We start from the raw sequence: 113754 nt of genomic DNA, 5'->3' as shown, positions 1-113754 counted from the left end.
AAGATCGCAGCCTGCTTCGCATCTTGTGCTTTCTGTTCATCCTGGCTGGAATCGTAGGACTGAAGTTTCTATCCTCAGACTCCCATTGAGACACAACCCGAGCTTTTGCAGCGGCATGCCGGAACGGCAGAGTCCATGCATTCATCTATTTACAGCAACCCCTGCTCCGCACAAACCTTCACCACCTGCTCGCGAAACCAGCCATTGGCTTCGTCTTCCTCGACTTCCCTGCTCCAGGCCATGTCCAGGGTGAAGCCTGGCAAGTCAGGGGGCAGTTCAAATACGGCAACCCAGGGTTCGGTGGCCAGCAAGGTCTGGATACGGCGCGGCAGGACCAGTATGAAATCGGTCCCTTCAAGCATTTGCAGGGCGGCGCGGTAGCTGGTGGCGCGGGTGATGATATGGCGTTCGCGGCCCTGGCGATGTAACCAGCCATCCACCATGTTGGTGTCGGACGTCCAGGGGGTCGGGTACACATGATGACGCTGAGTGAAGGTTTCGATATCGATGCTGGCACACAGCGGCGCGGATTGCGCGTCCATCACGCAGACCAGATCGTCTTCGAGCAAGATCTGGGTCGTCAGGCTCTCGGGTACGCGATGAAAGCCTGGCCCAAAACACAGGGCCAGATCGAACTGGCCTTCGCTCAAGGACTGGGCAGGCAATTCCTTGTTGAGCTTCTGGACATTGACAGTGACGGTATATCCGGCAGCGATGAACCCGCGCATCAGGTGCGGCAAGACCAGCAACTCGAAATACTCTGGCGCGCAGACCGTGAAGGTTGTCTGCCGGCTGGTGGGGTTGAACAATTGCAGCCCGTCATGGCACAGATTGATCTTTTGCAGGATCTGCTGCACATGACTTTGCATGGCAATGGCCTTGCGAGTCGGACGCATCCCGTTACGGGTGCTGATGAACAGATCGTCCTCGAAGTTGGCGCGCAACTTCTTCAAACAGTAACTGACCGTCGACTGGCTGACATGCAGTGCTTCCGACACCAGCGTCAGATTGCGCAGCTCGTAGACCGAGGCGAAGACCATCAGGTCCTGCATGTCGAGCTTTCTGAGAGCATTACTGTTGAGCATCGAGTCATCTCATGGCACTGACGGCGGATCGGGTCAGCGCAAGAAAGATAACATCAAAATACGATCACGCCGCCTCCCCTTCCATAAGCTTCGCTCTCTTCGGGGCCAACCTCGTTACACGGTGTAACAGGCCTCGAAACATCAGGCATTCTGCCGACGGCAGTTGCCGCAACCTTGAGATTCGCGCCTGGTAACGGCAGCCTTGACGGTCTCTGCCGGCTCGTCGATTTCATCCACTTCCAGCCACCAGGTTTCGCCACGGCAAGGATACTGAATGTAGAACGGCTGCCCCATTCGCGGCGTGGTAATGGAAACATTCTGCTCCCACGCCAGTGTCAGAATGCGGTCGAACGGTTCGTGCCAGGCATGCATCGCCAGATCGAACGTGCCGTTATGAATCGGCAACAGCCAGCGGCCACCCAGGTCGATATGCGCTTGCAGCGTCTGCTCTGGCTGCATATGCACATCCGGCCACTGGACGTTGTAGGCACCGGTTTCCATCAGCGTCAGGTCGAAAGGTCCGTATTGCTCGCCGATGGTCTTGAAGCCATCGAAGTAGCCGGTGTCGCCACTGAAGAAGATCCGCTGCTCATCCGTGAGGATCACCCAGGACGCCCAGAGGGTTTTATTGCTGTCGAGCAGGGTCCGTCCGGAAAAGTGCTGCGATGGCGTAGCGACGAAACGGATGCCCGACACTTCGGTGGACTGCCACCAATCCAGTTGCCGGACCTTGTGCGCAGGCACACCCCATTCGATCAAGGTATCGCCCACGCCCAGAGGCGTCAGGAAATGCTCGGTCTTGTCCATCAGTGCCTTGATGGCCATGTGATCAAGATGATCGTAGTGGTTATGCGACAGAATCACCGCCTTGAGTGGCGGCAGTTCTTCAAGGCTGATCGGCGGCTGATGAAAACGTTTCGGGCCAGCCCACTGCACCGGCGAAGCGCGCTCGGCAAAGACCGGATCGGTCAGCCAGAACTCATTGTGCAATTTGAGCAGCACTGTGGAGTGCCCAAGACGGAACACCGTCTTGTCCGGTGCCGCCAGCAGTTGCTGGCGCGACAGGGGTTGAACAGGAATCTCGCCGGCAGGCCGGGTTTCTCTGGGCTTATTGAACATGGCATTCCAGAACACCCCGAGCGTGCGGACAAACCCCAGCGACTTGACTGGCGCGTGGTTACGGTAGCGCCCCTCGTGACGAGACAAGACAGGCAATGAAGAAGCATCGGTTTTAGGGGTTGTCATGGCCATGATTTGCAGACTCCTGAGAACAGGTCGAGATTCCTGACATGCGGCTTCAAGCTATACGCACCTTACGGGGCGTAGCATGAAAAATGTGTAACAGTGTTTTACACTACACGGTGTAGTTTTAAGCTTGCATCATTCACCACGACAAGTAAACTGCCGAGTGTACTTTTCTCTAAACGCACGTTTGAAGCGAACTTATGACAGCACCCATGCGACTTACCGACCAGAAACGCGAATCCATTGTCATGGCAGCCATTGCCGAATTTCGTGATCGTGGTTTTGAAGTCACCAGTATGGATCGCATCGCTGCGCGGGCCGAAGTTTCAAAACGTACGGTCTATAACCACTTCCCCAGCAAGGAAGAGCTTTTTGCGGAAATCATCCAGCGCCTGTGGACGTGCGCGGCCCCATCGCCCGATGCGCCTTATCGACGCGATACCAGCCTGCGCGAACAGTTGCGCGACTTGTTGCGACACAAGATGGACTCCCTGACGGACAGTAACTTCCTGGACCTGGCACGGGTGGTCATCGGCGCCACCATTCACTCTCCCGATCGTGCTCAAGCATGGATGACACGTATCAACGAGCGTGAAGAGACGTTCACCACATGGATTCGCGCCGCCCAGAATGATGGTCGCCTCAAACCCACCGACCCCGGCTTCGCCGCCTCCCAGATGCATGCCCTGCTCAAGTCCTTCGCCTTCTGGCCGCAATTGACCCTCAATGCCGACATTCTCACCCCCGAAAAACAGGATGAAGTGATCGAATCGGCACTGGACATGTTTCTGGGCTGGTACGAGATCAAGCCCGGTCAGTGATGCGCCCGACGATTTCGTGCCGCTGCTCAAGGGATGCGGCCAGACGCTGATGAGTCATGGCCAGAATCCTGGCGGGCGCAGTCGTTGGATTACCCGCATTGAAAGGCGGTGCCGGGGCGTATTCCAGCTGCAACTGAATCGCCTGGGCCTGTTCTTCATCGAAGAGTTCAGCCACCAGCGTCAGGGCAAAATCGATCCCTGCCGTCACCCCGCCACCGGTCACCAGATTGCCATCGCGTACCACACGCCCCTGAGTGGCAATGGCCCCAAAGGCCGCCAACAAAGGATGCGAGGCCCAATGGGTGGTTGCCCGTCGTCCTTGTAAAAGCCCCGCGGCCCCCAACACCAATGCGCCAGTACACACGGAGGTGACATAACGTGTCGTGCGAGCCTGGTGCCGGATAAATTCCAGAGTCTGTTCGTCCTCCAGCAAGGCGTTGATGCCAAGACCACCGGGAATGCAAATGACGTCCAGCGGCGGGCAGTCATTGAAATCCACCGTCGGCAACAGCGCCAGTCCGGTACTGGAGGTGAGCGGCTCCAGGCTCTTCCAGACCATATGCACCTTGACCCCCGGCAAAGAAGCAAAGACTTCGTAAGGCCCGGTCAGGTCCAGTTGCTGAACATCGGGAAACACCAGCAGGCCGATATGCAACGTCATCTCGGTAACTCCATGCAGAAAGTGGGTGGACGCATGAACTGTATCTGGATAGCCTTTGGCAGATACGCCACAAAACCCACCAATTACGCCAACCACATCAAATGAAGGCTTCTACATGGCTGACATCTCGAAAATCGTCCATATCGTTGCCTTCGCCGATGTTCAGGTCCTGGATGTCTGCGGCCCTTTGCAGGTGTTTGCCTCGGCCAATCGACGCCTGGAAGGTCTGGGCAAACCGCTGCCTTACGCCATGAAGGTCGTGGCGGCAGAACCGGGCAGTGTCATGTCGTCAGCTGGGCTGGGCTTGCAGACATGGCCACTGCCTGCCGCCGAACCTTGCGACACCTTGATCATCGCCGGTGGTCGAGGCATTGGCGCTGCCATGGAAAATGCAGAACTGGTGAACTGGATACAGCAGCAGGCCATGACAGCACGGCGTGTGACCTCCGTCTGCTCTGGTGCGTTTATCCTGGCGCAGACCGGGCTGCTGGATAATCGGCGCGTAGTGACCCATTGGGACAGTTGCGAGAGACTGGCCAAACGCTTCCCGAGCTTGCAAGTCGATCCCGACCCGATTTTCATCAATGACGGACGCTTCTGGACTTCGGCGGGGGTCACGGCGGGCATAGATCTGGCATTGGCCCTGATAGAACAGGACCTCGGGCATGCCATGGCGCTGGCGGTAGCCCGTGATCTGGTAGTGTTTCTCAAGCGCCCCGGCGGGCAGGCGCAGTTCAGCAACGCGCTGTCGATGCAGCAAGCCAGTCATCCCACAGAAAACCGCTTCGCCGAGCTGCATGGCTGGCTGATGGAGAATCTGGATGCAGACTTGTCGGTCGCCAGCCTCGCCGCTCGTGTGGGCATGAGCGAACGCAGTTTCGTGCGCCACTACAGCGCCCAGACCGGCACTACACCGGCCAAGGCTGTCGAGCAGCTTCGCGTGGAAGCTGCGCGTCGGCTGTTGAGTGAAAGCACTCTGGCAATCAAACGCATCGCCTCACAATGCGGCTTTGGCAGTGAAGAAACACTGCGCCGCAGTTTCCTGAGGGCAATGTCGGTCACGCCGCTGGCTTATCGGGAACGGTTCAGGCACCAGGCTTAGCCCAGCACCACACCCCGACACTCCCCGAACCCGATAGACACCTGCCCTTCGCGATGGCAGCGGGCGCGCAGGATCACTTCGTCGCCCGGCTCCAGAAAGCGCCGCTCTTCGCCATTGGGCAGTTTGACGACCTGCTTGCCGCCTTCGGTCATCTCCAGCAGGCTGCCGAACTGCCCGGCCTGCGGACCGGAAAGCGTTCCTGTACCGAACAGATCCCCCGGTTGCAACTTGCAGCCGTTGACGCTGTGGTGCGTGATCATCTGCGCCACGGTCCAGTACATGTTCAGGCTGTTGCTCAAGGCCAGACGACAGGGCTCCAGACCCTGAGCCTTCATCTGCTCGGTCAGCAGCAGGACCTCCAGTTCGATATCCAGCGCACCGTTTTCCTGATCCGTCGGATCGAACAGGTACGGCAACGGCTGCGGGTCGCCTTCGGGACGTGGCGGTTGAGGGCTGCGAAACGGAGCCAGGGCTTCGGCGGTCACTACCCAGGCAGAAATCGTCGTGGCAAAACTCTTGGACAGGAACGGGCCCAGCGGCTGATATTCCCAGGCCTGGATATCCCGCGCCGACCAGTCGTTGAGCAGGCAGAAACCGGCGATATGCTCGCTCGCCCGATCAATCGCAATCGGCGTGCCCTGCTCATTGCCCGGCCCGATCCACACGCCCATTTCCAGCTCGTAATCCAGCCGTTTGCAGGGGCCGAATGCCGGTACTTCCTGGCCCGGCGCCAATGTCTGGCCGTTGGGGCGCTGGATCGGTGTATCGGAAATGCACAGCGTTGAGGCCCGACCGTGATAGGCGATGGGCACGTACTTGTAGTTGGGCAGCAAGGGGTTGTCCGGGCGGAACAACTTGCCGACGTTCATCGCGTGATGAATGCCCACATAAAAGTCGGTGTAATCCCCTACCCGCGCAGGCACATGCAGGCGGCATTCAGCGATGGGATGCAGCAGATTGGCGGCCTGCAGGCTGGCGCGTTGCGGGCTGTCCTCTGCGAACAGTTGCAGCAAGGCAGCGCGCAAGGTGCGTCGCGCCGGAGCACCCAATGCGAAGAAATCATTCAACTGATCGCGGCTGGCGACGTCTGCAACCTTTTGCGCTTCTCCCTCGAAAAAACCGGCCTGCACTGCCGCTTGCAGATCGAACACCAGATCGCCGATGGCCACACCGCCACGCGGGCCTGTATCGCCATTGCTGAACACGCCCAACGGCAGGTTTTGCAAGGGGAAATCGGGATGACCATTGGCCGAGGCAATCCAGCTATGGCGGGTTGAAGAAACATTCATCAAGGCAATTCCTTATTGAAAATCCTGGCCATGTCACTCCAGCAAGCGTCGTAATCGCGTTGCAGTTGCTCACAGTCCAACGCATGACGGCTTGGGCGCAGGACCTTGCCAGTCTCGAACATGAAGGCCAGGGTGTTATCGATCTTGTGGGGTTTGAGTTCGGCGGCAATGGCTTTTTCTGCGGTGGCATTGTCAGGGCCGTGGGCGCTCATGCAGTTGTGCAGCGATGCCCCGCCCGGCATGAAACCTTCGGCCTTGGCATCGTAGACACCCTCGATCAGGCCCATGAATTCGTTCATCAGGTTGCGGTGGAACCACGGAGGCCGGAACGTGTTTTCCGCCACCATCCAGCGCGGCGGGAAGATCACGAAGTCGATATTGGCCTGCCCGTGAACCGCGCCCGGAGCCGTGAGCACCGTGAAGATCGAAGGGTCTGGATGATCGAAACTGACCGTGCCGATGGTATTGAAACGACGCAGGTCATATTTGTACGGCACGTTGTTGCCATGCCAGCCCACCACGTCGAAGGGTGAATGATCCAGTTGCGTGGACCACAGCTCGCCGAGAAACTTCTGCACCAGTTCAACCGGTGCGTCGCTGCTCTCGAAACGGGCAGTGGGCGCCAGAAAATCTCGCGGGTTGGCCAGCCCGTTGCTGCCGATAGGCCCCAGGTCCGGCAGACGCAATGCACTGCCGTGGTTCTCGCAGATATAGCCACGGGCAGTGGCATCCAGCAGTTGCACTGTGAATTTCATGCCGCGAGGCAGCACTGCGATTTCCTGCGGCTCGATATCCAGCAGCCCCAGCTCAGTGACGATGCGCAACCTTCCCTGCTGCGGCACCACCAGCCACTCGCCATCGGCATTGAAGAACGCTCGCTGCATCGAGGCATTGGCGCGGTACACGTAAATGCTCACGCCCTCTGCCTGATCGGCCGCACTGGTGCTGGCCAGCGCTATCAGGCCATCGATGAAGTCCGTGGGCTCAGCCGGAATATCGAAGGCATTCCAGCGCAGGCGATTGGGTGTGATCGGGCCTTGTTCAAGCCCCGTGATCTGCCGGAGCAAACGCTCATATCGAGGATGGGCAGCCGAGGGTTTGATTCTGTATAGCCAGGTACGCCGGGCCTCGGCGCGCGGGACCGTGAAAGCCGTGCCGGACAGCAGTTCGGCATAAAGCCCCAATGTATGTTTCTGCGGAGAGTTCTGACCGACCGGCAACGCACCGGGCAGCGCTTCACTGCTGAAGTGATTGCCGAAGCCGGATTGATACACCAGTGGTTCGTGATCGGGATGAACAGGCATCTGGACCTCTTGTTTTTATTGGGTCGCATAGCGGCGAATCAAAAATCGTAAATCGATTACGAATAACGTAATTTGAGTTTGAGGTGTGGTCAAGCTATAAAAGCTGCCTTTCCAGATTGGCGCCCCACCCATGACCGATGAAATTGAAAGCCCTGCAAACGGACGCCAGCAAAAGGTTCAGGCGGCCGAAGTCGGCCTGGGAGTGCTCAAGGCTCTGGCCGAACTGACGCCTTCGACGTCGTTGTCGAAACTGGCCGAGCATCTGGGCATGCCGGCCAGCAAGGTTCATCGATATCTACAGGCACTTATTGCCAGTGGTTTTGCCGAACAGGACGGGGCCACCAACCACTACGGGCTGGGTCGCGAAGCGCTACAAGTCGGCCTGGCCTCGCTGGGCAAGCTGGATGTGCTGAAAGTCGCCGCACCTCATCTGGCGACCTTGCGCGACGAACTGAATCAAACCTGCTTCCTGGCAGTCTGGGGCAACAAAGGGCCAACCGTGGTCTATGTCGAGCAATCCACAGGCGCGGTCACGCTGGTGACGCAGATCGGTTCGGTATTGCCACTGCTGAGTTCTTCTACCGGCCTGGTCTTCGCCAGCTTTCTGGCGGACAGGGAAACAGCCGCCCTACGGGAACAGGAAATCCCTCACCTGAACGCAGCGCAACTCAAGGACGTCGAGCAGCATGTCGAACAGATTCGCGCCAACGGCGTGCATCAGATCCAGGGGTTGCTGATGCCCGGCGTCAACGCGGTGTCTTCTCCGGTCTTTGCCATGGGCAACAAACTGGCGGGCGTGGTGACAGTGGTGGGATCCGGCGCGCTCCTGACCGGCAAGGCACAAGATCTTGCGGCCGAGCGACTGCTCGAAGTGGCACAGACGATCAGTGAGCGGATGGGGGCTGAAAGATGAAAGTCATAAGTTGCAAGCCATAAGCTGCAAGCTGCAAGCTGCAAGCTGCAAGCTGCAAGCTGCAAGATTAGAAGCCCATCTGCTCTTTCTTGCAGCTTATAGCTTGCAGCTTGCAGCTTACAGCCCTCCCCCCTCCTACTCCTCCGCCATCAACACTCCACGCCGGATCTGATCCCGTTCGATCGACTCGAACAGCGCCTTGAAATTGCCTTCGCCAAACCCGTCATCGCCCTTGCGCTGGATGAACTCGAAGAACACCGGCCCCATCAGGGTTTCGGAGAATATCTGCAGCAGCAGACGACGCTGACCACCGTCGGACGAGCCATCTAAAAGGATGCCTCGGGATTTCAATTCGGCTTCCGGCTCACCATGGTCAGGCAGGCGGCCTTCGAGCATTTCGTAGTAGGTCTCCGGCGGCGCGGTCATGAAGCGCATGCCGATGGCTTTCAGGGCATCCCAGGTCTTGATCAGGTCATCGGTGAAGAACGCCACATGCTGGATGCCTTCGCCATTGAACTGCATCAGGAACTCTTCAATCTGGCCTGCGCCTTTGGAGGACTCTTCGTTCAAGGGAATACGGATCATGCCATCGGGTGCGGTCATGGCCTTTGACGTCAGGCCGGTGTATTCACCCTTGATGTCGAAGTAGCGAATCTCACGGAAGTTGAACAGCTTTTCATAGAAATTCGCCCAATACGCCATGCGTCCGCGATAGACGTTGTGGGTCAGGTGATCGATGAACTTCAGGCCTGCGCCCTCGGGATGCCGGTCCACTCCTTCGATGAAGTTGAAGTCGATGTCATAGATCGAGGTGCCTTCGCCAAAACGGTCGATCAGGTACAGCGGCGCGCCGCCGATCCCCTTGATCGCCGGCAAGCGCAATTCCATAGGCCCGGTGGCGATTTCAACGGGTTGCGCCCCCAGCTCAAGGGCTCGGCTATAGGCCTTTTGTGCATCCTTGACCCGAAACGCCATGCCACACACCGACGGCCCGTGCTCGGCCGCGAAATAGGAGGCCAGGCTATGAGGTTCGTTATTGAGAATCAGGTTGATCGCGCCCTGGCGATACAGCACCACATCCTTGGAGCGATGGGTCGCGACCTTGGTAAAGCCCATCATCTCGAAGACAGGCTCAAGGACATTGGGGGTCGGCGAGGCGAATTCGATGAATTCAAAGCCCATCAGGCCCATCGGGTTTTCGTATAGATCAGCCATGGTCTGGCTCCTTGCAGGAAAAGTGAGAATGCGGGACAGCCCAAATCACTTTTCTGCGGGCGGCGCACAGGGAACACCCCGAACACTGCGGGCAAGGAAATCACCAAAAATCAGTTGCAAACCCAATGTTTTCATAAGTTTCAGCCTAGTCCGGCTTGTCCGGTTGTGCATCCGGGTGCGCCTTCAGGAAGGCGGGAGATTGCAGCGCCTGTCGTTCGACCTGGACGATACGCGGATAAGCGCCCAGGTCGACCTTGAAGCGCCGCGCCGCATAGACCTGCGGTAAAAGATACACATCTGCCACGCTGGGCACATCTCCAAAACAGAACGCCGCATCGTCAATCAACTGCTCGACGGCATTCAGACCTTCGCCTATCCAATGGCCAATCCAGCCTGTGACCTCTGCCTCGTCATGCCCCATGCCACGCAAACGGTTGAGCACAGAGACATTGTGCAGCGGGTGAATATCACACCCGATCACGGCGGCCACCGCCCGCTGCCGGGCACGTAGCAGCAGGTCCGATGCAAGCAGAGGTGGCTGCGGGTAACGCTCTTCGAGGTATTCGATAATGGCAGGCGACTGGGTGATGACCTCACCGCTCTCAAGCTGCAAGGCTGGTACGCGACACTGTGGATTGATGGCCTTGTATTGCGGCTTGAGGTGTTCACCGCCATCACCGGCCAGATTGACCGCAATCGCAGTGTAATCCAGCCCCTTGAGAGCAAGAGCGATGCGCACGCGATAACTGGCCGTCGAGCGGTAGTAGGTAAACAGGCCAGGGCAAGCCATATCTCGTGGGAGCGAATTCATTCGCGAAAGCTCGTTATTATTTTCGTAAATACATTACGTTATGCGTAACTTGCGGTATCACCCGCCGCCTGTCAAGCCACCCCTCAAACCCACCCCTGCAGACGCAAGGTCGAGCGCACCAGTCGCTGCTCCTCGTTTTCGATTTCCCGCAGGTTTTCGCAGATGCTCTGAATGTGTGCGAGCGCGGCCTTGCGGGCCTGTTCCGGGAGACGGCCGGTCACGGCGTTGTACAGGCGAGCATGCTGGCGGTCGATCTGACGCTTTTGCGGCTCACGATGATAGAGATTGTTGACCGAGGCATAGACCGTGTTGAGCAGCAGGTCGGTGAGCGAGCGCAAGGTCTGCACCAACACCGGATTATGCGAAGCCTCACAGATCGCCAGATGGAAGGCGTGGTCCAGGCGAGCGTGTTCACTGGCTTCAAGCTCCCGGCTCTGGGCCGCAACCAGGGCGTCATAGCTTCGTGTGATCAGAACAAAATCCGCATCGGTGCCGCGCAAGGCCGCAAGCCGCGCCGATTCGCCTTCCAGCAGGCTGCGCACTTCGAACAGGTCATACAGGGTGCGCGGTTGCGAGCCGAACAGGTGCATCAGCGGTGAGACTTGCTGCTGGCTGTTCATTTGCGCGACAAACGAGCCCTTGCCCTGCTCGGTCTCGATAATCCCCCGAGCCCGCAGCAACTTCAGCCCTTCACGCAGGGCGGTGCGGGAAACGCCAAGCTTTTCGGTCAGGCGACGCTCGGAGGGCAAGAGTTGCCCCACCTTCAGGACGCCATCGACGATCAGCCGCTCGATACGCTCACAGACCACATCCGCCACTTGCGGAACCCGCTGCTTTGCAGAGCCGTCCATCCTCACTCCAACTGGTATGACCAGATCAAAGGTATAAACCGATAGCGAACCACATCCACAGCAAGACAATGATTTTCAAGGAATTTTAAAATCAATAACGCCGTAAATCCCTGAAAAACTGGTTCGACCACCTGCGCAAAGCATGGACAGTAAAGCCGGGAACGCCAATGATGCAAGCCAACCGCTGCCTGAAACCGGTAAACGCAAGCCCTACAAAAACAACATTGGGTTGCACCATGAATATTCTCTACGACGAACGCATCGACGGCGCTCTGCCTGCCGTCGACAAGCAGCAACTGCTGCATGACCTGCAACAGCAGTTGCCGGATCTGGATATCCTGCATCGCCCCGAAGAGCTGCGGCCCTATGAGTGCGATGGCCTGTCTGCCTATCGGACCACTCCGATGCTGGTGGCATTGCCCCGGCATATCGAAGAAGTCCAGACCTTGCTCAGGCTGTGCCATGAACGGCATGTGCCGGTGGTAGCGCGTGGTGCAGGCACCGGTCTTTCCGGTGGTGCCTTGCCGCTGGAGAAAGGTGTATTGCTGGTGATGGCGCGCTTCAATCAGATTCTGGAGATAGACCCCGCCGCCCGTCTGGCACGGGTTCAGCCGGGCGTACGCAACCTGGCGATTTCCCAGGCTGCGGCGCCTCACGGTCTGTATTACGCGCCTGACCCTTCTTCCCAGATCGCCTGCTCCATCGGCGGTAACGTCGCGGAAAACGCAGGCGGTGTGCATTGCCTCAAGTACGGTCTGACCGTCCACAACCTGCTCAAGGTCGAAATACTCAGCGTCGAAGGTGAGCCCATGACGCTGGGTAGCGATGCGCTGGATTCTCCGGGCTTCGATCTGCTGGCACTGTTTACCGGCTCCGAAGGCATGCTGGGCGTCATCACCGAAGTGACCGTCAAACTGTTGCCCAGACCGCAGGTCGCCAAAGTGCTGCTGGCGGCCTTTGATTCCGTGGAAAAAGCCGGGCGGGCCGTGGCCGATATCATCGCCGCCGGCATCATCCCCGGCGGGCTGGAAATGATGGACAACCTGGCGATTCGCGCCGCCGAGGACTTCATTCACGCCGGTTATCCGGTCGATGCCGAAGCCATTCTGCTGTGCGAACTCGACGGCGTCGAAGCCGACGTACACGATGACTGTGAACGGGTCCGGGAAGTGCTGACCAGAGCTGGCGCCACCGAACTGCGTCAGGCCAGGGACGAAGCCGAGCGCGTTCGTTTCTGGGCCGGACGCAAGAATGCCTTCCCGGCGGTCGGGCGCCTGTCGCCGGATTATTACTGCATGGACGGCACCATTCCGCGCCGGGAACTGCCCGGCGTCCTGCAAGGCATTACCCGACTGTCCGAAGAGTACGGCCTGCGGGTCGCCAATGTGTTCCATGCCGGAGACGGCAACATGCACCCGCTGATCCTGTTCGATGCCAACCAGCCGGGCGAACTGGAACGCGCCGAAAATCTGGGCGGCAAGATCCTTGAGCTGTGCGTCGCGGTGGGCGGCAGCATCACCGGCGAACACGGTGTCGGACGGGAAAAGATCAATCAGATGTGTGCCCAGTTCAACAGCGATGAGCTGACCTTTTTCCACGCGATAAAAGCAGCCTTCGATGCCAGTGGCATGCTCAACCCCGGCAAGAACATTCCAACCCTGCACCGCTGTGCGGAATTCGGCGCCATGCATATCCATGCGGGCCAGTTGCCCTTCCCTGAACTGGAGCGTTTCTGATGGCGACCACCCATGACAACGATGCCAGCCAGGCCTTGCTCGATCAGGTCAATCAGGCCCTGCAAGATGCAACACCGCTACGGATTCAGGGCGGCAACAGCAAGTCTTTCCTGGGCCGTAACGTGACAGGCAAAGTGCTCGACACCCGCGAGCATCGCGGCATCGTCAGCTACGACCCGACGGAACTGGTGATTACCGCTCGCGCCGGCACGCCACTGAGCGAGTTGATGCAAGCTCTCGATGACGCCGGGCAAATGCTGCCCTGCGAACCGCCAAGGTTTGGCGAAGCCACACTTGGCGGCATGGTCGCCGCCGGATTGTCCGGGCCACGCAGACCCTGGTCCGGCTCGGTACGGGATTTCGTGCTCGGCACACGGGTGATTACCGGGCTGGGCAAACATTTGCGCTTTGGCGGCGAAGTGATGAAAAACGTCGCCGGTTACGACGTCTCGCGCCTGATGGCAGGCAGCCTGGGCTGTCTTGGGCTGCTGACCGAAGTGTCACTCAAGGTCCTGCCAAAACCCCGCCAGTGCAGCAGCATTGCACTGGAAATGAACAATGCTCAGGCTCTGCAACGCCTGGCCGAATGGGGTCAGCAGCCAATCCCGATCAGCGCCGCCAGCCATGATGGCCGCGTCCTGCATCTGCGCCTTGAAGGTGGCGAAGGCTCGGTAAGCGCTGCACGGGACAGCCTCGGAGGCCAGACAATCAACCCCGATTACTGGCAAGACCTGAACGAGCAGCGTCTGGACTTTTTCCTCGACAGCCGCCCCTTGTGGCGTTTGTCTGTCCCCAACAACGCTGGCGTACTGGATCTGCCCGGCGACCAGTTGCTCGACTGGGGCGGCGCGCAACGCTGGCTGAAATCCGACGCGGACAGCGCAACGATCCGCAGTCTGGTAACGGCCATCGGCGGTCATGCGACGTGCTATCACGCGGGTCACGAGGACAGCCCGTTCCAGCCGCTGACCACACCGTTGCTGCGCTATCACCAGCAACTCAAGGCCCGGCTCGACCCGCAGGGCATCTTCAACCCTGGCCGAATGTACGCGGAGTTCTGATCATGCAGACCACCTTGAGCGAACACGCCAGACAACTGCCCCGCGCCGAAGAGGCCGAGAGCATCCTGCGCAGTTGTGTGCATTGCGGTTTCTGCAATGCCACCTGCCCGACCTATCAGTTGCTCGGCGATGAGCTGGACGGTCCTCGCGGGCGCATTTATCTGATCAAGCAAGTCCTGGAAGGCAATGAGGTCACCGAGAAAACCCAGCTGCATCTGGACCGCTGCCTGAGCTGTCGCAATTGCGAAACCACCTGCCCATCGGGCGTGGATTATCACAACCTGCTGGACATCGGGCGTGCCGTGGTCGATGCCGCCGTGCCTCGCCCGCTGGGCCAGCGTCTGTTGCGCGACAGCCTGCGCCATGTCGTTCCCCATGCCGGGCTGTTCAAATCCCTGACGCAACTGGGCAATACCTTTCGCCCCTTGCTGCCCGACAGCCTGAAAACCAAACTTCCGGCCTCGATATACTCGGCAGGCGCCCGTCCGGCACAACGCCACGAACGCCAGGTGCTTTTGCTGGAAGGCTGTGTTCAGCCGGGCCTGTCGCCCAATACCAATGCGGCGACCGCAAGGGTGCTGGATAGGCTGGGTATCAGCGTGCAGCCCATCAGTGAGGCCGGTTGCTGCGGTGCCGTGGACTACCATTTGAATGCTCAGGACGCCGGGCTGGATCGGGCGCGGCGCAATATCGATGCCTGGTGGCCCGCCATTGAGAGCGGTGCCGAAGCCATCGTCCAGACGGCCAGCGGTTGCGGTGCCTTCGTAAAGGATTATGGTCATCTGTTACGCCATGACCCTGAATATGCCAGCAAAGCCGCGCGGGTCAGCGCCTTGAGCAAGGATCTGGTGGAGGTGCTGCGCGATGAACCGTTGCAGGCGCTTGGCATCAAAAGCGACCTGCGCCTGGCGTTCCATTGCCCTTGTACCTTGCAGCACGCGCAAAAGCTCGGCGGAGAAGTCGAGCGGGTGCTGACACGCCTGGGCTTTAACCTCACCACAGTCCCCGACGGGCATCTATGCTGTGGCTCGGCAGGCACCTACTCCATCACCCAGCCTGAGTTGTCGCGTCAATTACGCGATAACAGAATGAACGCTCTGGAAAGTGGAAAGCCAAACGTTATCGCTACCGCCAATATCGGCTGCCAGACTCATCTCTCGGGCGCCAACCGGACACCGGTGCGGCACTGGATCGAATTGATCGATCAGGCCCTCACCCCTTCTGAATCTCACTGAAAACCAATCTGGAGAATCCCATGAAAATAAAAGCTGTTCTGACCCAGACCGAAGTAAGCCAAATGCTGATTGCCGCCCGCGACGAGGCGCTGGCCAATAACTGGGCCGTGTCCATTGCCGTGGTCGATGACGGCGGTCACCTGCTGGCCTTTGAACGTCTGGACGGCGCAGCCGCGATCAGCAGTTACATCAGCGTGGAAAAAGCCCGTACTTCCGCACTGGGTCGTCGCGAGTCCAAGGGTTATGAAGAGATGGTCAACGGCGGTCGTACGGCATTTCTCAGCGCGCCTTTGCTGACCTCGCTGGAAGGTGGCGTGCCGGTGATTATCGATGGGCAGGTCATCGGTGCGGTGGGCGTGTCGGGTGTGAAAGCCGACCAGGATGCCCAGGTAGCGAAGGCCGGGATTGCGGCGCTGAATGCTGATTGATGTGCGCACATCATGAATTAAGTGGAGTTTTCGTAGGAGCGAATTCATTCGCGAGAGGCCCGTATATCCGAAGAAGATCTATCGTCTTCAATGACGTCTCGCGGATAAATCCTCTCCTACCTGCCCCTGTTTTATACAAACCCATCAGGGATGAGGCCTGACCATGACTGATTTCATCAAATGCCAACGTCTGAAAGTGGCAGTCAATCTGCAACGCTTCATCGATGAAGAAGTACTGCCGGGCACAGGGCTGGATCGCGAAGAATTCTGGGAAGGGTTCGACGCTCTGGTACATGAGCTGGCTCCCCTGAACCGCGACTTGCTGGCAGAACGTGACCGCCTGCAAGGCGAGCTGGATAAATGGCACAAGGCGCATCCCGGCCCGATCAGCGATATGCCGGCCTACCGTAGTTTTCTGCAATCCATCGGTTATCTGCATCCGGTGCCTGAGCAGGTCTGCGCCACCACCTCCAATGTGGATCTGGAAATCAGCGACCAGGCCGGCCCGCAATTGGTGGTCCCTGCCAGCAATGCTCGATACGCACTGAATGCGGCCAATGCACGCTGGGGTTCACTGTATGACGCCCTGTACGGCACCGATGCGATTCCCACCAGCGAAGGCGCGGAAATCAGTGCCGGTTACAACCCGCTGCGCGGAGCCAAGGTCATCGTCTTTGCCCGTGAACTGCTGGACGAAGTCGCCCCCCTCGCCCGAGGCACGCACATCGATGCGCGGCATTACGCGATCATCGACGGCAAGCTACAGATCAGGCTGGCAGATGACAGTGAAACCGGTCTGAAACAGCCGGAAAAATACCTCGGCTATCAGGGCGATCCCCAGCATCCGACCGCCGTGCTGCTGAAGAACAATGGCTTGCATGTGGAAATCCAGATCGACCACAAACACGCCATCGGCAGCAACGATATCGCCGGGATCAAGGATCTGCTGATCGAATCGGCGCTTTCAACCATCATCGACTGCGAAGACTCGGTCACCGCCGTGGATGCCGACGACAAGGTGTCGGTCTATCGCAACTGGCTGGGCCTGATGAAGGGCGACCTGAGCGAAGAGCTGGTCAAGGGCGGCAAGACCATCACCCGTCGTCTCAATGCAGACCGTGCCTACAAGGCCGCCAATGGTGGTGAACTGAAACTGCCGGGGCGCTCTCTGTTGCTGATCCGCAACGTAGGCCATCTGATGACCAGCCCCGCCATTCTGGACCGCCAGGAACATGAAATTCCCGAAGGCATCCTCGATGGCGTGATAACCAGCCTGATCGGCCTGCATGACCTGAAACGTCGTGGCAATTCCCGTGCAGGCAGTATCTATATCGTCAAACCCAAGATGCATGGCCCTCAGGAAGTGGCATTCGCCGGTCAACTGTTCAGCCATATCGAGGACCTGCTCAAACTGCCGCGAAACACCCTGAAAATGGGCATCATGGATGAAGAACGCCGCACCAGCGTCAACCTCAAGGCCTGCATCGATGCGGCCTCGACGCGGGTTGCCTTTATCAACACCGGCTTTCTGGACCGTACCGGCGATGAAATCCACAGCGCCATGCAGGCCGGCCCGGTATTGCGCAAAGGCGACATGAAAAACACGCCCTGGATCAAGGCTTACGAGCGTAACAACGTGCTGGTCGGCCTGACCTGCGGCCTGCGCGGACGGGCGCAGATCGGCAAAGGCATGTGGGCGATGCCCGATCGCATGGCCGACATGCTGGAGCAGAAAATCATCCACCCGCAATCCGGAGCCAGCACGGCCTGGGTGCCCTCACCGACCGCCGCGACCTTGCATGCGCTGCACTATCACAAGGTCGATGTGACCAAAGTCCAGGAAGAGCTGCAACAGATCAAGCTGGCCGATATCAGCGAACAGTTGCTGGATGACCTGCTGAGCATCCCGGTTGCCAACAAGACGGACTGGTCTGTGGAGCAGATTCGTGCAGAAGTCGAGAACAATGCCCAGGGCTTGCTCGGTTATGTGGTGCGCTGGGTCGAGCAGGGCGTCGGTTGCTCCAAGGTGCCGGACATTCACAACGTAGGCCTGATGGAGGACCGGGCAACGCTGCGCATCTCGAGCCAGCACATGGCCAACTGGCTGTACCATGACGTGATCGATCAGGAGTTCGTGCTGGGCATTCTGGAGCGCATGGCCAGGGTGGTCGACAAACAGAACGCCGGGGACTCGAGCTATCGGCCCATGGCGGCGGACTTCAAGAAATCCGTCGCCTTCCAGGCGGCCTGCGCGCTGGTGCTCAAGGGCACCGAACAACCCAGCGGTTATACCGAACCGTTGCTGCATAAGTTTCGGTTGGGGTTCAAAAAGTAGGAGCGAATTCATTCGCGAAGGTCATTCATTCGCAAAGTCATTTTTTTCGCGAATAAATTCGCTCCTACGGGGGTGTCAGGAGCTTTCGCGTACCACCAGCTCAAAACCCAGGTCCACATGAGGTGGCTGGGCCAGCCCTTCAAGCAGGCCCAGCAGTACTTGTGCAGCGCGTTGCCCGACTTCCTGGCGCGGTGTGCGGATCGAAGTCAGGCGCGGGAACATGTGGGCCGAGCCGGGCAAATCGTTGAATCCCACCAGGGAAACCTGCTCCGGTATCGCAATCCCACGGCGCAAGGCCTCAAGGGACGCGCCCTGTGCAAGGTCGTCGTTGCAGAAGAAGATACCATCCACATCAGGATGCCGCTCCAGCAATTGCGCGAACAATTCGCTGCCAAGACCGATGGAAGACGGTTGCGGCGTCGAGACTTGCAGCTCAGGGTCGTACAACCCCGCCTCCTCCAGCACCTGACGAAAACCCACGCCACGTCTCAATACCCGCGGGTCGAGCTGGGCCGCCATATAGACCAGACGCTTGCGACCGCGCCCCAGCAGATGGCGCGCCGCCTGCGCTCCGGCATCTTCCTGGGAAAACCCCACGCAATAAGCCTCGCGCTCGATATCCAGCTCCATCATATGGACACAGGGAATACCGCTGGCCTCCAGCATCTGACGCGACGCGGGCGTGTGGTCGAAACCGGTCAGCAGGATGCCTCTGGGCCGATTGACCAAGTGGTTGCGCAGCAGCTTTTCTTCCTCGTCGGGCGAGTAGTGATAGTTACCGATCATCACTTCCAGACCGCGAGTGCGCAGCACGCCCTGAATGGCTTCCAGGGTATCGATGAATAACTGGTTGGAGAGCGAAGGCACCAGCACCACTACGGTCTGGCTACAGGATGACGCCAGGGCGCGGGCCGCAGGGTTGGCGACATAGCCCAGGCTTTGCGCCGCTGCGCGAACCTTGTCCACCAGCTCTGGAGCAACGGTGGCAACACCACGTAATGCACGGGAAGCCGTGATAGGCGAAACGGCGGCAAGCTGCGCAACTTCATTAAGGGTCGGACGGCCTGTGGAGCGGGAACCAATGCGGGTCATCTATTGCCAACTAACATAGGGGTTGCCAAATGTATTCAATGCCCCCTAAGGTAGCGCTGTCTCATGGATCGTGACAATGCTTTCTCGCGGGCGCTCACTGCGCAGAACAGCCTGCAATGATATGGCTACACCTAAAACAACGACAAGAACTGGAACAGCCCAGACTGAACTTTGCTTCCACCGGACAAAGACAGCGCTGTCTCCAGATGAGGTATCTAATGTGACAACTGCGAATACTGCTATTTCCGCCCTTGTAGTGATGGGTGTTTCCGGCTGCGGCAAGAGTGTGGCCGGCGCAGAAATTGCCCTCAACAGTGGCGGTCGCCTGATCGAAGGCGATGCCTTTCACCCCCCCGCCAATATCGAAAAGATGAGCGCTGGCACTCCCCTCACTGACGAAGACCGTGCCGGCTGGCTGACTCGTCTTGGCGAGGAAATGGCTGCTGCCGTGAAAAATGGCGAACGTCCGGTCCTGACCTGCTCCGCCCTCAAGCTTCGCTACCGCGAACGTCTGCGCGAAGCCGTGCCAGGCCTGGGATTTGTCTTTCTGGAGTTGAGCAAGGAAGTCGCGACCGACCGCTGCGCACATCGACCGGGGCATTTCATGCCGGCCAGTCTGGTGGACAGCCAGTTCGCAACCCTTGAACCGCCTCATGGCGAACCCAGGACTCTGGTCGTCGATGCGACTCAGTCTGTGGACACCATTGGCAAGCAAGCCTCGGCCTGGTGGAAAGACTCGCTAGGCGGCTAAAGGCGTGAGTGCGAAAGACAGCGCTGTCTTGAAAACAGGACAGCGCCAAATGGTAGGGCGTGATCATTCTCGACGCACACAGACTCACCAGGAACGATCACGCTTTTGAATTGCTCCTATAAAACAAAGACAACCGGAGAGAACTCCCATGTTCGGTATGACCCATGAGACGTACCTGCTGATAGATGCGTTGGTAACCGTCGTCGGCCTTGTGCTGCTGATTACCAAATTCAAAGTTCACCCCTTCGTTGCACTGACCATTGCAGCGGGCTTCCTGGGCCTGACCTCCGGCATGCCGGTGGAAAAGGTCATGAAATCGTTCCAGGACGGTTTCGGTGGCGTACTGGGCTTCGTCGGCATCATCCTTGGTCTGGGCACCATGCTCGGCAAGCTGATGGCTGACTCGGGCGGTGCCGATCAGATCGCGCAAACTCTGATCCGCACATTCGGCAAGCAGAAAGTGCATTGGGCGATGATGCTGTCCGCGTTTCTGGTCGGGATCCCGCTGTTCTTCGAGATCGGCTTCGTGCTGCTGATCCCGCTGGTATTCATTGTGGCGCGTCGTACCGGTGTGTCGATCGTCAAGATCGGTATCCCGCTGCTGGCCGGTCTGTCGGCCGTTCACGGGCTGGTACCGCCGCACCCGGGTCCGCTGCTGGCCATCGGTATTTTCGGTGCTGACATCGGCAAGACCATTTTCTACGGCCTGATCATCGCACTGCCGACTGCCGTCATTGCAGGCCCTATCTATGGAAAATGGATTTCCAAGTACATTCCCGGCACGCCTTCCCAGGAACTGATGGATCAGATCGCCAAGGAGTCGAGCACACAAAACCTGCCCGGCTTCGGCATCACGCTGGTGACCATCCTGCTGCCGGTCTTCCTGATGCTGCTCAAGACGTTTGCCGACGTGGTATTCCCGCCGGAAAACATGTTCCGTATCTGGATGGACCTGATCGGTCACCCGATCAGTGCCCTGCTGGCAGCCCTGTTGCTGGCGTTCTACACCTTCGGTTCGGCACGTGGCTTTGACCGTACCAAGATCATGAAGCTGCTGGACCAGAGTCTTGCGCCTGTCGCGGCCATCGTGCTGATCGTCGGCGCTGGCGGCGGCTTCAAGCAAATGCTGGTGGCCAGTGGCGTGGGTGATGTCATCGGTAACATGGCGGTGCAGGCACAGGTCAACCCGCTCCTTCTGGCGTGGCTGGTGGCTGCGGTGATTCGTATCGCGACAGGCTCGGCGACTGTGGCAACCATTACCGGCGCAGGCATTGTTGCGCCAGTGGTCGGACTGATTCCCGGCGTCAACCGTGAGCTGCTGGTATTGGCCACGGGTGCAGGCTCACTGATCCTGTCCCATGTGAACGACGCTGGTTTCTGGCTGGTGAAGCAGTACTTCAACATGACCGTATCAGAAACATTCAAGACCTGGACGGTCATGGAAACCATCCTTTCGGTGGTCGGCCTGATCTTTGTCCTGCTGTTGTCGATGGTCGTTTAACAGACGCACGATGCAATGAAGTTTCGCGGGCAGTTCATGCCCGCGAGACTGTTCCCCCTCCCCCGGCACGCCATCGCTTAGATGCATTCATTTATACGAGCACGCCACTTGAGCATCCGCCCCAAAGACACGGCCAACGCCCGGCCCTGCGGCTCTGCGACAGATTGCATGGTGCTGTAAATCACTCTCAGATCCGATTTCCTACGCTCCACTACGCACTTTCATTTTGAAATATCAGAAAGCTCAGGCAATGTTTCAAACTAATGCCTACGCTTACATATGTCAGGGAGTTGACCCTCTCAACGCCCTCCTGAAAGTCGGCGGCAATGGCGAGGTATGCTGCGACTTACGTTACTTTTTACTTTCCGCCAGTAATTACGGGCATTTTCGTGCCAAAACGGGCAGAATTGGCGTACTCGTCGTATCGTTGATGCAAATCTCGATGACAAGAAAATGACCCGAGGGAATTAATTTCAACGCTGCAACGTCATACGATGGATGCATTTGGATGTACTCGGCAACAATCACCACGCAAAGGCAAACGCCAGCCTCTTGATAGAGGCGTTTCAAGAGGCCATCAAGGAAAAGATTATGTTGATACTCACTCGCAAAGTAGGCGAAAGCATAAACATCGGTGACGAAATCACCGTGACGATTCTTGGCGTTCAAGGACTGCAAGTCCGGCTAGGTATCAACGCACCGAAGAATGTCTCAGTGCATCGCGAAGAGATCTACAAGCGTATCCAGGCAGAACTGGCTCCAAACCAGGACCCACAATAACACCCGCTACACCCCTCTATTCAGCTGATCTGCCACCCCATTGGCAGATCAGCCATACGGCGCCGTGAAAGGCGCCGTTTTTTATTCCCGCCCCCCAATCTTCCCTCCCTCGCGGCAGTGACCACTTGTCATTCACCCGGAACATCGCTCGAACCCCACAAGTCCACCCCAAGCAAGCACTCAGATCAATGCCAGCCCGTTGTGCGTAGTGAGCCGGGCATTCTCTTTTACCTGATGACCCGAATACGGTGAATGACGATGGCTACGACGAATGAACCCACAGTCAGTGGCAACGCACACGCTGGCAGGCCGACAGGCCAGGAACCTCTGCCAGGATTGCAGGACGATGCCCAACATCCCCTTGAGGACACGAAAGAACAACTCAACGCGCCATTCGAGCAGTACCGCGACACGGCTGCAGATCAGATCGACAACCTGGCACAGACGGCTCAGTCAGTTGCAAAAGAGATATCGGATAACGACACGCTGGGGCTTTCCCGATACGTCTCTGATATCGCACAGGGCATGAACGATCTGGCAGAAAAGCTGCGAGGCAAGAACACCGATGAGTTGTTGCAGGATGCGGGCAGACTGGCGCGTGACAACCCCCTGCTGTTTCTCTGCGGCAGTGTTGCGCTGGGGCTTGGGCTGTCACGGGTACTCAAGGCATCGATGCCCGCAACAGACGCCCCCTCTTCGACGACAGACGCCCCCGGGTTTGCCGATGACCCTGTCGATGAACTCTACCGGGATGGCTTGAACAGGGATGGCCTGTCCAGAGGAGATGTGTAATGAAGACAACACCCGACATTCCAGAGAGATCGCCTGAAAACGAAACCTCGGTACTGGGCTTGATCAAGCAACTGGCGCATGAGGTTCCAGCCCTGATCAACAAGGAAATAGCGCTGGCCAAGGCCGAGCTGCGGGAATCGATCCAGACCTCCAGACAAGCAATCATGACGATCGGCATTGGCGCGATCATGGTTCTGGGCGGCTTCATCATATTGTTGCAGGCAGCGGTCTATGTGCTGACCCACTTCATGGCCTCATGGCTGGCGGCATTGATTGTCGCAGTGGTCGCCATGATCGTGGGGTATCTCATGATCATGGCTGGCAACAAGAAGCTCGACCCCGCCAGTCTTGCACCTGAACGCACCGCCAGCACCTTGCAGAAAGACAAGGAAGCTATCCAGAGGAAAGTCTCATGAGCATAGACAGCAGCTTCGGCACCCCGGAAGACTTCGAGGCGCCACCGCAAAAGAGCCCGGAAACCCTGGAACAGGAAATCGATGCACAACGCTCCAGCATCGGCAACATTGTCGATGCGCTCGAAAAAAAGATATCACCCGGCCAATGGGTCGATCAGGCCCTGGCCTACGCCCGGGAAAACGGCGGCGAGTTTGTTGGCAATCTGGGCAATAACGTCAAGGCCAATCCGGTGCCTGCCGTACTGGCATCGGTGAGCATAATCTGGCTGATGCTGGGCAGCCGCACGCCCTCCTCCGGCCCTTCGGCTATCGACAGCGTCGGCAGGAAAGTCAGCGATATGGCGGAAAGTGTCGGCGACAGCCTGAGCAGTGCCAAGGCCAGGGTGCAGGAAACCGCTGCCCGCATGAAAGACAAGGGCAGCCAGTTGACGGACAGTATCGGAGATAAACTCTCGTCGCAATCGGGTCACGACACAGGCCTGGCGTTTCAGGAAAAACGCCTCAGCGCCAACACCTTGTTAAGCGAGCAGCCCTTGGCTGTCGCCGCCATCGGTGTTGCCCTGGGAGCGCTCATCGGCGCAGCCTTGCCGGCCAGCGAGCGTGAGAAACGGTTGATCGGCCAGGCACGCGACAAGCTGATCAATACGCCTGCACAGCACAATGACCATGAGCAGTTTTCGTCGACAGGCACTGGCTTGCCTCCTGACAGATCACCGTTGCCAGAAAAGCATGACAGCCTTGCGGGCCGTTCCGAACCACTGCCGGGAACTTCGTCGGGAACGTCGCCCGGCCTGGGTTGAGTCAGGCGAACGGCCCCGCTCAGGCAGGGCCGTTCACCCTTGTCATGGCCTGATCGCATTCATCTCAGAAGGCAATGCACGATCCGGTCCTTTACCTGAAGGCGTCGCTCCTTGAGCTTCTTGAGTTCATCATCACCAATCCCTCCGGCCAGTCCCTTTTCGGCATGGATCACCTGAGTATCCGTATCGTCATAATCCGCGAGCAATTGCTGCAACTTCGCATCGCTCTTGCTGCGCTGGACGACTTCTTCCCGGGTCAGTTGCAAATCTGCGAATAGATCATGTTTGACTGGCATGGATAATCATCTCCTGTAGAACTGCTGAACCATGAGCCCGGCAGGTGAGGCCTGGCTTACTGATACAGTCAGGCCTCAGCCTTGAAAGTTCAGAACAAGCGACGTCTGGGGCGCCCATACAGGAGCACGCTCTTCCAGGGGCTGCATCTGGCTGTGACGTGAAGGTTCGAGCGGTAGGACCTTGTCCTGCAACCTTGCCAGAACGGCATCGATCACTGCCCGGCTGGCATCATGATGAAACTGCCAGACGCCATATATCCGCCCATCGAATGAGGGTTCGCTGCCCAGTTGAGGGTCGGCCTTGAGCCCGGCTCCGATTCCAAACAGATGCAGGCCATGCAAACGGCGACCGAACTGATCCTGCGGGCAACCCGAAGCATCGGAGTCCAGGCCTCCCTTGGTTTCACAAAGACGCACCGGGCGACCATCCGGGTAAGTCAGAGACGGCAAGCGAGGCTGATAACCCGTGCATTGCACCACGACACTGGACTCGGCCAAGGCCTGCCCTGCCTTTTCATAATCTGCGGGCTGGCCACCGCTGGTCTGCAGTAACTGCACACGCACGCCTGTCTTGCCGATCCGACCGCTCTTGAGCGCTTCGCAACCGATATCCAGCGCCCTGTAGCGCAAGCCACCGGAACGGTTGATACGCCCCGATATCGGACAGATGTCGGATTGAGGGTCAAACTCATAACCGGCCGCCACAGCCTGCTCGACACTTTCATAGAACAGGCGGATTCGCGTGCGGTGGACCAGCGTCACTTCCTGCAAACCTGCAAACTCCAGGGCATCGGCCAGATTTTCCAGAACCGAAAATGCACTGTGAGAGCCTCCGACCACGGTTATTCGTCTTCCACTGGCCAGAGCAGGCGCAAAGACTTCACGCAGTTGTACGGCATTCATGCGCAGCAGCATGTCGGAGCTCTGGATATTCATCGAAACAGGCACTGCCAGGCCTTGATCTGCCAGACCACGGATCAGATGCTGAGGGTCCTGGCGCCCTCCCAGATTGAGTACCAGCGTCCGGCAATGGATCAGACGCATGCAGCCTTCGGTTTCAACCTTCAGGCAGAACGTGTCATCGTCGCAGATCACCTCGGTAATGGTCGTACAGCGCCAGATCTTCACGCCATGGTGATGGACGATATAGTTCAGCAACAGCCTGGACGCCTCGGCCATCAACTGCCCGACATCAGACAATTGCGGAGCGCTCTGGGCCTGACCTCTGATACGCCAGTAAGCAGGTGAAGACTCCAGCGGCTCGAACACCTCACTCAACGCCGGATCGCGCAAGCAATCAATAAACACATCTCCAACCGAGTTGGCCGTGATGCGGTACTGCCCCAACACCCCGGTTCCGGGATTGTCACTGGCATCAACCACTATCAAGCCGTTGCGTGCAATATCGGCCAACGTACCGCTTTTCAGCGCGTTGAATAAAAACCCCATACCCGCGAGCCCGGCGCCTCCTACAACACATCCACATGTTGTTTCCAAATGTTCTTCAAACATGATGAGGCTCCATCGTCATATAAATACGTTGGTGCGATCCAGAAGTTCTGGAAGTTATGCGCAAGGCAAGGCGCCCAAGAACAAGGCTCTTGAGCAGAGAAACTTATCGTCATCTTTATTTTATGAGAGGTGCACCAGGCCTTGATGCACATGGGCTTTTGCAAAAGCCTCTTGATACGGCATAAATATTTTCATATTCAACAAAACTAAACATAAAGCTACCGCCAGCCCGTTAATTAAACAGACGCGGACTGCACCTTCAAGAAACCTGATATATCCAGCCAGCGCCGGACAGAAGAGAAAGGACTGAATGAATACTTGCAAAGAACACGCAAAGTGTCAAATAACCTTCAAACAACCTGAACAAAATCCGCTCACCGCCGCAACCACATGTTCCTTATGAAAATAATACCTCTACTGCTCTAAAACTAGCTTATCCTGCCCACTTTCAAAGCATTCGATGACCTTTTATTTTTACATCGCCCAGGGAAAAACCCGCAAAAGGCCAGCGCCAGCAAATTGACAAACCTGTTCGCAAGCACCCCAGAAATCGTGACTGACTCAAAACCGATACACACGCAAACGCCCCGGCCATGAATGACCGGGGCGATATGGAGTCAGGCGTTATGGGTACAGGTTATGCGAATAGAATCTGACGTGCGTCAGGCCGTGTGATAGTGAGGTTGAAGCTGGCCGTGATGAGCCCGCTCATCGCGCAGCTCCGCTACCAGATCGGAAATATCCCGGCTGGTCTTGAGCCTGTCCAGGGAGATTCCGGTGACTGAAAGCTCTACACGACCCGTGGATGGATCGGTTATCTGCACGGACATGGTTGTTCTTTCAGGCGTAAGGCCCGGCACGACAGTACAGGTACAACTCAATGGTAAAAAAGCAACTTCTATTATATTTCGCAATTCCAGTGTAGACAGTCCAGAAGCGATCATTAGCCATCTCCTTTTTATCAAACGCTGCAGGGATCAGCAGTTTGCCAATGCTTTTTTAGTTTCCCGCCCAAGCAAGACATTCCATTGCCCGCCAACTAATTACCATCAATAACTGCATATAAACCCGTTTATACGCTCATCCTTCACATCAGGCAAACCTCTTGCCCGGCTATTAATATAGCACCCCTTCAGAATTATTTATGATAACGACCAGAAAAAACGTTTCATCAGGGACTATCAGCCCTTTTGTCCGATACTTTGGCCAAAAAGCATTGCACGTGCTCACTCAGAAGGCAGACAAACGGTCCATGAAGCGACGAAAAACAGCGGCACTTTCAGGCCCTGCGCTCCGTTAAAAGAGCCTGAAAATACCGCACACAACGACACATTATTATTCCGGTGAACGAGGCAGACGCAGATGTATCAAGGCCACACGGGCACCGTGTTTGTCCCGCCGCTCTTCAATGGCAAACGGCCGAAACCCCATGCGGGGATAAAACAACAGGCCTGGAACATTGTGATTGAAGCAAGAAGCGGTCAATTCGGTGGCTTCATGCTTGTCGAACGCGATATTCATCATGCAACTGATCATGTAACGCCCCACGCCCTTGGAGCGGGCCTTGGGTGCAATGATCACATTGCCCAGCGAGCAGCGACCACGGAAATCAGAACGGGAAAAATTGGCAAATCCGACCACTTCGCCATTCATTTCAATCACGGTCGAGTCGAAACGAGTCTCCATGGCCTCCTTGAGTTGAGGCGGTGTCAGTGGATAGACCGCTCTGGGGAACATGTAAAACAGCTCGTCGGCATTCTGAGGCAGCTCGCACACGATGGGGATGTCTTTCTCTTCCATTGGACGGTGATGGAACATTGAGCAGTAACCTCTTGAAGGGTTTGAATAACAAGCGATAGGACTATATGCGACCCGACAGATTCCGCACTGCCGCACGACAGAATCACGACATGAAATATTGCCTGACGCTATCCCTGCGGATTCAGGGCCTGCCGCCGACGCAATATTCTGTAACCGATTTTCTACACACCGCCTTGCAACGCGGATACAGAAGCGGCATTTATTTCATTTTGTTTACCGGAACACCACCCTCATGCCGATATTCTCTCTTGCTCGCCTCAAGGCACGCCGATTTACCTGGGCATGCATGGCGGCCATCATTATTGGCTTGCCTGTGGGCTGTGCGGTGCTGGAACACAAGGAGCGAGAGCTGGTCTTTCGCATCGAACCCGGCAATGCCAGCTGGTACAGCGGCCTGCCCGCCGACGTGCAGGAGCTGGAACTCAACACGCCGGCATTCGGCACCTCGCAGAATATCCATGCCTGGTGGTGGCCTGCAACGCGCAAGGATGCTCCAGCGGTTCTGTACCTGCACGGCTCACGCTGGAACCTGACCGGCCAGTTGTTTCGTATCGAACAACTGCGGGCACTGGGCTTCTCGATTCTTGCCATCGACTACCGGGGCTTTGGTCAGAGCATGGGGCAACTGCCGTCTGAAACCACCGTTTATGAGGACGCCCGGATTGCCTGGGATCGTCTCAAGCAACTGCAACCAGACCCGCAACGCAGGCTGATCTACGGCCACTCCCTGGGGGGTGCCGTGGCGGTGGACCTGGCTGCCGAACTGGGGCGCGAAGCCAAGAAAGAAGACACGCCGGCACAGGCTCGCGGCCTGATCATCGAATCCACCTTCACCAACCTGGCCGATGTCGCCACGGCCATTGCCAATACATCGCTACCCGTGCGCTGGCTGCTTTCGCAGAAATTCGACTCACTGGACAAGATCGCGGACATTCACATGCCGGTGCTGATCGTACATGGCACCGACGACCGCTATGTACCGGCACGCTTCAGCGAGGAATTGTTCGAGGCCGCACAGGAGCCCAAGAATCTGTTGCTGGTGCCGGGCGGTACTCACAACAACAGCATGCGTCTGGGCAGGCAGGCTTATAGCCAGGCGATTCAAGCCTTGTTGAAGGCTACGGCGTCACCGGAACATGCAAAGAAAGAGGAGAACAGGCAGAAACAGGCGGGATGACTGCTACCGTGCCGAAAGTATTTCGGCACGGCATCGATCAGGTCAGATCAGGCCCTTGTTGGCGGCCTCTTCAAGCGTACTGCGTGCCAGTTGCTTGATCAGCGCGTCCGAGGACTCGTTGAAGGGAACAGCAAAAACCAGGAACAACTGCATCCAGGTTGTCAGTTTCTCTTGTTTACGCACCTGGCCCAGCTTCTTGCCGTCCTTGTCACGGAAGGTCAACTCAAGCGACAAGGTGTTATCAAACGTGTTGGGGATCAGGAAAAAGGTAAACCCTGTCAGAAAAGCGCCAGCCAGATTGCCTTCTTCATGATTACGCAGTGTCGCAGTGACATACACGTCGGATGATTGCTGCTCGGTGGTAACCCTGGCAAAACGCTGACTATCCTGAAACTCCTGAACCAACTGCTTTTCCAGACCTGCGATATTGGTATTAGTGTTCATCGCATTGTCGTTATGAGCATACTCGGCGAGCACTTTGAGGTAGACGACAGGTTTATCCTGCTTGGTCTGAGCAAGCGGCCACTGCCCGACAGGCGTCAACTCATGATGGGAGTACGTCATGCAGCCTTGCAGGCTGAGGAAAAAAACAACGACAAGCAACGCAAAAAACTTGTTCACGGAAATAGCCTTATTCTTTGGGAAGTTGTTGAGTGGCGTCTTTGAGCAGGACATTAACCAGCTCGGTCAACTGATGAGAACCCAGGGTCATGTTGTAATAGTCGTTGTCCCACAAACCCGTGTTCTGGTCGCGCTTGAGCACCTGCCGTGACAGGGCCAGTTGCTTGCCTGTGCGATCGGTGATGCTCAGCTCACCCGAAAGATCATATGCATCGACATAAATCGGGCCATTGACCCAGATCCAGACCGTCAATGTCAGCAAGGCGCCAGGAAAATAGCCAGGGTGCGGCGTACGCTTGCCCTTGAGAGACGTGAAGTTGAACGTCAGATCGACATCCTTCTCACCCAGCTTGGCCGGGAACACGATCATTTTCTGGAAGAACTCGCCTCGCTCAATGTACGTATTGATCTGGCTGGTCAACTGAACGCCGATATTACGACGCACATCGGCCTTGATGCTCTCATCCGAAACCTGCACGTCCTTGACCGAGGCCCCTATAGGCAAGGTGTGTTCCGCAATTTCGATAGGAGGGGCAATCGGGCCTGCAGGCGTGAAGGAAACACACCCAGTCAACATCAGCCCCATGAAGCCGATCGCGGCGTACTGCAACTTATTCATTTAACGCACATCCTTGAGATGTCACCGCAAAGCGCCATCTGACCTGTAGAGAGTGAGGGCATACCACAGGCTATCGCCCGTCCGTGGCACGCAAACGATGGCCGAATGCCATCGAGGGCGGCGATTGTAACCACTCTGTATCAGGCGTGCTAATTAATTGATGTGGCGAGGGAGGAAAAGGCTTGGAGGCGCAGGGAAGAGGTTTTACCGGGCAATGCTCACGCTCCCACCCTGGAGCGAAAGTTATGAGTTTCAGTACTTGATACGATAAATATTCAACAGGGTTTCATTGGCATATATATATTCAATCTTGCCGATAAAGGCGCTGCGCTCCAGCCAGTCATTAGGGCCCATCGCGACCTGAAAACGTGGAGTGCAGGTGCATTCATAATGACCTGCCGTCACCGGCCATACGCCGTCCTGAATTTCCTGCTGAGCCGTTTCATCCAGGATAAGCACGCCCTTGTTGATGACGTTGATCAGTTCGCCCAGGTCAGTGCGCAAGGTAAAGCGTGCATTCAAGTGCGCAACATCACCTGAGTTCTCGATAAAGAAATCGGAACCACCTGGCAGTACTACGCCCTGAAATTGCGGGCCATGGAACTCCCCGCCGACAATCGAGGTATTACTGCGAAGACCGTCGCTGCATATACCCAGAAACGCCGGAGCATCGGTACGTAATGTGATAGTGAGAACGTTTTCCAACAAAGGGATCTTTGTTGTGGTACTTACAGCACGTTCGGTTCTCTTGCGAGAGTCGGTAAAATCAATGACATTCATATCAAGCCCTCTCGCTCGATCCATGTGCGAACATCTGCGCACATTGGCATTACATTTTTATAGTAATAGCACTATTCAAAGTGCATCAAGTTTCGGCTCATCCCAGTTTGGTTGTCAAGATAATTGTACCCGCCAGTTCACTTAATATGATGGTGGTCACATTCGCGGCCAGAGCAACAAATCCTTGCCATCCCGATAAAATCGGCTAAGTTGTACGATGACAGACGAATGCAAGGAACTCACTATCCAGACCGTCTGTCCGTCTTAATCTAACTACAAAAAAAGGACCTGTTCATGAAAAAGCTCAAACTGCTTGTGGGTTTTCTGTGTCTCTTCACCGGGTTTGTATACGCCGCCTCTTCCGATGAGAACGATGTTGCCGCTGCCGTGGACAAGCTGACCCAGGCCATGCTGCACAAGGATATCGGGCAACTGAAAAAGCTGACCGCAGACAATCTTACCTACGGCCACTCCAGCGGTAACATTCAGGACAAGCAGGCATTCATTGCTGATATCGAAACCGGGAAAAGTGCTTTCAACGAGTTGAAAATGCTCAACCAGAAAATCACCCTTTCCGGCGATGTCGCCCTGGTGCGCAATCACTTTTCGGCCCAGGCAGTGAACAGCGGCAAGGTAGTGCCGACCGAGATCGAAAACTTTCAGATCTGGCAGAAACAGAACGGCCAATGGCTATTGATTGGCAGACAAGCGTTCCGTTTCTGATTCAGGCAATGCGGACGGCCAGTTCTCACTGCGAACCGAACATGGCCGTCCAGTAGATTCCTGCATCGCTCTTGGGGTCGATCGCATAGGCTGCGCCCAACTCGCGAAAGCCCGGATTCATCAGATTGGCGCAGTGGCCGGGGCTGGCTAGCCAGCCATCGACCACCTTGCGCACCGAGTCCTGGCCAGCGGCGATGTTCTCACCGATCTGCTGGGCGATGTAACCGGCCAACTCGGCCCGATCCCCCGGCGTACTGCCATCGCGCCCTTTGTGATCGAAGAAGCTGTTATTGGCCATGGACCGGGTATGCCCTTCAGCCGCCGTTGCCAGCGTGGCATTCCAGGCCAGCGGGTTCGTGGCATTAAAGGCCTGAGTACCGCACTGACGTGGCTGCGTGCGTGCTGTGTTGATCAGCTCAAGCAGCTTTTGCCCTTCAGCCTGCCACTCTCCAAGCCGCGCAGCCAGCAGAGAGCGCGCCAGTACAATGCGCCATTCGCGCCCTTCCCGGCTCACACCGATGTCGACGAATTGCGGGTCCAGCACTACCTGGCAAAAACTTTCCTGCACCGCTTTCATGGCCGATTGCGCATCCCGCGGCCCCGACAGGCTGATAGCCTGCACAGTAACCATCGGATAGGAGGCACGTGCCAGCGATTGCTGCAAATCACCTGACCCGGTAGCCGGCAACACCAGACGTGAATCACTGACCAGCGGCGGCAGCTCCATGGAAACCTGCCCGGCACAGCGTTGAACCTGGCTGCGATAGAGATTGATGGACTCTGCCAGTTGCGTTTCTTCGGTTGCCAGCGCAGCAACGGAAAACACCATTCCCAATGACAGCACAGCAAGACGCAAAGCGGATGACATGACGCGCATGAAGGAGCCTACCTTTAGACCGGACCCGCACATGATGCGTGATTTACGTGGCAAATTGCACTCTGCGGGTGGGGCCTGAATCATCCTGAATAACGTTAACTGTTTTTTGCCTTGCGACCGCGTGTACCCGGTTTTGCCGGCACGCTATTCCCGTACTCGTTCCACCAGACCATAAGCGCTTCCATGGTTGGCCCAAGCCCGCGCGCCTTGGTCGTGATTTCATATTCGACACGAGGCGGCACTTGCGCAAACACGGTGCGCGACACCAGGCCATCGTTTTCAAGCTCGCGAAGTTGCGCCGTCAGCATGTGCTGGGTAATGCCTGGAATTGCCTTGCGCAGTTCTCCGAAGCGATAGATCCGCTGGTTGAGCAACCACATTATTTCCAGCTTCCATTTGCCCGACAGCAACGAGAATGCCCGGCGCATTTCCTCGTGCATATTGATCTTTTCGTCGTCGTTAGTCTGGTTTTCCATACTAAGTATCACTTTTTCATCCTACTTGCGGCTTTTCATATTAGACGACACTCTCGCCGCGAGTCGATGCATTACAACCCGTACAGGACACTTCCATGATTGAAAACTACGCCTACTGGATCAGCACACTGTTGCTGTCTGCGCTCTATCTGGTTTCCGCAGCCATGTACATTCGCAAAAGTGAATGGGTGCGTGAAACGCTGGGGGAACTGGGTTATCCCGGATATCTCGTGCCTCTGCTTATTGTCACGAAAATTCTGGCAGTGGTCGTCATTGTCTCGCGCTTCAACGTAGGGCTTAGCGACCTCGCCTACGCCGGCGTCTTCTATCACCTGCTACTTTCCGCACTGGCCTATATCGGTGTGCGCAAGCCCGGTGGAGCATTGCCAGCAGTGGTGTGTCTGGTACTGCTGACAACCTCTTTCTACACCCAGAATGCCGCCCGTGAAGTGCCATCACCCTATGGTCAGGTCATGGCTTTCTCACAGGAAAGTCAGTAGTCCAGACGGCGTGCCTGACGACAAAGGAAGCTCAGGTATCAAGTTGCAGGTTCTTGCGAATACCCGCATCCAGCACGCTCGCCGGTGCGAATCGACGCAAGAACTGCAACTGCCTTGCAGCCTTGCCCGCGGTGTAACGAAGCTTCGGCCGCTCGGCACTCGCCGCCTGCAACACGACGTCGGCGACGATGGAGGGTTCGTCGGCGTTCGCCATGGCTTGTTTGACCACTTTCGTAACATGCGCACGAATCGACTCATACTCGTTGAGCTTTGCATCCGGCTCAATGTTATTAGCCTCGAACTGCGTCCTGGTATAGGCAGGCTCGATGACCGAGACTCGAACCCCACGGGTACGCAATTCATGATCCAGCGCTTGCGAGTAACCCGCCACTGCATGCTTGCTGGCGCAGTAAAGCGCGACATAAGGCACCGAAACAGCGCCGAGAATCGAGCCGATATTGATGATCCGTCCGCTACCACGCTCAAGCATGTGCGGCACAATTGCACGGGTCATGCGCACGATACCCAGAAAGTTCGTATCGAAGAGAGCCTTGGCCTGTTCGATAGAACTTTCTTGCGCGGCCCCCGGAGCAATCCCGAAGCCCGCGTTATTGACCAACAGATCAATGCGCCCTTCCCGCTTGAGCAACTCGTTGACCGCAGCATCGACGGATTCGTCGTCAGTGACGTCAAGAGCCAGTAATGGAAAACGCCGCTGACCGGCGAGATCACCACGTCGACTCGTGCCATAGACCGTGTAACCCGCCGCCAGGAGTTTATGGGCCGTGGCTTCGCCTATGCCTGAAGAAGCGCCCGTAACGAGCGCCACTGGTTTATTGGTTTTCATGAAGACCTCTTCAGCGGGTTACGAAGCGGTTTGATAGCGCTCGGCAGCATGCGCCTGCCTGATATCCGACAGCAGGCCTTGTCGAGCAGCATCCAGCGCATCCCAACGAGCGGCGTCGTGCAATGGAGGAATGGTGACAAGCTCACGCTTATCAAAACCGACAAGAGCGGCATCAACCAGCTCGCCCACGTCCATCACTTCGGACAGCGTATTGATGTCGATACCGGCACGCTCCCAGATCTCGGTGCGGGTTGCAGCCGGAAGAACGGCCTGTATGTAAATGCCTTTGGGGCCGAGTTCCAGATTCAGGCCTTGGGAAAGGAACAACACGAAAGCTTTGGTCGCACCATAAACCGACATGCCGAACTCCGGTGCCAGACCTACCACCGAGCCAATATTGACGATGGAGCCTTCTCCAGCCTGAACAAGACGCGGGGCGATGGCATTGGCGAGCCGGACCAAGGCCACCGTATTCAATCCGACCATCCGGGTGACATCTTCGGAGGTCTGGTCGAGGAAGCCACCAGACTGGGCTATCCCGGCATTGTTGATGAGAATTCCGATTTGCGCGTCATCGCGCAGGCGCGTCTCCACGCTAACCAAATCGTCGGCACGAGTGAGATCGGCCTGCAGAACGTCGACGGCGACGTCGTGCTCTTTGCGCAGCCGCGCAGCGAGAGTTTCCAGTCGCCCCTTGTCGCGGGCAACCAGTACGAGATTGTGGCCACGACTCGCAAAACGCTCGGCGTAGGTAGCTCCAATGCCAGAAGAAGCACCGGTGATGAGGACTGTCGAAAGGCTGGTCATGAAATGGCTCTCTTGATTAGGTGAACGCATGTCGGGATAGGTGCGAAGCCACATCAATCCGTGGCTCTGCGGGTTTTACTGCGCTTGAGAATCTGCGAAGGTCGGATAGTCGATATATCCCGCTGCGCCGCCGCCATAAATCGTGGTCGGATCGAGCGCTGCCAGTGGCGCGCCGCTGCTCAATCGCTCAACCAGATCCGGGTTGGCAATAAACGGACGCCCGAAAGCAAACAGGTCGGCCTTGTCCTGGTTCAGCCGGGAGGTAGCGAGGTCCAGGTCATAGCCGTTATTGGCGATGTAGGTGTTCTTGAAGCGTCGGCGCAGGGAGTCGAAATCGAACGGCGCAACGTCACGCGGCCCGCCGGTCGCACCCTCGACAACATGCAGGTAGGCAATGCCCAGGGCGTCGAGCTGATCGACGATGTAATCGAACTGGGCCTGCGGATCACTGCTTGAAACCCCATTGGCTGGCGAAACCGGCGAAATACGAATGCCTGTACGCTCAGCGCCGATCTCCTCGACCACAGCCGCTGTCACTTCCAGCAGCAGACGCGCACGATTCTCGATGGAGCCGCCGTAGGCATCGGTGCGTACGTTGGCGCTGTCCTTGATGAACTGATCCAGCAGATAGCCATTGGCACCGTGAATCTCGACGCCATCGAAACCTGCGGCGATGGCGTTTGCCGCGGCCTGACGGAAATCCTTGACGATGCCTGGCAGTTCATTGAGCTCCAGCGCCCGAGGCTCGGAAACATCCACAAAGCTGTTGTTGACGAACGTCTTGGTCTCGGCGCGGATCGCAGAGGGAGCAACCGGAGCAGCGCCATTCTTCTGCAGGTCGACATGCGAAACACGTCCGACGTGCCACATCTGCAGGAAGATTCGCCCGCCTTGCGCATGGACAGCATCGGTAACCTTGAGCCAGCCGTCGATCTGCGCCTGCGTGTAAATGCCAGGCGTGTCCTGATAGCCCTGCCCCTGCTGCGAGATTTGCGTAGCTTCTGAAATCAGCAAACCCGCCGACGCCCGCTGGCTGTAGTAAGTCGCGGCGAACTCACTTGGCACGAAACCGGCACCCGCGCGATTGCGCGTCAACGGCGCTAGAACGATCCGGTTGGAGAGTGTCAGGGAGCCAAGGGTGTAAGGCTCGAACAAGGTTTTCTCGGTCATGTCGTCTTGCTTCCACATCAATTGAAGGTCGTTGCCAAAGGAGCACATCGCCATGCGTCGGCTCCCGAGGCAGGCTTGACGATTATGATGATGATCATAATCTTAGACGTCAACAGTTTTGATGATGAGCGACATCAATGTATAGTGACGACTTGAGCGTAAGCACAAAAGGCATGTCGATATGAGAGTCAGCAAAGCGCAGGCGCAGGCGAATCGAGCGCACATCGTCGATACGGCTTCAGAGCTGTTTCGTGAGCGGGGTTATGACGGCGTGGGCGTCGCCGACCTGATGGCGGCTGCCGGTTTTACCCATGGCGGGTTCTACAAGCACTTCGGCTCCAAAGCCGACCTGATGGCCGAAGCCGCTGCAAGCAGTTTTGCCAAGAGCCTGGCCAATAGCGAAAACCTCAGCGTCGCCGAGTTCATCAATCACTACCTGTCCCGCAAGCACCGCGATGGCCGGAACGTCGGTTGCACAATGGCCGCACTCTGCGGGGATGCTGCGCGTCAATCGCAGGAGGTCAAGGCGACGTTTGCAGAAGGGATCACAAAAATGCTTGAACAGATTGACTCTGCAAGCCCCGACACGGACGAGGCGGATCAACAGCGGGCAAGAATGATCAGCATGCTGGCCCATGCGGTCGGCGCAATTGTATTGTCACGCTCCTGCCCGGATGACTCGCCGCTGGCGGATGAGATCATCGAGGCTTGCAGAGCGCAGATACTCGGGCAGGACTAGGCGACTTCACTCAGCCCACTAACACCGGCCCGCGCCCGCCATTGCGCAAGGCGCCCTCGCCCAACCGCTCGATCACAAACGCCGTGGCGTGACGTGTCATCTCGTCCAGGTGCCGGTCACGCTTTTTCTCGGCGTCCACCATGGCTCTTTTCCCGTGCTGCTTGAGCAGGTACGCATGAATCTGCCGCACCTCCACTGAGCGATAGATCGGCGCGACATCCAGCACTGCCAACAGCCCCTCCGTGCCGTGATCGCGGGTGTTCATGATGACCTGTGGGCCGCGTGCGCCAATGACCTGAAAGCCCAGAGATTCAAAGCACGGCACCTTGCCGACGACGCAGGAAAGTTCGGTGTGAGGGTAACGGCCAAGCATTTTCTGCAGCATCCCGCGTGCGATACCACGGCGACGGTGGCTTTCCCGCACGGCCATATACGCCACGGCACAGGCTTCAGGATCATCCTTGACCGGCAGGTACAGAACGAAGCCGGTCACGATGGAGGGGTCCTGTTCATCCAGCGCCACGATCAGTTCGACCGGAATGCCTTTGGAGCCATTCATTGCATCCAGATAAAGATGAACCTCGTAGCCAATGCCATATTGATAGAGGTTGTAAAGCGGATTGCTCGGGGCAATGGCGACCATGCTGATGTCGGTGACGTAATCGACGACCATCTGCAGAATCTGGCTTTTGATGGCTTCTGGAGGCGTGGCTTCAAGCAGAGTGACAATGGACATCAAACGAGGGGCTCCGGGGCTTACTCATGACAATCTGGCCGCGCCATCATAACGCGCATTGGCCGCAAGCACGGAAGCAATAAAAATGACCGCCACAAAAGCAAGGCCCTCCCGAATTGAATCGCGCTGTTTTAAGGGAGATAACTCATTATTGCCAACAGAAACACGAAAACTCCCGACAAGGACACTTGCCCGACATTCTCTGAGCCATTAATTTAATATCACCCACATATGAAACCTTCAGAAACATATTAAAGCCAACATACAAATAACGATTCTCATCTACACTCACCCGTGTCCCCCATATGTACGTCACACACATTTATCTCAATCGCCCCGATAAATTTTTACGATTACAGATAAATATTCATCCGCCTAGGATAAGTGCGCTGAATACAAAAATATGAGGGATTCAAAAAATGCCGTTTTTAAACTGGTCTGGACAGATGCTGCGTTTAACTGCTGTCGGCTTAATGGTTATTCCGACCGCTTATGCAGCAGATACATTAACCCGCGACAATGGTGCGCCGGTGGGCGACAACCAGAACTCACAGACTGCCGGCCCTCAAGGGCCTACGCTGTTGCAGGATGTGCAGTTGCTGCAAAAGCTCCAGCGTTTTGATCGCGAGCGTATTCCTGAGCGCGTGGTTCACGCCCGTGGTACAGGGGTTCGCGGTGAATTTACCGCGTCGGCCGATATCAGCGATCTGAGCAAGGCAAAGGTGTTCAAGTCGGGTGAGGCGACTCCGGTTTTCGTGCGCTTCTCCTCCGTAGTGCATGGCAACCATTCACCTGAAACATTGCGCGACCCCCATGGCTTCGCCACCAAGTTTTATACCGCCGATGGTAACTGGGACCTGGTGGGTAATAACTTTCCGACCTTCTTTATTCGCGACGCCATCAAGTTTCCCGATATGGTTCATGCCTTCAAGCCTGACCCTAGAACCAATCTGGGTAATGACTCCCGCCGCTTCGACTTTTTTTCCCACGTCCCGGAAGCGACTCGCACTTTGACATTGCTGTACTCCAATGAAGGGACGCCAGCCGGTTATCGCTTCATGGACGGCAATGGCGTACACGCCTACAAACTGGTGAATGCCAAGGGCGAAGTCCATTACGTGAAGTTCCACTGGAAATCACTGCAAGGCATCAAGAACCTCGATCCGGCACAAGCGGCTCAAGTGCAGTCCAAGGACTTCAGCCACCTGACCAACGATCTGGTCAGCGCGATCAAAAAAGGCGACTTCCCGAAATGGGATCTCTACATTCAGGTGCTCAAACCTGCCGATCTCGCAAAATTCGAGTTCGACCCGCTCGACGCCACCAAGATCTGGCCTGACGTACCCGAGCGCAAGATCGGTCAGATGGTCCTGAACAAGAACGTCGATAACTTCTTCCAGGAGACCGAGCAGGTCGCCATGGCTCCGGCCAACCTGGTACCGGGTATCGAACCTTCCGAAGACCGCCTGCTGCAAGGCCGTGTGTTCTCCTATGCCGACACGCAGATGTATCGTCTGGGCGCCAATGGCCTGAGCCTGCCGGTCAACCAGCCGAAAGTCCCGGTCAACAACGGCAACCAGGATGGCGCAATGAACACTGGCCACACCACCAGTGGCGTCAACTACGAGCCAAGCCGTCTGAGCCCGCGTCCGTCCGATACTCAGGCACGCTACAGCCAGTCGCCAGTAAGCGGCACTACCCAGCAGGCGAAGATCACCCGCGAGCAGAACTTCAAGCAAGCAGGCGATCTGTATCGTTCCTACAACACCAAGGAAAAGAGCGATCTGGTCCAGAGCTTTGGCGAGTCGCTGGCTGACACCGACACCGAAAGCAAGAACATCGTGCTCTCGTTCCTCTACAAGGCTGATCCAGACTACGGCACTCGGGTAACCGAAGTGGCCAAGGGTGATCTGGCCAAGGTCAAGTCCCTGGCTGCGAACCTCAAAGACTGACAAGTCGATAGCCGGCCCCGCAAGGGGCTGGCTGTTTTCAGGAGAACGCCCATGCGAACCTTACTTTACGGGTTGGTGCTGTTTGCCGCAGTCGCTCAGGCAGAAACACCTTCGGACCAGACAACCAACCAGCTACGCACCCTGTTTTTCGACGCTTCCCGAGAGGGAAACAGCGAGATGATGGCAACCTTCATCGACGCTCACTACGACCTGAACATCCAGGACGAGAAAGGCTATACGGGGTTGATTCTGGCGGCCTATCACGGCCACGAACAACTCGTTACTCAATTGATCAATGCCGGTGCGGACCCCTGCGCCGAAGACAAACGAGGCAATACCGCCTTGATGGGCGCCATATTCAAAGGCGAACTGAGTATCGCCAAACGCCTGGTCGAAGCCCATTGCGCGCCCGACCAACGCAATAACGCCGGCCAGACAGCATCCATGTATGCCGCCCTGTTCCAGCGAACCGAAATTCTGCAAGCCCTGGCCGCCAAAGGCGCCGACCTGAGCCTTCGCGACAGTATGGGGAATGACGTGAACAACCTGTCCAGAGGCGAGTTTCAGGCACCGCCCGTGCAGTAGAACCAAACCTGTGGGAGGGGGCCGATATGTTCCAAGAGATTTATCGCCAGAAATACCACTGCGCGTAGGAGCGAATTCATTCGCGAGAGGCCCGTACATCCAAAGAAAATGTATTGCCTTCAACACTGCCTCGCGAATGTATTCGCTCCTGCCCAGCGGGCTTACGCCACCTTGAAAAACGCCACCTTCCCGGTCAACCGATCAGCCAGCTCCGCCAGTTCTTCGCTGGAGCTCGCCACTTCACGCGATCCGGCTGCCGACTCAAGGGTGGAGCTGTGGATACGGTTGATATTCTGTGCAACATCATCCGCCACGGCATTCTGCTGAATAGAGGCACTGGCGATCTGGGCGTTCATGTCGTTGATGGCCCCGACCTCTTCACGAATCCTGCTGAGTGCTGCCTGCGCATCCCGGGTCTGCTCGACGGTCGTGCGGGCCAGCTCACAGCTCTGCTGCATGATCTGAGTCGCACCGTGCGTGCCGCCCTGAAGCTTGCTGATCATCTCGCGAATTTCCTGGGTGGACTCCTGGGTGCGCGTCGCCAGCGAGCGCACTTCATCAGCCACCACCGCAAAGCCTCGGCCATACTCACCGGCCCGGGCAGCCTCGATGGCGGCATTGAGCGCCAGCAGGTTGGTTTGCGCCGCAATGGAGTTGATCACCTCGATCACGCTCTCGATGTTTTCGCTGTCTTTGGAAACCTGACCCACCGTCTGCGTGGCCTGCTCCAGAATGGTTGCCAGTTTCTGAATGGTCGTGGCGGCTTCGCCCACCATGCGGTGGCCACTTTCAACCTGACCATCTGCAACCTTGGTCGCCTCGGAAGCCTGAGAGGCATAGCCCGACACCTGACTGACCGAACCCGCCATCTGGTTGATGGCAGTAGCAATATGCTGGGCTTCATTGGTTTGCAGGCTGATCTGGCGATTATTGCTGGCCGAAGTGGACAGCAGACGCGCTGACGAATCGGTTACGTGGGCAGCCGCAGCCCGCACTTCATTGATGGTCTGGGCCAGGTTCCCCAAGGTGGTTTTCAGGGTACCCATGACGCTGTCGGGGTAAGCCGATTCAATCTTCTGATTCAAATCGCCACGGGCCAGACGACGAATGACCTCGGCAACCTCTGCCGGCTCGGCACCCAACGTGGACTTCACAGAACGAATGATCGTCGCAGACACCCCGATGCTGAGCAAAAGCGCCACCGCAGTCGCAATCACCATCAACAACATGAAGCCGCCCGCAGCAGCCTGCACGTTATCGAGCAGCCCCTTGATCTGCGCTTCTTCATGATCGATCAGCGCATTGATGCGCTTGAGCCATTCGCTGTAATCGGCAGACGTCTGGGCCAGCAACATGGCTTGCGCACCCGCCACGTCGTTGTTGCGGCGCAGCTCGATGACTTTGTCCGTAGAAGCCAGCGCCTTGCGCTCGATATCCTTGATGTCCTGCAACAGACGCTTCTCTTCGCTGGAGACGTTTTTCTTCTCGGCGAACAGACGGTCCATCGGCTCGGCGGAAACGTCATATTCCTTACGCAGACGCACGATCTCGTTCAGGTGCCGATTGAGGTCCTGGTCGTTGTTGACCAGCACGGCATCGCGCACGGAAATGGCGCGGTTGTGCACACTGCCACGAAAGTTGATTGCATAACGCTGGATCAGCGCCGAATTGTCGCTGACATACTTCAAGGTATCGTCAATGAAACCCACCCGCTGGATACCCACAGCGGTCACCAGCACCAACAAGGACAACACAGACGCAAAGCCCAATCCGATGCGCTTGGCCAATGAAACGGGTTTACTCATGACGCACCCCAGCGAGAGTGAAAGTTGGCAAATCGGATAGCCAATGGCTATCAACAAACGCAATCTACTCCCACCCAGGCTATTGGCACAATTGAATCTGGAGTTATTACTCCATAAATATTCTTAATGCAGAAAAAAGCATTGGCGACCTCCGGGGTCGCCAGAAAGATCAGTCATCCATGTTCAGCATTTCATGGATGCGGCTGGCAAAGGCTTCCATGGTGAACGGTTTGGTCAGCACCCACATGCCCGGCTCAAGATGGCCGTTGCCGATAATCGCGTTCTCGGCATAACCGGTGATGAACATCACCTTCAGGTCAGGCCGGATGATGCGTGCCGCGTCGGCCAGTTGGCGACCATTCATGCCACCGGGCAAGCCGACATCAGTGACCAGCAGGTCCACACGCATATCGGTGCTCAGCAGTTCCAGGGCCGTGGCCCCTTCCCCGGCTTCGATGGAAATATAGCCATGATCCTCGATGACTTCGCTGACCAGCATGCGAATGGTGGGTTCATCGTCAACGATCATGACCGTCTGCGTACACTCGGCACGGAGGATCTCCGCTGGCTCCGCATCAGGCAAATCCTGCGGCGTGCCGAGGTAATGCCGAGGCAGATAGAGGCACATGGTCGTGCCCTGATCCTTTTCCGAGTAGATCCGCACCTGGCCACCGGACTGGCGCACAAAGCCATACACCATCGAAAGCCCAAGCCCCGTGCCCTGCCCCAATGGCTTGGTGGTGAAAAACGGATCGAAGGCGCGATTGATGACTTCCGGCGACATCCCGGTCCCGGTGTCGCTCACGCACAGTGAAAGGTATTGCCCTGGCGGCAGGTCACGCGCCAGAGAGGCACGCTCGTCGATCCATTTGTTGGCTGTTTCAATGGTAATGCGCCCGCCTTCAGGCATGGCATCGCGCGCATTGATGCACAGGTTCAGCAGCGCATTTTCCAGTTGGGGCGCATCGATGAATGTCGACCACAACCCGACTGACGTCACGACTTCCACCGTGATGTGCGGCCCGACGGAACGACGAATCAGCTCTTCCATACCAATCACCAACCGATTGATATCGACAGGCTTGGGATCAAGGGTCTGACGTCGCGAAAAGGCCAGCAAGCGATGAGTCAGCGAAGCGGCACGTTTGGAAGCATCCCGTGCAGCGGCAACATAGCGATCAATCTCGTTATAACGCCCCTGACTCAAGCGCGCTTTAAGCAACTCCAGCGAACCGGTAATGCCCGTCAGCAGATTATTGAAATCGTGAGCGATGCCACCCGTAAGCTGACCGACAGCCTCCATCTTCTGCGACTGCCGCAAGGCTTCTTCGGCCTGGCTCAAACGAGCCTGTTCATGAAGGCGCTCACTGACGTCATAGGCAAACAGATAGGCGCCGATCTGTTGCCCATCGACATTGCGAAGCGTGCTGTAGCGGATCTCATAGTGACGAGTGTCATCTGCCGAATCGCAAAAACTGGTAACCTCGACAAACTCCTCCCCTGCCAGCGCCCGCTCCCAGAAGCCACGAATGACCGCCTGGCTGTCAGGCCGATGCTTGAGCAACTCAAGCATATTGTCGCCGACCTTGGGCGTAACCCCGAACAGACGCTGGAACTCCCGCTCAGCAGAAGCGTTGATCGCCAGCCAGCGGTAATCGGGGTCGATGACATGGATGAACGCATTGGTCCCGTTGACCACATCGGACAGCACCTTGCGCTCGGTGACAGCCTCGATAACGCGCGCTTCCAGCGTCTCGTTCAGTTGCCGCAAGGCCTCTTCGGCACGCTTGCGCTCGGTAATGTCCTGGAACAGCACCGCCACCTGGTTACGACTGGCCGGCTCGATACGAAAGGCCGTCAGAGACAGATAACGCCCGGTCGCCACCAGTTCACGCTCAAAGCGGATCGGCTCACCGGTACGCAGCACCTTGCCATAGAACTCGACCCAGCCATCGGCCTCTTCGTGAACCATTTCACGAAGCTTCTGCCCGACGACATTGGGAATACCGGCATGAAAGGCATAGGCCGGGTTGGCCTCGATATGGATGTAGTCACTCAAAGGCCCGTGCGGACCATCGAAAAACTCAATGATGCAGAAACCTTCATCCATGGCATTGAACAGGAAACGGTAGCGCTCCTGAGAAGACGCCAACTCCAGCTCGGCTTTCTGCCTGTTGGTGCACAGCTGATCTTTAAGGCTCAGGTTTTCCTGTTCAAGCGCCTTCAACTGGCTTTTCAGGCTTTCAATATCGGTCGGAGTCAATGCTGCTGTACCTGAAGGTATTGATTACGCTGTTTCACATTCCGCAGAAATGCATGCACACGCTACGAGAAAAAACGGCTGCTGCCAAAAATTAGTGGCGCTTTGAAATCATTAGAGCACTGAGACCTCAGCAAATTCCATCGTAACCGGCTAAAAGAGCGCCAGATGACAAAAATATCCAAACAGGTGTACGAAAGGCAAAAGAATATCCTAACGAGGTAACCCCTGATGCCTGCGCAACCATTCATCTACCAGGTCGCCCATGGTCTTCGTGGTTCCATCGATGATCCAGGCCATGAAGGGTCGGTCGAATTTGAAATCAGGACCGCAATGCTCGGTCATGAAGCGGCGGACGTTCTGGGTATTTTTGTAAGTGGCGGTGACGGGAGTGGATTGGGTAATGGGGTCGGAGTGCCAGTTGAAGGGCATGGGGGCTGGCCTGTATGGATGATGGGGCGTTGTGTTCGAGGGTAATGAGTGAGACATAATCGTCGCGGTATTCCATGAACACAACAGGTTCAAGCGAGACTCAAAATGAGCACAAAAACCGAAGAGCTGATCAGTGTTCTGGACGAACTCATTGCCCTGCTGGAAAGCGACGGTGAAGAGCATTGGAGCCAATGGATGCGCGATGCCCGCGCCCGGTTGGCTGACTCTGATCTGTCAGGAATAACGAAACTGCGCTCGGCCTACGGCGGCATGGGTTCGTTCAACGATCTCATGTTGGGGCAGAGTTATCGCAATGGCGTTTTGTGCTGGAAGTCGGGGTATGGGGAGTTGAATCAGAGGTTTTACAGGTTGCGGGATTATGTTGCTCGGCTTTTGGGTGAGATTGATTGGGTGTAAGCCATGGGTTTTGTATAACAAAGCTGTTTTTACAAAGCCGGCTGGGGCGACTCTGTTGAAAGCAGTCGATCTCGGTTTTGATCCGCAAACAGTACGTGCCTGAGATTGAAATCTTGAATTGTCGCGGAGGATCGGGCTCAGCGCTCACGTAGCAGCATGCTAAAGAAGTCTTTTCATCGGCCAGCCCTTGAGCAGCTTGAGAGAACTGCCTTTTCCAACAGAATCGACCCATTGCTGTCGGTCAAACAATACCGCCCTGATGATGCTTGATAGTCGCTTTTCTGAGAGACTGAAATCCGCCCATGCCGAAAAGAGAGAGTCGCGCCACACCCTCTCTTTCGCCACCATCAATTTGAACCAGACCGCGGAAGAAGACTCTGTGGCCGTTGGGAGTTTCGTTTGCTTACTGTTCCCAAGGATCCAATCGGTGATGACCGCTTATCTCATGTGCTCAATGCCAGTGAGCGGCTGGCCAGTGCAACATCGGTGGACGAGGTCGTCGCCGTTTTGAGGGATACCGCGCGCGCCACGGTAGGTGCTGAGGGCGTTGCGGTGGTCATCGAACATGAAGGCCGCTGTTCTTATGTGGCTGAAGATGCGGTCTCTCCCCTTTGGCAAGGCCAGAGCTTCCCGATCGACCACTGTATTTCAGGCTGGGCGATGCGCCACGGCGAGACGGTTGCGATCCGTGACGTTCGGCTCGACCCGCGCATCCCGCAGGACGCTTACGCGCCGACCTTTGTCCGCAGCCTCGTGATGGTGCCCATCGGTAGACCTGTTCCGATCTCGGCGCTTGGCGCTTACTGGTCAGAGGTTCGGGATCACGACCCTGAGACGATCAAACGACTGGAAAGTCTGGCGCGACTGGCAACGATCGCTATTGAGAATGCGCGCCTGACCCAAGCTCGCAATCGCGGGGCAGCACTGGGGGCTACGCAGAACCGTATCCTGGAGCTGGCAGTAAAAGAAAGAGCCCTGAACGTCACGCTGGATGCGATCGTCCGCGAGGTGGAAACGCTATCCATGTCAGGTTTCCTGGGAAGCATCTTGCTCCTGAATGAGGACGGGAAACACCTGGAGCATTGCGCGGGGCCGAGCCTGCCCTACGCCTACAATGACGCTGTCGAAGGCATTGCCGTCGAGCCGAGCGCTGTAACGGCAGTGGCTGACATCACGAACGACCCAGGCTGGGCTGACTTCCGGGATATGGCCGTCAGGCAGGGTCTGCACGTCTGCTGGTCAATCCCGATCCGCTCGGCGCAAGCCACCCCGCTCGGCGCTTTCGTTCTTTACCACCATGAGCTGCGCGAGCCGTTGCCAGCGGATGTAGAAATCATCGACTTCGTGGCTCATACGGTAGGGCTGATCGTGCATCGTACACGAGCGGATTCCGCGATCCGTATCAGCGAGTCGAGATTGCGCCTTGCCGTTGACCACGCCGATGTGGGTTTCTGGGACGTGGATTTCGTTAATGACAAGCTGGTTTGGCCGTCACAGACCAAAGCGATGTTCGGCATCTCGGCTGACGTGACGGTCACGCTGCAAGACTTCTATGGGGGTTTGCATCCCGAGGATCGTGAAGCGACGATCGCAGCCTTCATGGCGGCCGCTGACCCAGAGCGTCGTGCGCTCTACGAAGTCGACTACCGCACGGTCGGACGGGAGGACGGCATCGTCCGCTGGGTTGCGGCCAAGGGTCGGGGCGTGTTCGATAAGGCCGGTATCTGTTTGCGCGTGACCGGCACCGCAATCGAAATCACCGCCCGCAAGGCGGCCGAGGAGGAGTTGAGGGAGCTCAATGACACCCTTGAAGGGCGAATTGCTCAGGCCATCACCGAACGGGAAGAAGTCCAGAAGGCGCTGCGCCAGAGCCAGAAGATGGAAGCGATGGGGCAGCTTACCGGCGGCGTCGCCCATGACTTCAATAACCTGCTCACCCCGATCGTTGGCACACTTGACCTGCTCCAGCGACGAGGCGTGGGTGGTGAACGAGAGCAACGGCTCATCTCAGGTGCGATGCAATCGGCAGAACGTGCCAAGACACTCGTGCAGAGACTGCTTGCCTTCGCTCGCCGTCAACCGCTTCAAACGGTTCCGGTCGATGTGGCCAGATTGGTGAACGATATGGGCGATCTGGTGGCCAGCACGACAGGGCCGCAAATCAAGGTGGTCGTCGATGCTCCGCAGAATCTCCCCGCTGCCATCGCAGATCAGAACCAGCTCGAGATGGCCCTTCTCAATCTCTCCGTAAACGCACGTGACGCAATGCTTCAGGGGGGAACGATGCGCATATCTGCCAGCATGTCGCTGGTCGGCAATGGGCACCGTTCAAAGCTTCCGCCAGGCGAGTACCTGTGCCTGTCTGTCGTGGACACAGGCATTGGCATGGACGCCGCAACCCTCTCCCGCGCAGTGGAGCCATTCTTTTCCACCAAGGGTGTCGGCAAAGGGACTGGTCTCGGTCTTTCGATGGTGCATGGGCTGGCATCACAGTTGAACGGAGCACTCACGATTCAGAGCTCGCCGGGTTTCGGGACGAATGTCGAGCTGTGGTTGCCGCGCAGTACGACCGAGCCGGCAGTGGCCTTGCGCATTGTCGAGGCGTCGGAGCCGCGATTGACGCGCGGGATCGCGCTGTTGGTCGATGATGAAGAACTGGTACGCGCCAGCACCTCGTACATGCTGGCCGAGCTGGGCTACAGCGTGATCGAGGCCGCGTCAGGCGAAGAAGCCATGCAGTTGATGGCTCACGGGGAGCCATTTGATCTGCTCGTCACCGACCACCTCATGCCTGGCATCAGTGGGACCGATCTGGCCAGAGTGGTTCAGCGCTCCAGGCCCGAGACCGCAATCCTGCTCGTCTCCGGCTATGCGGAACGTGAGGGCCTTGACCCAGACCTGCCGCGGCTCACCAAGCCGTTTCGCAAGAGCGAGCTCGCGGCAAGCCTTTCCCCACTCCGCGGCGAGTTCCCGGACGATGATGCTGAGGCAAAGGTCGTGGCGCCCTGATCTGTGTCAGGGTATGGGTGGCAGTGCCAGTAATCGCTGCTGATTCGGTTTGCTTGAATACCGGTGAGTGCGACCTGTGTGGTGCCTTCAGATAGGAAAGTGCGCCTTGTGATTTATCCTTGGGTAATTGCGTCCGCATAAATTTATGCGAATACAATCATCCTTATTGATCGGGATCGGAAGGTGTGTTTGCCGGTCCCTTACCCCCATCATCGAAAAAGCCCTATTGACATAGGGATCATGGCAATGCGACATTACAAAACAGAGCCTTGTGTTGCTCTATAAAGCTTGCAGACTCCGATAAGCGTTACTTTCGTTTCGTTTCAGTGCAACTGCTTGCTGAATAATATAATGACGATGCAAGGAAGGTGTCATAAATCTGATTCGTGCGGTTTATCACTCACCCCCTTCATCATCTTTCTGGCTATCGCTCAGCTCGACATTGAACGAAGCCGTCGCCCCTAATTTCAATGTTTATCGATTGTTGAGAGGCGGTACTCCATGGAACGGGGTTTTACAAAAAGTGCAAGCCTTAAGACTGCTGCATTTCTAAGTATTCTTTTTATATTTATGTCGGGGTGCAGCGTAGTGGATACGGATGCTCCGATAGACACGCCGCGCTATTATTTTGGACTTGTAAAACTGTCCAGTGCTGCACAAGAAACCTCAAAAAAAATCATGGTAAACAGCGCTGTTCAGATGTGGGGTGTTCGTCTGGACGATGCATTGACTGTGGGTTACGCAAAAGAGAATACAGTCCATGTCTCCATGGATTGCAGGATGATGTTCTTCATTCACTCAGCAGAGCAGATGGAACAAGCCCGACAGTTATTGGAGGGACTTCAAGGAGATGAACTATGCATTATTCAAGAACAGGACTGGCTATAGGATTTTTTTGCTTGGTGACAGGCGCTCTTACCGCCTGTCACACGGTGGGTAACGATAAATTGTTATTTGTGACAGACACAAAGGTGGCATTGGACGTGTCTGCAGAACCGACGGGGCAACCCTCATTTACGCTAGGCTACAAGCGTCGAGAGGCCATTTTGCTTCCCTTGGCGTCCGGGGGGTGGGGTAAACCGACGCATTTCTGCGTCAAGATAGCAACCAAACTCCACTGCGAAGCAGTGACAGACGGTTCAACGGGTGGGACGCACGTTTGCGTATCAACCAAGGCTACAGCAACGAATGCAGTTTCAAATGGCAATAACCTATTATGCGACTCCGTAGCCAACGTAGGCGGGAATCTCTACACCGCTAGCTTAAATAAAGGGGAAGCCAAAGATTCATATTCGGTAATGGCCAGTTTTGGCCTCGACTCTTCAGGGGCGGGTGCCAAGGTTGCTCAGTTCATCGCGACCGGTATCGCAGCGCAGAACCTGACTAATAAAGAAGTATCGCCACTCATCAATCCGAACGCAATTGCACCGGACGAAAGCCAAAGAGAAATTGTCTCTAGGCAGATCAAGAGCGTTAATAAAATTGCAAAAAACGTCATCATTGACGGAAAGGTTGACAAAACCAAGCTCGACAATCTCTTGAAAAAAAGCTCAATGCATTCATCCTCTAAGGATCAGATAATGACATTTGCTGGAAAAAGCGAAGAGGATTTTAAAGCGTCCCTTAGTACAGTTTTTCCATCTCGCTTGGAAGAACTGGCCAGCCTTGTCACGGAGGCCTAGTCCATGTCAAATATATCGATTACTGTTCATTCAAGCAAAGCTGAAGCCACAGAGTGGGCAGGTGCCATGTCTTTGCAAGGGCATCAATTAATTTCCATTCAAGGGCCGTTTGAATCTGTAACGTTGAATAATCATCGGAAAGCACCTCCGGCGGATCACGGTTATATTGGTGGAGGTGGTTGCTGGATAGTCCTAGTAGCTGCGAGGTAGCCTTCACTATGTTTAGGGCGGGTATCACTGAACCCAGGACCCGCCGTCGCATTCGCATACGAGCTGATTTTCACGCAGTTTGAGTCGAGCGTAGGCAGTCTTCGTATATAGAGAGCTTCAAAGCGTCCAAGGACGTTAATGCATTACGAGTCGCCATGTTGTCGCCGTCACTGCTACTAGCCGCGCCACCTTTGGCGCCGTCTTTTGACCAAGGGTCGTTTAGTCAACAGCGCGAGATCGCAAATCGCGCTGTTGAGAAGGTCATGAGGTGTGCGAGACGCAAACGTGGTCGCAAGAGGCGCTGAGATCGAAGTGCGCATCTGTTGATAGTGCCCGTTGCTGAATGCTTCAGAGCACTACCTCGGAGGCAGAGACGCATCTTACCCTAAAAACAGAAAATTCAATGTTGGTCATTGCGATGCGCTTGCATTCCACGCCTGAGGGACTACTGCGGTAATGGAAGACGGCGTGAATTACGGATTTTTTTTGATATTTCAGTCGCCTGTCGCGAAGAGACCTCATCAAGAAAAGGTGCGTTCAGATCAAACATGATCGCATCGTCCTCGGACCTCTCTTTGATCGCATACGGACCAAATAGGACGTCATCACTCCCCTCCACATGCGGCTGAAAACGTGACAACAGATTACGGTCGTCATTACCGCTATGTATGGCAATCGCAGATCCATTGTCACTGTACATTTCGCGCAAGACAGCATGATCCCGGGTGCCGCTGATCCATTTTCCGACCTCGCTCTCTCCATCATCTAGAAGGGGGACCTGCATGAGGTAGAGCACGTCGTCGCCATCTTCCACCCGATTAAACATTGCCCTGTGGTCTGGAGTGCTGTTCAACACGCAGTCGATGTCTATTTGCACATCAAAAAACGCGATTTTGCCAGCATTAGCTCGAACATCGTAAAGAAAATCCAAAAGTTTGGGATTGCTTTCGCCGGCCGCCGAGGGACAGAACGTGTACCGCCCAGAAATGATAGGCATCGTGACGCTCGGCTTTGCCTCAGCAGCAACCTTTGCCTGCTGAACAGTTGCCCCCACTTTGCGGCCTGCATCGGTCAGAGGCGCTGCTGCTACGGCTCGGGAATCCAACGAAACCGTGTCAGACGCTGGAGGCTGCGGGTACAAACGATCCCATAACGCTGGGACTGAAACCCCGGACAATGTCGCAAGTATGCTTGGCAGATTAAGTACCGCGGTTAATCCGCCTACCGCAATCAAGATACCTTTTACAATGCGTTTGCCCAACGTCGGTTTCGCACGGATTAGCTTCGTGAACCAGCGAGTTCGCCCTCGCAACAACAAAACCTTGCTTTGAAATTCCAGCCATCGCTTCCAGAATCGATCAGAGTGGTAGACCGTCTGATCCACCGCGCTCGAAGCGCGGCAGCACCGTGCGAAATCGTGCACAACTTCATCTAACCATTTGTCTGCGACCACATCTGCGGGACCGTCAAAGAAACCCCAGAAAATTGGGTGGGCAGAATTCCGAGATGTCTCATATGGATAAATCATCGCCGCAATGTGGCCAAACGTAGTGTCTTGCGAGAGAACCAACGAGGCCCCACCTTCCATCTGGGGACTTCCGTCAAAATTCTTAGGTATAGGGTGGGCACCCGCGGACAACTGAATTGTGCGTCGAACATCATCCCGATGGACGTACAAAAACTCGAAATAATCGTGCTTCGCTTCTTCCGCGGCAGCTCGCATATGTTGTTCAATTACTGGGGCGTACCGAGCCCAAGTCCGCAGACGGCTCTGTGGCGTAACTCGCCCAACAAAAACACTCATCAAATCCCCGGATCTTCAAATCAGTATTCAGAACTCATGGAGCGCAATCTTACGCGAAACCACATAGGGCCAGCGCCTTAGCTACGAAAACCAAATAGCAGGACATGAAGCTCCAGGTTCGGTCGATCGGGCACTCGCCTGGGCTTACAATTCAGTGTACAGACGCAGAATATCTGCCGGTTTTGAGACCGTTTCGCCAGCAAGCTGCCTCCCACACGTTTTGTTTGTGCCTTGACTGATCGGCATTAGTCATACGTTCTCATTATCCGATCGGGTAAACGAATACCGATCGATATCAGACCTGAGCTGCCAACCCTGGCTGTGCCAATAGTTGGCAGCTGTTGAATTGGTCTTGAAAACGTCGAGGTGACATTTAAGTATTCCGTGTTTCTCAAGACTCGAAAGACAGCGCTCTACCAAGGCATTTGCTATGCCTTGCCGCCGATACTGAGGAAGAACAACCAGATGCTGTAAATACCCTCTGCGGCCATCGTGTCCACACATGATGCAAGCGCAAAGAACGGTTCCGACTTCCGCAACAAAGCTCATCCCGGGATTTCGTTCTAAGTATCTGGAGGTCGATTCACGAGAATCCGCATCACGCAAGGAGATGCCTGGAGTACGCCTCATGAGGTCGATGACCGCGTCGTAATCGTCCATGGTCATGACACGTATATTGAACATTGATTGGGCCACCTTGTTAGCTGACTGGCCCGGCAGACTAGCAGAAGCCGCCTGGAAATTACTGCGCCGATTCGTGTAATCGAAGCGTAGCCCCCTCCCCAATCACCAGAAACAAAAAAGCCCGGCGAACCGGGCTTTCTAAAACCGAGTGCTGATTATTTAGCAGTTTTCAGCTTGATAACGTCGCCGGATACGGTAGTGGTGTAGCCGTTCAGAACCCAGGCCCAGAACCACTTTTCCTGCACTTGAGTATTGATCAGCGCATCGCCACCTTTCGCCTGAATTGCAGAGTTTTGAGCGCGAACAAAACGGTCGTTCTGACGAATAGGGATCAGGCCGAAAAGCATCAGGCCTGTAGCGCTGGCTTCACTGTGACCGACGACGGTGTACTGGTTGCTATCGTATTGCTGAGTCTTCATAGCTGTGCCGGTGCAACCCGCCAGAACCAGACCACATGCTGCAACAGCGATGACTTTACTAAAGGACTTCACGATGTTTCCCCATGATATATAACCCGAATCCAATTTTCGGGCGGCGACACTTTACCCGAAGGGCTCAAACTTTTGACATTTTTTACACCTCTGCTCCCCGAGCACAGGCCGTTCCCGCATGGGTATATATCGTCATCCTGAGTAAAGTTGACGACTCGTATCCAGACGGGATTTGATCGGTAAGCACTAGATTTGTACGAAAAATATTGCCGCATACAACGTGGACTACAGGCCAAGGTGAACATGGCTACGAAGCTCTTGGCCAGGGTTTATCATAGTATTCGGCAAACGTACCGGAGTCACGCTAGTAACGACACCGTCGACCAAGGCCCAAAGCTCTCCGGCAGGTTACGCCAGACTGGCCCCTAGTACAGAATTCACAGGATTCACAGGATTCTATGAAGAACCAGACGATCAACTGTGAAGGCGACCTATTTTCTGCTCTAGAAAAACCAGATCTTCGATCAATTTCCACGATGCATCGGAAAGCTCATGACACATTTGCAATGCGGGCCTCCTGCCAATCATGGCAGAAACTCTACCCGCATCGACTTTTCGTAAAAAACCTAGCTCCACTGTAGGGTACAACATTAATATAAGCAGTAGAGTTTTCGAGTTATCACTAGGATAACCTCTACTATATTACGCTAATTGAATTGATCATAGCCGCAGGGGGCATACGAGCAACGACAATGACTATGTGGGTGATTGGCAAATATGGTCAACAGCTATTGCATAGCTACGTCCAACCTGCAACAGACGTTTTACTGCCTATTGAGGCATAGCCCGCCTTAAGGGAAACGGTGGTTGGTACTCCCAGTAGATCCAATTTGGTTTTCGCCAGTTCTGGACCACTAATCAGTACATCGATATATGGTCGACCGGGTGGAGGATCCAGCCCCATCGTATAGTGGTTTCGTGATTTTCTCAGCTCGGAAGCAATAGGCCGGCCAGCTTAAAAGCATTTATTGATTCCAACACTTGCACCCCCCCCTAAACCGTACTAGACTCACAAACATACAGCGGATCCTTGAAAAAATAAGCACTTTTAAATACATATAAAATAGTAAGCTCGCCTAACTTTTAGCGCACAAGATACAAAGAGGACTTATGCAGTCAAACTCCATTTCTTCCGGTGACTTCTCTTTATCGAATGTTAGGTGCCTTACAGAGCTCAAGACACGATTGAACATACTAAAAGAAAGCCGCGCGGCATTAGAGATAGAGAAGGAAGAGGCGCACAACAACCTAAACGCATTACTAAGTAAAATTGGCGGCCCTAGTGGATCCAGTGCCGCACCTTTTATTGGTCCTGCAATAGGCGTTGCTGCCGGAGCAATAAGTAGAGGAAAGTTCCAACTTGGGACAGCCCCTGATATAGTTTCTGCATTAGGAACAAAAGCAGGCGACAAGGCCAAGCAGTTCCAAGGAAACTCACTTGACTCAGTAAATAGAGCACTTAATAAAATTCAGATCCTAAACAAAAAATCCGTGACACTTGAATATGACATTCATGACACAACAACTAAAATACGAAACACCACTGAATTGATGAACAATAGAAACCCCTTTACAAAGGAGCATATTTGGATAAGTCAAACATACCAGCGCAGCTGAGTGGCCAGATCTATAGAGCCGACTATTTTAACCAAAACCACTAAGAGCACTCTGAAATAGCCGGATATTTTCGAGTATACTGAAGTTTTATCACCCGAAATAGATTCTCGACCTTGACGCAGACCTGAGCCTTGGCCTTCTCGATTTTGCGTATCGCTTTGTACAAGACACTACTTTTGCCATGCTTCTTGGCAGTGTGGTATCGGGCAATAATCTGCATAATAACTTCCAGTCCGGCGTGTTATCCTCGCCATCTGCAAAACGACACGAAAAGCCGTTTAATCCATGCAATCCACTATTGAGCTTTCAAAAGTGGCTTAAAACTTCAGGCAGTCGGCTTCTTGCGACGGTTATTTTCCAACAGGACATGCATGTGAGCTTTCCAAGCGTTGCAAGAAAGTGGGCATCGTATGCGATGCTATTTTTCGGAACATCCATTGGACTGTTTTTTTTGCTTGACGCCCTGCTGCCGCCCGACGAGTACAGCGTCGAAAATGTCGTGCCGCGAACATTCCAGGACGGCAAAGTTGTATTTCTCATTCCTTACTCTGGTGGAGATATCGGCACGTGCGAGGTTAGTTCTGACGCACCTTCAACCTATCCGCTGGGTAGCAAGATTCTTGTCTCGAAAAGCCAGGTACTGGGCAGGTGCATACTCACACCACTCCCTGATGGATGGAAAGAACCTCCAATATGTTGCGATCTGCATTGACATAGCAAGGTAGCCTCAGCCGTATACTTTGAAGCTACCACTGCCAGCGTCATGTACCTGTGATTGCAGGGTTATCAAAACTCCAACTGCGCCGAAAAAGCCACAGTCCGCGGATCCCCCAGATAGCTGGTATTGAGCCAATACTTCTTGTCCGTCAGGTTGCTCACGTTCGCTCGCAGGGTCAGGCTGTTGTCGCCCAGCGGCAGGCGGTAGCGGGCTCCGGCGTCGAATGTGGTGAAGGCTGGCAAGGTGTAGTTGTTGGCTTCGTCGGCGTATTGCTTGCCGGTGTAGAACGCGCCGCCGGTCACGGCAAAGCCTGGTGCGGAGGCAATGTCGTATTCGGCATAGACCTTGGCCAGTTGTTTGGCCACGTTGATGGGCGAGTTGCCGTCGTTTGCCGAGGTGGAGCTCTTTTTCACTTCGGGGTCAAGCAGGGTAAGGCCGCTGACAAGCGTCAGTTGCGGGGTAACCTTGCCGGTCACGCTGAACTCCAGGCCATTGTTCTCCTGAAGGCCATCTGCAACGTAAAGACGAGCCGTGTTGCGGAAGGCGTTGGGCTTTTCGATGTTGAACAGCGCCAGCGTCACCAGCGTGTCGCCGAGGCTGGCCTTGGCTCCGATTTCGTATTGTTCGCTGATCTGCGGCGCCAGGGCGGTCCCGGCGTTGATTGCGTTGGCGGGTGCGACGCTGCCACTTTGCAAACCTTCGATGTAGGTGGCATAGGTGGTCAGCCAGGGCACTGGCTTGTAGATCAGCGACACGCTGGGTGAGGTCAGACTTTTGTCATATTCGGTCTTGCGCGGCGTGGTGGTCGTTGTGGCGAAGTTGTTGGTGTAGGCGATGATCTGGGTGTGGGTTGCGCCGAGGATGGTCGACCACTGTTCGTTGAATGTGATGATGTCGCCGATCAACAGGTTGTGGGTGTCGCTGGTACTGGAGAGGTGCTGGGCACCATGACCAATCGAATAACCCGGCTTGCTCACCTGCGGCTGCTGGCTGAGCGATACGGCGGTGCCGGTCACTGAGGTTTGTTGCTGACTCGGGGTATGGTCGGTGTACATCAGGGTGCGTGCGGTATTGCCCTGATAGCCCAGCGTCAACTTGTGATCCAGCGGGCCGGTCGCGAACTGCGAGTCGAGAAACAGATAGCCTGAGTACTCGCGGGTTTCCAGAGGGGCAAAAGCATACAGCGGCTGTGTATACACGCCTGGCGCATCGATCTGCGGGCCGGTGTAGGTGTATTCCTGGGTGTATTGCTGTGCGGCAAAAGCTGCACGCAGGCTGAACGTATCGTTCAGGCGCCATTTGGCCCGCACGCCTGCCTTGTCGGTCTGGTTGTCGGAGAAGGCCCATTTCTGGCTGTACAGCTTGTCGGTATCCAGTGATGAAGCGCTTGGGCGATACGCTTCGTTGGCGAAGAACCAATAGCTGGTCAGGCCGCGGGTCTGGCTTTCCTTGTGAGAGGCGTCGAACTGGATCTGCAGGTCGTCGCTGACGTTCCAGTCCAGTGCCAGGCTGACCATCTGCCGACGACGCTTTTGAAGGTCGATTGCGGTTTCGCCATCCTGAGTCAGGACGTTGAGTCGGTACGCGAATTTGCCTTCGCTATCGATCGGGCCACCGAAGTCGCCGTGCAGGTAGTAGTTTTCGCCACCCGCATTGCCGAGTGTGACGCTGTTGTAGCGCTCATAGGTCGGCCGTTTGAGCACGTAGTTGGCCAACCCGCCGGGAGACGCCGGGCCATACAGGAAACCGGTGAGGCCGGTGACCACTTCCAGTTGCTCGGTGTCTTCGATGAAGTTGCCGCCATCGGCCAGTGTGCTGAAACGCAGGCCGTCGTTGGCGATGTTCAGGCTTGAAGAACCGCCGAAACCCCGAATGGTGATAGCACTGGCGTAGCCGGCGGTTTTCGGGGAGTAAAGCTGGGCGAAGGGATTGCGCTTGAACACATCGTCGGTCGAGGTGGCCTGCATGTTCTTGAGCAGCGCCTGGGAGGTCACGCTCATGGAGTAAGGCGTGTCCTGTAGCTTCATGCCACCCAGAGCGCCGACATTGCTGATGTTTTCGCTCACATAGCCTGCGGCTTCAGAGCCTTCGGCCGTGGTGCGGGCGTTGATATCGACATTGGGCATCGTCAGCGTGCCGGCCTCGGTACTGACTTTAACCAACCCATACACCCGATCGCCCAGTTGCACAGCCCCAAGCCCGGAACCCGCCAGCAGTCTGGCGAGGCCTTGCTCCGCGCTGTAGTCACCCTCCAACCCCGGTGAACTCAACCCCTGAGCCAGCTCCGGGGCGAATTGCACGGTAATTTTCGCCTGTGAACTGAAACCGGCCAGCGCCTGGGACAGACTCGCCGCCTGGACGCTGTAATGCCGGGTCTCTCCGTCTGCCTGGGCACGCAGCGGCTGAGCGGCCAAAGCAAAGGTCAGCAATGACAGTGCGAGCGTGTTGCGTGTGGCCGCGCGCAGGATACGAGAATGGGTCATGGAGCAAAATGTCCTTTGGTGATTACAGATTCACTACTAAGGACGGGCACCGTGAAAAAACGGGCCAAAAAAAGATCATGCCTTGCTCACCGTCACCCAATAACGGGTTCGATAACTCACTGTCACCGGGAGAGTAGTCGGCAGCGCGGCGAGAATGGCGTCGCTGTTGTCGAGCTGGAAGCCACCGCTGATACGCAAGGCCGATGCACTTTCATCACAGTGCAGCCGGCCTGGGCGATAGCGGGTCAGTTCCTGGAGGAAGTCGCGCAGCGGCAAGTTATCGGCCACCAGTTCGCCTTGCGTCCAGCGTGTAGCCAGTTCGCTGGCAGGACGTAACGGGCCGAAGGCATCTGCGCTGAAAGACACTTGCTCGCCTGCCTCTACAACCTGTGACGCGGTGCGCGCAGGCGTTGCCCGAACCCGGCCTTGCAGCACCGCCAGCTGTGTGGTGCCACTGAGCTGGCGCACACTGAAGCGCGTCCCCAAAGGTTCCATGAGCCCTTGTTCACTGGCTACACGCAGGGGACGGGTATCGACACTGGTGCTGATCAATATCTCCCCGCGCACCAGTCGGATCAGCCGCTGCCCGGCATCGAATTGCACGTCGATGGCACTGTCGGTGTTGAGGTCGACCACACTTCCGTCCGCGAGTGTCAGTTGCCGCCGTTCGCCTACGCGGGTGCGATAGTCAGCCATCCAGCCCTGCTCGGTGCCAAAGCGGTAGCCGAGGTAGCCAGCGGGTGCGATGGCAGCCAATACCAGCAGCGTCTTCAAGGCCTGACGTCGTTCGCGATTGAGGGTGCCCATGGCAAGCGCGGGCGGCAGACCACCGAGCTGTTGTTGCACATGCTGCACGCGCTGCCAGGCGCGCTCATGCTCGGGATCGATAGCGCGCCATCGCGCGCAAGCTTGCTGTTGAGCCAGACTCAGTGGCTGCTCATGCATCAGCACAAGCCAATGGGCGGCCTGACGTGCGACGTCACGACTGATCGGGGCCTGCGCGGACATTAAAACGCTACATCGCTCAGGATGCAGGCTTCAAAGGCAGTGGCCATATGGCGCTTGACTGTGCGCTCACCAATGCCCAGCTCGCGGGCGATCTGCACATAGGTCAGGCCATCGATCTGTGCCAGTAGAAACACCGCACGTACCACGGGCTTCAAGCGGTCAAGCAAGGCGTCGAGCTGGAACAGCGTTTCGCGCATCTGCCATTGCTCTTCCGGCGACAGGGCAAAAGCCTCGGGCATTGTGGCGAGCATGTCGAGATAGGCCCGCTCCAGCGACTGGCGACGGAAGTAGTCGCAAACCAGCCGCTGGCCCACCGTCGCCAGATAGGCCCGTGGACGGTCCAGGGTCAGGGTTTCGCCGGTTCTACGCTGTGAAGTGAGGATGCGCAGGAAAGTATCCTGCGCCAGATCCGCTGCCTGGCTGGTGCAACCCAGACGACGATAAAGCCAGCCCGTCAGCCAGTTATTGTGCTCTGCATAGAGAAGCCCTATACGATCCTCGCCCACGACTTGCCTCCCGAAAGAAGCGGCGATAATAATTGATAATGATTCTCATATCAATGCAAGGCCGGAGCGTTGATCCAGACCGGCCCTCAGGAGCAAGCGCTCAACATACGCTGAGCAGATGGGGTTTGTTGACGACTCCAAGTGAGTCACTGATGAATGTGTCACTTTGTGGGAGGCAGCTTGCTGGCGACTTCCCACACGTTTTGTTTGTGCCTGAACTGATCGGCATTAAACCAGCCACCCGTCCTGGTGCTGTGCTGCTTGAGCGCAACATTTCCGATCACGGTGTCAGTGCCACGTCCGCCAGCTCAACATCACACATCTCGGCCAGCGCCCTGACGACTAACGCATGGTCTTGCCTCTGAGGCAGGCCGGACACAGTCACGACACCAATGAATCCAACACCCTCGACGTGCAGGGGAAAGCTGCCGCCGTGGCATGCATAATCGGCTGGTGGAAGCCCCATGGAAGCTTCCAGCGAATGACCGTCTTCAAATGACAGGCCCACCCGATAGGAACTCTGCCCCATCAACTCCACCACATTCCGTTTACGGCGCGCCCAGTCAGCATGACTTGAGGCCGTTTCGGGCATCGCATAAAAGAACACAGTCTCGCGAGCAAGTCTGATTTCAATCGTAGTGTTTACCCCAGCTTCTTCGCACAGGGCCTTCAATCTGAGGCCAAGCTCCCATGCAGCCGCTTTGTCGAAGGCTTTAAACCGGAGGCGTTGTTCCTGAATGACGATACGCCGCAGATCTTCCTGTTGCTCACTGTCCATAAACTCTGAGTCCTGCGCTTAAGAAGTGGTAAATGCGCTCTACTGCAGCCGCATACGCTTGATATCGCGCTGAGGAGGTTCACCAAACAGGCGACTGTATTCGCGGCTGAATTGAGAGGAGCTTTCATAACCGACAAGTCCACCGGCGCTGCTGGCATCCACATTCTGGCTCAACATCATTTGTCGTGCTGCCTGAAGCCTGAGCTGCTTCTGATACTGCAATGGGCTCATGCCCGTAACCGCCCGAAAATGCTGACGGAAAGTGGAAGGGCTCATATGGGCACTCACTGCCAGCTCATCGACCTTGAGGTGTTGCCGGAAGTTCAGCTTCAGCCAGGACAAGCATCTGGCAATGTGTTGACTGGGTGAGCCGGCACTTACGATATGAAGCAATTGAAGGCTATGAGGGCCGTTCAACAGGCGCACGACTATTTCCTCGACAATGAGCGGCGCGAGAGCGTTTATCAAACACGGATCGTCCAGCAAGGCGATCAGACGCTCCAGCGCATCCAGTATGTGAGTATCCAGCGCGTGAACGGTGACGGGACGAAACCCCTCATCTTTCATTCGTTGAGATAACTTCAATCACTCTGCTACCTGCACAACCATTGTGCTGTCCAGCGCCAGAATCATCCCGATGAAAGGTTGGGACGCACTGGCACGGGTGACATTTGCGATGACGGGAATGTCGACGCTTGTCACCATCGACTGACCGGGGCCATAGGCCAGAACCTCTTCTCCCACCATGACTTGCTTCCCGCCCTGCAGCGTCAAGCCAAGCCCTAACGCATAGATGCAGTGCAGTGGCTCTGTTACAGCGTTACGACGATGAAAGCTGAGCCCTGGAATCGCGCTGTAGTGGTCACCTTCCTGTCGAAGAACTTGTCCCACTCGCTCAGCCAGGCGGGCACTACCAGTGACAGTGCAAATATCTTTGAAAGCTGAATTCATGATTTTCCCCGATGCGCCACTAGAGTACGTTTTTGCTGATCCCATTACTCACCCGAACGATATCGGACATGACCGCCAGCGCGATCTCGGCAGGTGTCTTGCTGCCCAGATTCAACCCGATGGGTGCATGGATGCGGTTGATACCCTCATCGTCCAGCCCTCCAATGCGCCTCACGCGCTCAAGACGTTTTTCGCTGGTTCGCCGCGAACCCATTGCCCCGATGTAAAATGCAGGCGTCCTTACTGCCTCCATCAGCGTCAGGTCATCCAGACGAGGATCGTGGGTCAACGCGACGACAGCCGTTGATGCGTGACAGCCGCCTTGAGCGATGTAGGTCGCTGGCAGCATTTCAAACAGTGCGACACCTGGCATCCGGAAAGTCGATATCACTTCGGCACGCGGATCACACACGATGACCTCGTAGCCCAACGCAACCGCGAAACTGGCACAAAACTCAGCCACGGGTGACAAACCTGCGATCAAAAGCCGTCGAACGGCCCCGACCCTCAACCGCACTTGCCCAGGCTCAACGGTGACCGGCGCGCACTCCATGTCAGCGTTTTCCATGTAGGCATCGCGCGTCCCCAGAATGACACGACGCACGATTAACTGACGTCCATGCAGAGCCTGTTCAAGCCTCGCGAAATACTCACGCCTGGAGCAGTCAGCCTCGAAATACTCAACGAGAACATCAAGCACGCCGCCACACGGCAACTGCAGGTTTGGAGTAAACCCGCCCTCCCCGTATCGAATGATCTGGCTGTGAGGCTCGAACTCGTGGCGACCCAGTCGCTCCAGAAAGTCTTCCTCCACACACCCGCCTGACAGTGAACCGCAGGACCCTCCTTGCGCCAGCGCCACAAGCATGGCGCCCGGCCCACGAGGCGCAGACCCAAACGTTGAGAGGACAGTACACAGCCACACACCCTGGCCTTGCTCCAGCCAAGTCGATGCCTGTTGAACAACCTGAAGATCTAGACTGTTCATGGATCAGGCGAGCAGCTTATCAAGGGTAAAAGGGAGATCACGAATGCGCTTTCCGGTTGCGTGATACACCGCGTTGCCAATGGCAGCAGCTACTCCCACGATCCCAAGCTCACCCACGGCCTTGCCGCCCAGGGCACTTGCCTGCAGATCAGGTATGCCGACATCGATAGTGATGATTTCAGGCATGTCGGCATTCACGGGAACAACGTAGTCAGCAAGGCTTGCGTTGACAATGCGGCCGTCTCGGCGATCAATGTGGCCCTCTTCAAAAAGGGCCTGCCCGATTCCCATGATCATCCCGCCCATCCACTGACTCTCCGCCAGCTTAGGGTTGTACACCCTGCCACTGTCGAACGCTGCCACCATGCGCTTGACCTTGACCGTACCGAAGTCTTCGTCCACTCGAACCTCGACGAAATGGACACCCCAGCTGTGAGCGGACACCCCGCCATGAGTCGCAGGCAGCATTTGGCTGAAACCGTGGGCGGCAGCATCACGATCGGCCTCGGTGGCACCTGCCTTGAAGGTGTCGGTTGATATCTCGAATCGCTCTTTGCCAATCGCTTTCAGCAGGTCACCCAACGCGATACCGTCGCCTGGTCTCTGTGAAGGTTTGATGCGCCCGTTCTTGAATACCAGGTTTGAGATATCCATCCCGTGCAGAGGCGATTTCGGGTCAGTTGTAGCGACTCGCAGCATCTCGTTACGAGCGACTTTCGCCGCTTTGTAAACAGCGCCTGTCAGGTTATTGGCAAGCTGCGAACCACCCGCGACCGAAGCCCGTGGCAAATCAGTATCGCCGAGGCTGACCTTGACCGCGCTGGTCGGTACATCGAGTACTTCGGCGGCTGTTTGCGCCAGAATCGTGTAGGTGCCCGTCCCCAGATCGGTACCGCCGCTCAGGACCTCTATCCGGCCATCGCGATGGATGATGATCTTCGCTTCCCCAGGCGTTCGCCACACAGGGTAGGTTCCTGCGGCCATGCCCCAGCCAATCAGCTCGCGACCTTCACGCATCGAGCGTGGCTTCGGGTTACGGTTGGCCCAACCGAATGCGTTTGCACCGGCTGCGTATCCTTCTCTAAGACGCCGTGTCGTCCAGGGAACATTGGCTCTGGGATCCTTGGACGCCCAGTTACGCAGCCTCAGTTCGATCGGATCAAGACCCAGTTCAACGGCCAGCTCATCCATGGCAGTTTCAAGCGCATAGGTGCTGATGTTTTCGCCAGGTGCACGCATCCAGCCAGGATTGACAGTGTTTACAGGGATGATGCTGTGCCGGGCGAGCATATTGGGAGTGGCATACATCAGTGCGGTCACCGATGTGCTGGGCTCCAGGTGCGTGTCATCAATGGCTGTTTCATTCCAGCCTTCATGCACGACCGAAACCAGCGTGCCTTGCGGGGTGGCTCCCAACGCCAGCTTTTGACTCGTCCGGGGTCGGCCACCAAAGCTTGTAAACGTTTGAGGGCGCGTCAACGAAACTTTCAGGGGGCGACCTAATACCTTTGACGCGGCACAGGTCATGGCGACATGAGGATGGGGCGCAACCTTGCAACCGAACCCGCCCCCCACAAAAGGTGAAACGACTCGCACCTTGGCCATCTCAAGCCCCATCCACTGGGCAATGACATTACGCGCGCCGCCTACCCACTGGCTCGACTCATAAACCGTGAGTTTATCGGCGTCCCAGTGAGCAATGCAGGCATGGGGCTCCATCGGAACGTTGTACTCGCGTGGCGTGGTGTAGACACCTTCCACCTTGACCGCCGCTGCTGTGAGGGCAGCAGGCGCGTCTCCCCACTTGGCTTGCAGGTCATCGATAGGCTGGGGTTTCGCACGCGCATCATCCGGGTCGATGATGGCTGTCGTTTGCTCGTAAGTGACCTTGACCAGATTCGCAGCTTCAGTCGCTTGCTCGAACGTGTGCGCCACCACCAGAGCAATATGCTGGCCATTCCAGCGCACCAGATCATCCTGCAGGGGCGTGAAGTTTTCAGTGGCAGAGCCACCTTTGATGAATGGGGTGGCTGGCTGAATGGCGAGCGGGTTTAGATGCGTATAAATGGCAATCACCCCCGGCGCATTTTCAGCCCTGCTGACATCAATTGCAGTGATGCGGCCTGCGGGAATGGTCGATTGCACTGCAACGCCGTAAAGCATTCCTTCGATGGCCTGTTCAATGGCATAACGGGCCTCCCCTCTTACCTTGAGGCCGCCGTCTTGCCGAGATGCACGCTCACCCAGCGAACCATTTCGCTCCTTCTCCATCAGCGGCGCTGCCTCACCCGTCAGAGGGTTGAGCGCAAGGCCGGTATACGCGACAGCTGAGCCCGCAGCAGCGGTCTTGAGCAGTGTCCGGCGATAAACCCTGGGGTTGAAGAGATCGCTCATACCAGACCTCCAACGGTCATCAGTGCTCGCGCAACGACGCGAGGTGCCAGAACTATCTTGAAGCCATTGTGCTCACGGGCCTGAGCGCCGTTGACGGAGTGTCGGACGGCCTCACGAATCACTTTTTCGGTGAATGATTTACCCACCAAAGCCTGCTCTACAGCACGTGAACGCCAAGGCTTGGTACCGACCCCGCCCATAGCAATGCGGACATCCTTGATGGTTTTGCCATCGTCCTCGAACTCGACCCCGACAGCAGCGCTTGCAGCAGCGAACTCATAGGAGGCGCGATCACGCACTTTCAGGTAATGGGAGCGTTTGAGGGCGGCGACCACAGGCACCTCAATGCCGATAATCATCTCGCCGCCTGAAAGGTCGTGCTCAATGTCCGGGCGTGCGCCAGGTAACCGGTAGAAGTCTTCGGCAAGCACCTGACGGTCACTTGCACCCCGAATCAAAACCTTGGCATCAAATGCAACCAACGCCACTGCAAAGTCGCCAGGATAGATGGCAATACATCCATCACTTGTTCCCAGCACGGCATGGTTGCGATTGAACCCGTTCAGCGCCGCGCATCCAGAACCTGGATTACGTTTATTGCATTCAGGATAAGCACTGGGGTCACGAAAATAAGTGCATCGCGTGCGCTGCATCAGATTGCCGCCAATCGTGGCCATATTCCGCAGCTGAGGGGAAGCAGCGCGCCAGAGAGCCTCGCTGAGTACAGGTGCCTGAGCCTGAATGTGAGGATTGGCGGCAACATGACTCATCTTCGCCAAAGCCCCGATACTGATCTGCCGGGCGCCGACACTAATGCCATTCAGGCCGTCCAGATGACCGATATCAACCAGCCGGGCAGGACGCTCCACGCCGCACTTCATCAGATCGAGTAGTGTTGTCCCTCCGGCCAGAAAACGGGTTTCCGGCAAGACGACTTCTTGCCTCGCATTGGCGACATCACTGGCACGAATATAGTCAAACGCTCTCATGCCTTTTCCCCCTGCAAGCGGGCAGCCGCAGTGCGTACTGCAGTGACGATATGTGGGTAGGCTCCGCACCGGCAAATGTTGCCGCTCATGTATTCGCGGATCTCGTCATCCGACCCTGTATGCCCCTCGCGGATGCAGGCCACTGCGGACATGATCTGTCCCGGCGTGCAGTAGCCACACTGAAACGCATCAAACTCAACGAAAGCAGCCTGCACGGCATGCAGCGTGCCGTCCGCCTTGACCAAGCCTTCAATGGTCGTCACATCACGACCCGCGACCTGAGCCGCAAGCGTCAGACAACTCAAAACCCGCTCACCCTCGACATGAACCGTACAAGCACCACACTGACCCTGGTCGCAACCCTTCTTGGTACCAGGAAGGAATGCATGCTCGCGAAGCGCATCCAGCAACGTCGTGCGAGGGTCAAGCTCAAAGGCTTGAGGTGCTCCGTTGATGGTGAGCTGAAGTCTGTTGCGGTCTGCCATGATGGCCTCTCCAATAATGTCCGAAAGCGCTACACCCACTCATCAGGCGCCATTCTGCGATCAAGTATGGTTGGCCAGCCCCAGGCAGATTTGCCGGAAAAAATGTGTTTATTGCCCAATCCAATTAATTGCTAGAGACCCAGGCTGCTCGTAACAATACATTTCAAGAAAAATGACTGCCCGAAATGATGGGTTCAGCATTTAGAAGTAGCGCCTTAGAAGACATCAGGATGCCTTGGGAGAGATTTTTACCGTTGCGCCTTTCGCTTGATCGCTGATCATGTCAGCGAGATAAGGGCTGCTGCTGTATTTGGCGCGATAGGCCTGATCAATTCGCTCATTGATAGCACCGTCAACGCCTTCAAAACTTACATCGCGGGTCATTCCAGCCGCGATGATGCGCCCGGCCTTTTCACGAATGGCAGCCTTGTACCAGGAAGATGCCTTGCCGTGGTACGCACGCACATAGAGGTTGCCATCCACTTCCACGCACCATATCCAGGTGGGCGTTCCGTAAGTCACGCCATCCTCGCGAAATGGAGAAATCTTGAGGTCATCTGCCTTGATGATGCGATTGAGTTCGTCGCCAGACCAGGCGCTCAAGTAGGACGTCGTAGCGTTGTCCGGTGCTGCCGGACCAGATATGGCTTCAGCACCATCGGCAGCGCTCAGACTGGAAAATACAAGCGCACCCGCAATGAGTAATGAGGCGCTGGCTTCTTTGATGTATGAAACAGACTTGCTCATCTAATGATTCTCCGGGTTTGAGATACAGCCTATAAATCAGGCACAAGACAAATGACTCATTTATCGAGAGCGTCCTGCCCATTCATTCAGGCAGGAGCGCTCGGCAGAATCATTCAGCCCCAGTTCTGCAGCCAGTAAGCGTAGGGTGTCGGCAACACTGAAGCCGGATCAGGAATACCCAACGCACGTGCTGCCTGGAATGGCCAGTGAGGATTTGCCAACAGCGTCCGTGCAAAGAACACAAGATCCAGGGAGCCGGAACGAATGAATCCATCCGCCTCATGGGCGTCGGTAATCATCCAGCTCGTACCGACGGGCAGGTCCGTCTCGGCACGCACACGCTCGGCAAACGGCACCATGAAGTTGGGACCCCATGGCACTGGCTCGCCAGGCACAGCCAGGGAAAGCGAGCAGTCCACAAAATCCACGCCGCCTTCCTGCAACCATTGGAGAACCTGAATCGACTCTGCCATTGATGCTTCGAGGTCTTCCCCAAAGTCGACCGTTCCGAAACGGACCGTCAGCGGAAGATTTGATGGCCAGGCCTGCTTGACCGCCGCGACAATTTCGAGCAGGAAACGCGCTCGATCGGGCAACGATCCGCCGTATTCGTCAGTGCGAACATTTGTCTTGGGAGACAGGAAGCTTTGGCCGAGAAAACCGTGTGCAAAGTGCAATTCCAGCCACTCGAAACCGGCACGGTGAGCACGCGCAGCGGCGGACGCAAAATCTTCTTGTATGCTTTGAATTCCTTCGACCGTCAGCTCGTCAGGGAGGTAAGAGGAGTCAGGGACGTAAGGAAGAGCACTCGATGACACAGGCTGCCAGTGCTGCGGGTCTGACGCTTCAAGTGGATGCCCTCCTACCCAGGGTGGCGTACATCCAGCCTTGCGCCCTGCGTGACCCAGTTGAATACCGGGCACTGCTCCGGCGTTCTTGATTAACAAGGCAACTTCCGCAAAACCGGTAACGTGATCGTCACTCCAGATCCCCGCATCGCACGGTGTGATACGGCCCTCAGGATTGACTGAAGTCGCTTCAACCACGACCAGACCGGCTCCGCCTTTTGCCAATGCCTCGTAGTGGGTCCTGTGCCAGCCATTCAACGCCCCTTCTACGGCCTGGTACTGACACATGGGTGATGCCACGATGCGGTTGCGTAGTGTGACGTCCTTCAATGTATAAGGTGAAAATAACGAGCTCATGAGTTAATCCGCTTATTGATCAGAATGAGCAAATTATGGCCATGAAGGTGTATTCATTATTTGCCTGATAGAAGCGAAAGACTGCACAAAATGATGCGCTTTCAGATGGGCAATACTCCTCTGCCTCTTGGCGTATATCAGCCGGGTTTTAAATGCACACCTCGAGCATCTATTCCCGCGCTACAACTTATAAAAAATATAGTCGGGCGAATCTCCACTATCGACGTGAGCCCCACGCTTGATAAGTGTTTCTCGCAAATTCTCGTTCTCAATATGCACCCGCCAATGCACTTCGCCCGGCTTGCTCTGCCCCAGGTCAAATCGCTCAATAGCAGTCTTCAACTCATCCCCGAGAGGCAGATAAACCGCCAGCGCGTCTTCCTTCCAGGCAGCAACGGTCATTCCCATCGATTCGCAAATAGCCACTTTTGCCCCGACATCATTCCTGTCAGAGCGCCTGGACTCATTGATCTGATCGAGCACCACAGGATCAGTAACGCGATCAGAAAAAATGACTTCTCCGGTTTCCCATACCTCGGGGGGGCAAATCTTCTTGGCGGGATCCAAGGCAATAAAGGGTGATATTTCCAACGGATAAATTCGGCAAACCAACGGGCGCTCTTCATAAATACCGCAACGATTCTGGTCATCCAGATTAGGGCATTGAGTGAGTGCATTACCTGCAAGAATCGGGGTCACATTAATCTGATGACTACCGCTTTCAACCGGAACTGAACGACCCGCATTATGGTTGAATCTGTCGGACTCACCAGGCCAGTGAAACTCGTCAAAAGCCTCCAGTAGCACCGCGACCTCATGCCCTCTTTCCAGCCAGCGCCTGGCCTCACCCAGCGTGAGAGGAACCAGACGGCCCTTGCAACACACGCCACATGTATTGCAGGCAAAGCGTACTTCATTATTCCCCATACATTTACTCGCCCGACGACGCGATAAAGCGTCCAAACACCTTGATTGACGTTTGGCGGAGTATGTATGAACTGCCTGATCACACTGTTGCCCATTTCGCGGCAATACTTGCTCGTTCCAATTACTTACAATTAGTTACAACGTATGCAATACGCGAAGTTTTCCTGCGTCACTCTGCTATTCGTCGTTTTAGGCAATATTTCAAACGAAGTCTGCAACCCTTCAACGCTGCCTTGGCGAGAGAATAAGTATGAAACGAGGGGATGTCTCAGACCTGAAGCCTGACGATCCCTTACCCTGAAGGCGAGGAAAATCAAATGACGCAGAAAAGTGTATGGCTCATCACCGGTGCCAGCAGAGGCCTGGGCGTTCACCTGGCCAAGTTTGCATTGGCGGCAGGATACGCGGTGGTTGCTACCGGGCGTGACGCTGAAAAGGTAGAAACTGCAGTGGGAAGCCACCCGGATTTGCTCACGGTGAAACTGGATATCACCCAACCTGAAGATGCACAAGCAGCCGTCGCGCTGGCCATTGAAAAGTTCGGCAAGATCGATGTACTCATCAATAACGCGGGTAACTTTTACGCTGGATTTTTCGAGGAGCTTACCCAAGAGCACGTTCGCAGTCAGATCGAAACATTGTTGTTCGGACCGATGAACGTTACTCGCGCGGTCCTCCCTGTACTGCGTAAACAACGCTCTGGCACCGTCGTGACTATTTCTTCAACCGCAGGAATTGTCGGGGGGACGTTCTGCAGTGCCTATGCCGCCGGTAAGTTCGCCGTGGAGGGATGGATGGAATCTCTGGCATCGGAGGTTGATCAGTTTGGAATCAAGACAATGCTCGTGGAGCCTGGTTTTTTCCGGACAGAACTACTGACCAGAGACTCGACGACATTTGTCGAGCCCACTATTGAGGACTATGCGGAAAAAACACGTGAAACGGTCACTGTGTTGAGTGGCATGAGCGGTAAGCAAGTGGGAGATCCAGCAAAACTCGCGCTGGCTATTGTCACCCTTGCCGGCAGTGCAACCCCACCTTCTCGTTTCGTGGGCGGTACAGATGCATTGGAAGCTTTTGAGGCCAAAGCCAGACTCATGCTCGAACAGGCCAATGCACATCGTACGCTGTCATCCTCTCTGGCGCATGACGATTAGTGGCCGGGAAACCAGGTGATCCTGCGAAAAAAAGCCTCAGTCATCGCTACGTGATTGCTCTGGCATTAGTCGCAGTTGTCGTGAGCCTGAGTGCTTTCACCGCTATGGCGGTGAAGGATCAAACCTATGTGGGAAGCCCTGGATTCAAGGCCACTGCCGACGTACCCCATGAGTATGTTGTTGTGTACTACTCCCGTTCCGGGCATTCGGAAGCCGTCGCGCACGAAGTGGCAACGCGGCTCAATACGCCAATCGCCAGGATCAACGCGAATTACCCATTGAGCTTTCAGGGACAACGCAAAGCGATAGCAGACGCCGAGGCTGAGGCTTTTCCTGAAATCGAAGTTGAAGCGGTTGATATTCAGTCTGCAAAACGCATTTATCTGGTGTCGCCTACCTGGATGTTCCGTCCTGCACCACCGCTGTGGACTTTTGTCAGGGATAGAGATCTTTCTGGAAAGGAAGTGGTGTTGATCATGACCGGCAACAGCCGATTCAAGTCGGAAGAAATCGATAAGTTTTCACAACTGATTGAATCGCGTGGCGGTCACCTCCTTTATCAGGAGTTCATCAGGCGTGGTCGGTTTTTCTGGCAAATGAGCCGAGCCGAACTGCTTGATTCTGTTCAGAACCTCCTGGAGAAAAAGTATTGATATCTCACGCTATAACCACGGCAGGCGCTGAATCGTAACGAAATGCCCAAGCATCGGGTTCTCGAATTCTATGAGGTTTACTTTTGAAAGCTATCGCGATCAATCAGCATGGCGACTGCCATGTCTTTATTGAAATAGACACCACTGACCCCGTCGCCCGTCCCGGTCACGTCATCATTGATATTCGCGCGACCAGCGTGAATCCAGTGGATACGAAAATTCGCCGAGGCAGCGAGGGCACGGATGGCCTCACGTTCCCTGCCACTCTCCACATCGATGTTTCCGGAGTGATCAGTTCAGTCGGTGACGGGGTGACCCGCTTCAAACCTGGCGATGAAGTCTACGGGTGCTTCGGCGGTATCGTCGGCATTCCAGGTGCCTTGGCCGATCAGATGGAGGCAGACGCAAACATGCTCGCTCTCAAACCTGAATCGTTGTCCTTTGGAGAGGCCGCGAGCTTGCCACTGGTGGCCATTACCGCATGGGAAGCGCTAATCGACAGAGCCTCGATCAAACCCAACGATAACGTTCTGGTCCACGGAGGTACCGGCGGGGTCGGTCATATCGCCGTTCAGTTGGCGAAGGTCATGGGGGCGCGGGTATCAACAACGGTTTCGACGCCTGAAAAAGCGGAAACAGCCCGCCGCCTGGGTGCCGATGAAGTGATTTTCTATCGCAGCGAGCAGCCGCAGGAATACAGTCAGCGAATTACCCAGGGCAAAGGTTTTGATACGGTCTTCGACACCCTGGGAGGCGAAGTCTTACAAAACTCGCTGAAAGCAGCAAAACGCAAAGGGCATGTCGTATCGATCATTGGTTACGACACTTACGACCTTACCGACATGCATTTCAAGGCTCTGCGACTCGACTTTGTATTCATGGCCATCTCCATCATTCATGACGAAGACAGAAAACATCATGGCGACATCCTGGAGCGTCTGGCTGCACTGGTTGATCGAGGCCTGATTCAACCCTTGATCGACAGCCGTCATGAATTTACGGCATCAGGAGTCAGCGCTGCGCATGCGCGTCTTGAGTCAGGTCATGCCATCGGAAAGATTGTCATCGAGCGACAGAGCGTATAAACGATACCTTCTGTGTCACTCAAATGAATTGCCAAGGATTAGCCATGAGCACCACTGAATTAGAAAACACACAGGTTCATATCATCGCGACCCTGAAGGCGATTGCCGGTGAAGAATCCCGATTGGCTGAAATGCTGAGTGTGCTTGTCTCTGCGTCCCGGGCAGAGCCGGGCTGTATTCATTATGTGCTGCACGTCGATACAGAGCACTCTGGAACGTTCGTCATTTATGAGGCCTGGTCTAGTCAGGCCGCCCTTGATGAACACACGACCACAGCACACTTTCTGTCATTTGTTTCGGCAGCAGAATCGCTGTGTTCCAAACCCACTCACCTCCAGACGTTGAAGCTGATCCGGTAACCACTCCTTGTATCGATGCCCTTGGCAGGTTTACCAATCGGGAAGGAGGGCTTATCGGCTCAGGTCATAGGCCCTCCACTTTCAACGATCCAGCGGATGCAGTAAGTTATCGGGGCATATTCAAAGCAATAACCCGGCAAACTGCCATGGCGCCATCTTCGTCACCATGATCATCACAATAACGAACATGCCCGCAAACCCGAGCACGCCCATCCAGAACCACTTCCGGTAAATCGACCGATACTCCGCCCCCAATTCTGCACCCGAATCAACCGCGGCCAGAGCCATCGTCTGCAATTGCTTTTGCAGGACCAGCACCGGCAGCCAGAGTGAGCCGACACACAGGAAAATCACCAGCGAGGTCAGTACCCATTCCGTGGTCAGTGGCAGGCCGGTGAGCCGGGTCAGCAGGTAACCGGTGATGATCTGCACAAAACCCGCCGGGGTGGTAATCCAGGTGTCGAAGCGCACCACCATTCTGGCGACATGGGCGATGACGTGCGGGTTGGCGGTGCGGCTGGCGGCGATCAGGTACAGGTAAGACCCCATGCCGAAACCAAACAGGAAAATCGCCGCGATGACGTGGGTGTATTTCAGGAGAAGATAAGTCATCGGTCAGCGCTACTTGTCAGAAAACTGCACAGACATGTGGATATTCAACGGCTCGTTGATCGCTGCCAGGTACTCGTCAACGGTGATCTCTCCCACGCAGGCTCGTGCACCGGGTTCAGGCTTGTAACCGCGATTGACCTTTTCCATCAGGGCGACGGCTGCACAACTGGGGATTTCCGGCCCCTTGTCATTGGAGGCCGTCAATTGCACTGTCATCAAGAGCGGCCTGGCGTCATGGTCACGACCGTGAACATCGATGAACATCGCACTTTTTCCGTCACCAAAACGCTCAAACCACGTCCCCCAGCGATGCAGCCTCGCAGCCCACACAGGAACAGAACGGATCAACCCCGCTTTCACTGCCAGAGCCAGCAAATAGTTGGCGACACCTCCGAGTTTCAAGCCCGACCCGGCCTTGAAGCTCAGGTTCCTGGCGCCATAGCGCCCGGCAAAGATATCCATGTCGGGGACATCGACATTGGCCAGGAGCCGGGTGCCCATCATCGGCATCTTGCGCAAGGTCAGCCCCTGCCAACCCGGCACCGCATACACCTGCCCTTCCTTGAGCTGGCTGATCGGCTTGCCGGCGTATGCCAGCACACCTTCTATGGTCGACAGGCCCGGCATTTTCGCTGACGAAGAAATGCCATGGTTGATGGTGTCGATACGGGTAAAGCGATGGCGATGTTGATCGATAATGGCCGAAGACAACGAAGGCACCGAGCTGCAACCACTGAAGATCGCCACGCCCGCCGCCCTGGCGCGCGCATCGAGCGCTGCAATGCCGTTGACGAAATGACGGCAATCAGACAAATCGCAGTAATTGACGCCCGCCTCGATGCAGGATTCGGCAATGGCATAGGATTGCCCCTGAAACGGACCAGCCGTGTGAATCACCCACTGAATGCCCATTTGCACCAGTGCCGGCTTCAGGTCAGCGCCCATGGCATTGCCGCACCAGCTTTGCACGGTCTTGCCAGACTGCCGCCCAAGTGCCTCGACCTTGCCAGACAGCTTTTGCGCATCACGCCCTGTAATCACCAGCTCGATATCGGGTACAGCGGCCAGATGGCGGCAAATGATACTGCCGAAGTTTCCATAGCCACCGACCACCATCACTCTGAGCGTCATGCGCAACTTCCCGATATCCATTGATTGATGCGGCGGCAGCTTCGCTGATATTCCACAGGCGTTCAAGCTGAGAGGATCGTCGCTTGATCCCTTTCGCGGGCGAAGGGCATAGGGAAATTTCAGATCCAACGTATAGCCAAAGGCTTACACGACCCGAGGACAATTCGCTCTTTTTACCCTTCAACAAGGCTCGTAATATTGGATCCAACAACTGGTGAACAAGGAGTTCGCCAGGATCAAGGATGATCGACCATCGCCGGGAAGGCAGCCGACAGGGAGTTGGAATGGTCTTGGGAAAAACCCGCTTCGGCGGGTTTTTATTTGCCTGCAGAAAAGTGAAAGCAGGTTTTTCGGTAAGCGCTCACCACAGCCCCCCCCCTCAAAGCGAGATCCCTCGAGGCAGGATTATACAATCCTGTGCATAGAGGCTTGCAGCATCTTGCGATGCGGCAGAACATGCTCACGCATAGAATAAGCCGACTCCAACACAATACGAAAACATCAAGTTATCGATCTGGCTGCCCGTGCCAGAAAACCGATGCGCCATCGTTTTGGCCTGCATGTCGTTTCCCTGCGGCCATAAACATTAACTTCATATAAGCCACCCACCCTATCTTTAGACAGAGAAGCCGTACTATGAACTTGTTAAAATCCACGTTACTCATGTTTTCCATATTGATTCTGACCGCATGTTCAACAAAATCTCCTGCTATTAAAAGTGGTGAATCCGTCGTTCACCTACAAGCACGGATTGGCAATGAAATGACCGCCAGACGTCTGGATCAGCAGCGCCCACAAAGCCTGACACAGTTCCAGGTATCGGAAGGGAAGCACGAACTGGAGCTGGGCCTTGTACAGATCGGCTACCAACAGAGTCATCGCCGCTGCCTGGCCACACTCGCTTATGACAACTTCATGGCTGACCAACATTATACGTTGGTTGAAAAGAACGCAGGCCCGGATCTACAAATAGCGCTTATTGACAACAATGGAAAAACGCTGGCTAAAACAGAAAAGATAGCGTGCCTGTAATCAATTAAAACCTTTGACTTACAAGGCTTATCCTTTCTATTTTGCACACGCAACAATAGAACCTGCCTTGCCTCTTGATACTCTGTTCATAGTCTGGAATACAGCCGTCACGGCCAGATGGATCAGCGCGCAGGCAGCCTGCGTCCGAAATGGATCAGGGAAATTTCACGCCACGCATAGCCAAAGGCTTACACAACCCGAGGACGATTCGCTCTTTCTACCCTTCGCCAGGCCTCGTAAGATTGGATCCAACAACTGGTGAACAAGGAGTTCGCCAGGATCAAGGACGATCGACCATGGCCCGGAGGGCTGCCGACAGGGAGTTGGAATGGTCTTTGGAAAAACCCGCTTCGGCGGGTTTTTATTTGCCTGTAGAAAAGCTTCGGGCATGCGTTCAATGGTGTGCGCTGAAAATCTCGAGCGAGATCCTGGCGACAGCAGGCCAGTACGAGCCCAACCATATCTCCCTGGCGCTATGAATATTGCCTGCCTGGGCGCGCCTTCACAGGGAGTCGCCAGCAGATGAAACGTTCGCGTCTTGAACGGGTTCAGCAGCCAGCTTCAGTCGGTCAGCTTTACAGATGTATTTCGGCTTGCTTTTCGGTGCCAATTTGGCACTGGCCTTTTTGGCGTGAGCCTTCAATAGCTGCTGTATTTTCTTACGACGGTTCATGTTTTCCACTCAATCTGTGAACTAGCGAATGATATCAGCTTGAGTATGGGGACAATACCGTCACCCCTTGCTCGCCCCAGAGAGCCCGGACTCGCGCACGAGCCTGTTTTTAACGCAGCATCACCGAGCGCAGTCACTTTTCGTACAAAGCCTGGTCCTGCCCGATCACTTACAAGTACAGGCCTTCCACAGACTTAACCTGCTGGCCTGAGTACAAATTCAGTTATCTCGGAAGGGACACCCAGCCGAACAGGGAACCCCATCCATAATCCTGTGCCATTGCTCACGTACAACTTCATCCGGCCCACGTCATAGCCGCGGGATACATACCCTTCGTTGGCACCGGCAACGACTTGATCAAACCCCACGATCATGCCCCCATGCGTATGACCGGACAGTTGCACCTGAACGCCTGCTTCAGCATTTTTCATTGCCCCTTCGGGCCTGTGACTGAGCAGAATCGTTGGTGCGCCGGCCGGGGCTCCGGCCAGTGCCCGGGCCAGATCCGGGCCTGCAAATCCGTATTTCGGGGCGACATCATCCGTGACACCTGCAATCGTGAGGGCCGCACTCCCCTGCTGAAGTACCACATGCTGGTTCTCCAGCATTTTTATCCCCATGCCCTTGAACACAGGTGCCCACGCAGAGTAATCGAAGTAATACTCGTGATTGCCGGGGATACCGATCACGCCGTATCGCGCCTGCAGGTCTGCCAAAGGTTTTACATCGTTACGTCTTGCCTGCGTATAGCCGTCGATAAGGTCGCCGGAGATCAGCACAAGGTCAGGTGAAAGTTCGTTGGTTCGATCGACCACTGCGCGGGCCCAGCGCTCAGGAAACAGCCGACTGATATGAAGGTCGCTGAGCTGTACGAAACGGAATCCATTGAACTCCGGGGGCAGGTTATCAATGGCCAGTTCAACCCTGCGAACCTCCGGGACCCTGGTCGCCTGCTGGACCCCCACTGCCGCCAGACCTAATGCCACCACGACCGAGCCGGCCCGCAACCTGGGGGCTATCCGCGTGAATACTGGCCGACGCCCGGATACTATCAGAGCAAGGCCCGCCACATCGCTGATCAACGTGAACACCGTGAGCAACACAAAGGCGCAGAACAGCCAGCCCAGGATAAGTACGACCCCAAAAGGTAACTCTGGCGACCACATGTCTCCATAGATCAACAAGGACCCATAGTGATACTTGGAAATGATCAGCAGACCGATGGCTATCAACAAGCGTGCGAACTTTGAAATCTTCAGCGGATAAACACACCGCGCCAGGACATAGAGGCAAGCAATAGTGAGATACGTATGAAACACGGCTTCAACCTTGAAATAAAATACAAAGCAGCCGCTTTGGGCGGCTACTTGTCAAACATACCGTCGAGTGCCACGGCAGAGAAACGTGCTCCACACCCGGTACTGTCTCGAAAGACCTGATCGATCCAACACAACAACCCTAGCGTGAAACCGGGGTCAACTGCGTCATGGGCGGCAACGAACTCCGATACCCCTCTTTGTCACTGAGCAGCAGCCGTGCCTGGGTTCCCCAACCGCCGATAAAGACATCGTCCTTGCCATCACCGTCCAGATCACCGCGCCCCATGCTCCAGCTACGCCCTACAGTGATGCCGGGTACGACATCGGCGGTGACATCCTTGAAATGGCCTTGACCATCGTTCTGCCACGCACGCAACTGGAGCGGAACGAACCCCGGGATCTGAATTGCACCGACGAGCAGATCGGGGTGCCCGTCGCCGTTGAAATCCACAACTGTCCCGGCCCAGCTTGAAAACGTGTGCGCGGGGAACCGCTGCGCTGTTTCATCCAGGAAACGCCCCTTGCCATCGTTCACCAGAATCCGGGTTTGAGGATCCTTGTCCCACCCAAAGTTATTGCTGGTGATATTGAAAAATACGATATCCAGATGGCCGTCGCGGTTCATGTCGGCAACGTGTACTTCCCGGGTTTCCATCGGTACGCGCAGGTCGAGTCGGTCGGAAGCATCCTTGAAATGCCCTTTCCCGTCGCTCAGCAAGAGCCGGTTCGGTAACGCCGGGCTTGCCAGCACCATATCGAGATCCCCGTCACCGTCCATGTCAGCCAAAACCACCCCTTCGGTTTGATCGTTGGTCTTTGGCAGATGGGTTTGCGTGGCATTGATGAAATGGCCAGGTCGCTTGGGGTCGTTCAGAAATAGCAGGTTTCGTGCTGGAACAATCTTCGCGTCGGGCGCGTAATCCGTTTCGCCTGTGCTGCCAATCAGGATGTCGGGCAGGTTGTCTCCATTGACATCACCCAACGCCAGGGCATTGCCTTGGCTGGTTTCAGGCAAACGATCACTGGCGTCGGTAAATCCGCCTTTCCCGTCACCCAGAAAAAGCTGATGCACCTCATCGGCTTCAGCCACGAATACCACGTCCATGTTGCCATCAGCATTCAAATCAGCGGCCCGGACATGCTCGCTGTCATGCACCACCGTTCCAAAGGCGCCCGGTTTAACGGTCAATCGGCCATGACCGTCATTGAGATAAAGGCGATTCACACCATGCTCGACGGATACCACCACATCCAGATCGCCGTCCTTGTCGACATCGATGAACACCGAGTCAGTTGCATGGAGACTCGGCGCGACAGGCACGTGGGTGGCGGTCGCGTCTGCGAAGACGCTTGAAGGTCGTTCAGGGATGATGTCAAAAGCATCTGCAACGGTGGTGGAAGATGCGGCATGGACACCCGCCGAGATGACCGAGAGGAACCCTGAGGTCACCCAGCCCATTCGTCCGTAGAAGCTGCTTTTCATGAAATCTCCTTTCAGTCATTCGAGCGCTCGGCGCGGTGCTATAGCGCCGATTATTGACCGGGAAGATCCGAAAGATTAAGTAGGCAATATCGAATGGGTATATGACGCAACGTCATATATAAACCGGAGATAGGCAGTGAAACGGGGAGCCTATAAGATCCTGAAGGCGTATCGGCGCACAGTTCATGACAAGGGTGACTAAATGTTTCAGGAAGAGATGGGCAGCCTGATGGCTTTTGTGGCCGTTGCCGAAGAATGCAGCTTCACCCGCGCTGCGGGCCGTCTCGGAACATCCCAATCGGCGCTGAGCCATAAGATCCGCAGGCTGGAGGCGCGGCTAGGCGTGCGTCTTCTCACCCGCACCACCCGCAGCGTGTCCCCCACCGATGCCGGGGAACGGCTGCTTGAAACACTCAAGCCCGCGCTTGCCGACATCACGGCTCAGTTGGAAAGCCTGACCGATGTGCGTGACAAACCTGCCGGGACCATCCGCATCACGACAGCAGATCACGTGGCCGAGACCATCCTGTGGCCTGCGCTGAATCGCCTGCTTCCCAAATACCCTGACATCGAAGTCGAGGTCACTGTCGATAACGGCTTCGTCGATATCGTTGCCGAGCGCTATGACGCAGGCATTCGCCTGGGTGAGAACGTGAGCAAGGACATGATCGCCATACCTATTGGCCCCATGGAACGCTGCGTCATCGTGGGTTCACCGGCATATCTGGCCAGGCATCCAGTCCCGACTCATCCAGAGCAACTCGCCAATCATCAATGCATCAATCGCAGGTTTCCGACACTGGGTGGAATGTCCGCGTGGCAGTTCGAGAAAGAGGGTCGGCAGACCCAGGTTCGCGTCTCGGGACAAGTTGCATTCAACCGCCCCGAGATGATCCTGGAAGCGGCGCTTGCCGGATTCGGGCTCGCGTCTCTACTCGACTCCCAAGTGATACGCCATGTCGAAGCCGGACGCCTTGTGAGAGTGCTGGACGACTGGTGCCCTGAGTTTGCGGGTTACTACCTCTACTATCCTAGCCGTCGGCAGAATACTCCCGCCTTTCAACTGCTGGTCGACGCCCTGCGCTACCGGAAGGATTAACCAGCAATGACAAGGCGTTAGAGGCAGCCAATGCAGGGCTCACCCTTTCTTGAACACCCTGCCTTTTATTCTCGCGGCCATCAGTGGGAGATTTTTACCTCGACGTATAGCCAAAGGCTTACACGAGCCGAGGACAATTCGCTCTTTTTGCCCTTCGCCAAGGCCCGTAAGATTGGATCCAACAACTGGTGAACAAGGAGTTCGCCAGGATCAAGGATGATCGACCATCGCCGGGAAGGCAGCCGACAGGGAGTTGGAATGGTCTTGGGAAAAACCCGCTTCGGCGGGTTTTTATTTGCCTGTAGAAAATGGCCGGTAGCCGATCAATAAGGTCATGAATCACTTTGTGGGAGCCAGCTTGCTGGCGACTTCACGTACAGACGCAGAATATCTGGCGGTTTTCAGGCCTTTTTCGCCAGCAAGCTGCCTCCTACAAGTTTGTGTGTGCCTTGATTAATCAGTATTACGCCTAAGCTGGCACCAGCGTCTCCAGCAACCACGCCCCTGCCGGTCCCAGGCCTCGCTGGCGCGACCAGATCACATCCACTGCCGAGCTGCGCGGCCAGCCAGGAACCTTGAGTTCCTTCAAGCGCCCACCGGCATAGCCCGACACCAGCCAGCGCGGCAGTGCCGACCAGCCAAAGCCGAAGGCGGCCATGTCCATCAACAACAGGTAATTGGGCGCTGACCAGTTGCGATAGCCACTGGTGGGTAAATCGTCGGTGGGAATGCTGTGCTCGATCAGGGTATTGAGGCGCAACGCCCGGTATTGGGACAGCTGCTGATAACTCACCTGCTCCAGTGCGGCCAGCGGATGTTTGTGCGCCACGAACAGGCCGAAATCCGCGCACTCGGCAATGGTTGCATGACCGACTTCCGGCGGATAACTCGCTTGTGCCGATAACAGACCCAATGACGCCCTCCCCGACTGGATCAGGTTGATCGCGTCGCCATGCTCGGCAAACACGCACTCCAGCTCAAGTTCGGGAAAGCGCTGGTCCAGTTCCGTCATGCGCGCCTCGAATTCGGAAAACTGGTTGGCATCGGACAGCACCAGAGTCAGGCGCGGTTCGGCACCTTGCGCCAGGCGCCCGGCGGTGCGGCGCAGGCGATCCGAAGCACTGAGCACATCCTCGACTCGCCCCAGCATGGCCTTGCCCGCTTCGGTCAGGACCGGCTGGCGGGCAGAACGGTCAAACAACTCCACCCCCAGATCGATTTCCAGCCGGGCAATGGCTTCGCTGATGGTGGACTGGCTCTTGCCCAGACGACGGGCAGCGGCGCTGAAAGAACCCAGTTCGACGATCTGCGCAAAGGCTTCTAGGGCTTCGGGTGAAAAACTCATGGACGACCTGCTATCGGTTTTTCCGATGGAAACGATTTTCACTTTAGCCCAATGACCGATGAGAATGCACTCTACCGCAACACAAAAGGTCATCTGTAATGAGCCAGACAAACCACAATCACCCAGCTGTGCCCAGCAAATCCTTCAAGGAGCGCATCCTGCATGCGAGCTTGTTCGAGGTGTTCGGCGTGATCATGATCGCGCCTCTGCTGGCCTGGATCATGGGGCATTCGCTCGGCATGATGGGGGCCATGACAGTCATGATTTCCACGGTGGCCATGATCTGGAACATGGTCTACAACGCCCTGTTCGACAAGTTGAGAGCCCGGTTCGGCTTCGCCATGTCGATAGGCAAACGACTGCTTCATGCGCTGGGTTTTGAAGGCGGGCTGATTCTCGCCGTGGTGCCACTGGCCGCCTGGTGGTTGTCCATCAGCCTGCTTGAAGCCTTCCTGCTGGATATCGGCATTCTGCTGCTGTTCCTGCCTTACACCATGCTGTTCAACTGGGCCTACGACCTCGTGCGCGAGCGGGTCATGCAGCGCCGCCTGTCCAGATGTGGCGAGGCCTCACGGTCCTGAATGCATTTGCCGTTGGATTGCAATGAAAGGGTTCGGGCACAATCATCGACCCACAGTGACGATAAGGTCTGCCCGACATGACCACGGAAATTCTCAAACTGGCTGCCTTCAGCGACGGCGATCAAGGCGGCAACCCGGCCGGTGTATGGATTGGCGATGCGCTGCCCGATGACAGCACCATGCAACGCATTGCCGCCGACGTCGGTTTTTCGGAAACGGCTTTCGCCGCCCCGGTCGAAGGTGGCTGGCGCGTGCGTTATTTCTCTCCCCTGGCCGAAGTGCCCTTCTGCGGCCACGCCACCATCGCCCTCGGCGCAGCGCTGGCCGGGCTGAAGGGCGACGGGCTGTTCAACCTCACTCTCAACCAGGCGCAGATCACGGTCGAAGGCCATGCCCATGGGTCGCTGATCTCAGCCGCCTTGCAGTCGCCACCGACTCATAGCAAAGCCATCAGCCCGCAATTGCTGGAGGAAGCCTTGAACCTGTTCGGCTATGAGCACAGTGATCTGGATGAACGCATTCCACCCGCAGCGATCAACGGCGGCGCCGGGCATCTGGTACTGGCGCTCAAAAGCCGCTCAAAGCTCAAGGCCATGCAATACGACCAGGAAGCCGGACGCCAGTTGATGGTGCGCGAAGGCTGGGCAACCATCCTGCTGGCGTTTGCCGAAAGCGGGCAGTTCTTCCATACCCGCAATCCGTTCGCCTTTGGAGGCGTCTACGAAGACCCGGCCACCGGCGCAGCAACGGCAGCGCTGGGCGGTTACCTGCGTGATATCGGCTGGCCCCACGGCGGCGTCATCGACATTCTGCAAGGCGAAGACATGGGCAGCCCGTCACGCCTGCGCGCCGAAATCCCGGAACAGATCGGCAGTTCGATTCGTGTCTCGGGCATGGCGCGCAAGCTATAAAACGCCTAGGCTCTGTACGAAAGTCGGCGAGCGAAGGTCAGGCAAGGCAAAAACAGGCGAGGAACGGTCGGAGTCGCGCCCGACTTTACTGGTGTAAATGAGCATTCCGAGCCTGTTTTTAACGCAGCATCACCGAGCGCAGCCACTTTTCATACAAAGCCTCAGGTCTTGAGCTGGCTGCCACTGATCGCTACGCCCAACAGCATGACGGCAACGATCATGAACGCCAGCTCCAGGCTGCTGACATGGGCAATGAAGCCGATGGCGGCAGGCCCGACCAGAATCCCCGCATAACCGACCGTGGTAATCGCCGGAATCGCGACGCTTTCCGGCATGGTCTTCTGACGACCGACGGCGCTGTAGCAGACCGGCACAATGTTCGAGCAACCGGCGCCCACCAACGCATAGCCCAACAAAGCCGCTTCCCAGGCCGGCACCAGCGTGGCAATCGCCAGACCGCTGGCAGCGCACAACCCGCCCAGAATGATGACCCGATTGGAACCGACACGCCGCACGACGGCATCACCGAACAGACGCCCAAGGGTCATGGTCACGGCAAACACCGCATACCCAAGCCCGGCATAAGACGTTTCAACACCGCGCAGCGAACTGAGGAACACCGCGCTCCAGTCGAGCATCGCCCCTTCGGCGAGAAACACGGTGAAGCACAGCAGGCCGATGAACAGCACCACGCCACGGGGAATCGCAAATGACGGCCCGTCGGACTGACTGCCATAAGGCAATAGATGTGGCGCAGCCTTGGCCAGTGCGATGAGCGTCAGCACGACCACCACCAGCATGGCGATCATCGGCGAAGCCCCCAGGCTCAGCAAGGCACTGACACCCGCAGCCCCCACGATACCGCCAAGGCTGAACAGGCCATGAAACCCCGACATCATGGTCTTGCCGCTGGCCCGCTCGACAATGACCGCCTGGATATTGGCCGTGCAATCCACACCGCCCATGCTCGCGCCGAACAGAAACAGAGTCGCCACCAGCAGCGGCAGGCTGGAAACCGTGGCCAGTAATGGCAGGCACAGACAGATCAACAGGGTCGAAATGACCAGCAAGCGGCGGCAACCGTAACGCGACGCCAGCGCACCCGCCAAAGGCATGGACAGGATCGAGCCCATTCCCAGGCACAGCAACAACAAACCCAGTGTGCCGTCATCCAGTCCGACACGGGCCTTGGCATAAGGCACCAGCGGTGCCCAGGAAGCCACGCTGAAACCGGCAATGAAAAACGCTATCCGGGTGGAAGACTGCTCCTGCCGGGCCTTTGTTATCTGGGCCTCGTGGCTGAAAGAGGTCATGCAAGCTCCTTGAGAATGTCAGACAGAATCGTGCTGACAAGCGCAACAGACTAGCAAAGTCAGGGAGCGTTCCACATGTGCAATGCTCACAAAGGGGGCGATGTATCCGGTGTCTGTGGGAGAGGCCTGGGCCGCGACAGCATGTTCCGACGTTGAAAATGTGTTGCCTGTCTGAAGTCGCGGCCAAGGCCCCTCCCACTTCATGATATGTACGCCCCCCCCTGACAGCAGAAATACTCCAGCTATTTTCAAACCTTCGCACTAGACTACGCACCTTTGCAGTGCATCCCGCTCGCCCATCCATCAAAGAGGCCGCTGTGTATAAAGGTGTCGTGCTGTCGGTCCTGGCTTCGGTGCTGTTCGGGGTCCTGTATTTCTATACCTCGCTGATGACACCGCTGAGCGGCGAGGAAATCTTCGGCTGGCGCATGTTGCTGACGGTGCCTTGCGCCACGCTGTTCATGCTCGTCAGTGGCGACTGGCAACTGGTGCGTACGCTGGCCGGGCGCATCAGGCGCCAGCCGCTGCTGGTGTTCGGCATTCTGCTGTCCTCGTTGCTGCTGGGCGCGCAACTGCTGATCTTCATGTGGGCGCCGTTGCACGGGCGCAGCCTGGAAGTGTCCCTGGGTTATTTCCTGCTGCCGCTGACCATGATCGCCACGGGCCGTATCGTGTACGGCGAACACCTGTCACATCTGCAAAAGATCGCCGCCACATTTGCCATGATCGGCGTGGGCCATGAACTGTGGCGGCTGGGCAGTTTTTCCTGGGAAACCCTGTTGGTGGCCCTGGGTTACCCGCTTTACTTCGTGCTGCGGCGCAGGCTCAAGACCGATAATCTGGGCGGGCTCTGGTTCGACATGCTATTCATGCTGCCCATTGGCCTGTGGTTCATTTTCAATGGCGACCCACTGGCTGCGCAGCAGGCGCCCAAACTCTACTTCCTGATCCCGCTGCTGGGCATCATCAGTGCATCGGCTCTGATCAGCTACATCCTTTCCAGCCGTATTCTGCCGTTCAGCCTGTTCGGCCTGCTCAGTTATGTGGAGCCGGTACTGCTGGTGTGTGTCGCGCTGCTGTTGGGCGAAAGCATTGGCCATGACGAATGGCTGACTTACCTGCCGATCTGGCTGGCAGTCGTGGTGCTGGTCATCGAGGGCGCCAGGCATATGCTGGCCCAGCGCCGTCGGGATGCGGTTTGAAGGCCTGACCGATCAATGCCCGGTAAAGCGCTCCAGTTGCATTTCCTGCAAGCGGCTGAGGGTGCGGCGAAAGGCAAATGACAGATAGCCTTGGGTATACAGCTCCTCCATGGAGGTCTGCGCTTCGATATAGAGCGGGATACGCCGGTCGTAGCATTCGTCCACCAGCGCAATGAAACGCCGCACGCCGTCATCGTTGGGTGACAACTGCGGCAACTCCCGATCCCCCGCCACGACCTGCTCGACACCGTCTTCGGTGCCTCGGGCGATTTTCGCTTCGCGCTGGGCTGCGCTCAGGGCCGGGACTTCACTGAGCAGGATCCCTGAGAACCGGTCGCACAGGGCAATGAAATCCATGGCCGCCAGAGGTTGTTCGCACAGATCGCGATAGCGGCACCACACCGTCGTGTCGGTGTGCTGTACCACATTGATGCTGCGATAGCCGAGCATCACCTGCGAGTCATACACCGCCTGCCCGCCACTCAAGGCCTTGAAGATGTCGCCCAGCGCACTGGCGCGGCCAGGTTCGGCGACCCAATAACGCTGATGCAACTGGCCGGGATGCAAGCGATGATCTTCGCCGCCGTCCACCGTCACCACATCCATGTAATGCTGGATCGCGGCGATGGCCGGCAGAAAGCGCTCACGGTTGTGGCCATGGCTGTACAGCTGATCCGGTGGCTGGTTGGAAGTACAGACCAGCACCACGCCTTCCTCGAACATGACCTGCAACAGGCCGCCGAGAATCACTGCATCGCCGATATCGGTGACGAACAGCTCATCGAAACACAGCACGCGCACCTCGCGGCCCAGTTCCTGAGCCACGACCTTCAGTGGGTGGGGCGTGCCCATCAACTCGAACATGCGCTTGTGAACCCAGCGCATGAAGTGATGAAAATGCTGACGCCGGGCCGGTACGCTCAAGCTCTCGAAAAAGCGGTCCATCAGCCAGGTCTTGCCGCGCCCTACCGGCCCCCACAGATAAACGCCCTTGGGGGTCGCGCCGTTCTGCGTCAGTGCCAGATAGCACGCCTGTAACTGTCGGGCAGCCTGGAGTTGCGCCTCGTCAGGCTGAAAACCACGCTGGACCGCTCGTTCATAAGCATCCAGAGGAGACACGACATCCATCGAGAACGCACCTTAGGCTTCAGGAAAGTTTGCAAGCATATAGAAGCACGAGGCAGATGATAGTCGCACATGACTACTTTTTAACTGGTCGGTTAAACGCAGATTTCGTAACATCTGCACCCTTCTTTTGTATGCCGACGGCTGTAACGCAGTACGTTCGCCCTCAGGTAAGTCATGAAACCACTGCGCATCCGCACCGAAGTCCTGGCCGGACTCACCACTTCCTTTGCCCTGGTGCCCGAGTGCATCGCCTTCGCCCTGGTGGCTCATCTCAATCCGCTGATGGGGCTTTATGGCGCGTTCATCATCTGCACCCTGACCGCCCTGTTCGGCGGGCGACCGGGCATGATTTCCGGCGCGGCGGGCTCCATGGCCGTGGTGATCGTGGCCCTTGTGGTACAGCATGGCGCGCAGTACCTGCTCGCCACGGTGATACTGGGCGGGCTGATCATGATTGCTTTCGGCCTGCTGCGTCTTGGCAAGCTGGTGCGCATGGTGCCCTATTCGGTAATGCTCGGCTTCGTCAACGGCCTGGCCATTGTCATCGCCCTCGCGCAAATGGAGCACTTCAAGAGCGGCGGTGTCTGGCTGAGCGGCCAGAGCCTGTACCTGATGCTGGGGCTGGTCGCCCTGACCATGGCCATCGTCTATCTGCTGCCACGCCTGACCCGTGCCGTACCACCGGCGCTGGTGGCGATACTCAGCGTGGGCCTGCTGGTGTACCTGCTGAAACTGCCGACCCACACCCTGGGTGATATGGCGCGCATCGCCGGTGGCCTTCCGACCCTGGCCTTGCCCGACATACCGTGGAATCTGGAAACCTTGCAGATCGTGGCGCCCTATGCCGTGCTGATGGCAATGGTAGGCCTGCTGGAAACCCTGCTGACACTGAACCTCACCGATGAAATCACCGAAACCCGTGGCCATTCCAACCGCGAGTGCATGGCCCTGGGCGCAGCCAACATGGTGTCCGGCTTCTGCGGCGGCATGGGCGGTTGCGCCATGATCGGCCAGACAGCCATCAACCTCAGCTCTGGCGGACGCGGTCGACTGTCCGGCGTTGTGGCTGGCGTGATGATCCTGATGTTCGTGCTGTTCCTGTCGCCGCTGATCGAGCGCATCCCGCTTGCCGCGCTGGTGGGCGTGATGTTTGTGGTGTCCCAGCAGACCTTTGCCTGGGCTTCGTTGCGAGTACTGCACAAGATCCCCATGAACGATGTACTGGCGATCATCGCAGTGACCATCGTCACCGTGCTCACCGATCTGGCCGCAGCCGTCGTGTTCGGCGTCATCATCGCGGCCCTCAACTTTGCCTGGCAGCAAGCCCGCGAACTCTACGCCGACACTCATCTTGAGCAGGACGGCAGCAAGATCTACCTGATGCATGGCACCCTGTTCTTTGCTTCCACCACGCCGTTTCTCAACCAGTTCGACCCGGCCAGCGACCCGAAGAACGTCACCATTGACTGCCGTCATCTGAACTTCGTCGACTACTCGGCCATTGCCGCGCTGAAAACCCTGCGCGAACGCTATAGCAATGCCGGGAAACACTTGCGTGTGATCCATCTGTCCGAGCGCTGCAAGAAACTGCTCAAACGCGCCGGAGCGCATGACAACTGAGCGGTCTGAAACACATGGGTCATATCTTGAGAAAGAACGTTTATTGAGCCCTTTCATGCAAGGCTTTATACGAAAAGTCGGCGAGCGAAGGTCAGGCAAGGCAAAAACAGGCGAGGAACGGTCGGAGTCGCGCCCGACTTTACTGGTGTAAATGAGCATTCCGAGCCTGTTTTTAACGCAGCATCACCGAGCGCAGCCACTTTTCGTACAAAGCCAAGTGGTAGGGTCTGCTCCCTCACCGAATACGAGGAAGCTTCAAATGCAATGGATCAAAGCATATGCTGCACCAGCACTGCTGCTCATGGTCAGCAGTGTCGCCGTTGCCCAGAGCAAGACGCCAGCTCTTGATAAAACCGTGCATGACGAAATCATGAGCGTCATGCAGCAGTACAACATTCCCGGAATGACCATTGCCGTCACCGACAATGGCCAGCGGCGCTTCTATGACTACGGGGTTTCGTCCAAGGACACCCAGGAGAAAGTCAGCACCGACACGCTGTTCGAACTGGGCTCGATCAGCAAACTCTTCACCGCGACCCTCGCCACCTGGGCTCAAGCCAACGGCCAACTTTCCCTGACCTCCAGCATCGACACCTATATTCCCCAGTTGTACGGCAGCCGGCTGGGCAAGGTGCCGCTCTTTCATCTGGGCACCCACACTGCCGGTGGCTTTCCACTGCAATTTCCCGAAACGATACGGGATAACGAGCAGATGATGAGCTACTTCAAGGCCTGGCAGCCCCAATACCTGCCCGGTGCTCACCGCAGTTACGCCAACCCCAGTATTGGCCTGCTGGGCATGATCGCGGCCAACCGCATGAAACTGCCGTTCAACGTCGCGATGGAACAGCATCTGTACCCGGCACTGGGCATGACCAACAGCTACCTCGATGTGCCTGCCAACCGGCAGTCCTGGTATGCGCAGGGTTACAACAAGCAGGATGAGCCCGTCAGGCTCAATCCCGGTGTACTGGCCGCAGAAGCCTATGGCATGAAGTCCGGCAGCGGTGACCTGATCCGCTTTGTCGAAGCGAACATGGGCATGGTGCAGACGTCTCCCGCGCTGCAACGCGCCCTCGCGGACACCCGGATCGGCTATTTCAAATCAGGCTCCATGACCCAGGACCTGATCTGGGAGCAGTACACACTCCCTGTCAGACTGGAAACACTGCTCGAAGGCAACTCCAACAAGATGGCCTACGAAACCCGGCCCGCCACAGCCTTGAGTCCACCCCTTGCTGCGCAGCAAGACGTCTGGATCAACAAGACCGGCTCGACCAATGGCTTTGGTGGATACATCGCTTTTGTACCCGCCAAGAAACTCGGCATCGTGATCCTGGCCAACAGGAATTACCCCAATGAAGCACGGGTCCGCCTGGCGTATCGCATCCTCAATGAACTGGGCTGCTGCTCGCTACCAAAGGGCTGAACAGCAAACCCGGCAGGAGTAATGCGGATCAGTCAAGGCACAAACAACACGTGTGGGAGGCAGCTTGCTGGCGAAAAAGGCCTGAAACTGGCAGATATTCTGCGTCTGTCCGTGAAGTCGCCAGCAAGCTGCCTCCCACAAAGTGATTCATTGACCTTAACTGATCGACATTACCCGGCAGGAGCGAATTCATTCGCGAAGGTCAGGTACATCCGACAGATATATGTCGTTTGAAACACTGTCTTCGCGAATGAATTCGCTCCTACGGAGCACCGCTCTCACTACCTGAACCTGACCTGAACAGCATCGGTATCACCGGAAAAACCACTGGCTCTCATTCGGGAATGAGTATCATTATGTTACTTATTGTTTCAGCCAAACACCTCGCTGAAACATCTCACCCTGAAGCCTTTACCCCGGTGAACCATGCTTGTTCCGTTTTTGATCATGCTGCGCGAAGGTATTGAAGCCGCGCTTATCGTTGGCATCATCGCCAGTTACCTGAAACAGACCGGCCGCGGCGAGTGGATGCCTGCGGTCTGGATCGGCGTATTTCTCGCCGCCGCCCTGGCACTGTTCGTTGGCGGTGGCCTTGAGCTGATGAGCGCCGAATTCCCGCAAAAGCAGCAAGAGCTGTTCGAGGGCATCGTCGGCCTGATAGCGGTCGGCATTCTCAGTTCCATGGTGTTCTGGATGCGTAAGGTGGCGCGCTCCATCAAGCACGCTCTGCACGCCTCACTGGACGCCGCCCTTGCCGGCTCGAAAAACCAGACTTACGCCCTGATCGCCATGGTGTTCTTCGCCGTGGCCCGCGAAGGCCTGGAAACCGTTTTCTTCCTGCTCGCCGTCTTCCAGCAGAGCGAAGGCTCCAGCGCGCCATTGGGAGCCCTGCTCGGCCTGCTGCTGGCCATCGGTTTCGGCGTGGCGATCTACAGCGGCAGCATGCGCCTGAACCTCGGCCTGTTCTTCCGTTGGACCGGGCTGTTCATCCTCGTGGTTGCTGCCGGGATTCTCTCCAACTCCGTGCAGGCACTGCATGAAGCCGGTGTGTGGAACCACTTGCAGGATGTGGTCATCGACTTCAGCGCAACCCTGCCGATGGACGGCCCGCTCGGCTCGATACTGGCTGGCATGTTCGGTTATCAGGACGCACCGACCGTCAGCACCCTGAGTGCCTACCTGATCTACCTGATCGTTGCGCTGGTGCTGTTCTTTCTGCCCCACACCCCTACAGAAAAACAGCAGCACTCCCCCACTTCCGTCACAAACGAATAAGGGCCTACATGTCGAACCCTTCCTCTGAGCTTTCCGGTAAAGCCAGGCCTCCCCGTGCCTTGCGATTGGCCGTCGCCGGTTCTGTGATCCTGATGATCGCTGCCGGTGGACTCTTCTACTACGCCTCGCAAGTGGCATCGAAAAAGCGTGCCGCCAATAGCGGCAACGAAACCGTGGTCAACATCCACACCCACAACTGTGAGCCCAACGTACTGACCGTGCCTGCTGGCAAGAACGCCTTTCGCATCGTCAACCGCTCCGAACGTGCCGTCGAATGGGAAATTCTCGATGGCGTGCTGGTGGTCGAAGAGCGGGAAAACATCGCGCCCGGCCTGAGCCAGGTGATCAATGCCAATTTGCAGCCCGGCGACTACGCCATCACCTGCGGCCTGCTGAGCAACCCGCGTGGCACCTTGCATGTCACCCCGACTGCCGAGTCTGAAGCCAAGGCAAAAGCGCGTCCGTCCATGGTGGCGTTTATCGGCCCGCTGTCCGAATACCGCGTGTACCTGAGCCAGCAAAGCTCGGCGCTGATCAAGGCCGTCAACGCTTTGCAACAGGCCATCGAAGCCAATGACCTGAGCGCAGCACAAGCAGCGTACACCCCGGCGCGCACGCTTTATCAGCGCATTGCCCCTGCCGCACAGCGCTTGGCCGAACTGGACAACGCCATCAACGCCCGCGCCGACTACTACGAAAAACGCGAGCAAGACCCGGGCTTCGGCGGCTTCCATCGCATCGAATACGCCCTGTTCCAGCAACGCAACATCGAAGGCCTCGCCCCCGTGGCGCAGCGCCTGCAAACCGATGTCACCAGCCTCAAGCAGCAACTGCTGGCGCAGACCCTGGCCCCGGAACAACTGGCCGATATCGTCGCCCGCAACATGCACAGCCTGGCGGAAGTGCGCAGCAAGGGTGAAGAAGAGCGCTACAGCCACAGCGACCTCAATGGCTTTGCCGCCAATCTGGAAGGCACACGCAAGGTCATTGACCTGTTACGTCCGCTGCTGGCCAAGAGCGCAGGCGCCCAGTTGCAGCGCATCGACAGCGCATCGAACGCTCTGGATGAACAACTCAAGGCACTGAAAACAGACGATGGCTATCGACCTTACGATCAGGTCGATGCAACGCAGCGTCAATCGATAGCCGACAAAGCCAAGGCTCTGGCCGATGCGCTCGACGGAATCGACTCGGCTCTCGGCCTCTCCGACCTCTGACAGATGTGAACAAGTGACTACGATGAAAAACCCGGAATCCGATAACGCGCCCCACTCCCTCCAGCGTCGCCGTGTTCTGCTGGGGCTGGGTGCCGCCGGTGCAGCACTGGCGGGCAGCAGCCTGAGCGGCAATGCTCTGGCCGCCTCCACCGCTCAGGTCACCGAAGCACCGAACAGCGACAAGACCCAGGACCACAATGCGTTCCACGGCATTCACCAGAGCGGCATCGTCAACCCGCGTCCGGCCGCGGGCATGCTGGTGGCCTTCGATGTGCTGGCAGCCGATCGTGAAGACCTGGAGCGCATGTTCCGCACCCTCAACGAACGCATCGCCTTTCTGATGACCGGCGGCCCGGTGGCCGAGGTCGATCCGAAGCTGCCGCCGCTGGACTCGGGCATCCTTGGCCCGGTGGTCACCCCGGACAACCTGACCATCACGGTTTCGGTGGGCGAATCCCTGTTCGATGAGCGCTTTGGCCTGGCCTCGGTCAAACCCAAACGCCTGAGCCGCATGACAGGTTTCCCGAACGATGCGCTGGAGGCCAGCAGTTGCCACGGCGACCTGAGCATCCAGTTCTGCTCCAACACTCCCGACACCAACATTCACGCCCTGCGCGATATCGTCAAGAACCTGCCGGACCTGCTGCTGGTGCGCTGGAAACAGGAAGGCACGGTGCCGGCCCAGGCCCCCAAAAAGCCAGGCCAGCCAGCGGAAAGTGCGCGCAACTTCCTGGGCTTCCGTGACGGCTCGGCCAACCCGGATTCCAATAACCAGAAGACCATGAACGAACTGGTCTGGGTCCAGCCCGGCAGCGACGAACCCGCCTGGGCCGCCAATGGCAGCTACCAGGCGGTGCGGCTCATCCGCAACTTCGTCGAGCGCTGGGACCGCACGCCCTTGCAGGAACAGGAATCCATTTTCGGCCGCACCAAGAGCAGCGGCGCCCCCATGGACGGCAAGGTGGAAAGCGACGTGCCGAACTATGCAGCCGACCCGCACGGCAAGAAAACCCGTATGGACTCGCACATCCGCCTGGCCAACCCGCGCACGCCCGAAACCCAGCGCAACCTGATCCTGCGCCGTCCGTTCAACTACTCCAACGGCGTCAACAAGAACGGCCAGCTCGACATGGGTCTGCTGTTCATCTGCTACCAGAGCGATCTGGAAAAAGGCTTCATCACCGTGCAGACCCGCCTGAATGGCGAGCCGCTGGAGGAATACCTCAAGCCTTTCGGCGGCGGCTATTTCTTCACCCTGCCCGGCGTGACCGGCGACAAGGATTTTATCGGCCGCTCATTGCTGGCCGCAGCACCAACTGCCCAAACCGCATGACCCTCAATCACCTCACCCGGAAGAGCACCATGAAAAAGACGCCTCTGGCTTTGCTGCTGACCCTTGGCTTGCTTCAGACCCCACTGGCGGCTTTCGCCGCAACGGCGCCACTGGATCTGGTCGGCCCGGTTTCGGACTACAAGATCTACGTCACCGAAAACATCGATGAACTGGTCAGCCACACCAAAGAATTCACCGACGCCGTCAAGAAAGGCGACATCGCCACCGCCAAGAAGCTCTACGCACCCACGCGGGTCTACTACGAGTCGGTAGAACCGATTGCCGAGCTGTTCAGCGACCTTGATGCGTCCATCGACTCCCGTGTCGACGATCACGAGCAAGGCGTTGAAGCCGAAGACTTCACCGGCTTCCATCGTCTGGAATATGCCCTGTTCTCGCAGAACACCACCCAGGACCAAGGCCCGATTGCCGACAAGCTGATGGCCGACGTGAACGACCTGCAAGCCCGCGTCGCCGACCTGACCTTCCCGCCGGAGAAAGTTGTCGGCGGTGCTGCCGCATTGCTGGAAGAAGTCGCCGCCACCAAGATTTCCGGCGAAGAAGACCGCTACAGCCATACCGACCTGTATGACTTCCAGGGCAACATCGCCGGCGCGAAGAAAATCGTCGACCTGTTCCGCCCGCAGATCGAGAAACAGGACAAGGCTTTTGCCACCAAGGTCGACAAGAACTTCGCCACCGTGGACAAGATCCTGGCCAAGTACAAGACCAAAGATGGTGGCTTCGAGACCTATGACAAAGTGAAGGAAAACGACCGCAAGGCACTGGTCGGCCCGGTCAACACACTGGCCGAAGACCTGTCGACCTTGCGCGGGAAATTGGGCCTGAATTGACATGGCGTGTAGGAGCGAATTTATTCGCGAAGGCCATTTTTCGCGAATGAATTCGCTCCTACCGGGGATATGGTGTTTGTTTAAATCCCGCTAAACCAGTTATACCCCTGATCTTCCCAATACCCGCCGGGATTCTCGTTGCTCACGACTATCTCGACGATATGCTTGGGGTTCTTGAAGCCCAGTTTGGTGGGCACCCGTACCCGCAGCGGGTAGCCGTAATCGGGCGGCAAGGCGACTTCGCCAAAGTCCAGCGCCAGCAGGGTCTGTGGATGCAGGGCCGTGGGCATGTCCAGGCTTGAGTAGTAACGGTCGGCACACTTGAAGCCGACAAAACGCGCCGTAGTGTCTGCACCGATATATTCCAGAAAAGTCCTGAGCGGCACGCCGCCCCACTGCCCGATGGCGCTCCAGCCTTCGATGCAGATCAAGCGCGTGATATCGGTGCGTTGCGGCAGTTTGCGCAGGGCTTCCAGCGTCCATGGCTGCTTGTCGCGCACAAGCCCCGACACCGCCAGCCGATAGTCGGACAGCTCGACCTCGGGCACGTTGTATTCCGGGTAAAAGGCATTGAACGGGAATGGATTGGTGATCTGCGCCTTGCTGTAGGTCGGGGCCAGTTTCTGGCCGTTGAACAGCCAGGCCTGAACCCGGTCATTCCAGCGCGACATGGCCCACAGTGCTTTATCCACCTGATCGCCATCCTGCAGATTGCAGCCGGTCAGCATCGACATGGCCCCCACCGTCAGCCCGGCGCGCAGGAACGAACGGCGCTGGATATCCACCAGTTGCTTCTGTTGTGCAGGCTCAAGACGGATGCGCTGGGTGATGCGTTTACGAGGTTCATTCATGGCCGGGGTTTCCGTTTTCAGCCGGCAGACGCCCGCCAGTAATCATGGGCAACAAGGTACGCGGGACCAGCACGACCAGTGCCAGGTGAACGATAACGAATGCTCCGATGGCCGCCATCGCGCCGAAATGCACCCAGCGGGCAGCGTCGTAGCCGCCCATCAGGCTGGCCAGTTCCTGAAACTGCACCGGTTTCCACAACGCCAGCCCGGACAACACGATCAACACCCCCATGGCCAGTACCAGCCAGTACATCAGGCGTTGCACCGCGTTGTAACGGCCTTTGATATGGGCCAGACGAAAGCGCAAGGCATCGGCAATATCGCGCTTCACCTCGGCAGGACGCACCGGCAGCAAGTCGCGCTTGAAGTGGCGGCTGAACACGCCATACAGCACATAAACCAGGCCATTGATCACCAGCAGCCACATCACCGCAAAGTGCCAGGCAATCGCCCCCCCCAGCCAGCCGCCGAGGGTGAGCGATTTGGGAAAGGTAAAAGCCATCAGCGGCGCAGCGTTATAAATCGCCCAGCCGCTCATGAACATGCAGACCATGCCCACGGCATTGACCCAATGGGTCAGGCGCACGGGCCAGGGATGAATGGGACGGGTTTTCATGATTGTCCTCTCGTGCCGTGGGAGGTATGCCTTGACCGATAGGCAAACCGTAGGAGCGAATTCATTCGCGAAGAAACGTTTCGCGAATGAAACGGATCGCCGCCCGACGGATCGCCGCCCGGTCGCTCCTACGCGCGTTCGATTACATCGGTGGGGTATACCCATCCTTGCCCACTGCAATCCCGCGAGCGGACTTGCCGTCATCGGCCGGGAACAGCACGATTTTCGCGCCCGCTTTCAACTCGCTGCGCTGGCCCGGCTCGACGTAGGCAATCGGCACATCTTCCGGCACCACCAACTGTTTCTCGCCGCCCTTGTACAGCACGCTCAAGGTACGGCCATTGGCTTTGGATAGGGTGCCCACCGTGCCGTTGGTCATGGTGCCGGTGCTGCCATCGGCGTTTTCCCAGCCGTAGTGGCCTTCGCCGCTGCCTTTGAGGCTGGCTTCGAATACGGTGACTTCCAGCGCCTTGAGCGTACCGTCAGCCTGAGGAATGGCTGCCGAGCCAACGAAGCTTTCCGGCTTGATGGTGTCCAGATCAGCCTTGGAAACCAGACGGATGCCGGTCTTTTCAGTCAGTTGAATACTCTGGTGCTGGCCGGCACGAGTAGTGAAACTCAAGGTGTCGGCCTGAAGGCTCTCGACCGTGCCACGCATCGGTTTGACCACCGGCAGATCAGCGGCCTGGGTCATGACGGCGGCACTGAGCAACAGCAGGCCGAAGGTAGTGGAAAGCGCAGTCTTCATCGGTTATTCCCTGGCAGATTGAATGGAGCGCCATCATTGCTCCGCTACCGGTACTGAAAAATGACCCGCCAATGACATTTTTGTCATTCTCGAAACCGGGCCGGTCAATGACAAAAATGTCACCGACTCGCGGCTGGCAACTGGGTAGACTGCCGGCACCGGCGCGATTGATGGCGCCAGCCAGAGTGTAGCCAGCGCAACAATGCATATCCTGCTGATTGAAGACGACACCAAAACCGGCGAGTACCTGAAAAAGGGCCTCGGCGAATCCGGCTATCAGGTCGACTGGGCTCAACACGGTGCCGACGGCCTGCACATGGCGCTGGAAAACCGCTACGACCTGATCGTGCTGGACGTGATGTTGCCCGGTATCGATGGCTGGCAGATCATCGAAGTACTGCGTGCAAAACAGGATGTGCCGGTGCTGTTTCTGACCGCACGGGATCAGTTGCAGGACCGGATTCGCGGCCTGGAACTGGGTGCCGACGATTATCTGGTCAAACCCTTCTCCTTTACCGAACTGCTGCTGCGCATCCGCACCATCCTGCGCCGGGGCGTGGTGCGCGAAGCCGACCATTTCCATCTGGCCGATCTGGAGCTGGACCTGCTGCGCCGCCGTGTCACCCGCCAGCAACAGGTCATCGTCCTGACCAACAAGGAGTTCGCCCTGCTGCATCTGTTGCTGCGTCGCGAGGGCGATGTGCTGTCCAGGGCACAGATCGCCTCCGAAGTCTGGGACATGAATTTCGACAGCGACACCAATGTGGTGGACGTGGCAATCAAGCGCCTGCGCAGCAAGGTCGACCTGCCCTACCCGATCAAGCTCATCCATACCGTGCGCGGTATCGGTTACGTCTGCGAGGTACGGCCATGCAACCCGGACGCCAGCCTTCCCTGACCCTGCGCTCGACCCTGGCTTTTGCCCTGGTGGCCATGTTCACCGTTGGTGGTGCGGGGTTGTATCTGTATCAGTCGATCAAGCAGACCGTCATGCAGCGCAGCGACCATGCGGTGCTCGCGCGCCTGGATCATTTTCGCAAACTGCTGCGCTATGACCTGACCCTGGACACCCTGAAGGGCAGCCCGCAGTTGTTCGAGAACATGCTCGACAGCGAAGAAGACATTTTCATCATTGGCGAACCGGGCAAGCCGCCGGTGATTGTGGTGAACCCGCAACGCGCTCCGCTGCCGGAGCTGCCGACGGTCGCTCAGGATCAGCCCCTCAGTGTCAGCGACCTGCGCAGCGGCATGAGCCTGCAAGGCGTACCACTGCGGGCGGCGTCGGTGCAGGCCATGTCCCATGGCGTCGAATTGCGCTTGCAGGCCGCGCACCTGATGGTCAAGGAAATGGCCATGCTCGCCAGTTTCCGTGAACGCATCTATGCCGCGATGACGCTGACCTTTGTACTGACGGCCTTGCTGGGTTATGTGCTGTTGCGACGCGGCTTGCGCCCGTTGCGGCAGATGGCAGCCCATGCGGCCGGTATCTCTCCGACCAGCCTGCACAACCGTCTCGATACCCGAAACACTCCGGTGGAATTGCAACAACTGAGCGACGCCTTCAATGCCATGCTTGACCGGCTGGATGACGGCTATCAGCGCCTGACGCAGTTTTCCGCCGATCTGGCCCACGAGATCCGCACCCCGGTGGGTTCGCTGATGGGGCATTGTCAGGTCGCGTTGCGCCAGAATCGCAGCGTCGATGACTATCAAGCCTTGCTGGCCTCCAACCTTGAAGAACTGGAGCGAATTTCCCGGCTGGTGGAAAGCATCCTGTTCCTGGCTCGCGCCGACGAGGCTCAGGCGGTGCTGGAGCGTCAGCCACTGCAATTGCAGGACGAACTGCAACGGGTCACGGGCTATTTCGAGGGGCTGGCCGAAGAGCGGCAACTGGAACTGCATGCCAGCGGCCAGGGCAAGCTGGACGCCGACCCGATCCTGCTGCGCCGGGCCTTGAGCAATCTGGTCGCCAACGCTATCCGCTATGCCGACGAAGGCAGCCGGATTCTGGTACGAGTCGTGTCCCTCAAGCATGAACAGCGGATCGAAGTGGAAAATCAAGGCCCCGTCTTGCCTGCGGCAACTCTGGACCGATTGTTCGACCGCTTCTACCGGGGCGACTCGTCGCGCCATGAAAGCTCCGACTCCAACGGCCTCGGGCTGGCCATCGTCGCGGCGATCATGCATTTGCATGGAGGTCGCGTCGAAGTCGCGCAGCCAAAGGCCGGGAGAATCTGCTTCAGCCTGGTATTTACCGGTTAAGCCTTCTTGTCGTGGGCAATGGTCAGCTTGTAGAACGTAGCCGCGCCCCCTTCAGTCGTGTACCCGGTGTTGTCCTGGGTATAGACCCCCGCCTTGAAGTAGAACAGCTTGGTGCTCCAGGCCGAATCAAGGCTGGCGTTCCAGATATGGTCGTAGGCATTGACCGTGAGACTCCCGCCAGGCGTCAGGTGGATGCTGTAGCTGAAGCGCTCGTTGAGCGGAACACCCTGGGCAATCATGATGACTTCGATTTCTGCATCCGGGCTGCGTCGAAACTTGGCGACAATATTGCCGGTCTGCAACTTCTCCTTGAACTGGTACTCGACCTTGAGCAACGGCTCGGTGCTGCCGTAGCAGTGGATCTGGCCAATCACGATCTTGCCGCTCGAAGGCACCTGATTGACCGTCAGCGACGCACGCAGAAAATTGTCCGCACTCGAGTAAGCCCAGTTGTAGGCTCGACCATCCGCCGTGGTCTCGCGCAACTCGGTACGCGGGTACTTGGCATTTTCCGTGGTGGAGCCGGTAACCGGCGCCCAGAAAAACAGCGTGTTTCCTGAGCGAAAGTAACCATCCTGATAACCGCCCATAAGTTTGGGAGTATCGATGGTGGTGGCTGGCGTTCCGACGGGTACGGACAAATTCCAGGTGGCGAGGTCGATCATGGGGTTGCTCGCAAGGTGCGCAATTCGCACCGGCAGGATGGCTCTGGAACGGGCGTTCGGCGCCCGCTGGATTCGTCCTGACTATCGGCTGAATCGTTTCTTTTTTAAACACCGCCCAACGTTAAATTGGCGTCAAAAGAAAGTCATCAACACCCCAAAGCCACTACTTTGATGTTATTTGTATCCAAAGTTTGACAACTGCGATTTTTGCTCTAAGCGGCCATTCATTTGGAAATGATCACAAACGGATCGCGTCATTTTTTTGAATGGCCATCGCCAGAACGGCTGTTTTTTGCGGGAATTTACCGACAGACGGTAGCAATTATTTTTAAAAGTCCAGGCACTTTTCACACCACGGACTGTCACGACGACCGTTCATCGCCTTTTGGGCACAGCAAAAGCCCCCGACCGCATAGCTTCCGGCGATAAATTTCCTGGGGATATAGGGGCCTCTCGCGAATGAATTCGCTCCTACTCAGTGAAGGGGCGACTTCAGTCGCGAGACGTCATTGAAGGCGATGGACTCTCTTGGGATATACAGGCCCCTCACGAATGAATCGGCTCCTGCTCAGACAGCACAAAGAGCCGGTTCAGGCAGGCGAATGAACACGGTGTAAGCCGCACCTTCCATCGCTTCAAAGGCAATCAGCTTCTCGACCAGAGCTTCGCTGAGCACCTTGCCGGCATTGAGCAACAGCATGCCGTTATCAGCGTTGAGGTTACGGGCCAGGACCATGCCGGCACTCAACTCACGGGGTTTCATGGCCTTGACCAGCGGATCGCCCAACGTGATATCCGAGCGGTAGACCGCGCAAGCCTTGATGAAACCTTCCAGCAAGCCGGGGTCATACCAGCGCCCGCTGTACTGGCGGATAAACACCAGCGCTTCATCACTGTTCATACGCCGCTGCAGGATCAGGCCATGCTGCAACTCGATGAAATCAACCGCCAGCTTGAGCAGACGCGAACCGAAGGGAATCGCCTCGCCCTTGAGCCGGTCCGGGAAACCCGTGCCGTCCCAGTGCTCCTGATGGTGCAGAATCAAGCGGGCTGCATCGCGCATGGGGTCCAGGGTCATGAGCAATGATTCGCTCTGTTTCGGGTAGTCCCGATAACGCTCACGCTCGGTGTGGGACAACTGGTCGACAGGCGCGCCGATCATGCTGTCGCTCCAGCCGAGCTTGCCGATATTGTGCAGCGCGGCCGCCATGCACAGGTCGCGTCGGCTGGCTTCGTCCAGCCCGTGAACCTGGCAGTAGGTGCGCACCAGATCGATGATTTGCCGGTTGGTCTGCTTGTCCGCCGGCAGGCGCTGATTGACCAGCAACGAGAAGACTTCGGTGGTCGTGGCATAGCTGTGCTTGAGTTCGTCGTAAGCCAGGTCGAGCATGTCGGCGGTCTGCTGCACCTCGCTCGTACGCGCCAGCACACGCTTTTCAAGCGTGGCATTGAGCAGTTGCAGCGCTTCGTTCTGATCGTGGGTCAGTTGCTCAAGGCGTTGCCGCTCGCGCTCGGAATGCTGATGGGCCAGGGACTGACGCAAGGTCAGCAGCATGTCTTCGTCATTCCAGGGCTTGCTGATATAGCGATGAATGCCGCCTTCGTTGATCGCTTTGACGATCATGTCCAGGTCCGCATAACCGGTCAGCAGCAAACGCATGGTGCCGGGATAGAGCGCATGGATACGGGCCAGCAACGTCGAGCCGTCCATGTGCGGCATGCGTGCGTCGCTCATCACCAGATCGATGGGGTGTTGCGCCATGATGTTCAGGGCTTCTTCGCCGCTGGTGGCGCAGTGGATGGTGTACCCCTGGGTTCGCAACAGACGGCGCAGGCTGCTGAGAATCAGCTCCTCGTCGTCGACCAGAAGCACGTTGGGCTTGAATGCACCGGCAGAAACAGACTTGTCGTCCATCGCGAGTACCTCGCTCAGCGGTAGTGGCACATTTGTTCTTGTGAAGTGCCAGGTCATCATGCGCTTCGACCTTGCCCTGAGCATAGCTGGAACTCAAAAAATAGTGGCACTTTGAGATTAAATCCGATGAAAGCTCACCCGCAGCGCTATGCTCAAGTCAGTCAGGGACGCTTCCTGTCACCCACTCGACCGTTGCCGCAGGTGTGCCATGAAAATCCTGTCCAACCGACGCATCCTCCTGATCGACAGCACCCCCGCCACTCACGAAGACTTTCGCAAGGCGCTGGTCCCGGACAGCAGCGGTCAGGCGGATCTTTACCTGATCGAAGCCGCCCTGTTCGGCAATGACATGCCGATCATTACCCACCACTACCAGCTCGATTGTGTGTACGACGCAGAAGATGGCCTGTTCAGGGCACAGCAGGCGCTGGATGACGACCTGCCCTACGCACTGGCCTTTGTCGACATGCATCTGGCGGAAGATGTGCGGATCATCGAAAAACTCTGGCAGATCGACCCGCGCCTGCAAGTCGTGATCTGTGCAGCGCAGTCGGACTATTCATGGGAAACCCTGATAGACCGCCTGCAAGGCCATGACCGGCTGCTGACTCGCAAAAAGCCTTTCAACGATATTGAAGTCCAGCAACTGGCCCACGTGCTCACCACCAAATGGGAAATGACTGAACTGGCGTCCGTACAGATGGACCGGCTGGAGCAACTGGTCGAGCAACGAACCGAGGAACTGACCCGCACCAGCGAAGAGCTGCAACATCAGATCGACGAGCGCAAACACCTGGAAAGCCAGCTGGTGCAGTCGGAAAAACTGGCCTCGCTCGGGCAACTGGCGGCCGGGGTCGCCCATGAAATCAATAACCCGATCGGGTTCATCTCTTCCAACCTCGGCACCCTGGAAAACTATTTCGCCCAGGTGAAGGAAATGCTGCTGGCCTACCGCAACATCGAACAGGCCATCCCCGCAGGCCCTGAACGGGAGCAACTGACCGCCCTGCGCGAACGCATAGAACTGGATTACCTGATCGACGATATCCCGGTGCTGATCAGTGAATCCAAGGAAGGGATCGACCGCGCCGGGAAGATCGTCAAGGACCTCAAGTCATTCTCCCGGGCAGACAGCAACGAGCAGTGGCAGTGGGCGGACCTGCATCAAGGGATCGACTCGACGCTGAACATCGCGGCCAACGAAATCAAGTACAAGGCCGACGTGATCAAGGAATACGGCGATCTGCCGCAGATCGAGTGCCTGCCTTCGCAAATAAACCAGGTGGTCATGAACCTGGTGGTCAATGCGGCTCAGGCCATCGGCGACGAGCGCGGGCAGATCACCATTCGCAGCGGCCAGGAAGGCGACACGGTATGGCTACAGGTGACCGACAATGGCTCGGGCATGGCGCCGCAGGTCATGCAACGCATCTTCGACCCGTTCTTCACCACTAAACCCGTGGGCAAAGGCACCGGGCTAGGGCTGTCGCTCTCCTACGGCATCGTCAAAAAGCATGGCGGGAGCATCAGCGTCAAAAGCGAGGTGGGAGCCGGTACTTCATTCAAGGTCGTGCTACCGATCCATCAGGCCAAAACCGGCAGTTGACGCTGGATTCCACGACCGTCGGGAAATTTGCAGTTGACGGAAAGACTTTGTTACAGGATATTATTAGTTAGCAAGCTATTAATATCCTCGCTAACAATATCGCTCCTAACTAAATTTCCGGTTTTCCCATGTCACTCGATTCACTTCACAGAGCCATCAGCAGCGGCATGGTCGCAGCCTCCCGCCAATGGCGGCGCATCTGCCAGACCACGCTGTCCACGTACGGCATTTCCGAAGCCTGCGCAGGCCCGTTGCTGGCCATTGCCCGACTGGGCGACGGCGTGCATCAGGTGAAAGTGGCCCAGGCCGCCGGCATGGAAAGCCCGACACTGGTACGTCTGCTGGACCAGCTCTGCTCTGCCGGCATCGTCTGCCGTACCGAAGACCCCAGCGACCGCCGCGCCAAGGCCTTGAGCCTGACCGAAGACGGCCGCAAGCTGGCCGGTGCAATCGAACAGGAACTCACTCGCCTGCGCGCCGATGTGCTCAAAGGCATCGACTCCGCCGACCTCGAAGCCACCTTGCGCGTGTTCAAGGCCTTCGCCGATGCGGCTCACCCCGACAACGCAGGCCAGTCGTGAACGGCTTCTTCGCAGGATTTCCACCTGCCCGCGACTGGTTCTATGGCGTGCGCACCTTCGCCGCCGCCATGCTCGCGCTGTATATCGCCCTGATCATGGAAATGCCACGGCCGTACTGGGCCATGGCGACGGTCTATATCGTTTCCAGCCCGTTCGTCGGCCCCACCAGTTCCAAGGCGCTGTATCGCGCCCTCGGTACGCTGGCAGGTGCCGCCGCCTCGGTATTGCTGGTGCCGGTCTTCGTACAGACGCCTTTGCTGCTGGCCATCGTGATCGGCCTGTGGACTGGCACCCTGCTGTTTCTCTCCCTGCATCTGCGCACCGCCAACAGCTACGCGCTGATGCTGGCGGGCTACACCATGCCGCTGATTTCCCTGCCGGTGGTGGACAACCCGCAAGCCGTCTTCGAGATTGCCGTCTCGCGTACCGAAGAGATTTTCCTGGGCATCATCTGTGCCGCCGTGGTCGGTGCGATGTTCTGGCCTCGTCGCCTGAAACCGGTGTTCCAGGCCACGACTGAAAAATGGTTCAGCGATGCCAGCGCTTACAGCGAGCGGTTCCTGGGGCGCAGTGTTCAGGCCGAAGAAGTCGGCGCACTGCGCAACTCCATGGTCGGCAGCTTCAATTCGCTGGAGCTGATCATCAGCCAGTTGAGCCATGAGGGCGCGCGCAAACAGACCGTGCGCAACGCCATGGAATTGCGCGGACGCATGATTCACTTGCTGCCGGTGATCGATGCCCTCGACGACGCACTCTGGGCACTGGAGCGCCGCACGCCAGAGCTGCTGGCTAGCCTGTCGCCACTGCTGGTGGAAGCCCGCAACTGGCTGGGCAACACCGCCAAAGGTCCGCAACTGGAGCAATGGCAGTTGCTGCATCGCGAGCTGGAGCGCCTGCAACCGGATTCCGCACAACTGGATGAACGCGAGCAACTGCTGCTTTCCAACGCGCTGTATCGGCTGAGCGAATGGATCGACCTGTGGCTCGACTGCCGCACCTTGCAATACGCCATCGACACAGACGATCAATCGCCCTGGCGCGCTGTTTATCGGCACTGGCGTCTGGGTCGGCTTACGCCGTTTCTGGACCGTGGCCTGATGCTGTATTCGGTGGCATCGACGGTGCTGGCGATTATCGCCGCTTCGATGCTGTGGATACTGCTGGGCTGGAAAGACGGCGCCAGCGCGGTGGCTCTGGCCGCCGTGTCTTGCAGCTTCTTTGCTGCCATGGACGACCCGGCGCCGCAGATCTACCGGTTCTTTTTCTGGACCCTGCTGTCAGTGGTGTTCGCCAGCCTGTATCTGTTCGTGGTGCTGCCCAACCTGCATGATTTCCCGATGCTGGTACTGGCCTTTGCCGTGCCGTTCATTTGTGTAGGCACGCTGACGGTGCAACCGCGCTTCTTTCTCGGCACGCTGCTGACCATCGTCAACACCTCGTCCTTCATCAGCATCCAGAGTGCTTATGACGCCGACTTTCTGAACTTCCTCAACGCCAATCTGGCAGGGCCTGCCGGCCTGTTGTTCGCCTTTATCTGGACGCTGGTGTTCCGCCCGTTCGGTGTCGAGCTGGCGCTCAAGCGCCTGACCCGCTTCAGTTGGCGCGACATCGTGAGCCTGAGCAAACCGGCCACCCTGGCCGAACACCGGCACATGGGCGTGCAGATGCTCGACCGCCTCATGCAGCAACTGCCGCGCCTGACCGTTACCGCCCAGGATTCCGGCATTGCCCTGCGCGAATTGCGGGTCGCCCTCAACATCCTCGATCTGCGGGCTTATACGCCGCGTGCCACCGCCGTTGCCCAAGGCTTGCTGAATCAGGTGGTGGATGAAGTCGGCAGCTATTTCAAAGCCTGTATCAAGGCAGACGAACGCTTGCCAGCGCCCAAAGGCTTGCTGATGACCATGGACCGGGCGCGTCGCTCGCTGACCGATCAATGGATGGGCCAGGACCCGGCGCGCATTCACCTGCTGCATGCCTTGAGCGGCCTGCGCCTGGCGCTGTTGCCAGGCGTCGAGATCGTCAGCGTTGCCGGGGAAACGACCGAACAACCGCCCTATGGCATCGATGGAGCACCGTCATGATTGGTGATCTGGATATCAGCGGCATCTTCGTGCCCACCTTCCTGGCGCTGATGGGCATCGCCTATCTGCTGTTTCTCGGGGTGCATGCGTTGCTGTCGCGTGCCCACTTCTACCGCCTGGTATGGCACCGGGCTTTGTTCAACGTAGGTCTATACGCTTTGTTGCTCGGCGCCGTGGATACTCTCAGTCGATACCTGATGACATGAAAAAACCATTACTGACTTTGGGCCGTGTGGTCCTGACCCTGCTCGTTGTACTGCTGGCCACCGTCGTCGTCTGGCGCATGGTGATGTATTACATGTATGCACCCTGGACCCGTGACGGGCATATCCGCGCCGACATCGTGCAGATCGCCCCGGACGTGTCCGGCCTGATCCAGAAAGTCGACGTGGGCGACAACCAGCAGGTCAGCAAAGGCCAGGTGTTGTTCACCATCGATCAAGACCGCTTCCAGCTGGTCTTGCGTCAGGCGCAGGCAACGGTTGCCGAGCGCCAGGAAACCTGGGAGCAGGCGCGCCGCGAGAACAAGCGCAACCGTGGCCTGGGTAATCTGGTGGCCCGCGAGCAACTGGAAGAAAGCCAGTCCCGCGAAGCCCGCGCCCTGTCGGCCCTCAATGAAGCAAAGGTGGCAGTAGATGCCGCGCAGCTGAATCTGGATCGCTCGGTGATTCGCAGCCCGGTGGACGGCTATCTCAACGACCGCGCGCCGCGTCCCCATGAGTTCGTGACGGCAGGCCACGCCGTATTGTCGGTGGTGGATACCGCGTCCTTTCACATCGATGGCTACTTCGAGGAAACCAAGCTGGACGGCATTCATATCGGCCAGAGCGTGGACATCCGCGTGGTCGGCGACAACGCACGCCTGACTGGCCATGTGGTGAGCATCGTCGCCGGTATCGAAGACCGCGACCGCACCAGCGGCTCGAACCTGCTGCCCAACGTCAACCCGGCGTTCAGCTGGGTGCGTCTGGCGCAGCGCATTCCGGTGCGTATCGCCTTTGACGAGGTGCCTTCGGACTTCCGCATGATCGCCGGGCGCACCGCCACGGTATCGATCATCGACGACCGTCAGGGAGCGGCACAATGAAACACGCCACGCACATGGCCACGCTGGGGTTGGGTTTACTGTTGTCGGCCTGCCAGATGGTCGGGCCGAACTACGAGCTCCCCAAGGACGGCGCGATCAATCGCCCGGACCTGCAAGGTGAACTGGCGGGCCAGTCGGTCAATACCGTTTCGGCACCAGTGCCGGAACACTGGTGGCGTCTGTATAAGGACCCGCGACTCGATGAACTGGTGCAACAGGCCATGGCCTCCAACACCGACCTGCGGGTCGCCGCCGCCAACCTGCAGCGCGCCCGCTATCAAACGGCCGAAGCCCGGGCCGCCGGTGGTTTTACCAACAGCGCAACAGTCGGTGTCCAGCGCTTGCAGGAATCGGGTGAAGCCTTTCTGCTGGCCGACAAGGTACCGGTCGCCAATGTCGGCGATGTGGGGCTGACCACGTCCTATCAGTTCGACCTGTTCGGGACCTTGCAACGCGGTATCGAAGCCGCCCAGGCCAATATCGATGCCAGCCAGGCCGCCGCCGATACGGCACGCATCACCCTGGTGGCCGATGTCGTGCGGGCCTACACGCAGATCTGCGCCGCCAATGAAGAACATGACATCGCTCAGGAGTCGCTGAACCTGCAACAACAGAGCGTGACCCTCAACCAGCGCCTGCGCGATGCAGGGCGCGGCGATGAAACCCAGGTCACCCGCTCACAGACGCAATTCAAATCCCTGCGCGCCGAGCTGCCACGCTACGAAGCCATGCGTCAGGCCGGGTTGTTCCGCCTGTCGATGCTGCTGGCCCGACCAGTGGAAAAACTGCCTGCCGGGGTCAGCACCTGCAATGAGCTGCCACATATTGCGCAAGTCATGCCGGTGGGCGACGGCGCAGCATTGCTCAAACGCCGCCCCGATGTGCGTCAGGCAGAGCGTCATCTGGCCATGGCCACCGCGCAGATCGGCGTCGCCACAGGCGAGCTGTACCCGGACATCAGCATCGGCGCGACCATCGGCAGCATCGGCATCCTCGAAAACCTCGGTAAACCGGCGGCCAATCGCTGGGGTTTTGGCCCACTGCTGAACTGGACCGTCCCGTCCAATGGCTCACGTGCCCGCATCCATCAAGCCGAAGCCTCGACCCAGGCGGCGCTGGCGCGCTTCGATGGCGTGGTCCTCAATGCCATTCGCGAAACCCAGACCGGCCTTGCGCAATACACCGCCCTGCTGGACCGCCGCGATGCCTTGAAAGATGCCGAACAATCGGCACAGGAAGCCGCCGACCAGACCCACCGCTTCTACAAGGCCGGCCGCGCCTCGTTCCTGGCAGACCTTCAAGCCACCCGCACCTACACCGACGTCCGCGCACAACTGGCGGCGGCCAATACCCAGGTGGCCATGGGGCAGATTGATCTGTTTCTGGCATTGGGTGGGGGTTGGCAATAAGGTCAGTATCATTGTGCAGGGCCGAACTCATTCGGGAAGACCTGACATACGGCACGAATAGATGTCGTTTGAATCGTCTTCGCGAATGAACTCGTGCCCACCAAATCAAACGACATCAATACGTTACCCCCACTGCAAACCTTGGCGCCAGGCAATATAAAACCCTCCTCTTTAATAACTGCTCGAAAACAGGGCAGCACGCAGTGGCCTGCGGGTATCAGCGCCCTGTTTCAACCCACAAAAAATTTAACGGCGTTTGTGCTTGCGAGCAGATTTCAATAATGCTATTAAATAGCAGAGCCATCATATAGCCATTAATCTGAAAACTATAATCAAGGATGACCGCCATGCATGGCGTACTTCTCTTTCAGTAGATAACCATTCGGTTCTACGCCCCTTGTAGTTTGTCGAGAACACTGCCTTGCAGCGTCATCAGGCATGTCCTTCACACCCAATACCACACTGATAGAAAAGCGACTGGATGTTATTCCGGTCTTCACTTTGTTGTGCCTGTGTATATGTACTTATTGCACACAGGCAACAGAATTCTTACTGACTTCATCAACCTGAGGTAAACATCATGGGCTGGCCAGGCAAAGGTGTCGATTATTACGCTTACGTGGAAACCAACGACTTTACTACCCTCTTCCAGCAACCCACCGATTTGGGTGATAAAACGGCCTCCTATCAACTTGATACGCCGAACACGATGCAACATGGCAACCTTCAGATCTCGGAAAGCGATATCGGTATTCTCTCGCACACCGGACACTATAAATGGCAAATTTCAAAGAACCAGAAACCGATAGCGAACAGGTATGCAGATATTGCACCCTTTACCGGAAACCTTGGCGATACCACCATGGGCAACATGCTGCAGACCCCCTCCCTGTTCGGGCAGGGCTGGGCGATTTCCTATGGTTTTTACGACAGCGGAAGCGGAAGCGGCGGTCTTACCAACCAGGACCAGTCTTATGTATACGCCACAGGCGACATGTCAGGCTGGATGGGAGATCTCGCAAACAGCATGGGAGCGGCACTGAAAGAAAAGCCGTTTTCCACCTTTGTATTGCCGGGTGCCCATGACGCCGGCATGTTTGACCCGACACTGATCACAAAACTGTTGGATGACGCAGAGTTCGTATCCACCATCGCAAGCATGCTTCCTCCTCCCATCGGCCCCATTGCTTTCCTCGCTTCTCTGAGCAAACCCAATGCCTTGCGCGCAATCATCAACCTGGCGTTTACCCAGAAAGACAACATCACCGCACAACTCAACCTGGGGACCCGATACTTCGACTTCCGTCCGGGATATTGCTATCAGAACATTACGGACGGTATCTATCACCAGCACAACCTGATTCCAGGCTATTCGTATCAGAGCTTCCTGCAAGACATACTGAACTGGCTGGCTCAGCACCCGACGGAAATTGTCGTCATCAGCCCGAACTTCCAGGGGTTCGCGCAAGACACAATGAAACCAGCACCCGATGTACTCGACGGGGTGCTCAATACTGCACTGGCCAACACCAAGACACAGGGCAAGATCGTGCCCGGCTACAAAGGTGATCTTGCCTCAAGTTATGCAACGCTGCTCTCGCAATCGAAACGCCTGATCCTGCTACCGCAGACCAAATCTGGCAATGACGCCACAAAGTACGACTCCTACAACGGCAGTTACACAACAACAGACGTCAACAACATTCTGACTGCACTCAATGGCATGAACGCCTCCGTTCAAGCCAAAAACGACTACACCGTACTGCAACTTCAAGGAACAGCCAGTGGCGTGGACGGGGCAGCCGGTCCCGCCATTGTGACCCTGAGCGATGCCTCTTCTCCGTTGATGTCAACCAAGCCGGGATTCGACTTCCATACCTATCCGTGGCTGGTCAAGAACGTCGCCAGCAATCTGAGCGCATCGGGACTTGTCGTCTTTCTCAACGACTTCTGTGACAACGCCCTGGCTTCCATTGCGAAACAGATCACACAGGTCAGAGCCGGCAAACTCTAGTTATCCGCCAATTCAAGCCTTTGTAACAAGCCTGATAATAACAGCCAACTCTTGTATGTAAGGGAAGTACCAGCATGGGCACAAAACACAACGCGACCATTTTCATTACCAATGACACCGGCGGGAACGCTGATATTGTCCTGTTTCACACAGACTCAAACGACCAAAGACAGTCTGGGCAATGGGCTGCACAGCCGGGACAAACTGTCGGCCCACTGGAAGTTACTTTTGAAACAGGGCTGGATGTCATTGATGTTCTGGATTACTGGTCCGTCATGGTCAACGTCAGGGATGGTGAATCGCCAGGCTACTACGCCAATACAGGCACAGCGGCAAACAATTACAAGAAGGAATGCCAACTGCAAAGCAAGGATGCAGGGCAAACCATTACCCTGTCTGTGAGCACCGCGAAGTTCAATATTGCATTGAAGTCAGGTGGATGCAGTGATGGTATGAAAAAGCTCGCACCCGCTGCCGCTGCCCCCATCACCCACGTATTTGTCGTCATGCTGGAAAACCATTCGTTCGACAATATATTCGCCATGTCCGGGATTCCAGGCATAACGGCAGCCACAATCAATGACTCGAACACTTACAAGGAAGACGTCTATAAAGTTCAGGCCAGCGCGCCCGTCAGCATGCCAAGCGATCCGGGGCACGAGTTCACTGATGTCTTGGAACAACTGACCGGGGGCACCCCTTTTGTCAAAGGTCAACCTTATCCCACCATCAACAATTCCGGGTTCGCTTCAAGCTACGCAACATCAACAACGGAATACCCGAAAAAAGCGCCATCGTCAGAAGACATCATCGATGTCATGTCGTGCTTCGACACGCGGACTCAACTGCCTGTCATCTATAACCTGGCGACCGAATTCGCTATATGTGATCACTGGCACTCTTCCATTCCGGGACCGACGTGGCCGAACCGCTTCTTCGTTCATGGCGCTTCTTCGGCCGGCTTCGACGACAGCCCGAAACAGGATCAGATGCTCACCTGGGAAACAACCGATGGATTTGTATACCCCAACGGATCCATTTTCCAACGACTCAAAGATGCCAACATTCAATACAGGATCTACAACGACTCTCAGGTTCAGCCAAAAACCTATCTAAGCCTGTACAGCGATCAGCCTGAACGAGGAACACCACTGGGTGCGATCCCACAGGTCGCCGCCCTCAAAGGCCTGTCAGTGTTTGATATTGAATCCCTTCAGCACTTTGCGGACGACCTGCAACAACCCTACCCGTTTTCCTACACGTTCATAGAGCCTCATTACGGGAGTGCCAGTACTGATTATGCAGGCGGCTCATCACAGCACCCGATGGATGACGTCTATGGTGGAGAGCACTTGCTGCAGGCCGTCTATGCCGCTATCCGCAACTCGCCTTACTGGAACACCAGTCTGTTGATCGTCACTTACGACGAACATGGCGGTCTCTATGACTCGGTCGCGCCAGGAACAATAACTGCGCCGGGTGATAAATTTCCCGCAGCCAACAACACCCATGGTTTCGACTTCACGACAGCAGGCGTTCGAGTGCCAGCCATCGTGGCATCCCCGCTGATTCCCAAAGGCACGGTGGACTCAACACTTTACGACCATGCTTCGGTTCCTGCGCTGCTGGAAAAACTCTGGGGCCTGACCCCCTTGACGCAGCGAGACGCCAATGCCAATACCCCCTTGCACCTGCTATCACTGGCCACGCCACGCGATACACCAAGCGCACTGGCAAACCCGAAGCCTCCAGTGAAAGAAACCAAGGCAGCAAAGGGCGCAACCGAGAACGCTGCAACGCTGGCCAACCCCGTTCCCGTTTCCGGAAATCTGGCGGGCACCCTGGCCATTCTTCGCAAAATGGATGCAGAGTTGTCAGCAGGCAAACCTGCCGGGCTGTTTCCTGAACAAAACCTGGCTGCCGTCGGACTGCTTGCTGCAACAAGCCAGACCGCCACCGTCCAGACGCTGGGTAACGCAGAGCAATATGCCGAACAGGTTCTGGATAAAGTACATCACGCAAAAGCCCTGAGAGGGCTCGCAGAAGCCGACAGAAGCTGATCAGAAAAGGCTGGCGCTTGCGTACAGTGTTACGCAAGCGCCAAAAGAAAATGGATTCTTCCTGACGCAGGGCATTAAGCTTTCTCCATATTCATTGCGAGAGCCCTCATGAACACCACCCTCAGCCGCCGCGAGCGGCTGCACAGCATCATTTTCCAGACCGACACACCCGCCGGGCGGCGTTTTGACAAGATTCTGCTGGTTGTCATTCTGCTCAGCCTGCTGGTGACCATGGTCGACAGCATTCAGGACATCCACCGCGACTACGCCGCCCTGCTCACCTATATCGAGTGGGGCTTTACGCTGGTTTTCGCCATCGAGTACATCCTGCGCCTCTACTGTTCGCCAAGGCCGCTGAAATACGCTTTCAGCTTCTATGGCCTGGTGGACCTGCTGGCCATCGTGCCGGGTGTATTGGCGATCTACTACAGCGATGCCCAATACCTGCTGATCGTGCGGATCATCCGCATGCTGCGTATCTTCCGGGTACTCAAGCTGAGTCCTTATCTGAAGCAGGCCCACTATCTGGTGGAAGCCCTGCGTGGCAGCAAGCAGAAGATCATCGTGTTTCTGGTCAGCGTCTCGACTCTGGTCACCGTGTTCGGCACCCTGATGTACGTGATCGAAGGCCCGCAACATGGCTTCACCAGCATCCCCAAAGGCATTTACTGGGCTATCGTGACCCTGACCACCGTGGGCTTCGGCGATATCGTGCCCAAGACGCCGCTGGGGCAAATGGTGTCGTCGGTGGTGATGATCATCGGTTACTCGATCATTGCCGTACCCACCGGTATATTCACCGCCGAACTGGCCAATGCCATGCGCGGTGAACAGTTGAAACACGACTGCCCGGTCTGCGCGAAAAAGCACCATGAGCATGGCGCAGCCTTCTGTTCGCGGTGCGGCAATGCGCTGTTTCCCAAGGCGCAAGAGCAGGCATAAGCAAATACGTTTTTAATCTTTATGAGGCCAATGCTCAGCGGCTATAGTCGCGGCATTACGCCATCAGCCTATAACAATGACTGTCAACTCAAGGAATCCGCAGTGAAAAAAATCTTCGCCGCCTCGCTACTGGCCGCAGGCCTGGCTTTTGCCAGTGCCGCACAGGCCGCCCCGACTCTGCTCAACGTCTCCTACGACGTGATGCGTGACTTCTACAAGGACTACAACAGCGCCTTCCAGAAGCACTGGAAAGCCGAGCACAAGGAAGACGTCACGGTACAGATGTCCTTCGGTGGGTCGAGCAAGCAGGCGCGTTCCGTGATCGATGGTCTGCCGGCTGACGTCATCACCATGAACATGGCCACCGACATCAATGCCCTGGCCGATAATGGCGAGCTGGTGCCGAAGAACTGGGTAACACGCCTGCCGAACAACAGCGCGCCCTTCACTTCTGCCACTGTGTTCATCGTGCGCAAAGGCAACCCGAAAGCGCTGAAAGACTGGCCGGACCTGATCAAGGATGGCGTCGAAGTCATCGTGCCGAACCCGAAAACCTCGGGCAACGGCCGCTACACCTACCTGTCGGCCTGGGGTTACACCCTGAAGAACGGCGGCGATGAAGCGGCTGCCCGCAAGTTCGTCGGCCAGTTGTTCAAGCACGTACCGGTACTGGACACCGGCGGTCGTGGCGCAACCACCACCTTCATGACCAACCAGATCGGCGACGTACTGGTGACCTTCGAGAACGAAGCGGAAATGATCGCCCGCGAGTTCGGCCGCGACCAGTTTGAAGTCGTTTACCCGAGCGTTTCCGCCGAAGCCGAGCCGCCTGTAAGCGTGGTCGACAAGGTCGTGGACAAGAAAGAGTCCCGCGCACTGGCCGAAGGCTACCTGAAATACCTGTGGTCCCCTGAAGCCCAGGAAATCGCCGCCAACAACTACCTGCGCCCACGCGACGCAACAGTGTTGGCCAAGTACAAGGATCGCTTCCCGAAAGTCGACTTCCTGTCCGTAGAGAAAACCTTCGGTGACTGGCGCACCGTGCAGAAGA

The 113754-nt window shown here is 56.9% G+C and carries 106 protein-coding genes and 4 pseudogenes (2 of these 110 only partly in view); 55 read left to right on the top strand and 55 right to left on the bottom strand.

The window, feature by feature from the left end; genetic code table 11:
- A protein-coding gene (locus ACODS3_RS12455) for a DMT family transporter (RefSeq protein ID WP_201002799.1) crosses the window boundary here: on the top strand, positions 1 to 89 show its 3' end. It extends 238 nt beyond the left edge of the window; 89 of the gene's 327 nt are visible here — the last part of the coding sequence; the start codon falls outside the window, past its left edge; its stop codon occupies positions 87 to 89.
- A gap of 60 nt (positions 90 to 149) precedes the next feature.
- On the opposite strand, the gene ACODS3_RS12450 is transcribed toward ACODS3_RS12455, so the two are convergent.
- Positions 150 to 1085 carry a LysR family transcriptional regulator gene (locus tag ACODS3_RS12450; protein ID WP_201018535.1) on the bottom strand — a complete coding sequence of 312 codons (936 nt, stop codon included), beginning with the start codon at positions 1083 to 1085 and terminating at the stop codon, positions 150 to 152.
- Positions 1086 to 1226: 141 nt separating this feature from the next.
- Positions 1227 to 2336 (bottom strand): MBL fold metallo-hydrolase, encoded by a 1110-nt coding sequence (locus ACODS3_RS12445; protein WP_201018534.1) that lies wholly within the window; start codon positions 2334 to 2336, stop codon positions 1227 to 1229.
- 194 nt (positions 2337 to 2530) lie between these two features.
- Here ACODS3_RS12445 and ACODS3_RS12440 point away from each other — a divergent pair, with 194 nt between their 5' ends.
- Positions 2531 to 3151, top strand: coding sequence for a TetR/AcrR family transcriptional regulator (locus tag ACODS3_RS12440; RefSeq protein WP_201018533.1), 621 nt, complete (start codon positions 2531 to 2533; stop codon positions 3149 to 3151).
- Here the strand turns inward: ACODS3_RS12440 and ACODS3_RS12435 are convergent.
- Positions 3135 to 3812 (bottom strand): DJ-1/PfpI family protein, encoded by a 678-nt coding sequence (locus ACODS3_RS12435; RefSeq protein ID WP_489034500.1) that lies wholly within the window; start codon positions 3810 to 3812, stop codon positions 3135 to 3137. The two genes, ACODS3_RS12440 and ACODS3_RS12435, sit on opposite strands and share 17 nt — an antisense overlap.
- A 115-nt stretch (positions 3813 to 3927) precedes the next feature.
- On the opposite strand from ACODS3_RS12435, the gene ACODS3_RS12430 reads away from it, so the two are divergent.
- Positions 3928 to 4914, top strand: a complete 987-nt coding sequence (locus tag ACODS3_RS12430; RefSeq protein ID WP_201018531.1) for a GlxA family transcriptional regulator — start codon at positions 3928 to 3930, stop codon at positions 4912 to 4914.
- On the opposite strand, the gene fahA is transcribed toward ACODS3_RS12430, so the two are convergent.
- Positions 4911 to 6203 (bottom strand): fumarylacetoacetase, encoded by a 1293-nt coding sequence (gene fahA, locus ACODS3_RS12425; RefSeq protein ID WP_201018530.1) that lies wholly within the window; start codon positions 6201 to 6203, stop codon positions 4911 to 4913. The two genes, ACODS3_RS12430 and fahA, sit on opposite strands and share 4 nt — an antisense overlap.
- Positions 6203 to 7507, bottom strand: coding sequence for a homogentisate 1,2-dioxygenase (gene hmgA, locus ACODS3_RS12420; protein ID WP_200986058.1), 1305 nt, complete (start codon positions 7505 to 7507; stop codon positions 6203 to 6205). Before hmgA ends, fahA begins: the two co-directional genes overlap by 1 nt.
- A gap of 130 nt (positions 7508 to 7637) precedes the next feature.
- Here hmgA and ACODS3_RS12415 point away from each other — a divergent pair, with 130 nt between their 5' ends.
- Positions 7638 to 8420 (top strand): IclR family transcriptional regulator, encoded by a 783-nt coding sequence (locus tag ACODS3_RS12415; RefSeq protein WP_489034497.1) that lies wholly within the window; start codon positions 7638 to 7640, stop codon positions 8418 to 8420.
- A gap of 135 nt (positions 8421 to 8555) precedes the next feature.
- Here ACODS3_RS12415 and hppD read toward each other — a convergent pair whose 3' ends face one another.
- The 3 genes from hppD to glcC form a co-directional block, all read right to left on the bottom strand.
- Positions 8556 to 9635 (bottom strand): 4-hydroxyphenylpyruvate dioxygenase, encoded by a 1080-nt coding sequence (hppD, locus tag ACODS3_RS12410; RefSeq protein WP_201018528.1) that lies wholly within the window; start codon positions 9633 to 9635, stop codon positions 8556 to 8558.
- Positions 9636 to 9780: 145 nt separating this feature from the next.
- Entirely contained in the window at positions 9781 to 10446 is a 666-nt protein-coding gene (gene maiA / locus ACODS3_RS12405) for a maleylacetoacetate isomerase (protein WP_489034495.1), read from the bottom strand.
- Positions 10447 to 10529: 83 nt separating this feature from the next.
- The gene (gene glcC / locus ACODS3_RS12400; RefSeq protein WP_489034493.1) at positions 10530 to 11297 is read right to left on the bottom strand and encodes a transcriptional regulator GlcC; all 768 of its coding nucleotides are present in this window, start codon (positions 11295 to 11297) and stop codon (positions 10530 to 10532) included.
- Between the two features lie 236 nt (positions 11298 to 11533).
- Between glcC and glcD the strand changes: the two genes are divergently transcribed.
- The 5 genes from glcD to ACODS3_RS12375 all read left to right on the top strand — a co-directional run bounded on the left by glcD (position 11534) and on the right by ACODS3_RS12375 (position 18092).
- Positions 11534 to 13033 carry a glycolate oxidase subunit GlcD gene (gene glcD / locus ACODS3_RS12395; protein WP_201002823.1) on the top strand — a complete coding sequence of 500 codons (1500 nt, stop codon included), beginning with the start codon at positions 11534 to 11536 and terminating at the stop codon, positions 13031 to 13033.
- Positions 13033 to 14094, top strand: coding sequence for a glycolate oxidase subunit GlcE (glcE, locus tag ACODS3_RS12390; RefSeq protein ID WP_489034491.1), 1062 nt, complete (start codon positions 13033 to 13035; stop codon positions 14092 to 14094). The genes glcD and glcE overlap by 1 nt, the downstream gene beginning before the upstream one ends.
- Before the next feature lie 2 nt (positions 14095 to 14096).
- Positions 14097 to 15329, top strand: a complete 1233-nt coding sequence (gene glcF, locus ACODS3_RS12385) for a glycolate oxidase subunit GlcF (protein WP_489034489.1) — start codon at positions 14097 to 14099, stop codon at positions 15327 to 15329.
- A gap of 20 nt (positions 15330 to 15349) precedes the next feature.
- Complete coding sequence (locus ACODS3_RS12380) at positions 15350 to 15757, top strand: heme-binding protein (RefSeq protein ID WP_201018524.1); 408 nt, start codon at positions 15350 to 15352, stop codon at positions 15755 to 15757.
- A 163-nt stretch (positions 15758 to 15920) separates the two neighbouring features.
- Positions 15921 to 18092 (top strand): malate synthase G, encoded by a 2172-nt coding sequence (locus ACODS3_RS12375; protein WP_489034487.1) that lies wholly within the window; start codon positions 15921 to 15923, stop codon positions 18090 to 18092.
- 75 nt (positions 18093 to 18167) lie between these two features.
- Here the strand turns inward: ACODS3_RS12375 and gntR are convergent, their stop codons facing one another.
- Positions 18168 to 19184, bottom strand: a complete 1017-nt coding sequence (gntR, locus tag ACODS3_RS12370; protein ID WP_489034485.1) for an HTH-type transcriptional regulator GntR — start codon at positions 19182 to 19184, stop codon at positions 18168 to 18170.
- Positions 19185 to 19443: 259 nt separating this feature from the next.
- Here gntR and ACODS3_RS12365 point away from each other — a divergent pair, with 259 nt between their 5' ends.
- The 6 genes from ACODS3_RS12365 to ACODS3_RS12340 all read left to right on the top strand — a co-directional run bounded on the left by ACODS3_RS12365 (position 19444) and on the right by ACODS3_RS12340 (position 24224).
- Positions 19444 to 19935: a gluconokinase gene (locus tag ACODS3_RS12365; protein WP_489034511.1), complete on the top strand. Its 492-nt coding sequence runs from the start codon at positions 19444 to 19446 to the stop codon at positions 19933 to 19935.
- Between the two features lie 148 nt (positions 19936 to 20083).
- Positions 20084 to 21436 (top strand): GntP family permease, encoded by a 1353-nt coding sequence (locus ACODS3_RS12360; RefSeq protein ID WP_201018521.1) that lies wholly within the window; start codon positions 20084 to 20086, stop codon positions 21434 to 21436.
- A gap of 591 nt (positions 21437 to 22027) precedes the next feature.
- Positions 22028 to 22216: a carbon storage regulator CsrA gene (csrA, locus tag ACODS3_RS12355; RefSeq protein WP_002554157.1), complete on the top strand. Its 189-nt coding sequence runs from the start codon at positions 22028 to 22030 to the stop codon at positions 22214 to 22216.
- A 258-nt stretch (positions 22217 to 22474) separates the two neighbouring features.
- Positions 22475 to 23008: a hypothetical protein gene (locus ACODS3_RS12350; RefSeq protein WP_489034477.1), complete on the top strand. Its 534-nt coding sequence runs from the start codon at positions 22475 to 22477 to the stop codon at positions 23006 to 23008.
- Positions 23008 to 23424 (top strand): phage holin family protein, encoded by a 417-nt coding sequence (locus ACODS3_RS12345; protein ID WP_201002838.1) that lies wholly within the window; start codon positions 23008 to 23010, stop codon positions 23422 to 23424. Before ACODS3_RS12350 ends, ACODS3_RS12345 begins: the two co-directional genes overlap by 1 nt.
- Positions 23421 to 24224 (top strand): DUF3618 domain-containing protein, encoded by an 804-nt coding sequence (locus ACODS3_RS12340; protein ID WP_489034475.1) that lies wholly within the window; start codon positions 23421 to 23423, stop codon positions 24222 to 24224. The genes ACODS3_RS12345 and ACODS3_RS12340 overlap by 4 nt, the downstream gene beginning before the upstream one ends.
- Positions 24225 to 24283: 59 nt before the next feature.
- On the opposite strand, the gene ACODS3_RS12335 is transcribed toward ACODS3_RS12340, so the two are convergent.
- From ACODS3_RS12335 to ACODS3_RS12320, 4 genes are all read right to left on the bottom strand, one after another.
- Positions 24284 to 24520: a DUF465 domain-containing protein gene (locus tag ACODS3_RS12335; RefSeq protein ID WP_201018518.1), complete on the bottom strand. Its 237-nt coding sequence runs from the start codon at positions 24518 to 24520 to the stop codon at positions 24284 to 24286.
- A 75-nt stretch (positions 24521 to 24595) separates the two neighbouring features.
- Positions 24596 to 26032 (bottom strand): pyridine nucleotide-disulfide oxidoreductase, encoded by a 1437-nt coding sequence (locus tag ACODS3_RS12330; RefSeq protein ID WP_489034473.1) that lies wholly within the window; start codon positions 26030 to 26032, stop codon positions 24596 to 24598.
- Positions 26033 to 26694: 662 nt separating this feature from the next.
- Positions 26695 to 26976: a DUF1652 domain-containing protein gene (locus tag ACODS3_RS12325; RefSeq protein ID WP_489034471.1), complete on the bottom strand. Its 282-nt coding sequence runs from the start codon at positions 26974 to 26976 to the stop codon at positions 26695 to 26697.
- 391 nt (positions 26977 to 27367) lie between these two features.
- A complete protein-coding gene (locus ACODS3_RS12320; protein ID WP_201018516.1) occupies positions 27368 to 27850 on the bottom strand; it encodes a GNAT family N-acetyltransferase in 483 nt (160 codons plus the stop codon).
- A 235-nt stretch (positions 27851 to 28085) separates the two neighbouring features.
- Between ACODS3_RS12320 and ACODS3_RS12315 the strand changes: the two genes are divergently transcribed.
- Entirely contained in the window at positions 28086 to 29030 is a 945-nt protein-coding gene (locus ACODS3_RS12315; RefSeq protein WP_201018515.1) for an alpha/beta hydrolase, read from the top strand.
- 42 nt (positions 29031 to 29072) lie between these two features.
- On the opposite strand, the gene ACODS3_RS12310 is transcribed toward ACODS3_RS12315, so the two are convergent.
- From ACODS3_RS12310 to ACODS3_RS12300, 3 genes are all read right to left on the bottom strand, one after another.
- On the bottom strand, positions 29073 to 29651 hold the full coding sequence (locus tag ACODS3_RS12310; RefSeq protein ID WP_489034468.1) for a hypothetical protein: 579 nt from the start codon (positions 29649 to 29651) through the stop codon (positions 29073 to 29075).
- Between the two features lie 10 nt (positions 29652 to 29661).
- Positions 29662 to 30270 (bottom strand): hypothetical protein, encoded by a 609-nt coding sequence (locus ACODS3_RS12305; protein WP_489034466.1) that lies wholly within the window; start codon positions 30268 to 30270, stop codon positions 29662 to 29664.
- Positions 30271 to 30522: 252 nt separating this feature from the next.
- On the bottom strand, positions 30523 to 31050 hold the full coding sequence (locus ACODS3_RS12300) for a DUF3237 domain-containing protein (protein WP_304574299.1): 528 nt from the start codon (positions 31048 to 31050) through the stop codon (positions 30523 to 30525).
- 294 nt (positions 31051 to 31344) lie between these two features.
- Between ACODS3_RS12300 and ACODS3_RS12295 the strand changes: the two genes are divergently transcribed.
- Positions 31345 to 31773: a nuclear transport factor 2 family protein gene (locus ACODS3_RS12295; protein WP_201018512.1), complete on the top strand. Its 429-nt coding sequence runs from the start codon at positions 31345 to 31347 to the stop codon at positions 31771 to 31773.
- Between the two features lie 25 nt (positions 31774 to 31798).
- Here ACODS3_RS12295 and ACODS3_RS12290 read toward each other — a convergent pair whose 3' ends face one another.
- Positions 31799 to 32650 (bottom strand): CAP domain-containing protein, encoded by an 852-nt coding sequence (locus ACODS3_RS12290; protein WP_489034464.1) that lies wholly within the window; start codon positions 32648 to 32650, stop codon positions 31799 to 31801.
- A gap of 95 nt (positions 32651 to 32745) precedes the next feature.
- Positions 32746 to 33126 (bottom strand): winged helix-turn-helix transcriptional regulator, encoded by a 381-nt coding sequence (locus tag ACODS3_RS12285; RefSeq protein WP_201018510.1) that lies wholly within the window; start codon positions 33124 to 33126, stop codon positions 32746 to 32748.
- Between the two features lie 95 nt (positions 33127 to 33221).
- Between ACODS3_RS12285 and ACODS3_RS12280 the strand changes: the two genes are divergently transcribed.
- Entirely contained in the window at positions 33222 to 33626 is a 405-nt protein-coding gene (locus tag ACODS3_RS12280; RefSeq protein ID WP_201018509.1) for a DoxX family protein, read from the top strand.
- Between the two features lie 31 nt (positions 33627 to 33657).
- On the opposite strand, the gene ACODS3_RS12275 is transcribed toward ACODS3_RS12280, so the two are convergent.
- The 3 genes from ACODS3_RS12275 to ACODS3_RS12265 all read right to left on the bottom strand — a co-directional run bounded on the left by ACODS3_RS12275 (position 33658) and on the right by ACODS3_RS12265 (position 36450).
- Positions 33658 to 34473, bottom strand: coding sequence for an oxidoreductase (locus ACODS3_RS12275; RefSeq protein ID WP_201018508.1), 816 nt, complete (start codon positions 34471 to 34473; stop codon positions 33658 to 33660).
- Between the two features lie 18 nt (positions 34474 to 34491).
- Positions 34492 to 35280, bottom strand: a complete 789-nt coding sequence (locus ACODS3_RS12270; protein ID WP_489034461.1) for an SDR family NAD(P)-dependent oxidoreductase — start codon at positions 35278 to 35280, stop codon at positions 34492 to 34494.
- A 75-nt stretch (positions 35281 to 35355) separates the two neighbouring features.
- Positions 35356 to 36450, bottom strand: coding sequence for an alkene reductase (locus ACODS3_RS12265; protein ID WP_201018600.1), 1095 nt, complete (start codon positions 36448 to 36450; stop codon positions 35356 to 35358).
- A gap of 181 nt (positions 36451 to 36631) precedes the next feature.
- Between ACODS3_RS12265 and ACODS3_RS12260 the strand changes: the two genes are divergently transcribed.
- Positions 36632 to 37189: a TetR/AcrR family transcriptional regulator gene (locus tag ACODS3_RS12260; protein WP_201018506.1), complete on the top strand. Its 558-nt coding sequence runs from the start codon at positions 36632 to 36634 to the stop codon at positions 37187 to 37189.
- Between the two features lie 10 nt (positions 37190 to 37199).
- On the opposite strand, the gene ACODS3_RS12255 is transcribed toward ACODS3_RS12260, so the two are convergent.
- Positions 37200 to 37925 (bottom strand): GNAT family N-acetyltransferase, encoded by a 726-nt coding sequence (locus ACODS3_RS12255; RefSeq protein ID WP_201018505.1) that lies wholly within the window; start codon positions 37923 to 37925, stop codon positions 37200 to 37202.
- 446 nt (positions 37926 to 38371) lie between these two features.
- On the opposite strand from ACODS3_RS12255, the gene katB reads away from it, so the two are divergent.
- The gene (katB, locus tag ACODS3_RS12250; RefSeq protein WP_201018504.1) at positions 38372 to 39877 is read left to right on the top strand and encodes a catalase KatB; all 1506 of its coding nucleotides are present in this window, start codon (positions 38372 to 38374) and stop codon (positions 39875 to 39877) included.
- A 51-nt stretch (positions 39878 to 39928) separates the two neighbouring features.
- Positions 39929 to 40462 (top strand): ankyrin repeat domain-containing protein, encoded by a 534-nt coding sequence (locus tag ACODS3_RS12245; RefSeq protein ID WP_201002869.1) that lies wholly within the window; start codon positions 39929 to 39931, stop codon positions 40460 to 40462.
- Between the two features lie 161 nt (positions 40463 to 40623).
- On the opposite strand, the gene ACODS3_RS12240 is transcribed toward ACODS3_RS12245, so the two are convergent.
- The 4 genes and pseudogenes from ACODS3_RS12240 to ACODS3_RS12225 form a co-directional block, all read right to left on the bottom strand.
- Positions 40624 to 41238 carry a methyl-accepting chemotaxis protein gene (locus ACODS3_RS12240; RefSeq protein ID WP_374063414.1) on the bottom strand — a complete coding sequence of 205 codons (615 nt, stop codon included), beginning with the start codon at positions 41236 to 41238 and terminating at the stop codon, positions 40624 to 40626.
- Between the two features lie 510 nt (positions 41239 to 41748).
- Positions 41749 to 42267 (bottom strand): annotated as a pseudogene (locus ACODS3_RS12235) (MCP four helix bundle domain-containing protein); the annotation flags it as partial.
- Between the two features lie 169 nt (positions 42268 to 42436).
- A complete protein-coding gene (locus ACODS3_RS12230; protein ID WP_489034457.1) occupies positions 42437 to 44530 on the bottom strand; it encodes a hybrid sensor histidine kinase/response regulator in 2094 nt (697 codons plus the stop codon).
- A gap of 210 nt (positions 44531 to 44740) precedes the next feature.
- A complete protein-coding gene (locus tag ACODS3_RS12225) occupies positions 44741 to 44959 on the bottom strand; it encodes a DUF6434 domain-containing protein (RefSeq protein ID WP_201018501.1) in 219 nt (72 codons plus the stop codon).
- A 105-nt stretch (positions 44960 to 45064) separates the two neighbouring features.
- Between ACODS3_RS12225 and ACODS3_RS12220 the strand changes: the two genes are divergently transcribed.
- The 4 genes from ACODS3_RS12220 (at position 45065) to ACODS3_RS12205 (ending at position 50067) form a co-directional block, all read left to right on the top strand.
- Positions 45065 to 45376, top strand: a complete 312-nt coding sequence (locus ACODS3_RS12220; RefSeq protein ID WP_489034455.1) for a DUF6966 domain-containing protein — start codon at positions 45065 to 45067, stop codon at positions 45374 to 45376.
- Positions 45377 to 45775: 399 nt separating this feature from the next.
- Positions 45776 to 48385 carry a GAF domain-containing hybrid sensor histidine kinase/response regulator gene (locus ACODS3_RS12215; protein ID WP_489034453.1) on the top strand — a complete coding sequence of 870 codons (2610 nt, stop codon included), beginning with the start codon at positions 45776 to 45778 and terminating at the stop codon, positions 48383 to 48385.
- A gap of 501 nt (positions 48386 to 48886) precedes the next feature.
- Positions 48887 to 49273, top strand: coding sequence for a hypothetical protein (locus ACODS3_RS12210; RefSeq protein WP_489034451.1), 387 nt, complete (start codon positions 48887 to 48889; stop codon positions 49271 to 49273).
- Entirely contained in the window at positions 49243 to 50067 is an 825-nt protein-coding gene (locus tag ACODS3_RS12205; protein ID WP_489034449.1) for a hypothetical protein, read from the top strand. Before ACODS3_RS12210 ends, ACODS3_RS12205 begins: the two co-directional genes overlap by 31 nt.
- A 655-nt stretch (positions 50068 to 50722) precedes the next feature.
- Here ACODS3_RS12205 and ACODS3_RS12200 read toward each other — a convergent pair.
- The 3 genes from ACODS3_RS12200 to ACODS3_RS12190 form a co-directional block, all read right to left on the bottom strand.
- Positions 50723 to 52000: a hypothetical protein gene (locus tag ACODS3_RS12200; RefSeq protein ID WP_489034447.1), complete on the bottom strand. Its 1278-nt coding sequence runs from the start codon at positions 51998 to 52000 to the stop codon at positions 50723 to 50725.
- 330 nt (positions 52001 to 52330) lie between these two features.
- The gene (locus tag ACODS3_RS12195) at positions 52331 to 52765 is read right to left on the bottom strand and encodes a GNAT family N-acetyltransferase (protein ID WP_201018495.1); all 435 of its coding nucleotides are present in this window, start codon (positions 52763 to 52765) and stop codon (positions 52331 to 52333) included.
- Between the two features lie 155 nt (positions 52766 to 52920).
- A complete protein-coding gene (locus tag ACODS3_RS12190; protein WP_489034445.1) occupies positions 52921 to 53256 on the bottom strand; it encodes a hypothetical protein in 336 nt (111 codons plus the stop codon).
- A gap of 1110 nt (positions 53257 to 54366) precedes the next feature.
- Between ACODS3_RS12190 and ACODS3_RS12185 the strand changes: the two genes are divergently transcribed.
- Positions 54367 to 54873 (top strand): hypothetical protein, encoded by a 507-nt coding sequence (locus ACODS3_RS12185; RefSeq protein WP_489034443.1) that lies wholly within the window; start codon positions 54367 to 54369, stop codon positions 54871 to 54873.
- A 76-nt stretch (positions 54874 to 54949) separates the two neighbouring features.
- On the opposite strand, the pseudogene ACODS3_RS12180 reads toward ACODS3_RS12185, so the two are convergent.
- Positions 54950 to 55114 (bottom strand): annotated as a pseudogene (locus tag ACODS3_RS12180) (IS5/IS1182 family transposase); the annotation flags it as partial.
- Between ACODS3_RS12180 and ACODS3_RS12175 the strand changes: the two are divergent.
- A complete protein-coding gene (locus ACODS3_RS12175) occupies positions 55055 to 55585 on the top strand; it encodes a hypothetical protein (protein WP_489034441.1) in 531 nt (176 codons plus the stop codon). The pseudogene ACODS3_RS12180 and the gene ACODS3_RS12175 sit on opposite strands and share 60 nt — an antisense overlap.
- A gap of 74 nt (positions 55586 to 55659) precedes the next feature.
- Here ACODS3_RS12175 and ACODS3_RS12170 read toward each other — a convergent pair whose 3' ends face one another.
- The 12 genes and pseudogenes from ACODS3_RS12170 to ACODS3_RS12115 all read right to left on the bottom strand — a co-directional run bounded on the left by ACODS3_RS12170 (position 55660) and on the right by ACODS3_RS12115 (position 69052).
- Positions 55660 to 58074: a TonB-dependent siderophore receptor gene (locus tag ACODS3_RS12170; protein ID WP_489034439.1), complete on the bottom strand. Its 2415-nt coding sequence runs from the start codon at positions 58072 to 58074 to the stop codon at positions 55660 to 55662.
- A gap of 75 nt (positions 58075 to 58149) precedes the next feature.
- Positions 58150 to 59082: a FecR domain-containing protein gene (locus ACODS3_RS12165; RefSeq protein ID WP_489034437.1), complete on the bottom strand. Its 933-nt coding sequence runs from the start codon at positions 59080 to 59082 to the stop codon at positions 58150 to 58152.
- Positions 59082 to 59588, bottom strand: a complete 507-nt coding sequence (locus ACODS3_RS12160) for a sigma-70 family RNA polymerase sigma factor (RefSeq protein ID WP_489034435.1) — start codon at positions 59586 to 59588, stop codon at positions 59082 to 59084. Before ACODS3_RS12160 ends, ACODS3_RS12165 begins: the two co-directional genes overlap by 1 nt.
- A 280-nt stretch (positions 59589 to 59868) precedes the next feature.
- Positions 59869 to 60366: a heme-degrading domain-containing protein gene (locus tag ACODS3_RS12155; protein WP_489034433.1), complete on the bottom strand. Its 498-nt coding sequence runs from the start codon at positions 60364 to 60366 to the stop codon at positions 59869 to 59871.
- Between the two features lie 39 nt (positions 60367 to 60405).
- Positions 60406 to 61317, bottom strand: a pseudogene (locus ACODS3_RS12150) (AraC family transcriptional regulator).
- A 19-nt stretch (positions 61318 to 61336) separates the two neighbouring features.
- On the bottom strand, positions 61337 to 62305 hold the full coding sequence (locus tag ACODS3_RS12145) for an XdhC family protein (protein ID WP_201004592.1): 969 nt from the start codon (positions 62303 to 62305) through the stop codon (positions 61337 to 61339).
- Positions 62306 to 62308: 3 nt separating this feature from the next.
- Complete coding sequence (locus ACODS3_RS12140; RefSeq protein WP_489034431.1) at positions 62309 to 64699, bottom strand: xanthine dehydrogenase family protein molybdopterin-binding subunit; 2391 nt, start codon at positions 64697 to 64699, stop codon at positions 62309 to 62311.
- On the bottom strand, positions 64696 to 65688 hold the full coding sequence (locus ACODS3_RS12135; protein ID WP_201004596.1) for an FAD binding domain-containing protein: 993 nt from the start codon (positions 65686 to 65688) through the stop codon (positions 64696 to 64698). The genes ACODS3_RS12140 and ACODS3_RS12135 overlap by 4 nt, the downstream gene beginning before the upstream one ends.
- On the bottom strand, positions 65685 to 66173 hold the full coding sequence (locus ACODS3_RS12130; protein ID WP_201004598.1) for a (2Fe-2S)-binding protein: 489 nt from the start codon (positions 66171 to 66173) through the stop codon (positions 65685 to 65687). The genes ACODS3_RS12135 and ACODS3_RS12130 overlap by 4 nt, the downstream gene beginning before the upstream one ends.
- A 225-nt stretch (positions 66174 to 66398) precedes the next feature.
- Entirely contained in the window at positions 66399 to 66920 is a 522-nt protein-coding gene (locus tag ACODS3_RS12125; RefSeq protein WP_304574319.1) for a DUF2255 family protein, read from the bottom strand.
- Positions 66921 to 67033: 113 nt separating this feature from the next.
- Positions 67034 to 68125: an NADH:flavin oxidoreductase/NADH oxidase gene (locus ACODS3_RS12120; RefSeq protein WP_489034428.1), complete on the bottom strand. Its 1092-nt coding sequence runs from the start codon at positions 68123 to 68125 to the stop codon at positions 67034 to 67036.
- Positions 68126 to 68305: 180 nt separating this feature from the next.
- Positions 68306 to 69052: a YkgJ family cysteine cluster protein gene (locus ACODS3_RS12115; protein ID WP_489034426.1), complete on the bottom strand. Its 747-nt coding sequence runs from the start codon at positions 69050 to 69052 to the stop codon at positions 68306 to 68308.
- A gap of 317 nt (positions 69053 to 69369) precedes the next feature.
- Here ACODS3_RS12115 and ACODS3_RS12110 point away from each other — a divergent pair, with 317 nt between their 5' ends.
- From ACODS3_RS12110 to ACODS3_RS12095, 4 genes are all read left to right on the top strand, one after another.
- On the top strand, positions 69370 to 70209 hold the full coding sequence (locus ACODS3_RS12110; protein WP_304574321.1) for an SDR family oxidoreductase: 840 nt from the start codon (positions 69370 to 69372) through the stop codon (positions 70207 to 70209).
- Positions 70209 to 70862 (top strand): flavodoxin family protein, encoded by a 654-nt coding sequence (locus tag ACODS3_RS12105; protein WP_201004606.1) that lies wholly within the window; start codon positions 70209 to 70211, stop codon positions 70860 to 70862. Before ACODS3_RS12110 ends, ACODS3_RS12105 begins: the two co-directional genes overlap by 1 nt.
- A gap of 83 nt (positions 70863 to 70945) precedes the next feature.
- Positions 70946 to 71947 (top strand): zinc-dependent alcohol dehydrogenase family protein, encoded by a 1002-nt coding sequence (locus ACODS3_RS12100; RefSeq protein ID WP_489034423.1) that lies wholly within the window; start codon positions 70946 to 70948, stop codon positions 71945 to 71947.
- A gap of 44 nt (positions 71948 to 71991) precedes the next feature.
- Positions 71992 to 72306 carry a putative quinol monooxygenase gene (locus ACODS3_RS12095; protein ID WP_304574323.1) on the top strand — a complete coding sequence of 105 codons (315 nt, stop codon included), beginning with the start codon at positions 71992 to 71994 and terminating at the stop codon, positions 72304 to 72306.
- A 120-nt stretch (positions 72307 to 72426) separates the two neighbouring features.
- On the opposite strand, the gene ACODS3_RS12090 is transcribed toward ACODS3_RS12095, so the two are convergent.
- Together ACODS3_RS12090 and ACODS3_RS12085 are read right to left on the bottom strand one after the other, a co-directional pair.
- A complete protein-coding gene (locus tag ACODS3_RS12090; RefSeq protein WP_489034421.1) occupies positions 72427 to 72918 on the bottom strand; it encodes a DUF2269 family protein in 492 nt (163 codons plus the stop codon).
- Positions 72919 to 72927: 9 nt separating this feature from the next.
- A complete protein-coding gene (locus tag ACODS3_RS12085) occupies positions 72928 to 74049 on the bottom strand; it encodes a saccharopine dehydrogenase NADP-binding domain-containing protein (protein ID WP_201004614.1) in 1122 nt (373 codons plus the stop codon).
- A gap of 636 nt (positions 74050 to 74685) precedes the next feature.
- Between ACODS3_RS12085 and ACODS3_RS12080 the strand changes: the two genes are divergently transcribed.
- Positions 74686 to 75081, top strand: a complete 396-nt coding sequence (locus ACODS3_RS12080; protein ID WP_201004615.1) for a PA0061/PA0062 family lipoprotein — start codon at positions 74686 to 74688, stop codon at positions 75079 to 75081.
- Positions 75082 to 75583: 502 nt separating this feature from the next.
- Here ACODS3_RS12080 and ACODS3_RS12075 read toward each other — a convergent pair.
- The 3 genes from ACODS3_RS12075 to ACODS3_RS12065 form a co-directional block, all read right to left on the bottom strand.
- A complete protein-coding gene (locus ACODS3_RS12075) occupies positions 75584 to 75754 on the bottom strand; it encodes a DUF2986 domain-containing protein (protein ID WP_489034418.1) in 171 nt (56 codons plus the stop codon).
- Positions 75755 to 75948: 194 nt separating this feature from the next.
- Positions 75949 to 77073, bottom strand: coding sequence for a metallophosphoesterase (locus ACODS3_RS12070; RefSeq protein ID WP_201018481.1), 1125 nt, complete (start codon positions 77071 to 77073; stop codon positions 75949 to 75951).
- Between the two features lie 139 nt (positions 77074 to 77212).
- The gene (locus tag ACODS3_RS12065) at positions 77213 to 78556 is read right to left on the bottom strand and encodes an FG-GAP repeat domain-containing protein (RefSeq protein WP_489034416.1); all 1344 of its coding nucleotides are present in this window, start codon (positions 78554 to 78556) and stop codon (positions 77213 to 77215) included.
- A 202-nt stretch (positions 78557 to 78758) separates the two neighbouring features.
- On the opposite strand from ACODS3_RS12065, the gene ACODS3_RS12060 reads away from it, so the two are divergent.
- Positions 78759 to 79655, top strand: coding sequence for a LysR family transcriptional regulator (locus tag ACODS3_RS12060; protein WP_201018479.1), 897 nt, complete (start codon positions 78759 to 78761; stop codon positions 79653 to 79655).
- 469 nt (positions 79656 to 80124) lie between these two features.
- Here ACODS3_RS12060 and ACODS3_RS12055 read toward each other — a convergent pair whose 3' ends face one another.
- The gene (locus tag ACODS3_RS12055; protein WP_201018478.1) at positions 80125 to 81000 is read right to left on the bottom strand and encodes a LysR family transcriptional regulator; all 876 of its coding nucleotides are present in this window, start codon (positions 80998 to 81000) and stop codon (positions 80125 to 80127) included.
- Positions 81001 to 81098: 98 nt separating this feature from the next.
- Between ACODS3_RS12055 and ACODS3_RS12050 the strand changes: the two genes are divergently transcribed.
- Positions 81099 to 81581 (top strand): multidrug/biocide efflux PACE transporter, encoded by a 483-nt coding sequence (locus ACODS3_RS12050; protein WP_304574328.1) that lies wholly within the window; start codon positions 81099 to 81101, stop codon positions 81579 to 81581.
- Positions 81582 to 81658: 77 nt separating this feature from the next.
- A complete protein-coding gene (locus ACODS3_RS12045; RefSeq protein ID WP_201018476.1) occupies positions 81659 to 82492 on the top strand; it encodes a PhzF family phenazine biosynthesis protein in 834 nt (277 codons plus the stop codon).
- 161 nt (positions 82493 to 82653) lie between these two features.
- Here the strand turns inward: ACODS3_RS12045 and ACODS3_RS12040 are convergent, their stop codons facing one another.
- Positions 82654 to 83805: an MFS transporter gene (locus tag ACODS3_RS12040; RefSeq protein WP_201004623.1), complete on the bottom strand. Its 1152-nt coding sequence runs from the start codon at positions 83803 to 83805 to the stop codon at positions 82654 to 82656.
- 317 nt (positions 83806 to 84122) lie between these two features.
- On the opposite strand from ACODS3_RS12040, the gene rarD reads away from it, so the two are divergent.
- Positions 84123 to 85007: an EamA family transporter RarD gene (gene rarD, locus ACODS3_RS12035; RefSeq protein ID WP_489034412.1), complete on the top strand. Its 885-nt coding sequence runs from the start codon at positions 84123 to 84125 to the stop codon at positions 85005 to 85007.
- Between the two features lie 12 nt (positions 85008 to 85019).
- Here the strand turns inward: rarD and zapE are convergent, their stop codons facing one another.
- Positions 85020 to 86135: a cell division protein ZapE gene (zapE, locus tag ACODS3_RS12030; protein WP_304574329.1), complete on the bottom strand. Its 1116-nt coding sequence runs from the start codon at positions 86133 to 86135 to the stop codon at positions 85020 to 85022.
- Positions 86136 to 86309: 174 nt separating this feature from the next.
- Here zapE and ACODS3_RS12025 point away from each other — a divergent pair, with 174 nt between their 5' ends.
- The 6 genes from ACODS3_RS12025 (at position 86310) to efeO (ACODS3_RS12000) (ending at position 93863) form a co-directional block, all read left to right on the top strand.
- Positions 86310 to 87755 (top strand): SulP family inorganic anion transporter, encoded by a 1446-nt coding sequence (locus ACODS3_RS12025; RefSeq protein WP_304574330.1) that lies wholly within the window; start codon positions 86310 to 86312, stop codon positions 87753 to 87755.
- A gap of 259 nt (positions 87756 to 88014) precedes the next feature.
- The gene (ampC, locus tag ACODS3_RS12020) at positions 88015 to 89184 is read left to right on the top strand and encodes a class C beta-lactamase (RefSeq protein WP_489034409.1); all 1170 of its coding nucleotides are present in this window, start codon (positions 88015 to 88017) and stop codon (positions 89182 to 89184) included.
- Positions 89185 to 89610: 426 nt separating this feature from the next.
- Complete coding sequence (gene efeU, locus ACODS3_RS12015; RefSeq protein WP_489034407.1) at positions 89611 to 90459, top strand: iron uptake transporter permease EfeU; 849 nt, start codon at positions 89611 to 89613, stop codon at positions 90457 to 90459.
- 8 nt (positions 90460 to 90467) lie between these two features.
- On the top strand, positions 90468 to 91676 hold the full coding sequence (gene efeO / locus ACODS3_RS12010; protein WP_489034405.1) for an iron uptake system protein EfeO: 1209 nt from the start codon (positions 90468 to 90470) through the stop codon (positions 91674 to 91676).
- A 22-nt stretch (positions 91677 to 91698) separates the two neighbouring features.
- On the top strand, positions 91699 to 93009 hold the full coding sequence (gene efeB / locus ACODS3_RS12005) for an iron uptake transporter deferrochelatase/peroxidase subunit (RefSeq protein WP_201018469.1): 1311 nt from the start codon (positions 91699 to 91701) through the stop codon (positions 93007 to 93009).
- 29 nt (positions 93010 to 93038) lie between these two features.
- Positions 93039 to 93863, top strand: a complete 825-nt coding sequence (efeO, locus tag ACODS3_RS12000) for an iron uptake system protein EfeO (RefSeq protein WP_489034403.1) — start codon at positions 93039 to 93041, stop codon at positions 93861 to 93863.
- 80 nt (positions 93864 to 93943) lie between these two features.
- Here efeO (ACODS3_RS12000) and ACODS3_RS11995 read toward each other — a convergent pair whose 3' ends face one another.
- The 3 genes from ACODS3_RS11995 to ACODS3_RS11985 form a co-directional block, all read right to left on the bottom strand.
- The gene (locus ACODS3_RS11995) at positions 93944 to 94714 is read right to left on the bottom strand and encodes a molybdopterin-dependent oxidoreductase (RefSeq protein ID WP_201004632.1); all 771 of its coding nucleotides are present in this window, start codon (positions 94712 to 94714) and stop codon (positions 93944 to 93946) included.
- A complete protein-coding gene (locus ACODS3_RS11990) occupies positions 94707 to 95330 on the bottom strand; it encodes a cytochrome b/b6 domain-containing protein (protein WP_489034400.1) in 624 nt (207 codons plus the stop codon). The genes ACODS3_RS11995 and ACODS3_RS11990 overlap by 8 nt, the downstream gene beginning before the upstream one ends.
- 142 nt (positions 95331 to 95472) lie before the next feature.
- A complete protein-coding gene (locus ACODS3_RS11985; RefSeq protein ID WP_201004635.1) occupies positions 95473 to 96078 on the bottom strand; it encodes a hypothetical protein in 606 nt (201 codons plus the stop codon).
- Between the two features lie 202 nt (positions 96079 to 96280).
- Between ACODS3_RS11985 and ACODS3_RS11980 the strand changes: the two genes are divergently transcribed.
- A complete protein-coding gene (locus ACODS3_RS11980; RefSeq protein ID WP_201004637.1) occupies positions 96281 to 96976 on the top strand; it encodes a heavy metal response regulator transcription factor in 696 nt (231 codons plus the stop codon).
- Positions 96949 to 98340 (top strand): heavy metal sensor histidine kinase, encoded by a 1392-nt coding sequence (locus ACODS3_RS11975; protein WP_304574336.1) that lies wholly within the window; start codon positions 96949 to 96951, stop codon positions 98338 to 98340. Before ACODS3_RS11980 ends, ACODS3_RS11975 begins: the two co-directional genes overlap by 28 nt.
- On the opposite strand, the gene ACODS3_RS11970 is transcribed toward ACODS3_RS11975, so the two are convergent.
- Both ACODS3_RS11970 and nosR read right to left on the bottom strand, forming a co-directional pair.
- A complete protein-coding gene (locus tag ACODS3_RS11970) occupies positions 98337 to 99005 on the bottom strand; it encodes a polysaccharide lyase family 7 protein (RefSeq protein ID WP_201018464.1) in 669 nt (222 codons plus the stop codon). The two genes, ACODS3_RS11975 and ACODS3_RS11970, sit on opposite strands and share 4 nt — an antisense overlap.
- Positions 99006 to 99573: 568 nt before the next feature.
- Positions 99574 to 100920, bottom strand: a complete 1347-nt coding sequence (gene nosR / locus ACODS3_RS11965; RefSeq protein ID WP_201018599.1) for a response regulator c-di-GMP phosphodiesterase, NosR family — start codon at positions 100918 to 100920, stop codon at positions 99574 to 99576.
- 793 nt (positions 100921 to 101713) lie between these two features.
- Here nosR and ACODS3_RS11960 point away from each other — a divergent pair.
- The 11 genes and pseudogenes from ACODS3_RS11960 to ACODS3_RS11910 form a co-directional block, all read left to right on the top strand.
- A pseudogene (locus ACODS3_RS11960) lies at positions 101714 to 101800 on the top strand (hypothetical protein); the annotation flags it as partial.
- Between the two features lie 57 nt (positions 101801 to 101857).
- Positions 101858 to 102526: an ATP-binding protein gene (locus tag ACODS3_RS11955; protein WP_374063412.1), complete on the top strand. Its 669-nt coding sequence runs from the start codon at positions 101858 to 101860 to the stop codon at positions 102524 to 102526.
- Between the two features lie 128 nt (positions 102527 to 102654).
- Positions 102655 to 103107 carry a MarR family winged helix-turn-helix transcriptional regulator gene (locus ACODS3_RS11950; protein WP_201004643.1) on the top strand — a complete coding sequence of 151 codons (453 nt, stop codon included), beginning with the start codon at positions 102655 to 102657 and terminating at the stop codon, positions 103105 to 103107.
- A complete protein-coding gene (locus ACODS3_RS11945) occupies positions 103104 to 105191 on the top strand; it encodes an FUSC family protein (RefSeq protein WP_201018462.1) in 2088 nt (695 codons plus the stop codon). The genes ACODS3_RS11950 and ACODS3_RS11945 overlap by 4 nt, the downstream gene beginning before the upstream one ends.
- On the top strand, positions 105188 to 105397 hold the full coding sequence (locus ACODS3_RS11940) for a DUF1656 domain-containing protein (RefSeq protein WP_201004645.1): 210 nt from the start codon (positions 105188 to 105190) through the stop codon (positions 105395 to 105397). The genes ACODS3_RS11945 and ACODS3_RS11940 overlap by 4 nt, the downstream gene beginning before the upstream one ends.
- Positions 105394 to 106278, top strand: a complete 885-nt coding sequence (locus ACODS3_RS11935; RefSeq protein WP_201018461.1) for an efflux RND transporter periplasmic adaptor subunit — start codon at positions 105394 to 105396, stop codon at positions 106276 to 106278. Before ACODS3_RS11940 ends, ACODS3_RS11935 begins: the two co-directional genes overlap by 4 nt.
- On the top strand, positions 106275 to 107687 hold the full coding sequence (locus ACODS3_RS11930) for an efflux transporter outer membrane subunit (RefSeq protein ID WP_304574337.1): 1413 nt from the start codon (positions 106275 to 106277) through the stop codon (positions 107685 to 107687). Before ACODS3_RS11935 ends, ACODS3_RS11930 begins: the two co-directional genes overlap by 4 nt.
- 580 nt (positions 107688 to 108267) lie before the next feature.
- A complete protein-coding gene (locus tag ACODS3_RS11925; protein ID WP_489034395.1) occupies positions 108268 to 109701 on the top strand; it encodes a PI-PLC domain-containing protein in 1434 nt (477 codons plus the stop codon).
- 74 nt (positions 109702 to 109775) lie between these two features.
- A complete protein-coding gene (locus ACODS3_RS11920; protein ID WP_489034393.1) occupies positions 109776 to 111761 on the top strand; it encodes an alkaline phosphatase family protein in 1986 nt (661 codons plus the stop codon).
- 108 nt (positions 111762 to 111869) lie between these two features.
- The gene (locus tag ACODS3_RS11915; protein ID WP_200986071.1) at positions 111870 to 112703 is read left to right on the top strand and encodes an ion transporter; all 834 of its coding nucleotides are present in this window, start codon (positions 111870 to 111872) and stop codon (positions 112701 to 112703) included.
- 102 nt (positions 112704 to 112805) lie between these two features.
- A protein-coding gene (locus tag ACODS3_RS11910) for a sulfate ABC transporter substrate-binding protein (protein ID WP_025260849.1) crosses the window boundary here: on the top strand, positions 112806 to 113754 show its 5' portion. It continues 50 nt past the right edge of the window; the window shows 949 of its 999 coding nt (coding positions 1–949); its start codon is at positions 112806 to 112808; the stop codon falls past the right edge of the window.

Source organism: Pseudomonas sp. FG43 (assembly GCF_057809175.1).
This window is presented reverse-complemented; position numbering and strand designations above follow the sequence as displayed.

Excerpts from the sequence above, each read along its gene's own strand:
- ACODS3_RS12450 (WP_201018535.1), bottom strand. The coding sequence starts at position 1,085 with ATGCTCAACAGTAATGCTCTCAGAAAGCTCGACATGCAGGACCTGATG.
- ACODS3_RS12445 (WP_201018534.1), bottom strand. The coding sequence starts at position 2,336 with ATGGCCATGACAACCCCTAAAACCGATGCTTCTTCATTGCCTGTCTTG.
- ACODS3_RS12440 (WP_201018533.1), top strand. The coding sequence starts at position 2,531 with ATGACAGCACCCATGCGACTTACCGACCAGAAACGCGAATCCATTGTC.
- ACODS3_RS12435 (WP_489034500.1), bottom strand. The coding sequence starts at position 3,812 with ATGACGTTGCATATCGGCCTGCTGGTGTTTCCCGATGTTCAGCAACTG.
- ACODS3_RS12430 (WP_201018531.1), top strand. The coding sequence starts at position 3,928 with ATGGCTGACATCTCGAAAATCGTCCATATCGTTGCCTTCGCCGATGTT.
- fahA (WP_201018530.1), bottom strand. The coding sequence starts at position 6,203 with ATGAATGTTTCTTCAACCCGCCATAGCTGGATTGCCTCGGCCAATGGT.
- hmgA (WP_200986058.1), bottom strand. The coding sequence starts at position 7,507 with ATGCCTGTTCATCCCGATCACGAACCACTGGTGTATCAATCCGGCTTC.
- ACODS3_RS12415 (WP_489034497.1), top strand. The coding sequence starts at position 7,638 with ATGACCGATGAAATTGAAAGCCCTGCAAACGGACGCCAGCAAAAGGTT.
- hppD (WP_201018528.1), bottom strand. The coding sequence starts at position 9,635 with ATGGCTGATCTATACGAAAACCCGATGGGCCTGATGGGCTTTGAATTC.
- maiA (WP_489034495.1), bottom strand. The coding sequence starts at position 10,446 with ATGAATTCGCTCCCACGAGATATGGCTTGCCCTGGCCTGTTTACCTAC.
- glcC (WP_489034493.1), bottom strand. The coding sequence starts at position 11,297 with ATGGACGGCTCTGCAAAGCAGCGGGTTCCGCAAGTGGCGGATGTGGTC.
- glcD (WP_201002823.1), top strand. The coding sequence starts at position 11,534 with ATGAATATTCTCTACGACGAACGCATCGACGGCGCTCTGCCTGCCGTC.
- glcE (WP_489034491.1), top strand. The coding sequence starts at position 13,033 with ATGGCGACCACCCATGACAACGATGCCAGCCAGGCCTTGCTCGATCAG.
- glcF (WP_489034489.1), top strand. The coding sequence starts at position 14,097 with ATGCAGACCACCTTGAGCGAACACGCCAGACAACTGCCCCGCGCCGAA.
- ACODS3_RS12380 (WP_201018524.1), top strand. The coding sequence starts at position 15,350 with ATGAAAATAAAAGCTGTTCTGACCCAGACCGAAGTAAGCCAAATGCTG.
- ACODS3_RS12375 (WP_489034487.1), top strand. The coding sequence starts at position 15,921 with ATGACTGATTTCATCAAATGCCAACGTCTGAAAGTGGCAGTCAATCTG.
- gntR (WP_489034485.1), bottom strand. The coding sequence starts at position 19,184 with ATGACCCGCATTGGTTCCCGCTCCACAGGCCGTCCGACCCTTAATGAA.
- ACODS3_RS12365 (WP_489034511.1), top strand. The coding sequence starts at position 19,444 with ATGGGTGTTTCCGGCTGCGGCAAGAGTGTGGCCGGCGCAGAAATTGCC.
- ACODS3_RS12360 (WP_201018521.1), top strand. The coding sequence starts at position 20,084 with ATGTTCGGTATGACCCATGAGACGTACCTGCTGATAGATGCGTTGGTA.
- csrA (WP_002554157.1), top strand. The coding sequence starts at position 22,028 with ATGTTGATACTCACTCGCAAAGTAGGCGAAAGCATAAACATCGGTGAC.
- ACODS3_RS12350 (WP_489034477.1), top strand. The coding sequence starts at position 22,475 with ATGGCTACGACGAATGAACCCACAGTCAGTGGCAACGCACACGCTGGC.
- ACODS3_RS12345 (WP_201002838.1), top strand. The coding sequence starts at position 23,008 with ATGAAGACAACACCCGACATTCCAGAGAGATCGCCTGAAAACGAAACC.
- ACODS3_RS12340 (WP_489034475.1), top strand. The coding sequence starts at position 23,421 with ATGAGCATAGACAGCAGCTTCGGCACCCCGGAAGACTTCGAGGCGCCA.
- ACODS3_RS12335 (WP_201018518.1), bottom strand. The coding sequence starts at position 24,520 with ATGCCAGTCAAACATGATCTATTCGCAGATTTGCAACTGACCCGGGAA.
- ACODS3_RS12330 (WP_489034473.1), bottom strand. The coding sequence starts at position 26,032 with ATGTTTGAAGAACATTTGGAAACAACATGTGGATGTGTTGTAGGAGGC.
- ACODS3_RS12325 (WP_489034471.1), bottom strand. The coding sequence starts at position 26,976 with ATGATCGCTTCTGGACTGTCTACACTGGAATTGCGAAATATAATAGAA.
- ACODS3_RS12320 (WP_201018516.1), bottom strand. The coding sequence starts at position 27,850 with ATGTTCCATCACCGTCCAATGGAAGAGAAAGACATCCCCATCGTGTGC.
- ACODS3_RS12315 (WP_201018515.1), top strand. The coding sequence starts at position 28,086 with ATGCCGATATTCTCTCTTGCTCGCCTCAAGGCACGCCGATTTACCTGG.
- ACODS3_RS12305 (WP_489034466.1), bottom strand. The coding sequence starts at position 30,270 with ATGAATAAGTTGCAGTACGCCGCGATCGGCTTCATGGGGCTGATGTTG.
- ACODS3_RS12300 (WP_304574299.1), bottom strand. The coding sequence starts at position 31,050 with ATGAATGTCATTGATTTTACCGACTCTCGCAAGAGAACCGAACGTGCT.
- ACODS3_RS12295 (WP_201018512.1), top strand. The coding sequence starts at position 31,345 with ATGAAAAAGCTCAAACTGCTTGTGGGTTTTCTGTGTCTCTTCACCGGG.
- ACODS3_RS12290 (WP_489034464.1), bottom strand. The coding sequence starts at position 32,650 with ATGCGCGTCATGTCATCCGCTTTGCGTCTTGCTGTGCTGTCATTGGGA.
- ACODS3_RS12285 (WP_201018510.1), bottom strand. The coding sequence starts at position 33,126 with ATGGAAAACCAGACTAACGACGACGAAAAGATCAATATGCACGAGGAA.
- ACODS3_RS12280 (WP_201018509.1), top strand. The coding sequence starts at position 33,222 with ATGATTGAAAACTACGCCTACTGGATCAGCACACTGTTGCTGTCTGCG.
- ACODS3_RS12275 (WP_201018508.1), bottom strand. The coding sequence starts at position 34,473 with ATGAAAACCAATAAACCAGTGGCGCTCGTTACGGGCGCTTCTTCAGGC.
- ACODS3_RS12270 (WP_489034461.1), bottom strand. The coding sequence starts at position 35,280 with ATGACCAGCCTTTCGACAGTCCTCATCACCGGTGCTTCTTCTGGCATT.
- ACODS3_RS12265 (WP_201018600.1), bottom strand. The coding sequence starts at position 36,450 with ATGACCGAGAAAACCTTGTTCGAGCCTTACACCCTTGGCTCCCTGACA.
- ACODS3_RS12260 (WP_201018506.1), top strand. The coding sequence starts at position 36,632 with ATGAGAGTCAGCAAAGCGCAGGCGCAGGCGAATCGAGCGCACATCGTC.
- ACODS3_RS12255 (WP_201018505.1), bottom strand. The coding sequence starts at position 37,925 with ATGTCCATTGTCACTCTGCTTGAAGCCACGCCTCCAGAAGCCATCAAA.
- katB (WP_201018504.1), top strand. The coding sequence starts at position 38,372 with ATGCTGCGTTTAACTGCTGTCGGCTTAATGGTTATTCCGACCGCTTAT.
- ACODS3_RS12245 (WP_201002869.1), top strand. The coding sequence starts at position 39,929 with ATGCGAACCTTACTTTACGGGTTGGTGCTGTTTGCCGCAGTCGCTCAG.
- ACODS3_RS12240 (WP_374063414.1), bottom strand. The coding sequence starts at position 41,238 with ATGGTGGGCGAAGCCGCCACGACCATTCAGAAACTGGCAACCATTCTG.
- ACODS3_RS12225 (WP_201018501.1), bottom strand. The coding sequence starts at position 44,959 with ATGCCCTTCAACTGGCACTCCGACCCCATTACCCAATCCACTCCCGTC.
- ACODS3_RS12220 (WP_489034455.1), top strand. The coding sequence starts at position 45,065 with ATGAGCACAAAAACCGAAGAGCTGATCAGTGTTCTGGACGAACTCATT.
- ACODS3_RS12210 (WP_489034451.1), top strand. The coding sequence starts at position 48,887 with ATGGAACGGGGTTTTACAAAAAGTGCAAGCCTTAAGACTGCTGCATTT.
- ACODS3_RS12205 (WP_489034449.1), top strand. The coding sequence starts at position 49,243 with ATGCATTATTCAAGAACAGGACTGGCTATAGGATTTTTTTGCTTGGTG.
- ACODS3_RS12200 (WP_489034447.1), bottom strand. The coding sequence starts at position 52,000 with ATGCGAGCTGCCGCGGAAGAAGCGAAGCACGATTATTTCGAGTTTTTG.
- ACODS3_RS12195 (WP_201018495.1), bottom strand. The coding sequence starts at position 52,765 with ATGTTCAATATACGTGTCATGACCATGGACGATTACGACGCGGTCATC.
- ACODS3_RS12185 (WP_489034443.1), top strand. The coding sequence starts at position 54,367 with ATGCAGTCAAACTCCATTTCTTCCGGTGACTTCTCTTTATCGAATGTT.
- ACODS3_RS12175 (WP_489034441.1), top strand. The coding sequence starts at position 55,055 with ATGCTTCTTGGCAGTGTGGTATCGGGCAATAATCTGCATAATAACTTC.
- ACODS3_RS12170 (WP_489034439.1), bottom strand. The coding sequence starts at position 58,074 with ATGACCCATTCTCGTATCCTGCGCGCGGCCACACGCAACACGCTCGCA.
- ACODS3_RS12165 (WP_489034437.1), bottom strand. The coding sequence starts at position 59,082 with ATGTCCGCGCAGGCCCCGATCAGTCGTGACGTCGCACGTCAGGCCGCC.
- ACODS3_RS12155 (WP_489034433.1), bottom strand. The coding sequence starts at position 60,366 with ATGGACAGTGAGCAACAGGAAGATCTGCGGCGTATCGTCATTCAGGAA.
- ACODS3_RS12145 (WP_201004592.1), bottom strand. The coding sequence starts at position 62,305 with ATGAACAGTCTAGATCTTCAGGTTGTTCAACAGGCATCGACTTGGCTG.
- ACODS3_RS12140 (WP_489034431.1), bottom strand. The coding sequence starts at position 64,699 with ATGAGCGATCTCTTCAACCCCAGGGTTTATCGCCGGACACTGCTCAAG.
- ACODS3_RS12135 (WP_201004596.1), bottom strand. The coding sequence starts at position 65,688 with ATGAGAGCGTTTGACTATATTCGTGCCAGTGATGTCGCCAATGCGAGG.
- ACODS3_RS12130 (WP_201004598.1), bottom strand. The coding sequence starts at position 66,173 with ATGGCAGACCGCAACAGACTTCAGCTCACCATCAACGGAGCACCTCAA.
- ACODS3_RS12125 (WP_304574319.1), bottom strand. The coding sequence starts at position 66,920 with ATGAGCAAGTCTGTTTCATACATCAAAGAAGCCAGCGCCTCATTACTC.
- ACODS3_RS12120 (WP_489034428.1), bottom strand. The coding sequence starts at position 68,125 with ATGAGCTCGTTATTTTCACCTTATACATTGAAGGACGTCACACTACGC.
- ACODS3_RS12115 (WP_489034426.1), bottom strand. The coding sequence starts at position 69,052 with ATGGGGAATAATGAAGTACGCTTTGCCTGCAATACATGTGGCGTGTGT.
- ACODS3_RS12110 (WP_304574321.1), top strand. The coding sequence starts at position 69,370 with ATGACGCAGAAAAGTGTATGGCTCATCACCGGTGCCAGCAGAGGCCTG.
- ACODS3_RS12095 (WP_304574323.1), top strand. The coding sequence starts at position 71,992 with ATGAGCACCACTGAATTAGAAAACACACAGGTTCATATCATCGCGACC.
- ACODS3_RS12090 (WP_489034421.1), bottom strand. The coding sequence starts at position 72,918 with ATGACTTATCTTCTCCTGAAATACACCCACGTCATCGCGGCGATTTTC.
- ACODS3_RS12085 (WP_201004614.1), bottom strand. The coding sequence starts at position 74,049 with ATGACGCTCAGAGTGATGGTGGTCGGTGGCTATGGAAACTTCGGCAGT.
- ACODS3_RS12080 (WP_201004615.1), top strand. The coding sequence starts at position 74,686 with ATGAACTTGTTAAAATCCACGTTACTCATGTTTTCCATATTGATTCTG.
- ACODS3_RS12075 (WP_489034418.1), bottom strand. The coding sequence starts at position 75,754 with ATGAACCGTCGTAAGAAAATACAGCAGCTATTGAAGGCTCACGCCAAA.
- ACODS3_RS12065 (WP_489034416.1), bottom strand. The coding sequence starts at position 78,556 with ATGAAAAGCAGCTTCTACGGACGAATGGGCTGGGTGACCTCAGGGTTC.
- ACODS3_RS12060 (WP_201018479.1), top strand. The coding sequence starts at position 78,759 with ATGTTTCAGGAAGAGATGGGCAGCCTGATGGCTTTTGTGGCCGTTGCC.
- ACODS3_RS12055 (WP_201018478.1), bottom strand. The coding sequence starts at position 81,000 with ATGAGTTTTTCACCCGAAGCCCTAGAAGCCTTTGCGCAGATCGTCGAA.
- ACODS3_RS12050 (WP_304574328.1), top strand. The coding sequence starts at position 81,099 with ATGAGCCAGACAAACCACAATCACCCAGCTGTGCCCAGCAAATCCTTC.
- ACODS3_RS12045 (WP_201018476.1), top strand. The coding sequence starts at position 81,659 with ATGACCACGGAAATTCTCAAACTGGCTGCCTTCAGCGACGGCGATCAA.
- ACODS3_RS12040 (WP_201004623.1), bottom strand. The coding sequence starts at position 83,805 with ATGACCTCTTTCAGCCACGAGGCCCAGATAACAAAGGCCCGGCAGGAG.
- zapE (WP_304574329.1), bottom strand. The coding sequence starts at position 86,135 with ATGGATGTCGTGTCTCCTCTGGATGCTTATGAACGAGCGGTCCAGCGT.
- ACODS3_RS12025 (WP_304574330.1), top strand. The coding sequence starts at position 86,310 with ATGAAACCACTGCGCATCCGCACCGAAGTCCTGGCCGGACTCACCACT.
- ampC (WP_489034409.1), top strand. The coding sequence starts at position 88,015 with ATGCAATGGATCAAAGCATATGCTGCACCAGCACTGCTGCTCATGGTC.
- efeU (WP_489034407.1), top strand. The coding sequence starts at position 89,611 with ATGCTTGTTCCGTTTTTGATCATGCTGCGCGAAGGTATTGAAGCCGCG.
- efeO (WP_489034405.1), top strand. The coding sequence starts at position 90,468 with ATGTCGAACCCTTCCTCTGAGCTTTCCGGTAAAGCCAGGCCTCCCCGT.
- efeB (WP_201018469.1), top strand. The coding sequence starts at position 91,699 with ATGAAAAACCCGGAATCCGATAACGCGCCCCACTCCCTCCAGCGTCGC.
- efeO (WP_489034403.1), top strand. The coding sequence starts at position 93,039 with ATGAAAAAGACGCCTCTGGCTTTGCTGCTGACCCTTGGCTTGCTTCAG.
- ACODS3_RS11995 (WP_201004632.1), bottom strand. The coding sequence starts at position 94,714 with ATGAATGAACCTCGTAAACGCATCACCCAGCGCATCCGTCTTGAGCCT.
- ACODS3_RS11990 (WP_489034400.1), bottom strand. The coding sequence starts at position 95,330 with ATGAAAACCCGTCCCATTCATCCCTGGCCCGTGCGCCTGACCCATTGG.
- ACODS3_RS11985 (WP_201004635.1), bottom strand. The coding sequence starts at position 96,078 with ATGAAGACTGCGCTTTCCACTACCTTCGGCCTGCTGTTGCTCAGTGCC.
- ACODS3_RS11980 (WP_201004637.1), top strand. The coding sequence starts at position 96,281 with ATGCATATCCTGCTGATTGAAGACGACACCAAAACCGGCGAGTACCTG.
- ACODS3_RS11975 (WP_304574336.1), top strand. The coding sequence starts at position 96,949 with ATGCAACCCGGACGCCAGCCTTCCCTGACCCTGCGCTCGACCCTGGCT.
- ACODS3_RS11970 (WP_201018464.1), bottom strand. The coding sequence starts at position 99,005 with ATGATCGACCTCGCCACCTGGAATTTGTCCGTACCCGTCGGAACGCCA.
- nosR (WP_201018599.1), bottom strand. The coding sequence starts at position 100,920 with ATGGACGACAAGTCTGTTTCTGCCGGTGCATTCAAGCCCAACGTGCTT.
- ACODS3_RS11955 (WP_374063412.1), top strand. The coding sequence starts at position 101,858 with ATGCTGCTGGCCTACCGCAACATCGAACAGGCCATCCCCGCAGGCCCT.
- ACODS3_RS11950 (WP_201004643.1), top strand. The coding sequence starts at position 102,655 with ATGTCACTCGATTCACTTCACAGAGCCATCAGCAGCGGCATGGTCGCA.
- ACODS3_RS11940 (WP_201004645.1), top strand. The coding sequence starts at position 105,188 with ATGATTGGTGATCTGGATATCAGCGGCATCTTCGTGCCCACCTTCCTG.
- ACODS3_RS11935 (WP_201018461.1), top strand. The coding sequence starts at position 105,394 with ATGAAAAAACCATTACTGACTTTGGGCCGTGTGGTCCTGACCCTGCTC.
- ACODS3_RS11930 (WP_304574337.1), top strand. The coding sequence starts at position 106,275 with ATGAAACACGCCACGCACATGGCCACGCTGGGGTTGGGTTTACTGTTG.
- ACODS3_RS11925 (WP_489034395.1), top strand. The coding sequence starts at position 108,268 with ATGGGCTGGCCAGGCAAAGGTGTCGATTATTACGCTTACGTGGAAACC.
- ACODS3_RS11920 (WP_489034393.1), top strand. The coding sequence starts at position 109,776 with ATGGGCACAAAACACAACGCGACCATTTTCATTACCAATGACACCGGC.
- ACODS3_RS11915 (WP_200986071.1), top strand. The coding sequence starts at position 111,870 with ATGAACACCACCCTCAGCCGCCGCGAGCGGCTGCACAGCATCATTTTC.